Genomic DNA, 115,343 nt, shown 5'->3' with positions numbered 1-115,343 from the left:
AAACAGTTTGTTCGTCGGATAAAGGAGAGATTTTTGCCGGAAATGCGAAAGGATTGTTCTGTTTCAAAAATGGCCGCTGGGACAATTCCATGTTCCCGGAAATCCTTCGTGAAAACCGGGTTTCCCGCGTCCGTTATTCCAAAGAATTGGGCTTGATCGTCGGGACGAGAGGAAACGGGATTATTGTGTTTAAGAACAACCGCGTAACACACCACATCACGAACGAAAACGGACTGATCAGTGATCAGATCAATACCATTGTGGTGGAGCCTGGCGGAAGAGTTTGCTGGGTAACTTCCAACAATGGGGTGTCTAAACTTATTTTCCTCAATAAGGAATTTGTGAAGATTCACAATGTGCTTGGCGTAAACGGATTGATCTCCAACGAAGTAAATAACCTCTGTCTGAGCCGGAATATGGTATACCTGGCAACGAAGCGGGGACTGTCAAAATTCCCTACTGATTTGCGCTTCCTGCTGAACAAACACAAGAAGCAGGTTTCCGTGCGGGATGTGAATGTAGACGGGGGGCCAGTTAAAACAACCGGGCAGAATCTCCTGTTGAAGAGCAACTCGAAAATGATCCACATCGAACTGAAGAGTACGAACTACAAAAGTTTCGGAAACCAGAACTACAAATACCGCTTGTCTGACGCGGATAAATGGATCTACGGGAATTCGGGAAGCATTGATTTTTACGATTTGTCTTCGGGAGAATACCACCTCGAATTGTCATACATGAGCGACAACGGAATCTGGCAGCATCCTTATGGTATTTTGAATATTCAGAAACCGGAGCGTTTTATTGAAACCATTTGGTTCTACATCCTGCTGGTATTGATGAGTTTTTCCGGTGCGTTTTTGCTGATCCGCCGCAGAAGCATTCAGTTGAATAAACAGCGTGACTATAAGCGCCAGATTGAGAAACTGGAACAAAAGGCACTTTTGGCACAGATGAACCCACATTTTATATTCAACGCGCTGAACTCCATCCAGAGCTTTTTGATGTACCAGGAAAACGAACTGGCAGAAAGATACCTGCTGAAGTTATCGCAGCTGATTCGCATGACGCTGAATAATTCCCGTGAAAGCGAAATCAACATTGAACGGGAAATTGATGTCCTTCACAAGTACCTCGAATTGGAAAAGATGAGGTACAAAGACCGTTTCGACTTTGCATTTGATATTCATCTTTCCGGTGCAGAACTGCGTAAATGCATTCCACCGATGCTGATTCAGCCATTCGTGGAAAACTCCATCATTCACGGGTTCAAAAATCTCAAGGAAGGAGGACTCCTGACAATCCGGTTCCTGAAAATTTCCAACCAGGTTCTGTCAGTGGAAATCAGCGACAACGGCATGGGATATCAGAATACCATCGATCAAAAAACAACAGAACACCAATCACATGGCACGAAGATCACGTCCGAACGCCTGGATTTGTTCCGTCAAAAATACGGAGGAACATTTGAGTATCAGATCGAAACACTGACAGATAGCACCGGAAGGGCTACGGGGACAATCGTTCGGATGGTTATTCCGGTAATTTAAAACAGGGATATTGTGAACACTTCCAAAAAATGTACTTTTGAATAAATTTTTCCTAAAACCATAAATAAGACCTTGCTGCAGAAAATCGTCATAGTGTTTTGTGTGTTTCTTTTGGGGACGGGAGTAGCCTTTCCGCAGGAGAACGACTGGCATCCGGCCTACAGGCATATTTCTGTGGATGACGGCCTACCCAGCTCAGAAACATATTACACCTACCAGGACCGGAAAGGATATATGTGGTTCTGCACAGACAGAGGAGTGGTGAAGTATGACGGTTACCGGATGACCCTGTTCACCAAAAAGCAAGGGTTACTGGATAATGTGGTTTTTCGGGTCTTCGAAGATTACAAAGGAAGAATCTGGTTTCATACCATGAATAACCGGGTGTGCTATTACGAAAACGGAAAAATCTACCCCTACAAATACAATGCGATCATCCATCAATACATCCGAAGTAAATCAACCAATTTTACCTGGTTGTATGTGGACTCGAATGACTGTTTGTATTTTTCCATTAAGTCATGCCCGCTGCTGAAAATTGACAAAAACGGCAAAAAATCCGAAGATAGTCGAAAGAACCGTTTTGTCTTTACAAAAGTGGAAAACGATTGGGTCTTGTCTTTTGATTTCAGAAACAACCTCCGGAAAGAAAATCCAATTGACGGAGCTTATTTTCGATACGATGGAAAAAAGGCTTTTATTCCCCGGGAAAAAATGGACTCGCTCTTTTTTGCCGGCAGGAGCCTGGTTGTTCAGGTAGGAAAAAGTGTTTTCACATCATTAAATGAACACGTTTACTCCGTAGATAAGCAAACCAATCTGAATCATCTGAATCATGGCTATATGGTAGGACTGTTCGTCACCGGAAACGATCTGTGGGTGTGCAGTGCGAACGGTGTTTACTACTACAGGTCGGCAGATAAGCATGGATTTAATAGCAAGCCGCTTCATTATTTGAAAGGTTATACCGTGACATCGGTTTTCAGAGACAGGCAGGGCGGTTATTGGTTTTCTACTTTGGAGAATGGGATCTTATATACGCCAAGTTTGTATGTTTTGAACCAGGAACTATCCAAGAAACAGTTGGAAAATAACTTGTATTCGGTCATGGTCAACCGAAACTACTTCGTGGTTTCTACTTTGAACGGTGTGTTTGACTTCAAAACAAAGAAACAGCTTCTAAATATTGTCACCCACTCAAGAAGCTGCATTGCCAATATTGGAGAAAAAGTATTGATTCCGGCACCTGCAGAAGGTAAGCCCGCGGATTATAAGATTAACGGGATGAGATGCTTCCGGTCTTCTGCGATCAACTGGTCAGTTTATGATGATCAAAATGTTATTACCTGTGGCCCGGCTCTGGCGGTGTACAATGCACATGGAAAGGAAACATTCCTCTTTAGTAAGAGTGGTGAGCGCGACCTGAAATGCTTTCAACATGTGAAACATATCATCACGTCGGTGTGTGTGTCAGCAGATCGTAACCTGTATATCGGAGACCTGGAAGGGCTTTACCGCTTTGATGAAGGAAAAAAAATGTTCCTTCCGTATGGAAAGATCTTCACAGGAGTCCATGTTTCTGATTTGTGGTACGACAAGCAGTGGGGGATCATTGTAGGAACGCGCGGAAAAGGTGTTTATCTCATCCGGAATGACAAAGTCGTTCGCCTGTTCAATGAAAAGAACGGGTTGATTAATGATCAGGTAAATAGCATTTATGTCGACAAGAACAAGTATTTGTATGTCTGTACCAACGAAGGTGTTTCGCGGATCTTTTTCGAGGGCGGAAGCCTTTTTCGGATTGCCAACCTGACGAAATACCAGGGGATGAATTCTTCGGAGGTCAACAATGTTTGTGAATACGATGGAACGGTGTACCTGGCAACCAAAAAAGGCTTGTCGAAAGTGAATTCGGACTATACCTGGGGGAATGGCTATGCTCCGAGACAGATCCGGGTTTCTGAAGTGTACTCAAACGGCAGACACATAGATTCTGAAAACGAGGTGCTTCATTTTAAGGCTTCGGAAAAGGTAATCCGGATTCGTTTGATGAATTACAACTACAAGACCCAGGGAAAAATGCCCTACCAATACCGGTTGTCACACAACCAGGAATGGATCGGCGGGAACAACGGTGAAATTGTTCTGCTGAACCCGGCTTACGGGCTTTTTGACATTGAAATCCGCTATAAAAATGAATTTGGATCCTGGTCCGCGCCTTATCTGCTGAAATCGATCGAAGTACTGCCGCCATTCTACAATACCGGTTGGTTTTACTTCCTGTTGATCCTGCTTTTCCTGCTCACTGCCATCTGGATTTTTTCCTACCGCATCCGCGTAATCAAGCGCCGCGTCAAACTGCGCCGGAATATGGAATTGCTGGAACAGAAAGCGCTTTTGGCACAGATGAACCCACACTTCATTTTCAATGCCCTGAACTCGATCCAGAGTTTTCTTTTATACAACGAAAATGAACTGGCGGAACGCTACCTGCTGAAGCTGTCGAAACTGATCCGGATGACGCTGACCAATTCGCGGGAAACCGAAATTACGATCCGCAGAGAACTGGATTCCCTGCAGATGTACCTCGAACTGGAACAAATGCGCTTCAAAAACCGCTTCGATTTTGAGTTTCATATTGCCCTTTCTGTGGCCGATTTACAGCAATACATTCCGCCGATGCTGATTCAACCCTTTGTGGAAAATGCCATTATCCACGGATTTAAGGGCTTGAAGGAAGGTGGCGAAATCGAACTGAACATCGGTGGGATTTCCGATAATATCCTGTACGTGGAAATCAGCGACAACGGGCACGGGTATGAAGATGCAAAAGCAGGAGATTCGGAAGACGGACACAAATCGTACGGCACGCAAATTACCTCGGAACGCTTGAATTTGTTCAAAGAAAAATACCAGTCCGAATTTCAGTTTACCATTGAAAAGCGCACGGACGAAGAGGGAAATACCATTGGTACACGGGTCAAAATCACCATACCGGTATTCGGCAAAAATCAATAAGGGAATGAATGCACTTAAATCCGGCTTACTGATCCAAAGAACAATTGCAGGAAAGTGGTGTACCTGTTCGTTTTTGCTTGTATTGCTTTTCTCTTTTTCCGCTGCGCCTACTTCTTTTTCACAAACTCCCGAATGGAAACCTGTTTACACCCATATTACAGTCAAAGATGGACTTCCCAGTTTAGAAACCTATTTTGTGCATGAAGACAAAAAAGGATATATCTGGTTTTGTACGGATCGGGGAGTTGTGCGTTACGACGGATTCAGATTGCGGGTTTTCGATAAAAAAGACGGCCTTTCGGACAATGTGGTATTCACGATCCAGGAAGACCCTTCGGGCAAATTGTGGTTTTTCTGCTATAACGGTACCTTGTCTTATTACGATCCGCAGACAGAACGGATTTATCCCTACAAATACAACCACCTGCTGGCAAAAACGAACCATAAAGATTTCAATGTCAGTAAGAAGTTTACCGTTGATCAGGATGGAAATGTGGATTATACCGGCGGATATGAAACCGTCCACGTTACCGCGAAAGGGAAAGTAACAACCTATCCGGTAGGGCGTTATCGATCCTATCCGATTAAAAGACATACCCGGCTTGCGGATGGTACCTGGATTTTTTCGGCCAAACTATCGAGCGACAGGAATGCGATGAGAACCATCCAGATTTGTTATTCCAAAAGCAAAACCCGTTTCTTTTCGCTCCCGGAGCGGATCGTTAAAACAGACATTTTTGAAATCAATAAGCATTGTTTTTTACGGATGGACGGAACGGTTGTAGACTTGCAAAATCCGTCGAACCGGCATGATTTCGTTCAATATACCGGTATTTTTAATGTGGGTGGTGAGCTTTGGGTAACGACACTTTCCGGAGCATACCGGTTTAAAAACCCGGATAAAGCAGATTTAAACAAGCCGGATGGGGTGTACCTGACCGATCAGAAAGTAACAGCTGTAAACTGCGACCGGCAGGGAGGTTTCTGGTTCGCAACACTGGACGACGGGATTTATTATACACCAAGTTTGGAAGTGGTGCACTGCATTCCGCATGAACATAAAAATGAAAATACCATTTACGATATCAACGGAATCGGAGACAACGTCTACTATGCTTCCGCGTTTGGGTATTTTGAGCTGAAATCGGGGGTTAGTATCCTGAAACATCCCTGGTTTGATCATAACATCGGAATTTGGGGCAACAAGCTGGTACTTTCCTCCATGACACCTAATTGGGGCTTGAGTGTGCAGAAAATACCACAAGGATTTAAGCTGAATGATTTCAGAGGTTGGGCAGTAGACCGCAAAAATGATTTCTATACCGTTCATGCCGTGATTCAGTGCATCGACCACGAAACAGAAGCATTCAGCCTGCTGATCGAAAAATCCCGTTTATACCCGGGAGATAAAAATGTTCCACATCTCTTCAAAGCCATTGCATTTGATGAGTCCAACAGACTTTTTCTGGGTGCTATGACAGGGTTGTATGAAGTTAAAAACAGGCGGATTTTTTCGGTAGAGCTTCCAAAAGACCTGATGGATATCCGGGTGAACGGACTCTTTTACAACAAAAACTGGGGATTGCTGGTTGCCACGCAGGACAAGGGAATGTACATCATGCGAAAAGGGATTGTTGTGAAGCGGATCGGGCAGAAAGACGGCCTTTTATCCGACCAGCTGAATACCGTTTACGTAGATAAATCCGGGGTGCTGTATGCAGGCACTGCCAAAGGCGTTTCACGAATCCGGAAGAGAAAGGACGGCACATTGTCTGTGTCCAATTTAACCGATTTGAAAGGGTTGTCCTCTCCGGATGTTTACAGAATATACGTGAACAAGGAAGGAGTTTACATTGCAACGCGAAACGGAATCACCTTTGTGCCGAAAACCTACGAATGGGAAAAACACCGGGCGCATCATGGACAGATGGAACTGCAGGGTGTTTTTACCAATGGGAAGCCGGTAACCGGCTTGCTGAACGAAATGAAATTCGATGCTTCACAGAAAGTCATCCGTTTTCTGCTGCGGACAACCAATTACAGAACCCTGGGAGCAGGACAGTACAAATACCGTTTCCGGAATTCCGATCCCTGGTCGGTTGGTAGTACAGGAGAATTGATCCTGATCAACCCGCTTTATGAATCGTATCAGCTGGAAATCCGCTACCGGGATGAAAACGGTGATTGGACGGAACCTACTGTTTTGACGCGTTTTTCCATTGCGCCGCCGTTCTATCAAACGTTTTGGTTCTATATCCTGGTTTCGTTTTTGCTCCTGGCCGTGATTGTTTTCTTTCTGGTGCGGAGAGTGCGTGCGCTGAACCACAAAAACGAAGTCCGCCGGAATATGGAAATGCTGGAACAGAAAGCCTTACTGGCACAGATGAACCCGCATTTTATTTTCAACGCATTGAATTCGATTCAAAGTTTCCTGTTGTACAATGAAAACGAACAGGCCGAGCGGTATCTGCTGAAATTGTCGAAGCTGATCCGGATGACGCTGACCAATTCGCGGGAAACCGAAATTCCGATCCAGCGCGAACTCGACTCACTGATCATGTACCTCGAACTGGAACAAATGCGTTTCAAAAACCGCTTTGAATTTGAAATTCACATAAGTCTGTCACATGCCGATTTACACCGGCTTGTTCCCCCGATGCTGATTCAGCCTTTTGTGGAAAATGCCATTATCCACGGGTTCAAAGGACTGAAAGAAGGCGGGAAAATCACGCTGAATGTGAAGGGTATTTCAGATCAGGTGTTGTATGTGGATATCATCGATAACGGACATGGCTACGAAGCGGAAAAAGAATCCGGAGATAAAGATCATAAGTCGTATGGAACTCAGATCACTTCCGAACGATTGAGTTTGTTCCAGCAGAAATACCAGTCCAAATTTCAGTTCACAATTGAGAAATTAACGGATGTTGCAGGGAATTCACTCGGGACAGTTGTCAGAGTTTCTATCCCGGTGATCAATTAATTCACTGAATTACGTACCTTTGCGCTGAAGAACATTCAAATTATTGAACATGAAACCTTACTGCCTTATCCTCTTCCTTCTGGGAGGGAAAATCCTGCTTGGCCAGGAAAAAATCGAATTTCTGAAAACGCCTAAAGAAGCTCAGAAAGACGTAAAAACACTCAGTACTTTTCTCACGCAGGGCCTGTCGGACGACAGTACCAAAGCCGCTCACATTTACCAGTGGGTGACGCACAATATTGCGTACGATTACAAAGCCATTGAGAGTGGAAAACCGCTGGAATACAAATCTGCCGGAGCGGTGCTGAAAGCAAAGAAAACTGTGTGCCAGGGATACAGTGCACTGTTGGTACAGCTGCTGAAAAATGCCGGTATCGACGCCACAACCGTTGAAGGATATACACCGCAATTCCTGTCAGATTCCATTCCGCTGATTGCCGGTTCGGACCACGAATGGGTTGCGTTTAAAATCGGGAAAAAGTGGCATTTGTGTGATCCTACCTGGGATGCCGGTTATATCGGTCGGATTCCGAAATACAAAGAAGATTTGGTGAAAAAGGAAAAGCGCCTGCTTAAAAGAGAGCAGAAGCTGGCAAAAATGACCAAAGAAAAGCGCAAAAAGGCGAAACAGCGCAAGTGGGATAAACAAGATAAGAAGGAAGAAGAAAAAGCAGAAAAAATGCGCGGCGATTACAAGTCGAACATCGGTTTTGTGCGCTTCCCGTCATTGGAATATTTTATGGCCGATCCGGATGAATTTGTGCAGAACCACCTGCCTTCCCAGCCCGAATTCCAGTTGCGCGAGTACCCGGTTTCGATGGAAGATTTCACGCGGAAAACTAAGAACTGGGACACGATCCTGGAACAAAAAAACGGTCATCCGACAGATTTTGAAACGTACGTAGCTGAATACAGTGCTTTGAACCTGAACGATAAATGGATTCAGGTGGCGAAAGACGGTTTGAAGTTCAACCCGGCAAATTATAGCTCTATGGCAGTTCACCATTTCAACTACCTGGGACTGCACCTCAATGACAAGTTCCGGAAGACCTTTGAAATCATTGAAAAAGATGCGTTGCACGAACAGTTCCCGGATTTGAGAGAGATTAACGACAGTGTGGCATTCTACAGCAAGGAAGCGAAGAAAATCAATAAAACATCCTACGGAATCAGCAAGCGGATTGTGGCGGGTGAAACAAAGCTTTTTAAAGTGACGGACAAAGAAGCCAGTTCGATGATTAAGAAAGTATTGTCCGAACAGAAGAAGAACATTTCGCGTCTCGAAAAGGAAAAAGAGAAAATTGCGAAGAACCGCACATGGATAGAGGAGAAGAAGCAAAAAATCCTGATGGAGTCCAGCGCATATGCGACTCCGGTGAGCCTGGATTCTTCCCTGGTTCCACCATCCTATGCCCAATGGAAAGACAGTTTGTTCCAGTCGCTGCTGAAGATTGATTCGCTGAGACAGGGGTGGGATCGCCTCACACACGACGACAAAACATATGAAAAGCGTTTCAAATCACTGAAAACGGCTTATGAAACCAGTTACCGGAATTTGTACATCCTGAATTCCTCCCCGGTGTACTACAGTGATACAGTTATTGCGTACGATTATGAAATTGCAGGCAAGTTGAAAGAATTGTTCCGTTTTCACCAGGAAACATATGATTCGCTGTTCTATCCGGCTGAGATTTTGAAGGAATACAAAACCTTTGAAAAAGTGGTTAAAAGTGGTTTAACCCGATTGAAAGCATACACGAAAAAGAACCCGAATTACCGCTATACAGAAATGAACAAGTACCTAAATGCATTGAATTACCAGGTTCTTTTGTTGATTTCCAATGATCTTGGAAAATTCGTTACAGACCGTTTTGAATTGATGCGCCTGGAGAAATACTATCAGCAGCATTACGAGACCATCCAGGAAAATCTGGAAGATGAGAAAAAATTCAAGGCGGAGAATGCGGAACACAACCTGGAAATCCTCGAGAAGAACAAGAAAAGAACCGATGAGATGTTTGACCAGATGCTGAAGGCAACGGAAAAAACCGAAGAGTTCTTTCAAAAGACTTTGGGAAGTAAACCGAGATAAGAAAAAGTAACCCCAGTAATTCTTTACTATTTTATCGGCCGTATTCTTGTATAGGCCTAAGAAAAAAAGAGGCGCCACGGCGCCTCTAATTAGTTGTATTTTGTTCGATTGAGAATCTTACTCTACAATCACAATGTAATTGTTCTTTTTTCCCTTTCCGAGCAGGATGAATTTGTCGTTGATCAAATCACCCGGACCAACCAGCGTTCCTTCCGAAACCTTATCCTTGTTCAGGGAAATAGCATTTGCTTTCAATTCGCGTTTTGCTTCCCCGTTTGAAGATAAAAAGCCGGTTTTAGAGCCTAATAGGTCAACAATACTAATTCCTTCGGTCAATTCTGCACGCTTGATCGTTGCCATTGGAACACCGTCAAAAATGCTCAGGAAGGCATCATTCGATAATTTTTTCAAATCTTCCGAAGTGGATTTTCCGAACAAAATGTTGGAAGCCGCAATTGCCATGTCCAGCGCTTCTTGTCCGTGAACGCGGATAGTCACCTCCTCCGCAATGGCTTTTTGAAGCGTGCGCAGGTGAGGTGCTTCGTTGTGCTCTCTTTCGAGCGCTTCGATTTCCTCTTTGGACTTCATCGTATAGAAACGGATCAGTTTCACGGCATCTTCATCGGAAGCATTTAACCAAAACTGGTAAAACGCATACGGACTCGTTTTCTCCGGGTCCAGCCACACGGTTCCCGATTCCGTTTTTCCGAATTTTCCACCATCGGCTTTCGTCAGTAACGGACAGGTAAAAGCATATGCCTCACCGCTGTCAATTTTGCGGATCAACTCTGTTCCGGTGGTAATATTTCCCCATTGATCAGAACCGCCGAACTGTACTTTCACCCGGTTGTTACGGTACAGGTGCAGGAAGTCGTATCCCTGGATCAGCTGGTAGGAGAATTCAGTAAAAGAGATCCCGGTTTCCACGCGTTTTTTCACGGAATCCTTCGCACTCATATAATTCACGGTAATGTGCTTTCCGACGTCGCGGATAAAATCCAGGAATGAAAAATGACGCATCCAGTCAAAATTGTTGACCAGTTCCGCCTTGTTTTCACCTTCTTCAAAGTCCAAAAACTGACGCAACTGTTTTTCAACACATGCAATATTGTGGTTCAATGTCTTTTCATCCAATAAATTTCGCTCGGCAGATTTGCCGGTAGGATCCCCAACCATTCCGGTAGCTCCTCCAACCAAAGCAAAAGGCTTGTGACCTGCTAACTGGAAGTGCTTCAGCAACATGATCGGTAACAGGTTTCCCACGTGAAGTGAATCTGCCGTAGGGTCAAAACCCACATAACCAGAAGTCATTTCCTTAAGCAGTTGTTCTTCCAAACCGGGCATGATATCCTGAACCATCCCTCTCCATCTTAATTCTTCAATGACATTCTTTTTCATGTACTTATTTTATTGTTGGTGCAAAAATAGGGGTTTTGACAAGGAATCAAAGCACTTCAAAAAAGGAATCGCAAAATCTCTTCAAATAGGAGGGTTGCCTCTAAAATGATCATCAAAATTGAAAAGCCAGCGTTTTTAATGGGAATGCAATGGTGCCGGAATTTGTTTCCGGATGACGTGGCAACGGGAAGCGGAACCCGCAGTTTAGGAGGAAATTAAATATAACAGATGAAAAACTACATGTATCTCTCCGTGTTTGTGACAGGATTTGCACAGGCACAAACCACCAGTCCGTCTCCGTATTGTACATCGCAATACTCCGATGATTTTATGAATGTGCCCCATGCTGTTGAGCGTGTTCAGTTCGGAACATTGGATCATTCCTCCGGAGCTGCTCAGTATGCCGCACCTCATTACGTCTTTTACAACAACTTGTCCGTAACGGTGAATAAAGGTCAGACACTCAATCTCACCATTACACATGACGACGGTACGACGATTCACGGAATGGCTGCCTGGATTGATTTCAACGGAGATCACGATTTCGATGATGCCGGTGAAAAGGTTGGGGAAACACTTTGGCCGGGTGATGATGATCCGAACACGGGAAATTCCCAAACCTATTCCGTTACGGTTCCAGCCAATGCTGTAAGCGGAACAACCCGCATGCGAATTCGCGTCTATGAAGATGATGATTACACGTTTTCCGGAACAGATCTGCCTGTTTTACCCTGCCAGTTTAACGGACAAGATGCCGATTGGGGTGAAACGGAAGATTACCCGGTAACCATTGCCGGGGGAAGTACGGCTTCACTGACCGAAAACCCGTCTCCGGATGAATACACGTTTGACCAGCAGGTATTCACCTGGTTGTCCGAAGAACCGGTTGTATTGAGTTTGGTAAACAGTGCCGGACAACTTGTATCCACTTCTTCCGGGAACCGGATTGATTTGAGCGCCGTTCCGAATGGAGTTTACCTGATCCGTATCATGGAAACCGACGGAACGTTCAGGCAAGTAAGATTACTGAAGTAAAACCGGAATGGAACATGGGCGTTTTCAGGAAATTATTTTCGGCAAACGCCCGTGATTTCAATAACCGGATGATTCTCCGAAGAAAGTTTTGATTAATTTAGACCATGCTTCAGACTAGAAAAGAAATAGCCTTCATGGTCATGGCGGGAATCTTCATTTCCAGCGCAATTGTAGCGGAGTTGATTTCTGCCAAATTGGTTGATATGGGGCCATATCTGGCACCGATGATTGCAGGAATTGTACCCTGGCCGGTCGTGTTTTTACTGACAGATGTTATGAACGAGTATTTCGGAAAGCAAGCCGTTCGACGGTTGAGCTGGATCACTACCGGTCTGATTGCATTTTGTTTCCTGATCGTTTATGTGGCGGTGCAACTTCCTGCGGCGAAAGGTTCCTGGTTATCTGATGAAGAATTCGGGAAAGCCTTCGGTGGTTCGCTCTGGATCATGGTCGGCAGTATTTGTGCCTTCATTACTTCGCAGTTATTGGACGTTCAATTGTTTCACCTGTTTAATAAATGGACGGGAGGAAAAATGATCTGGCTGAGAAGTACCGGATCGACGGTTTTTTCCCAGTTGGCAGATTCATTCATTGTGGCACTGATCGGTTTGTGGTTTTCGGGAGCTTATCCTCTGAAACTGGTATTGGTTCTGGCGATTACCGGGTACCTGACCAAATTGTTTATTGCAGCCTGTCTCACGCCTTTGATTTACGTCATGCATTACCTGGCAAAGAAAATCCTCGGGGAGAAACCTGTGACGGAAACTAACTAGTTGGTTTTTAATGAGGAATGTTTATATTTAGTACACGGCTTCTGGTGAAGTGCGGTAAGAATTTAACTATAAACACACTGATTTATGAAAAAACTAGTTGCTGAATTTATCGGAACCTTTTGGCTGGTTTTGGGCGGTTGCGGAAGCGCAGTCCTTGCAGCAGGATTCCCGGAGTTGGGAATCGGATTCGTAGGTGTTTCCATTGCTTTTGGTTTAACTGTTCTCACAATGGCTTATGCTATCGGACACATTTCGGGTTGCCACCTGAATCCTGCTGTTACTATAGGTTTATGGGCAGGTGGAAGATTTGAAGCCAAAGATGTATTGCCCTATATCATCGCGCAGGTTTTAGGTGGAATTGCCGGTGCAGGAATCCTTTACCTGATTGCGAGTGGAAAACCGGGATTTGAACTCGGTGGATTTGCCGCCAACGGATTCGGAATGCATTCTCCCGGTGGTTATAGCATGGAATCGGCCTTGATCACAGAAGTTGTCATGACCTTTTTGTTCCTGATCATTATTCTTGGTGCAACTCATAAGAATGCTTCTTCTGGTTTTGCCGGAATTGCTATTGGTTTGGGGTTGACACTCATTCACCTGATCAGCATTCCGGTAACAAATACCTCTGTGAATCCGGCAAGAAGCACCAGTCAGGCTGTTTTTGTGCAGGGATGGGCCTTGGAACAATTGTGGTTATTCTGGCTTGCACCAATTGCAGGAGCAATTATTGCGGGATTCCTTTACCGGTATTTAGCGCCTGTTAAAGACTAATCGATTGATTTACAAGTGTAAATATATGCGTTTACTGCAAGGAAATAGTTCCTTGCAGTACTTTTTTTGCAGTGAGATTATTGCTTGACCAAAACCAGCGATTGATCATTTAGTTCCAGGATTCTGAATGTCATTTTGGAATCCCCGCTAAGCGTAAGCTCCCGGTTTTCAATAGAGATGTAGTAACGGAAAGGCCGCCAGTCGCTGCGCAGATAAACGCCGTCTATAATTCCATTTACGTGAGCAGTCGTATCGGGATCCGGAGCCGGTTCTTCCTTGATTTTGCAAGTTGAAACGGCCGCATTCATGTCAAATGTAAGCTTCGCTTCTGAAGTGATTCCTGTTCTGGAAAGGCGGCAGGTGTCGCCGGGTTTCAGGTCGAAGAATGATTTGGAGAAATGGTCATTCCAGGAACCCAACAGGTGTTTACTCCAGGATAAACTATCGTATGCCCGGGTTAAAATGGTCAGTTTATCATAAAGCGGGAGGCCATTTTCTGAAGCAATACCACTTGTCTCCGTTTCTGCCAGGATGAGCTTATCCGCTTCGGTCGTATACAATATGCGGACTGGGCTTATTCCTTTTTGCCGTGCTTTTTTGGTTTGATAAAGCAGCATCGTGCCTTGCTCGATTGTTGAATTCCCAATGAAAGAAAAGTAAAGTGGATCCGGCGTGTTGATGTAATACCGGAGGTGGAAGATCTGTTCCAGGTGGTCGCTGTTCAAAATGAGTTCAACTTTCCCTTCCGGAGCCTGGTATATCACGGTGTCTTTCAGGTTCACACCAACCATGGAAATATACCAGCGACCTTTCAGAGCGGGTTCCGGATTGTTTTGCGCATACATGAAACAACTGACAAACAACACAACGATGCAGCTCAATTGCTTCATCCTATTGTGATTTTATTTCGTCAATGATTTAAAGACTTCTTCCAGCGATTTTTCTTCCGTACGGAGGGTCAGCACCAATATATTGTGTTGTTGTGCAAACTGGGCCACTGTTTTGCGCAAATCTTCCGCAGACTGGCTTTCGATGAGGTATCTGGATTCGGAGATGCGTTCGATTTTCGAAACGCCCGGAATCTTTTGAAGTTGGTTTTTGGTCACTGTTCCGTCGAACTCCGCATACACAACTTGTGTACTGTCAGTTGCAACCTGTAGGTTCGAAGCCAGGTTATCAGCAACCAATTGTCCTTTGCGGATGATGATGACACGGTCGCAAATTGCTTCTACTTCCTGGAGAATGTGTGTCGAAAGCATTACCGTTTTTTCTTTCCCGATGCGTTTGATCAGCTCCCGGATTTCAACCAATTGGTTAGGATCCAGACCGGAAGTCGGTTCGTCAAGGATCAATACATCCGGGTTGTGAATGATGGCCTGAGCCAATCCTACACGCTGGCGGTAACCCTTGGAAAGCATCCCGATTTTTTTGTTTTGTTCCACTTCCAGACCCACCAGTTGAATCATTTCCTTCACGCGCTCTTTCAGGTTTTTTACCTTGTAGATTTTCCCCACAAACTCCAGGTATTCTTTCACATACATGTCGAGATACAAGGGATTGTTTTCCGGGAGATAACCGATGCGCTTGCGGGTTTCAATGGAATCAACAGAAACGGGAATGCCGCATACCTGGATGCTTCCTTCCGTTGCGGGAATAAACCCGGTGATCATTTTCATGGTAGTCGATTTACCGGCTCCGTTGGGTCCTAAGAAACCGATGATTTCACCTTTTCCGATGGAAAAAGTAATATCGTTCACGGCAGCTTGTTCACCATAATATTTGGAAAGGTTCTTTACTTCAATCGACATACTTAAAACTTTGGCTACGAAGATAACGAATGAGAACGGAATAACGTTGGTTTGAGCGAATCGGTTACCAAAAAGGCAGTAAAAAACACGATAATAGGTTCGTTTTAGGATCACTTTCGGTAATTTTGCTCCATGAGTGATCTTCGCGGAAGGGTTTTGAAATCAACAGGGAAATGGTACCAGGTATTGTTGCCCGACGGACAAGTGGTGGAATGCCGTATTCGCGGACGTTTGCGCCTGGAAGGATTAAAAACCACCAACCCGATCGCGGTCGGAGATACCGTGATCCTGGATCCGAAAGGCGATGAGGAAGGAAAACGGGTTATCGTAGATTATGAAATCCGGGAAAACTATATCGTGCGGAAAAGTACGAATTTGAGTAAGCAGATGCATATCCTGGCAGCGAATATTGACCGGGCTTATTTGATGGTGACACTGAAATTTCCCGAAACGCATTTTGTCTTTATTGACCGTTTCCTGGTTGCCGCCGAATCTTTCCGCATCCCGACCACACTGATCTTTAACAAGGTCGACCTGTTAGATGATGAAGGCCTGCTGGATTTGAAAGCGATCATGTTCATGTATGAATCGATTGGTTATCCCTGTCACGCCATTTCAGCAACGAACCTGGCAGATATACAGTTCCTGCGCGACGAAATCAACAGCAAACAAGTGATGATTGCGGGGCATTCCGGAACGGGAAAAAGCACGCTGGTCAATGCGCTGGATCCGAACCTGGACTTGCGTGTAGGAGAAATTTCCGCTGCGCACCACCAGGGACAGCACACTACGACCTTTGCCGAAATGCATCCGCTGCAGTCGGGAGGATTTATCATCGATACTCCGGGAATCCGTGCTTTCGGAATTGTAGACCTGGAAAAAGAAGTGATTTCACACTATTTCCCGGAAATGCGCGAACTGATCGGAGAATGCAGGTTCCACAACTGCCAGCACCTGAATGAACCGGCTTGTGCGGTGAAAGAAGCGGTGAAAAACGGTGAAATCTATGAAAGCCGCTACATGACCTACCTGCAGTTGATGAATGGTGACGGGGAGGATGTACACCGCCGGAATAAGCGGGGAATGGAGTAGTAAAACACCCCAAAAACCCGAAATCCCAAATTCCCAATGTCCCAAATTCCCAATATTGGGACAGCAAAATTTAAAACAGCCTGTGAGCTCTGTAAAACCTGGGTTTTGAGCTGTTTTTCTCTTGCCAATTTTCCAGTGTAAATCGTAATTCGATCTTCAAAAGCGGCGTTTTTTCTTACATTTGAGCATGCGACTAGTCATACAACGGGTTTCACAGGCAAGCGTCAGGGTGGAAGATCAAATCACAGGAGCAATTAACCAGGGACTGCTCGTCCTGCTGGGAATCGAACAGGCAGATTCGGAAGAAGATACCGATTGGCTGCTCCAGAAATTAATCCAGATGCGGATTTTCTCTGATGCAGAAGGGAAAATGAACTGCTCATTGCAGGATATTAATGGAGAATTGCTGGTGGTGAGCCAATTTACGTTACATGCATCGACCAAAAAGGGAAACAGGCCCAGTTTCATCGCAGCTGCCCGGCCCGAACAGGCCATTCCACTGTATGAATCATTCATCCGGAAAGCATCCCAGTTGCTGGGAAAGAAAGTGGAAACCGGGATTTTCGGTGCAGACATGAAAGTAGCCTTGATCAACGACGGTCCGGTTACGATTACAATAGATTCAAAGAACAGGGAATAATGGAAATTTCAGAAGCACAAAAGAAAGTCGATCAGTGGATCAAAGAAGTCGGAGTCCGCTATTTCAACGAGTTGACCAATATGGCTATGCTGACCGAGGAAGTGGGAGAAGTGGCGCGGATTATTGCCAGAAGATACGGTGAACAAAGCGAAAAAGAGAGTGACAAAAACAAAGATTTGGGAGACGAACTGGCAGATGTGCTTTTTGTGTTGATCTGTCTGGCAAATCAAACCGGGGTGGATTTGGAAAAAGCGCTGGAGAAAAACCTGGCGAAGAAAACAGGAAGGGATGCCACGCGACACAAAGAAAACAAAAAACTGTTCGATTAATCGTGTCCGTTCTTCATGTAACGAGGGAACGATTTTTGCCTTATGCAGATAGAATCTCCAATCAAAAGGTCATGAACCGACTGCTCTTATCCGCATTTCTGTTTCTTTCCCTGGCTGTATCTGCGCAGCACACGGCCGGTTTTGATGCACAGGAAGCCCGCAATCTCATTCAAATCTGTAATTCGTTCGGCTATCTGGAACTCTACGGTTCCGACGAAGCCATCATTCCGAACGATTACTCCAAAACATATACTTCTCCGGAATATGGAATGGACAACAAATTCCAGGTGTATGTGAACCGGTCGAAAACGAAAGCCGTGATTCATTTCAGGGGATCGACCGCTCAGAAATCCAGCTGGCTGGAAAACATCTATTCGTCGCTGATTCCGGCAAAAGACACCATTTTTAAAGGCGAGACAGCTTTTCCGTATACCTGTGCCGAAAGTGCAGATGCAGCGGTTCATGCAGGCTACATGCTGGGATTGACCTACTTCATCGACGATGTATTGAAACAAATCCAAAACCTCAATAAACAGGGAATTTACACGATCTACATCACCGGACATTCACAGGGCGGAGCTTTGGCACAGATTACGCGGGCTTACCTGCAGTTTCTGCCGAAAAGCAAACTGAATCCGAAAAACAGCTTCAAAGTATACGCCTTTGCCAATCCGATGGTCGGAAACAAAGCATTTGCGCAGGAATACCAACGAAGATTTGCCGATCCCGGATATAGTTTCCTGCTGCACAACCCGGAAGACATGGTGCCAAAAATGCCGGTTTCCTACAATGATTCCACATTCTGGACAAGCAACCTGAAAACGGCGTTGTTTGACCGCGAAAACTTCAGCCTGAAGGAAAGTATCAAGGAAGGAATTTTGGGGATGATGGGTGGAAAAGTGACCAGGTTCAACAACTCTTTTTCAGACAATGTGCAGGGGCAATTGATCAAATTACTGGGGGATTTCCGCATGCCGAAATACCGCGACGAATCGAATTACATGCATACTTCCGTACCGATGATGCTTCCGCCGACAGAATATCCGCTGGAACTGAAAGATTCAAGTATTTTGAAAAACGATTCCCTGATGCGGATTTACAAGCGGGATGCAAACGGAGTGTTTGAGAATAAAAGTCTGTACAAGAGATCCAAAAGTTTGCTCCAGCATAAAGCGTATAATTACTACACCGCTTTGCTCAAAGTCTATTTCGATGCAGATTACCGGAACTTGAAAGACAAATACTTTGTGATGCCGAAAGAGTAATGTTCAACGGAATAATGAGCAATTATCAGGTTTTTTCTGGCTTGATTTAGACCGTAGTTAATGGATCATTTTTTTCAGACGAATTAACCCGGGAAAGCCTTGTGGATCATTTCTGCCACGATTTTATCGATCGGGAAAGTAAGTGATTCCACGTCAAAATCACGCAGGTTTACCAGGTGGAGGGACTCCCGGTCATTCGATTTTCCCAATACTTCTTTCAGCTGATCCGAAGGAATGGTGATGTGGTAATAAACGGAAATAACCTGGTCGGAAGGAGAAAAAAACGACGGTTGAAAGAAATCCGTCAGGTAAAACAATTTGCCCACGGTAATTTCCAATCCGAACTCTTCCCGGAATTCCCGCTTCAGGCAGTCGATCGTTCCCTCACCGAATTCCAGGCCTCCGCCCGGAAACTTGGTGAAAGACAAATCCTGATACTGCTCATCCGAAAGCAGGATTTCCCGTTTTTCAGAGATGTAAATTCCGTAAACCCGGATGTTGAAATGCGTCATCTTATTGGTTTAAAATAGCTTGAATGTCCGGCTTGAAATACAATTCCGACTTCAACACCTTTCCGTCTTCGCGGTAGATCGGTAAACCGTTTGCATCCAGTTTACTCATGTTGGAACGCTGAATTTCAGCAAATACTTCCGCAATTTTATCCTGGAGTCCGTGTTTGAGAATCGTTCCGCACAAAATGTACAACTGGTCTCCCAATGCATCTGCAATCTCAACGATGTCGCCGTTTTTTGCCGCTTCCAGGTATTCCTCGTTTTCCTCTTTCATCAGGTTGTAGCGAAGTGTAATATCTGCTTCGGACAATTGAGCCGTTGGTTCGTAGTTATTCGGAATGTTGAAAGCATCGTGAAAAGTTTCAACTGCTGAAATGGTTTCTTTGAGCGTCATGTTTGTTGTGTTTGATACAAAGATAACTCAAATTGAAAAGGCGCAAGACTTATGGAGGCAAGATTGAGTGAGTCAGGATTAAGGGAGTAAGGAGTCAAGACATAAATGATCTCGTAGTTCCGATAGTCCGGTCTCTTGACTCTGACAGTCTTGCCTCTAATTAACGATTCCATTCAACAAAGGTCATCACCGCTCTGAATCCAACGGTTGGGATCGCTTCCGTGAAGTTTTTGACGCTTTCATTCCGGATATCGTATCCCGGCGAATTCCAGTCACCTCCGGCAGCCAGGTTTTGTTCTCCGAGCATTTCGGAAACATTGCCGTTCAGGTTGTAAATCCCGAATTCGTTTGGCCAGAATGAATACACCGGAGCCGTCAAATCCGCAAAATCCGCTCCTTGTGCCAGGTAGTCGATCGGGGTACTCATCACAACAAACTTCCCGCTTTCCGGATCCCGGGAAATGGATCCTCCGTCAATTGAGAGGAAGTTGCATTGAAATTTCCCGTCAGACCTTCTCAGGTAAGGAGAATTCCATGCATAAGGGCGAACCAAAGCGCTTCCGTTGGCTGCGCGGAGAAATTCCGTACGAGTTGGCAAGCGGAAAATAATCGTTTCGTTGCCGGTGTTTTTGCGCCATACGCCGGTGAGCCATTCGCAGTATTTTTCGGCTTGTTCGCGCGTCAGGTTCACTACAGGATATTGGTTATAGGCTGGATGGGTACTATAATAGCGTACATACTTGGCCAGTGAATAACCGTTGCTGTTCCACCTGGAAGAGTCGGGGAGAGCGGCCAGGTAAGCTTCCTGTTTTCCATTTTTCTTTAAATCGGATAAGTACTCTTTGTAATTCAGGTTGGAAACTTCGCCCTTCATCATGAAAAAGCCCTGGCACGAAACCGTGTCCTGCCCGATGCATGTTTTCCCGGAAGGAATATATGCATAACCTTCTTTCAGAGCTTTCTTCATTTCAGAAAGAGTGGTAATGCTTTTTGGGAGTTTGTTCAGTGAAATCAGGAATCCGCAAAGCGATACCCCAGCGATGAGTAAGGTTGTTTTCATAAAGTCAGATTTTGAAAACCTTGAACGCAGGCCGGTCGGATTGGTTACAAAAAAAAACTCTCAGCATCCCGGAGAATGTGAGAGTTTTACTTCGTAAATTAATTTTAATATCTAATGGAATAGCAGTGAAATGTAATAGATTCCTGCAGCGAGTAATCCGGAAACCGGAATCGTCAGGATCCATGCCCATAACAGGTTAATGGTTACTCCCCAGCGAACTGCACTGAGTCGTTTGGTAGCTCCAACACCAATGATGGAACCTGTAATGGTATGCGTCGTAGAAACCGGAATTCCCAGGTTGGAAACGGTAAACAAAGTCAATGCTCCGGCAGTTTCGGCACAAACACCTTCCAACGGAGTCACTTTCGTGATCTTGGTTCCCATGGTCTTCACAATTTTCCATCCTCCCATCATGGTTCCCAAACCAATCATCAGGTAGCAGGAAAATGCAATCCATCCCGGCATCGTTTCAGAGTTCACTTTCGATTTGATCTTGTGTCCCTGGCGGATTTCCCCGTTTGCTTTTACATACTCATCAAAAATGGATGCTTCGAAATAATTTTTGTTCAGCATTTTTCCTTTGAAGATGATGTCATGCGTCTTCGCATCGTAAATATCTTCTCCTTTCGTATAGATGAGGATATGGTCTTCTTTTTCGATTTTCAACGAATCGATATCGCGTGTGTACTCCGGTTTGAACTTTGCCAGTCTTCCATCCGCATCATGGTATTCGATTTGGAATACTTCCGAGATCTGGAACATTTTCGGGATTTTCCCTACGATTTGTCCCTGTTCGTTACGTTGTGAATTGGCAAAAACCATCAATGCCGCACAAATAATTCCCATTACTTTCTGAGAATCCGCACCACCGTGTCCGAGAGAGAAGGCTGCAGAAGAAAGCAATTGCAGTTTCTTGTACATGTTGGATTCCTTCATGGCAGTTTGACGCTTTCCGTGAACCAATTGATAATACGTATACGTCAGGATGAAGATCACAATCATTCCCATTACGATGTACATCATGACCGGTTTCACATCCAGGTATTCCACCATGTAATCCATAATGAAATAAGTGATTGTCGAAAGCACCAGGATGGAAATCATCTTTTTGGCAAAACTCCTGCTGACGGTAATCAGGGCGATCACAAAGGCGATAATACCTCCGATAAACGGTGCAAGAATAATGAAACAAGTTACTTTGATAATCTCGGCAGATGCAATCACGTCGAATCCTGCATGGGCTACCGCTGCTCCTGCAAATCCCCCGATCAGGGTATGTGAAGAAGAAGAAGGAATCCCCAGCCACCAGGTCATCAGGTTCCAGATCATGGCAGCAATCAATCCCGAAAGGATTACATAGAGGTTAATCGCACTGTTATCGACCGTTTTTGCTACGGTATTTCCGACGCTCATATCGAATACCCAGAAAGCAACGACGTTAAAGAGAGCGGCCCAGAGTACTGCCTGGAATGGAGTCAATACCTTTGTGGAAACCACTGTAGCAATTGAGTTTGCAGCATCGTGGAAACCATTCACCAAATCGAACAAAAGTGCAATAATGATGATGGCTATTAATAATGAAAACATACTAGTATCGGTTTTCCAATGAATATTAAGCGTATTTTACAACGATTGATTCGATCACATTTCCTGCGTCTTCACATTTGTCCGTTGCTACTTCCATGATTTGGTAAATCTCACGCTTCTTGATCAGATTTTTCGCGTCTACATCTGAGTCAAACAATTTTTCAATGCTCAAATCGAAGATGTCATCCGCCTGGTTCTCAACGCTGTTGATTTTGATTACACACTCAACAATTTTCTGTGTGTTTTTCAGGTTGCGCAATTCTTTTACAGCTGCGTTCACTGCCAAAACCGCATCGTGAATAGCATCTGCCATTTTCAGAATGCCCTGGTCGTCATTTGGGATTACTTTGTAAAAGTTGATTTTTTTTGCAGAAGCATAAATGTGGTCTGCAATATCGTCAAGAGACGTAGCCAATGAGTGGATATCTTCGCGATCAAAAGGAGTAATGAAATTTCTTCCTAACTCAACAAAGATTTTGTGTGTCAGATCATCATTTTGATGCTCCAGATCTTCCATCTCTTTAATAATAGTAGCTCTTTTGTTGTAGTCTGCTTCGTTTACGCAAAGAACCAATTTTCCTGCAATTGCTTCCAGGTTTTGAGATGCTTCTTCAAATAAAGAGTAGAACACTTTGTCTTTAGGTAAGAAAAATTTTAAAATTCCAGATGCCATTTTACTAAACTTAATATTTTGCTGTGGCAAATGTACTTCTAGTTTGCAGAGGATGTTTCGCCCGGAGTAAATGTTAACGAAAAGGTAAAGTAAGCTTGTTTACAGGTGAAAAGAGCTGTATTTTAACCGAAGATACAGTATTTGAAGGGGTTAGGATTTATCCTGTGTTAACTCAATGTTAAGTAATGGGTTTTTGAACCGGAATCACTCGTTGAATTCGGGGAGAAAGAAGCCCGGTAAATGGCAAAAACGACGAGTTATGTTAACTGAATATTAAAAATATTATCAAAAAATTAAACTATTATTTGTGGTGTGTTAATTCAATATGAAGCAATTAGTTTTGCCAAAAAAAGCACATGAAACAAGTTGTTTTTCTGGTATTTCTGACACTTCCACTCTTGCCTAAGGCTCAGGGATGGGCAAATGATACACGCTTCAGAACCGGTACATGGAATACGGTGAATATACGATACGAAGCTTTCCCGAAACTGCATTTTTTGGCTGAAGGACAGGTGCGGAGCCAGGAATTATACAACGACCTGAATTATTGGGAGCTGAAAACCTATTTTCATTACCTGTTTACAGAACAGCTTTCCGGTGGATTGGGAGTGGGAACTTACCACCAATATGTAGATTATGAAAATTTCCGCACCCCTCAAAAACAGGTTGAAAACCGCGTTTGGGCGGAATTCCTCCTGAAATCTAAAGGTGGACGCATCCAGTTTGACCACCGCTACCGGTTCGAATACCGTTTTATTCAAAAGTGGGACAATACGAAACATGATTTCTCGAACAATTATGACGGTACAACCGATGAAGACCGCTACCGTTTTCGCTACCGGTTGCAGGCTTTTGTGCCGCTGACACATAAAACCATGCAGGAAAATACCCTTTTTGCCAACGTTTCGGACGAAGTGATGTTTACGCACAAAGCACCTTATTTCAATCAAAACCGCTTTTTTGTCGGCCTGGGGTACAAGTTTAAAACAGCTACGATTCAGATGGGGTTGATGCACCAGTTTCTGCATATGAATACAATGGATCGCAGGAAAGACTATACGCAGATTACCTTCAGTAAAGTGATTAAAACCAAGCCGAGAAAGAAAACCGTTTAAATCGTCCGCATGAAACACATCCTACTTGTCAGTACGCTGATTTTTGCCACAGGAATCTATGCTCAGAAGAAAATCGACCTGTCTATTTTGACCAAGCCTCAGAGAGGAATTGAGTTCATTGCAAAAGATTCATTGTTTTCCATGCGTTTCCAGTTCCGGATGCAAAACCGGGCGGCCATGCTTACGAGAAGTGATCATGATTTGTCGGCAGAAAGTTATGAGTTCAGAGTACGCCGCGTGCGTTTAAAAATGGAGGGATTCGTATACAATCCGAAACTAACCTACAAATTGCAATTGGTTTTTTCACGGGGCGATATGGATTGGGATATGACTCATATGTCGCATGTGAATACGAGTGTGAATATTGTGCGTGATGCGGTAATTTACTACGAACCGTCAAAAGAACTTAAGTTTGGTTTCGGACAGACGAAACTTCCGGGAAACAGACAGCGCGTGATTTCTTCCGGAGACCAGCAGTTTGCGGATCGTTCGATTGTGAATGCGACTTTCAATATGGATCGTGATTTCGGATTCTTCGGATCATACAAGCGCAATTACTTTGCGGTTTTGGGAGCACTCACATCCGGAGAAGGGCGAAACAGTGTGAGTTCCAATAGCGGATTGAGTTACACCGGGAGGGTAGAAGTGCTGCCTTTTGGTGCTTTTACGAATAAGAACGATTACCAGGAGGGAGATTTGGAGCGCGAACCGAAACCAAAACTCTCATTCGGGGCATCCTATAATTTCAATGACGATGCGGTCCGCTCAGGCGGACAACTCGGAAGAGACCTGCACCGCAAAACCGATATGGCGGTTGTTTCCCTGGATTTATTGTTCAAATACAAAGGCTTTGCTGCCTACACGGAATTCATGCAGCGAAACTGCTCCAATCCAATCACCTTTACTGCAGACACGGCCGGAATTCAGGCGGTTTATGCCGGGAATGGATTTATGCACCAGTTGAGTTATTTGTTTAAATCCAATTGGGAACTGGCAGCCCGCTATGCGGAGATTACGCCTTTTTCTTCTGTTTATGATAACCCGGAGTTCGCAGACGTTAACCTTAAAAAACACCAGGAGTTTCAGCTGGGAGTTACGAAATACCTGTATGGTCACCGGGTAAAAGTGCAGGGCAACGTACTTTACCAGCTCACATCCGATTTACGGGAAGAGATTGAGACCGGAAGATTCGGTGCTATATTCCAGGTCGAATTGGGAATCTGATCCCAAACCGCATTGGTTTTAGCTTGTGATATGTAATGGTTCATACTTCGACAAGCTCAGTATATAATAGTTCAAAAGTTAAAAATGGACTTTTAACCTTCTCACTTTAACCTTTTCAATTAGTAGGATTGGATGTCCGTCTCGATACCAGTTTCGTTCCTCAAGTACCCGACATGACATCTCTGGAATTCAAAAGCCTTTTATCTTAATTAATGCTGAGCGAAGTCGAAGCATCAATTCTCAATTAAAAAAGTTATCCCTTAAACTTATAGCCGATTCCTTTCACGGTTTGGATGTAATCGTCACCGATTTTTTCGCGGAGTTTTCGGACGTGGACATCAATTGTGCGGTCGCCCACCACGATATCGGTTCCCCAAACACGCTCCAGGATCACATCGCGTTCAAACACTACTTCCGGTCTGGAAGCAAGTAATGCCAGCAATTCGAATTCTTTTTTAGGAAGATGCAGTGTTTCGCCGTTCTTCACCACGAGGTATTTTTCGCGGTTGATCACCAGATCGGAAGTGCCCGACGGTTTGGCTGGTGCTACTTCTTTTCTTCTCAGGAGTGCATGCACCCGGCTGATGAGCACGCGCGGTTTGATCGGTTTTGAAATGTAATCATCCGCACCGGCATCCAAACCTGCTATCTGGCTGTAATCTTCATTACGAGCCGTCAGGAAGCAGATCAGCACATTTTCCAGTCCGGCTGTATTCCGGATTTGTTCACATACTTCGATTCCATCCATTCCCGGCATCATCACATCGAGGATTACCAGATCGGGTTTTTCCTCCTTGCAAAGTGCGATCCCGGCTTGACCGTTATTTGCCAGCAGGATTTGAAATCCTTCTTTTTTCAGATTGTATTCGAGTATGTCGCGAATATCTTCTTCATCATCAACTATTAAAATTTTATCCATTCTTATTAGTTCTGAGATACTTCCAAAGTTAAGAAAGTATTTCGGAGTAGGCCTTAGAATAATGAAGATATTCCTGAAGCTAAAACGAGGTAGTTGAAAACGAGGCTTGTAAAGAATATGTTAAGGAATTTTAATTAAAAATCCGTTCATCTCGTATTTTGTCCATTCAACATCGAAAAAGGCTATTTTTTTCAAACAAAAAATCTTACTTTCTTGGAATCTTAATTTCAGATAATATTTACCCGGGGAATAATTCATCGGGTGGGTTTAGTGATTAATCTGTTCAATTTTAGATGTAATTGATTCATCAGTGAATTATTTAACGTTCGACCGGTGCATTCGTTTCAATCATTCTTTAAATCCTTTATTTGTCCGTTTTTGTCTCTTTGCCGGAAAAGTGCGCAAGCAACGGTATTATGCCTTATCTTTGCTGAAGTAGTAGTAGGTTAGGTTGATTAGTGTGATAAGAGCTTGGGACGCCCGTCTCAGGCTCTTATCTTTTTTAGCCCGTTTCAAATCTGTTGCCCGAACCACAGTCATCCAAGCCATTTCTTTATTATCTTCACGGAAACAATCATACGAATGAAACCAAAGGCTAAAATATTATTGGTTGAAGATGACGCTAACCTCGGATTTGTAATTTCGGACCAGTTGAAATCGGAAGGATACCAGGTCGTTTTGTGTACTAACGGAATGGACGGACATATGCGCTTTTCCGAAGACGAATTCCACCTGTGTATTTTTGATGTGATGATGCCCAAAAAAGATGGCTTCACGCTGGCACGCGAAATTCGCACCATGAACCAGGAGATTCCCATTTTATTCCTGACGGCAAAAGCCATGACGGAAGATAAAATAGCCGGATTCAATGCCGGAGGAGATGATTATCTGACCAAACCTTTTTCATTCGATGAACTTTCCGTACGTGTAAAAGCACTTTTAAAACGTGTCCACATCCAGGATGAACCGGAACAAAAAGTTGTGCAGATCGGAAGTTATACCTTTGATACGGAAAACTTCACGCTGAAGCACCCGGAATTTGAGAAAACGCTGACGAAAAAAGAAGCAATGGTATTGAAAATCCTGTGTAAATTCAAAAATGCCGTGGTTCCGAGAGAGAATATCCTGACAGCCGTTTGGGGCCAGGATGATTATTTTGCGGGAAGAAGTATGGATGTGTTCATCACGAAATTGCGGAAGTATTTCTCCATGGACGACCAGATTTCGATTTCAAACATCCACGGAATCGGGTTTAAATTGGAAGTTTTGCCCTAATTTTGCTTCCTCAGCCGGTTGAATTTCGGCGCATTTTCCGGGAAAACATGACAACAATCTTACATATTGAAACAGCAACCAAAGTGTGTTCGGTAGCACTTTCCGTTGACGGGGAGTTGAAACAGCTGCAGGAGTTGAAAGACGATGGCTATGCACATGGAGAAAAATTGACGATTCTCATCCAGCAGGTACTGGAACTGGAAAAAATCACTACGGAACAATTGTCTGCCGTTTCGGTTTCTGCCGGCCCGGGTTCCTATACCGGCTTGCGTATCGGTGTTTCAACCGCCAAAGGACTTTGCTATGCGTTGGGAATTCCACTTATTGCGGTCGGTACATTGGAATCAATGGCGGCTTTGGGGAAAATAAACTACCCGCATTTGAATCTCTGCCCGATGATCGATGCCAGAAGAATGGAAGTGTTTTCACTCCTGGTGGATGCTCAGGGAACCATCCTGAAGCCGGCAAGTGCAGATGTATTGGATGAAACAACATACCAGGCGTTTGAACCGTTTGTGTGCTTCGGTGATGGTGCTCCGAAAATGCAGGAATGGTGGACAAACCGCTCCATTACCTTTGACCTCGGACTGGAACCCTCTGCCCAGGGACAAGTGGCACTTGCCTTTCAGAAATACACCAAACAGGAATTTGCAGACGTTGCCTATTTTGAACCGGATTACCTGAAGGAATTCTACCAGGCGCCTGTTTCCAAAAAGAATTGATTTCGACTGAGCTCATGCCGATTGTTATCGGTGCTGCGGGACATAAACCCTACCCGTTTTTCTTCACACGGAACGAAGGCAGGAATACCGCAATAATCCCGATGAGCGGAAGATAGGAACAAATGTGGTACACTTCAATGATTCCACGTTTGTCGATCAAATCTCCGAGGAAAGCCGCACCGATTCCACCCATTCCGAAGGCAAAACCATAGAACATCCCCGAAATCATCCCGATTCTTCCCGGAAGCAATTCCTGTGCATACACGAGAATGGAAGGGAAAGCAGAAGCCAGAATGAAACCTGCAAAGGCCAAACAAACAACCGTTCCGGTAAGATTCATATAAGGCAACATCAACGTGAAAGGTGCGGCTCCGAGAATGGAGAACCAAATGATGTTTCTGCGTCCGTATTTGTCACCTGCAAGCCCGCCGATTACCGTACCAAGCGTGATCGCAAACAGATAAACAGCCAGTAATAATTGTCCCTGGCTTCCTTGTAGCTGGAAGCGTTCTTTCGCGTAGAAAATCAGGTAGCTTGAAATACTGGCAGTGTAGAAATACTTGGAGAAAAGCAACACCAGCAAGATCACAACCGAAATATAGATGCGTTGTTTGGAAAGTTGGTGCGTTACCACGCGCGCCTTGGTATTTTTCAGGTGTTCTTCGAGGTAGCCTTTGTACCAGCGGCTTACAAACAACAGGATTCCGAAACCGATCAACCCGGCAATGACAAATAGCAGCGTGTATTTTTGACCGAAAGGAATGACACAGAGCGCCACCAGAACCGGGCCGAGTGCCGTACCACCGTTTCCTCCCAATTGAAAAATCGCTTGGGCCAGACTGCGTTTTCCACCGGATGCAGAATAGGCTACACGGGAAGCTTCCGGGTGAAATACCGAAGAAGCCAAACCGATACAACAAGCTGCAGTAAGTGTTAGGGTGAAATTTTGTGCATAGGCCAGGATAATAACCCCGGTAATGGCAAACAGCATCCCGAAGCTGAACGAATATGGCTGCGGATACTTGTCGGTGATGGAACCAACTACCGGCTGGAAAAGCGACGATGTGATCTGGAAAGCAAACATAATGAACCCAACTTGTCCGTAATCCAGGTGCTGTGTTTCCTTAATTAAAGGGAACAAAGGTTGTAAAACACCCTGGATCAAATCATTCAGTAAATGACCAAAAGCGATGGCAAAAAGAATGGGATAAGTGGTCTTGGTCGGGTCGTACGTTTTTGTATCCGCTTTCATAGTTGCAAAATTAATGCATGATTCGTTAAGGAGTTGTTAAGACCGGAGTTTTTCGATGAATTTACGTTCTGTTCCCTGTGAAAGTGCGCGCAAATAGGCTGTTCCTACAATGATTCCGTCGACGTATTGAAATGCCTCTTTTTTTTGTTCGTCTGTGGAAATACCGAAACCTAAAAACAAAGGGACGTCATCGCACAGTTGTTTGAGTTCCGAATAACGCTTTGCATGATCGGATAAGGAATAGAAAGAGCCCGTGATTTTGTTCTGTCCGACCAAATAGATAAACGCATCTGAGCTGACTTGTGCAATTTGGGAAATTCGCGAATCCGGAGTGGTTGGAGTAATTAAATAGATCAGTGGAATTTTACCCGAACCGAAGGAAGACCGGTATTTGTTCTGAACCAATTCAAATGAAAGATCCGGTATGATCACTCCCGAAATTCCGGTGGCTTTGCATTGTTCGAGGAAAAGATCCTCTCCGAATTGAAGAATCGGATTCAGGTAGCTCATGAGAACCAACGGAATGTATATCTCTTTCCGGATCTCTGAAAGTTGTTCGAACAAGAGGTTCAGGTTCATACCGTTTTTCAATGCTGTGGTACTTGTTTCCTGGATAACGGGGCCGTCGGCCAGGGGGTCGGAAAAGGGAATACCGATTTCAATGAAATCGATTCCTTGCTTTTGCAAAGACAATAACTGAACGGCTAAACTCTCCTTTTCGGGGTAACCGGCTGTGATAAAAATGCTGACTGATTTTCCGTCTTTTTTGAATGGATTCATAAATTTTGAAATGCGTTTTGATAGGTATTCATGTCTTTATCGCCTCTTCCTGAAAGGTTCACGACGACAATTTCTTCCGGTTTCAGAGAAAGTTTTCCAAGGACTGCGAGGGCATGTGCACTTTCAAGTGCCGGAATAATTCCTTCCAGTCTGCTGCACTCCAAAGCAGCATGTAGTGCTTCCGCGTCCGTGATGGAAACCGCCCGGGTTCTTCCGCTTGAAATACTGTGTGCGTGCAGCGGGCCGATTCCGGGATAATCCAAACCAGCAGAAATGCTGTGTGGTTCGGTAACCTGGCCAAATGAATCCTGCATCAGTAAGGTTAAACTTCCATGCAGCACACCGGTTGAGCCAAGCACAGAAGTAGCAGCACTTTTGCCGGAGTGAATTCCTTCCCCGGCAGCTTCAGCAGCGATCAGTTCGACCCCCGGATTGCCATAGAAATGATAAAAAGCTCCGGCTGCATTACTTCCGCCTCCAACACATGCAATGACCTTTTGCGGAGATGCAGAACCTATTTCACGCAGTTGATACGTGATCTCTTCCGAAATGACGGATTGGAAATAAGTGACCATTTCCGGGTAGGGATGCGGTCCGACAACAGAGCCGATGAGGTAATAGGAATCCGGAAAATTAATCCAATGCCGGATGGCTTCATTGGTGGCATCTTTCAACGTTTTACTGCCAGATGTTGCAGACCGGACTTCTGCTCCCAGCATCTTCATTCGCTGTACGTTTGGAGATTGGCGTTCGATATCTTTTTCGCCCATGTAAACAATACAGCGCAATCCCATCAGTGCGCACACCGTTGCCGTTGCCACACCGTGCTGTCCGGCTCCTGTTTCCGCGATGATTTCTGTCTTTCCCATGTGTCTGGCCAGTAAAATCTGACCGATCGTATTGTTGATCTTATGGGCGCCTGTATGACACAAATCTTCCCGTTTGAAATAAATTTTCGCCCCGTATTTTTGAGAATAATTCCGTGCAAAATACAAAGGAGTGGGTCTTCCTGCGTACTGTTTCAGCAAACCGATGTATTCCTTTCTGAAAGTTTCCGAAAAGCAATAATCCCGGAAGAACGTGTTTAATTCTTCTACGGCAGGACGTAATAATTCCGGGATGTAAGCACCTCCGAATTCACCGTAGAATCCGAATTCATCCGGAAGCATTAATTCAGCAGTTTTCATGTTTTCAATTGTTTAATGAATGATTGAATAAGCGGCACATTTTTCTGTTTCGGTGCGATTTCGAAACGGCTGTTCAGGTCGATTCCGGAAAATCGGGGATGGTGTATGTTTTTGATGCGGTCTACTATCCCGATAGAAATGCCACCGCTCAGGAAGAAGGGAGTTTCTCCGGTGTATGCTTCCAGGATGTCCCAGTCAAAGGTCTTTCCTGTTCCGCCGTACTGTGGACTTTTGGTATCGAACAGGAATGCATCCACGATTCCTTCATACGCCTTACAAGCTTCCAGATCGCTTGCATGCTGAATTCCCAGTGCTTTCCATTTGGGGATAGCGGTCTTGATTTTCCGGATTTCTTTTGCCGGCTCATTTCCGTGAAACTGGACCACGCGTAGTGCCTCTTCGTCTATCTTTCGAAGAATGAATTCCGGGTCGGCATTGACAAAAACTCCCACTTTTTCTTTGGAAACAGCCGGAGTGTGTTCCACATATCTGGGAGAACCGGGGTAAAAAATGAATCCGAAATAATCCACTTCTTCCAGGTCGAACAGGCCGGGATAAAACTGCTCCGCGCTGCAACCGCAAATTTTCAGTTTCATAAGACGGATGTGTTAGAAGTTGATGCGAAATGGAAGGTTCCTTTCAGCAGACTCTCGCCGATCAGTGCTCCGTTGAATCCGTGATTTTGCAATTGAATCAACTGATCCGAACTGGAAATCCCGGAAGCTGAAATCTTCAGTACGTGTTCCGGTAAGTAAGAAGCCAGTTTGAAAGAGTGCTCCACGTTCGTTTGCTGAGTCTTCAGATTTCGGTTATTGACCAGTAACACGTCGATCTCCTCATTCAGCTTATTCAACTCTTCAAACGAATGAATTTCAAACAAGACTTCAAGCCCCAGGCTTTTGGCAACGATGGTTAATTGGTGTGCCTGTTCTTTCTCCAGAATCGATGCAATGAGTAAAACGGCATCTGCTCCGGCAGCTTTACTCTCGAAAAGCTGGTATTCATCAAGGATAAATTCTTTTCTCAGAATGGGTAAATCCGTCCTGTTTCGAACCTGTACAATGTCCTCAATCGAACCACCGAAATACCGGTAATCGCTTAATACCGAAATACCGCATGCTCCTTGTTTTTCATACTGTTCGACTTGTGAGAGAATATCCAGGTTCCGGTTGATTTCGCCGGCCCCCGGAGATTTTCGTTTGATTTCCGCAATAATCCCGAATTGATCCCGGATATTTTTTTTGAGGGAGATCACTTTTCGGTTAAAAAGCGGACTTTGAGCGTAATCCAACAGCGTTCCTGCCTGTTTTAATTGTTGGATTTCAACCTGTTTACTCGCAACAATCTGGTCTAAAATAGTGTTCATAAACAAACGTTTTTAAAAGTGTAGAATGATTTTCCGCTTCTAATGTGCTCATAAGCCTTGCTGAAAGCGTGTTCAAAATTTAATCCGGAATTCAGCGTTTGCAGGGCCAGGGCTACATTTCCGGCGAGTACGGTGTGCTGCGTTTCGGTTCCTTCTCCCCGCAGAATGGAAGTGAAAATCCGGGCGGCTTCTGCAACGGAATTTCCTCCGGATATTTCTTCCGGTCTGATCCGGAGCTGATTCGGTGAATGTTGAATGAACTGCTCACTGTGGGCATGGAAAACACGTGTTCCTCCGATAAACGTAAGCTCATCGTATCCTGAAAGCCCGTGAAGGACGGTAAAATTTACCCGTTTTGATTTCAGAATATGCTGGTATTGCTTTGCCAGCTCCAGCGAATATGTTCCGGTCAGCTGATGCGTGGACGGATGCGGATTCACCAGCGGACCGAGTCCGTTGAATAAGGTCGTTATCCCGATGGATTTCCGCAAAGGAGCAACCCGGAGCAGGGCGGGATGAAACAACGGAGCATGCAGAAAACAAATATTGTGTTGATCTAACTGACGCTGTAATTCCACCGGATTTGCAGAAAATTCGTAGCCCAAATACTCCAGTACGGTGGATGATCCGCACAGGGAACTAACTCCGTAATTTCCGTGTTTGACAACTTGGTAGCCCATGGATGCCAGGACAAAAGAAGTCAATGTGGAAATGTTGAAGGTGTTTTTTCCGTCGCCGCCTGTTCCGCAGCAATCAATGCTTTGCTCTGCATGAAGTTCCGGAGATTTAGCCAGTTCGATCAGAGCATCCTGAAATCCTTCCAGTTCCGAAATCTGCAGGCCGCGCATCCGGATGGTGGTGATAATGGCAACAATCTGTGCGTCGGAAATTTCATCCCGGCCGATTTGAATCATGCACAAACGTGCTTCTTCGCGGCTTAATGTGCCGTTATCGATTAATTTTTTGAGGTAATTCATGAGTATGTATTTAACCAGTTTTGAATCATTTTTCGTCCCGTTGGAGTGAGGATCGATTCCGGGTGGAATTGCACTCCGACGGTTGGGAAAGTTTTATGCTGCAGTGCCATCACAACGGCATCTTTTGTAGCCGCCGTTACTTCCAGTTCGCTCTCAGGTGAAATCTGTGTTTGCCAGCTGTGATACCTTCCTGCTTCGATTTCTGCAGGAAGCCCCTGAAAAATCCCGGATGCTTTCGTGATGTTTATCCGGGAAGCTTTACCATGAACGGGTTCCGGACAAGGAATCAGCGAATCTCCGAAATGCACGGCAATTGCCTGGTGTCCGAGGCAAACTCCCAAAATGGGTTTCCTGCCATGAAACCGGTCGATGACTTCTAACAAACCGCCTGCTTCTGAGGGAATTCCCGGCCCCGGAGAAAGTACAATCCCATCGGCAGATTCCAGGGCTTCAAAATCGAGCCGGTTGTTTCGTTGAACAAAAACATCGTGTTGTTCTTCCCTGATATAGCGAATCAGGTTGAAAACAAAGGAGTCGAAATTGTCAATGACTGCAATTTTCATAATGAATGAGGTTTTGTGGCGCATTGAATAGCCTTCCTGATTGCGCCGAGTTTGTTGTTTACTTCTTCCAGTTCGTGTTCAGGAACGGAATCCACGACAATTCCTGCCCCGGCCTGGTATCGGAGCGTGTTGTTGGTACTGAAGGCGCTGCGGATAATGATTGCCAGGTTCATGTTTCCGTTACTGTGAATGAATCCGAGTGCACCGCCATAAAATCCGCGTCCGGTTTTTTCATACTGGTTCAGCAATTCCAGGGCCTTTGGTTTCGGGGTTCCGGAAAGTGTTCCGGCAGGAAACGTTCCGCTAAATAAGGAAAGTGCATGTGCTTTCGTCTGGGCAGTGACTTTTGAAACCAAATGAATGACGTGGGAAAAATGCTGTACTTCCTTGTAAGAAGCGATTTTGACGGAACTGCCGAATTTACTCAGGTCGTTTCTGGCGAGATCAACGAGCATGGTGTGCTCTGCGTTTTCCTTCTCGTCCCGGATCAATTGTTGAATCAATTGTTTGTCCAGCTGGTGATCTCCCGTTTTTCGGACTGTTCCTGCAATGGGATGTATTTCTGCTGTTCCGTTTTTTAATTGGATTTGTGTTTCCGGCGAGGAGCCGAACAAACGGTATGATTCCATGTCCAGGTAGAATAAATAGGGGGAAGGATTGAGTTGTCTCAATTGCCTGTAAACCTGGAAATCATCTCCGAAAAAAGCCTGTTCAAACGGTCTTGAAACAACCAGTTGGAATACGTCGCCGCGGTAAATATGCATTTTTGCCTGTTGAACCAGGTGCAGAAAATCGCTATCGGAAACAGCCGTTTTTTCTTGCTCCACAAGTTCGAAAGGCAGTTCGGAAGCCCTGTTAAACCGAAGTAATTCCTGTAATTCCGCTTCGCTTTTCCGAACGGGTTCGAGTGCATTGACCAAAATTGTTCCCCGGTCGTGAAAATGATCTAAAATCACCAGGTATTGAAAAAGTGTAAACCGGGCTAAGGGAAGTGGTGACGAGGTGTCGGAAGAGGAAATGTTTTCTTCGAAATGGGCAAACTCAAAACTGAAGTAACTCAGGAACCCATTGCTGTCAAGCTCCTTTTCGAACGCGTATTTACCGAGCAGGTTTTGAATCTGTTGGGTGATTTTTTGCGGATCTTCCACAGGAATTGTCAGCGCAAGATCTGGTTCCTGGATGTGGATTTCCGTTTGAAAAATCTGGATGTCAATCAACGGATTCAGGCCAATGAAAGACTTGGAGGAAGTTCGGTCATTGTAATCGTTGCTTTCCAGTAAACAGGGACAACGGAAGCGGTTTCTAAACGACAAATAAAGCCCGACAGAGGTATAATTGTCGGCATTGAAGGAATATTCTTGTGTGTAAATTTGCATGAAATGAGATTTTTGAGAATAAAAAAACGGCTTGCCAAAAGTGACAAGCCGTTCAAAAAAAATAGATATAATGAATTATGCGTCCGCCACTTTTTTAGTTTGCAGACACCACCAAAATTTCATTGTTTGTTGAAAAATCATGTGACAAAGATAGAGATACCAATGACACTTCCAAGAAAAATTGTGAAAAAAATATTTTTAATTTTTATTTTGGTTAAATAAATAACATTACTTTTGACTTGAAATCATGAAAAAAACAGCACATACAGAAAACGTTATTTGGCGCATCGGAATACACTAATTTCGAAGCTCAACTGTTAATAGTTGTCAATCCCGCTTCGTTTTGGAGCGGGATTTTTTGTTTAGTCTGGATTAAAAAAAGTAATTTGGTTCTATCATGAACAGCATCATCCAAAAAGGAGGAAAAAGACCGATTATCATTGCAGGACCCTGCAGTGCAGAAACGGAAGAGCAGCTGATTGAAACTGCACTGCAAATCAAAGAGTCATGCCATATCGATATGCTGCGTGCCGGGATTTGGAAACCGCGCACACGCCCGGATTCATTTGAAGGTGTGGGAGAAATCGGTTTGAGCTGGCTGGTGAATGCCGGAAAAGAATTGGGAGTTCCCACAACAACAGAAGTAGCGAATACCAAACACGTAGAACAAGCGTTGAAAGCCGGTGTTGACGTATTGTGGATTGGTGCGCGAACGACGGTGAACCCGTTTGCGGTACAGGAAATTGCAGATGCACTGAAAGGAGTGAAGATTCCCGTTTTAGTGAAAAACCCGGTAAACCCGGATCTGGAATTGTGGATCGGGGCTTTCGAACGGCTTGAAAAATCCGGAATTACCGAACTCGGAGCCATTCACCGCGGATTTTCCGTTTACAAACACGCGAAATACCGCAACGTGCCTAATTGGGAAATACCGATTGCTTTGCACGAACGGTTACCGAATTTGCCGATTATCAATGATCCGAGCCATATTACAGGAAACCGTAATTTGCTGCTGGAAGTTTCACAGAAAGCAATGGATTTGAATTTTGATGGATTGATCATCGAAACACACCGGGATCCGGATAAAGCCTGGTCGGATGCAGCGCAGCAATTGACGCCGAAAAACCTGGGAATCCTGCTGGACAGCCTGGTGCTTCGTTCACAGGATTCGGAGAAGCTCGATACCGAACACATCTCCATTCTGCGGGAAAAGATCGGTGATTTGGACGACCGTTTGTTTGATATCCTGATGGTGCGTATGCAGCTAAGTGAAGATATTGGGCGGTTTAAGAAAGAACACAATATCACCATTCTCCAGCCGGAGCATTGGAAGAAATTGATTTCAGCCCGTTTGGGAAGAGCTTCGGAATACCAGTTGAGTGATCGTTTTGTGCGCCAGATTATGGATGCGATCCACCAGGAGTCGATCCGCCACCAGGTGCGGGTAATGAATAACGCTTCAGATACCAACGCATAATGGAACAATTGATCCGGAATGGAAGACTCTCGGGAACAATACACATTCCTGCGTCCAAAAGTGATTCGCAGCGTGCCATTCTTTGCGCGGCATTGTCGGAAGGAACTTCGCGCTTGCGTGGAATAGGCTGGAGCGATGATGAAAAAGCCATGTTGAACGCTGTGAAAGCCTTGGGAGCTGCTGTGCGCTTTCTTTCGGAAACAGAAGCTGAAATTACCGGCGTGCAGGCACTTTCCGGCCCGGTTGAACTTTCTGCCGGAGAATCCGGTTTGGGATTGCGTTTGCTGACTTGTGTCAGTGCGGCTTTCGATCAGCCGGTTACGTTAAATGGTACGGGAAGTTTACTGAATCGCCCGATGCATTTTTTTGATGAGGTATTGCCTCAGTTCGGGTGTAAAGCGGCTACAACAGACGGTTTTCTGCCTGTTCGTGTCAAAGGCCCGATGGCAGGAGCGCAGGTGGAAGTAGACGGATCGATGAGCTCTCAATTCATTTCAGGTTTACTGATGGCACTTCCGAAAAGCGGAAAGGCCGGTTCGCTCACGGTTCGCGACATGAAATCCGGGCCCTACATTCAAATGACGCTCAAAACACTCCGAAAATTCGGAATAGAGGTTGAACATCAGGAGAACGTGTTTTCCATTCCCGGGAATCAGTCTTATCAAGCGACAGATTACGCGATCGAAGGGGATTGGAGTTCTGCAAGCTACTGGCTGGTTGCATCTGCGGTTGGTCATACCGTTTCAGTTTCCGGTTTGGCAATGGGAAGTTTGCAGGCCGATAAAGCCATGTTGCATGCCCTGATGAGCGCCGGATGTAAAGTTCAGATCGAAGAGCAGGAAATCCGGGTTGATGGAAGTAATTTGTCTCCTTTTGAATTTGATGCAACGGATTGTCCGGACTTGTTTCCGGCTTTGGTTGTTCTGGGGGCAAAATGCACCGGAATTTCGACCATCAAAGGGGCGGAAAGACTTACACATAAAGAAAGTGATCGCGGCGTGGTTCTTCAGTCTGAATTTGGAAAAATGGGTGTGAACATTGTACTGGATGGCGATGTGATGCGGATTCACGGCACGGGAAATCTGCACGGAGCGTTGGTTTCGTCTCATCACGACCACCGGATTGCCATGTCGCTGGCTATTGCCGCAACGGTTGCTGGTGGGGAAACACGGGTACAGGATGCAGAAGCTGTGGCCAAAAGTTACCCCGACTTCTGGGAACATTTCGCAAGTTTGAGCGAGTAAATTACCGTTTGGACTGAATATTAACCACTTATCACATAATCCAGTTATTTAGTAGACCAAACTTGAATTTATGCAATTCGTTTTCTATATTCGTAAAGCTGAAACTAAGAGCACACTTATACTTACTACTAATAAGTTCCAAGAGTTCAATTTTACGTTACAGCGATATTTTTATTGCCACTTTTCTGTATTTGACAACAGCTCAGATTACCGGAAGGTTTTTTGGTGTTTATCAAGCTGGCGTCCGATAGAGTCGGTGAAGCAATAGTAATTTTTCTTCATAATCAGGTAAAGGCATCCGTCAGTGGCGGATGCCTTTGAAGTTTTAGTAAATCACCGATAGTCCAGTGGCGCTATAAAAAGTGGGAGGGCTTCCTGGAATCTGTTTGGGGAGTAAGAGCGTAAGAATCTTTTTTTGTATTACCGGTTGCATGTTCGCGATATTGCGTACAGCCCTACTCGTTACTGGCTTTCAGGACAAAAAAACTCCCGGCAGTTTGAAGGCTATCGGGAGTTTCGGATCAATTATGCAATGAATTACTCGAGGTAAACCGGTTGTGTTTTACCGTAGTCTACCTGGTAATCAAACTTGAATTGTTTGCTTTCCCCTTTATTGGTCACGAATTTCCAGGTCAGGATGCCGGTTTTCGGATCCAGAGATGCTCCGGTGTACGTTCCTTGTTTCACTTTGATGTCGTCGTTTACAGAGATCGGGAAGTGATCTTTCACGATGATCGGAATGGCTGCTCCGCCGTTGTTACGGATAGTGAAATCCCAGGTTACTTCATATTTGTAGCGGTTTCCAAGCAGGCGCGTTTTGCTCATTTCTTCGCTGCGCTTGCGTTCTACCACTATTTTCTTGTCTTTCCCCAAAGAGAAGCTCAGAGTGTCTTTCGCAGAGTTTACATCGATAAAGCTTTTCCCGATATAGGTTCCGTCGAAATACAGGTTGGATTCTCCGTTGAGCAGATTCAGTTTTTCCCATCCAGAAATTTGTGCCACGAGGTAAACGGATTCGTCCAGTTTCGGTACGGAATGGTATTCGTAATCCGCTTTCATCTGGTAAGTGGCAATTGCAACACGGTGCTCCGCGTCATCAGACGGCACTGTAAATGGTGCTTCGATCCGGAATTCCATGCGCAGGTCTTTCTCCACCTGGTTGGCGATCGAAACATTGTATGCGCCTGTACTGATTTCTGCTTCCGAGAGTTTACCATAATCCGCGGCTTTTTTGTTTTTCATACGGCTTGCTTTGCTTTCGACAACAACGCTTTCCAGTTGAGCCGAGTTGCTGGAGTAATAACCGTCGCTCAGAGTAACATCGCCTCTGTCATACGCCAAACCGTTCCCCGCAAATGGATTGGCTTCCAGTTTTTCCATTGCGACTACTTCCGGGTAAAGTTGCGTTTTGATATAAGGCCCGTTGATTGAAACATATTGCGAACGATATCCGAGATAGGAAACGGTGTATCCGCGTTCTCCACGTGGAACAGAGAATGAAAAATGCCCTGTAGCGTCGGTTGTGAAGATATTCAGGGGGTTGTTGACCATCGTGATCTTTGCAAAGGCCAACGGTTCACCGGATGAAGCATCCGTGATTTCTCCGTGAATGGTTTCACCGTCAAAGTTGTATTCCGGTACATAGCGCTCCACGACCTGCTTACGCGGTGCAGGAGAGTAGTAGTTGAGTTCCCAGGGGTAAAGGACCGGTTCCTGTGTATTGTCATACGGATCATTGGTCGATAAGATCAGTTGTACATTTTTCCATTCGATTCCGGTGCTTTGAGAAACCAGTCCTTTGGCCTCCAGCAGTACCGGAGCGCCTACTCCGTTGCTTCGCATGTCGTAATACGGTTTCCAGGAAGCTTTGTGGGTAATATAGGTAAATGTAAAATCCACATTTCCGGCTTTTTCAACGCTTAGTTCCACTTCAATTTCGGTATAGTTCACTACCGGAAGCCCTTTTCGCGTATTGATTTCCTGCTCTATGGTGTTGATTTTACGTACCACACCCTCGATTTCCGAATCCAGTTGGGATTTGCGGGTATTGATCTCCGAGAGTTTGTTGTGGAAAAAGGTCGAAGCTTCTTTCAGTTCGGAAATCTTCACGGCTTGCTGCTGGCTGCTCAAGCTGTTGTTTTTCAGCAAGAGTTGTTCGTCCTGGAGCAATACTTTGTATTCGTCACGGAGTACACGTTCCTGTTTTTCCAGTGCTTTTTTCCGGTCGTTCTTTTCTGCGAGTTCGGTTTCCGCAATGGACTTATCGTCGAAATTCTTGCGTGTGCGGACACTCAGGATGGTTGCTTCGTCCGAACATTTCAGCTGGATGGAGCTGGGATCGAGGAAATCCGTCAGTTTCTGGAAAACGACCACTTGTTTTCCGCCGGTCAGATTCAGTGCTTTGGAGTGCTCAATCTGCGCGCCCTGTTTGAAAACGGTCACTTTCTTAATGGAAGCTTCCGCTTTGGTTTCCTTTTGTCCCCAGATCAGTACCGGGAGCAGGAATAAAATGAAGGTTAATTTTTTCATGTTTGATTTAAATAAAAAAACGTACCCGTTCAGGTACGTTTATCTGTTGAATTCGTTCAATGTGATTACAATTTTACCGGAAGAATCAGCTTGCTCAGATCGAGTTCGAAAATATCAATACTACTTTTCTTTTCGCTGATGGTCAATCCGCTCACATAAGCTTTTCCTAATTCTTTATAAACGACGAAGTGAGAATCATCGTTTACGGTGTTGACGGCAGGCCCAAGATTTTTTGCTTTCGTCCACCCGGAACCGGTGTTTTCGGAAACATATACATCCAAACCTCCCATTCCCAGGTGTCCTTCAGAACTGAAGAACAGGAATCTTCCGTCCGGAGTAATGTATGGAGTCGTTTCGCGCATATCGGTGTTGACGCTGTCGCTCAAAATTTTTGCTTCGCCCCAGGTTTTTCCGTTGCGTTGTACCACGTAGATATCCGTGGATCGTTTGTCTCCTTTTCGGTCAGATACGAAGTACATCGTGTTTCCGTCAGCTGTAAGCGTTGCGTAACCTTCCATGAAGCTGGTGTTGATGGATTTGTTGTCAATCACTTTCGGTACGTTCCACTTTCCTTTTTTGGTGAATTCCACTTCGCAGATGTCCGAACTTCCGGTAACCTTTTTCGCATTGGTTGCGGTGTTGTTCAGGATCACGATTGCTTTCAGTCCGTCTTTAGATAACCAGCTCATGGATTCAAATCCGGGTCCGTTGATTCGTTCTACATTGTTGGAAATACTGTCGAAACGCCGCATGTTATCGTTCCACACTCCGGTGTATACATCTTCAAAGTATTCCTGGTCGTCCGGGTTCATCATCCCGCCCGTCGTATTGGCTCTTCGGGAAGTAAAGTAGATGCGTTTTCCGTCGGCACTCAAAACCGGTCCGTAATCGTTGTACCCGGAGTTGATATCACCCAAAAGGGAAAGGCGTTGATTCGGAGTTTTGGCTCCTTGTTTTGCATATTGTACAGAAGCAATTTTCCCGACAATGTTCAGTTCTTTTGCGCGTGATTTGGACAAATGTTTTTGCGCCAGCTGGAAATACTGCTCGGAGCTGTCCAGTTCGTTTAAGTTGTGGCATGCTACTCCCAGGATGTCGTATACTTCAGCGTCTACATCATCCGGCCCTTTATTGATTGCCTCCAGGGCGTATTGTTTGGCATAACCGAAGTTTTTCAGGCGGTAGTGGCAGAAGGAAATCCAAAAAGGAGCTTTCCAGGTATTGGGATCTTTGATTGCCGCTTCACGAAATACGAGCAGGGCTTCACGGATTTTGTTTTCTCCCACGAGCTGCTTTCCCTGGTCGATTTTGATCAGTGCGGCAGATTTGTCAATGATTCCTGTGACACTATCCTTCGATGCAGATTGAAAGGCAAATGAATAAGTAGTGCAAAGTAGTAATAACAGGGTTCCGAATAGGATTTTCATAATGAAGTCATCTAATAATTCGGAGACAAAGTAATATAAAAAAATCAATAAACGGCCAGTGAATGATAACTGATTATACTGTTTGGAAAGTTAAAATTGAAAATGGAGAAGGTAAAATGTAAACGAATTCAAAATGCAAAATTCAAAAACACCAAAATCTCTCCGGTAACCCCTTTTGACTTTTCAATTTTAAATTATCCATTCAATCCATGGTGTTCTCTGCGAATTCATTCTTCTGTGTTGTGGTCAGATCGAGCAGGTCGTGCATGGCGATAGTTGCAGCTACGATAGACCAGATCGGGGCGAAAGAAGCGCAGAACCAAAGACCCAGATTGGTAAGGAATGTGAAGATGAATTGCCAGGGATCCGCTCCGAAAGAAGACCAGTCGAACAAGGTACTCAGGTCAATGAAATTCCAGATCATGACGGAATACACCGACCCGATGGAAAGAGCAATCCCCCGGTTTTCCCTCGCAAGCCGGATACTTTCATGGAGATTCATTTTCAGGCGCTCGTGGATGTAATCCATGAATGAAAAACCGTAGTAGTAAAAACTGATAAAGAACAAAATGTGACGTACAGGACTGAGTGCAAAATCTCCCCATCCGACCGTTCCGACGAGGAAGACAACCGTGAAGAAGAACACTTCCCACATCATGTTCCGGATTCCTATGCGGAAACCGCGTTTGACATCGTTGACCAGTTGATTGAAGTTGAAACGATACCTGTTTCCCGTGAGAATGAATTCGACCTTTTCCGAGATTTTGGAAAAAAGAGGCGAGAGCAGGATCACGACGAGGTACTTGGCGAAACGCATCAGGGTGGTTGCGATCAGGATTTCTGCCATCAATTTGATGAGGTACCAGATAATTCCGTTCATGCTGGTTGCCGTAGCTTTCGGCTCGTGCAGGTGAATCATAAATCCGACCTGGTAAATCCCCAGCATCAGGATCGCCGGAAAGATAATGTAGAAATACAGTTTGTAATCTATAATCAGCCGGAATGCCTTGATGTATGCTCTGTAACCAATAAAAAGGTTCTTGATGAATCGCATAGTTCAAATTTAATATAATTACAAATGCCGAATTGAAAATGTCAAATTGAAAAGGGTGAAGTAAAAAAAATCAGACATGCTAAATCGTTAAATATCGATTCATGACCGGTAAGTGTTTATCACTTTTACCTTTTCACTTTTCAATTATAAAAGAGTATCTTTGCACCTTTCAAAAATGAACTATGAGTAATTCAATGTCGCTTACGTCGCTTACAGCAATCAGTCCGGTTGACGGACGTTACCGTTCTAAAGTCAGTGAACTGGCGCCTTATTTTTCGGAATACGGATTGATCAAGTACCGCGTTCACGTAGAGATTGAATATTTCATCGCATTGGTGGAGGCAGGAATCGGGCCCTTGAAGGCTGTTCCGGCTTCTATTTTTCCGGCATTGAGACAAATCACGACTTCTTTTTCGGAAGAAGATGCGCTTGCCATCAAGAACATTGAGAAAACAACGAACCACGACGTAAAAGCGGTAGAGTATTTCCTGAAGGAAAAAATGCAGCCGCTCGGACTGGAAAATTACCTGGAGTTTATTCACTTCGGACTGACTTCCCAGGATATTAACAATACAGCTATTCCGCTGAGTCTGAAAGAAGCGGTGAATGAAGTATACATTCCGGCTTTGGAAGGGTTAATCGGCGTATTGAAAGGATATACGAATGATTGGTCGAAAGTGGCTTTGCTGGCGAGAACGCACGGTCAGCCGGCTTCTCCGACCGTTTTGGGGAAAGAAGTAGGCGTATTCGTATACCGTTTGGAGAAACAATTGGAAATTCTGAAACAAATTCCATATGCAGCGAAATTCGGTGGTGCAACCGGGAATTTCAACGCGCACCAGATTGCGTTCCCGGAAACGGATTGGGTTGCTTTTTCAAATCGCTTTGTGAATGAGCAATTGGGACTAGACAGAAGCCAGTTGACGACTCAGATCGAAAATTATGACCAGCTTGCAAACTTGTTTGACTGTCTGAAGCGCATCAACACCATCATCCTGGATTTGGATCGTGATATGTGGACGTATATTTCCATGGATTATTTCAAGCAAAAACTGAAAGAAGGAGAAGTAGGTTCTTCGGCGATGCCGCATAAGGTGAACCCGATTGATTTCGAAAACTCCGAAGGAAATATCGGGATTGCAAATGCATTGTACGAACACCTGGCAGCAAAACTGCCTGTTTCGAGATTGCAGCGCGATTTAACGGATTCTACCGTTTTGAGAGCTGTGGGAATGCCGCTGGCTCATTCCCTGATCGCGTTTAAGGCGACTATCGTGGGATTGAATAAATTATTGCTGAACGAACAGGCAATCCAGGAAGATCTGGAAGCAAACTGGGCAGTTGTGGCAGAAGCTATTCAAACGATCCTGCGAAGCATCGGTTTCCCGAAACCATACGAAGCATTGAAAGGATTAACGCGTAAGAATGAGAAGGTGACACAACAAACGGTTCACGATTTCATCGATACATTGGATGTAGATGCGGCTATGAAAGACCGCCTGAAAAAAATTACTCCTGCAAATTATACAGGGGTGAAGCTGGTGTAAGAAATGGATATTGTTCAAAGGCCTGAAGTATTCAAAAGTTCAGAATAGATTGGCCCTTTTCACTTTTGAATCCCTTGAATGATCCGAAAACATAAAAAAATCAAATAGCCTGAATTCTTGTTTGAAATAAAACAGGGATTCAGGTTTTTTAGTATATTACAGAAAAAAAGCTTTGCGGTTTCTTGTCGTCACTATTTTTCTAGTACTAAGTAATTTCCTTTTCGGACAGTTGCCGCCACAGATTGACTGGGGGCCCGACAACCTTTCGAGACCCAATACGCTTGCTGTCCTTCCGAAAGACAATGGAGTCTTCTTTACATTCCATTACACCAACTCATCGTTGATGCCGTCGGCAAAGATTTCCCGTTTTGAAAACGGGAAAGAAGTGATTTCGAAACGGATCGAACCACGCATTGACCAAAAGATGGTGACACTGGAAGATATGTTCCTGTTTTCCGACCGGCTCTTCGGGCTTTTTTCTGATAAAATCGGGGCGGGGGTAACGCTTTATCTCCAGGAATACGATGACGATGTGGATCCGCTCGGCTCGGCTCTGGTGGTTGCTTCGTATGTGGTTCCGAAAGGCTGGAGCAGAAATGTCGTGGTTACAACCAAGGTTTCGCCAAAAAGCAATTTCCTCGTGGTGGATTACCTGATTCCGGCAAAAAAAGAAACGTATGACCGCTTCGGCTACAATATTCTGAATGATCAACTCGTTTCGGTTCGCGAAGGAGAATACGAAATTCCGTATGATTCACGCCTTTCCGCTGTGGAAGCACGTCATCTGACTGACCGTGGAGATTATTTCCTGGGAGTGTCTATTTTTTCGAAAGCCTATTACAGCATCTGGAAAGACTTCGGGTTGGTAGATAAGTCGGTGTTGTTTCATATGAGTCCGGGAGATTCACTTAGAATATACGAACTGGATCTCGACCAGCGGAAAGTGTACAATTTCGCGATTTACTCCAATGATTCAACAGCAATTATTACTGGGACCTGGGGCGATGAGGATTCGAAAGGTGCAAAAGGCGTTTTCCGGGCTTCGTTTACCTTTGCTTCGGCCTACCTGGAATTGCCGAAATTTCTCGAATTCCCGCAAGAACTGCTGGCACAGGAAAATGCCAATTCAGACGATATTTACAATTATCAGAACGTCAACGGTGAATTGCTCAATTATGCATTCCGGAATATTTTGCTGCTCCCGGATGGTTCGTTCACGGTTTTGGCGGAGCAATACTACATTTATGAAGTCAGTTCGACAGATTCCAGGGGAATGAGTCAGGTGACGAATTACTACAATTACAACGATTGTATTGTGTATTCGATCAGTGCCGCCGGGGAATTTAACTGGTTCAAAAAAATCAACAAAAAACAGGAGTCGGTGAATGATTTCGGACAGTATTCCTCGCTGGTGAGTTATTCCAGTAAAGGAAACCTGATTATTTTTTTCAACGACAATGCACAGAATTACGACCTGCTTGGAGCGTATAAGGGAAGCCGGATTGCGTTTTCCAATTCACTCAGATACAAGGATTATTGCCTGGCACGTGTGCAGATTGATTTGGACAACGGAGACACGCAGCGCAACCTGTTTTCTGCGTATGACGGAGTTGGTGCATTTGTCTGTCTGAAACTGTCAAGCGTGAATTATAAATCGCACCAGGTTGTTTTCGCCGCTTCAAACAAGCGGGATAAATACGGCGTACTTCGTTTTGAGTAACTCAGGCCGTTTTTCTGCGGTTGAAAATCTTCAGGACGCGTAATACCAGGAACATTCCAAACCCGGCAACGGCAAAATACCCGATGTAATCTCCCAGGATTTGATAAAGTGTTTGTTTGGAATTGAGCTGAATGGTATAGTTGAACTGTGTTTTCACCCACCAGCCCGTTTCTTTCAATACATCCCCGCGGTTGGAAATCACTCCTGATTTTCCCGTATTTGCCGAACGCACCACGTATTTATTGTTTTCAATCGCTCTGAGTCGTGCAAACTGGAAGTGTTGTTTGTAGCCCGGTGTATCTTTCCACCAGCCGTCATTGGTAATGATTGCGATGAACTGAGACCCTTGTTTGGCTTGTTTTGCCAGGAAAGCGCCATAAACGGATTCGTAGCACACCACTGGGGAAAACTTTACACGGTTTTTCTCAAAAATCCTGGGTTCGTTTTCAATCCCGAGACTTCCGGAACCTCCTTCCATGTCAATTGCCAATTCTTCCAGGAACGGGAACGTGGCAACAAACGGAATTTTTTCCACTCCCAGCACAAGCTTCGATTTGTGAATGATTTTCGGTTCGGGAGTATTGTCGAACAGGATGGAAGAGTTGTAATCTTCCACAAAAGCATTGATCGGCTGATAGAATCTGCTCGCCGGAGAATTTTTGTACTCGAAAATCTGGTAGGTCGATGCACCGATCAGCAATCCCGCGTTGGCCCATCTGGCACGGTGTTCGTTGATGATATGGAAAAATGTTTCCTTGCGGAGCCCGCGCTCATAGATGTTGGTAGTCGGGTAGAGCGAAGTTTCCGGAGCAATCACCAGCTGCGTTTCTTTTGAAACGGCCTGATCTGCTTGCTCCAGCAAGGTCTGCAATTGTTCTTCGTTGCTCAGGACAAATTTTTCTCCGTACGGATCTGTATTAGGCTGGATAACAGCTACATTGTACGGCGTTCCTTTCGTGTCTTTCGAAAAATAGAGAATGTAGGATAAACTCAGGGGAAGTACAAACAAGATCAGGGTCATGACGGAGTACGTGTTCTTCACCAGGTGTTTCGGTTGAGTGAGGATTTTATAGAGCAGCAGGTTCATGATCAGAATCCAGAGTGATCCTCCTAAAACACCGGTCATGGAATACCACTGAACCCAGGAAACCCGTGCTGCGAATACGTTTCCTAAAGTGAGCCAGGGCCACGACAATTCCCAATGGAAATGCAGGAATTCGAAACTCAGCCAAACGCAGATGAGAATCGGGCCGTTCCATTTGACACCCAGTTTGCGTTTCAGCAGATGGTAAGTCAAAAAAGCAAGTGCCATCAGGAGGCTGTTTGCCAGGAAAGCCATGTAAGCTCCACCTTCGCTGGCGTAGTAAACCCACCAGGTCGTCCCGACATTGTAGATGAAAAAGGCCAGGTATGCATGCAGGAACATGCTGAAACCTTTCTTGTAATTGTGAAAATAGGATTCAACCAGTAACAGGGGAATCCATGCAATGAAGACCAATGGAGTTAAACTTCCGGTTTCAGGAAATGAAACGACCAGGAGGATTCCGGAAAGGATGCTGAGTAACCAGCGGTAAAGTCTTTTTTGAATGATTTTTTCCATCGTAATACGAAATTACGATTTGTTTTTTCAATAGGGGTCGATTTCGACGAATCCCTTTAAAACAAAGACGAATAGCGTGATTTGAGCGTGAATTATCACACAAAATATTGAGAATAAAGTGTTAAAAAACAGTATTTGTCTGAAATAAAGACAACTAGCACCATTTTTTTTCGTCTCTTTGCATAGAACTAAAATACACTTTAATGAAGAAGGTTTTCATTAATAGTTGCTGCTACATTACTACTATCCTCTCTTTATTCTCCGGATCTATTAGTTATGGACAACAACTTGAAAAACACGATGATCACGTTTTTGTAAATCAGCACGTGACAGGAGTTGGCACGCCAACCATCGTTTATCGTTTGACCGATCCGGTTGAACCTAAAATATTAGATGAACTAACTGTTTATCTTAAAAACATGAACGCCATCAGGGATGTCCGGATCGATGGATCCGATATCGCAATCCAGTTTAAAGAAAATACAACAAATGAGATGATATACCTTTTCATTCAGCGAATGGAAATGCTGTATATCTATCGAAACCCTAAATCACGATAAACCTACTTTCTCCAGGTTATGAAAAAACACATTTTGTGGAGCTGCTTACTGCTCACGCTATTCTCCTTTTCGGGCTTCCGGACTTTCTCCCAGGGAGCCAACACACAGACGGGCGCCATGCTGGTGCCGATTTCCCTGCCGTTTACGGCTTCCGGATCAACGACTTCTGCTACAAATGAATACGATAATCTGGGATACACTTATGACGACGGCCCGGACTGGTACTATTATTACTGCCCGACTTCCAGCGCTACGATCTGGGTCAATATTGCATTTACTCCCGGCGGGCTTTCAAACCCGGTGATGCCGTCGATCAGTATCATAACCAGTGGCGGAACGCTTGTTGGCCAGACCCAGGTTTTCGGAGACGTTTCCGGATCATACGGAATCCCGTTTACTCCTACGGTCGGTCAGTGTTATTATTTTATCATTGACAATGACGGAATTGCCGGGCCGAGCGGCTTTAATTATGTGATTAACATTTCGAATACGGTTCCGACCCATCCGGTAACTCCGCTTCAGCCTGCCTGTTCAAACATCGGGTTTGATGCCGGAACAACTTCCGGGTGGCTTGGTTCCTGGGGACATTCGATGCAGACAGGAGTTGCGCCACAACCGACTCCGACCTATACACCGTTGTTTTTCAATACAACCGGAGGACATCACGTGATCACAACTCCGGGAGTGGATCTCCAGGCACCGATTCAGACTGTTTGTCCGCTGATTGCCGGGAATACGAATTCCCTGATGCTGGGCGACGGGCCGAATGCGGCTTATGGAGGAGCCAGTATCGAACAACGTTTCCAGGTCACCGCTTCGAATGCACTCTTTACCTATTATTATGCTTTGGTTATCCAGGATGGAGGAGCTTCCGGTGCGACTGCCCATACGGATCAGGAACAGCCTTATTTCCGGATTGAAGCGCTTGATTGTTCGGGAGTGCCTTTTGCCTGTGGTAACCTGCTGGTAACGGGAGGCCCCGGGATTCCCGGGTTTACCCAGATAGGAACAAGCGGAACTTACTACAAGGACTGGACGCCGGTGATGCTGGATTTGACTCCGTATATCGGGACGTGTGTGACCATGCGCTTTACTGCCGGAGACTGTTCGATCGGTGCGCATTATGCCTATGCATACCTGGATGCGAGTTGTGCTCCGATGGCGATTACAACTCCACCGACAATTTGCCAGTACCAGACTTCCACGTTGACCGCTCCGCTGGGAGCTGCCAGTTATTCCTGGGTGAATACGGCAAGTCCGGGAACTGTTCTGGGAACTTCCAATACGCTTGCAATTACGCCGACTACGACCGGAACATTTACTTATCAGTGTACGATGACGTCGGTGACGGGATGTAACTCTACGTTGACAACGACGATTACCGTTTTACCAAGTCCGCAGATTACAGTCACCAATCCGCCTACTATTTGTACCCCGGCAACGGTTGATTTGACGAGTCCGTCTGTGGTGACGGTTACTTCCGGTTCTGGTACGCTTGGTTATTTTTCCGATGCGGCCTGTACCGTTCCGATCGCGGCTCCGAATGCCGTTGCAACGAGTGGAACATATTACATCCGGATTTTGAATTCGAATGGTTGTGCAGATATTGAGCCGGTGACGGTTGTGATCAATCAATCTCCTTCGATCAACGTCACAACACCGAATCAGTCGATTTGCCCGGGAGGAAGCGTGAACCTCAACGCAACGCTTTCCCCTCCGGGAGTGAACAACCCGGTGACCTTCACCAATCTGACTGATTATGCCATTCCGGACGGAAGTGTTACCCCGGCAGCGTCTCCGATTGCTGTTTCGGGAATTACACCTCAAACGGCAGGAGTACTTCCGATTGTTTCCGTCAACGTGAATATTGTACATACTTACGACGAGGATATCACGATCTGGCTTCAGTGTCCGAATGGAAGTACCATTGAGCTTTCTTCCGATAACGGCGGAACCGGAGATAATTATACGAATACGACCTTTGTTCCTACCGGTTCTCCTTCCATTACAACGGGAACGGCTCCGTTTACAGGGACTTATACCCCGGAAGATCCGTTTTCGCTGTTGAATTCCTGTTCTGTAAACGGAACCTGGGTGTTGCAGGTGTATGATTTGGCAACCGGTGATGTGGGAACCCTGCAGGATTGGTCGATTACATTTAACAACTACGTTCCGGTTACCTATGCCTGGTCTCCGACAACGAATATGACGAATTCCACAACATTGACACCAACTGTGAGCCCTACTGTAACAACAACTTATACCGTTACGGCGACTAACCCGGTGGGTGGGTGTACGGCAAGTGACCCGGTGACGATCACGATCAATCCTCCTCCGACAATCGGTGGCGTATTTACGGTGTGTGCAGGAGCGATTACACAGCTCACAGGAAGCGGAACACCAGCTACAACGAATCCGTGGGTATCTTCCAATACGGCTGTTGCAACGATTTCAAATACCGGGTTGGTAACAGGGCTTACTCCCGGAAACAGCACGATTACATACACCACTTCAGATGGTTGTTTCACCACTCAGGTTGTAACGATCACTTCAGGTGCTACCATTTCCGGAAACCTCACCATATGTGTAGGCGGAACCACGCAATTGAGCGGAACAGGAACACCTGCGTCCATAAACCCGTGGACTTCTTCCAATACGGCTGTTGCAACTGTCTCCAATACCGGTCTGGTGACCAGCATTGCTGCCGGAACGACAGATATTACCTATACGAATAGCAGCGGTTGTTTCGGAACCGTAACAGTGACCGTCAATCCGCTGCCAACGGCGACTATTTCCGGATCTTCAACTATTTGTGAAGGAAGCGCTACGTCATTTACCATTTCGGGTACACCGAATTCCACAGTAACCTATTCGGATGGAACTTCTAATCTGAATGTGACCTTGAATGCTGCGGGAACGGCTTCCGTGAATACCGGAGTTTTGAATACCGCAACAACGTATACGCTGGTTTCGATTCAGTCTGCCTCGTCGACTTCCTGTAACAATACCCTTTCGGGATCGATTACGATTAACCTGAATCCGATTCCGGTGATGGATCCGCTTGCAAACACACAGGCTTGTCCTGGTGATAACGTGGCAATTTCATCATTTACCGCAACTCCTTCCGGGGCAACTTTTGCCTGGAGTAATAGCAATACGTCAATCGGGTTGGGAGCAAACGGAACAGGTGATCTTCCTGCTTTTACGGCAACAAACCCGGGAATGACGCCAATCAGTGGAACGGTTACGGTTGTTCCGACTTTGAACGGTTGCCCGGGATCAAGCGTATCGTTTACCATCACTGTGAGCAATAACCCGACGGCAAATGCGGGGTCAGATTTGAATTTATGCCTGAATGCCACGACAGGAAACCAGATCGGTTCTGTACCGGTTACCGGAAATTCCTATTCCTGGAGTCCGGCAACGGGATTAAGCAACCCGGCAATTTCCAATCCGACGGTGGATGCCTCGGTAGCTGCCGGAACGTTATATACTGTTACGGTGACTAATGCGGCAGGATGTACCGCAACGGATGTTGTTTCGGTGACGATCAATCCATTGCCTCAGGTTTCGTTCAGCAGCAATGCTGTAGATGGCTGTGCTCCGGTTTCCGTTACGTTTACGAATACCAGCCCGACTCCGTCTGTGAACTGCGTTTGGTCGTTTGAAGGTGGAGGAATCCAAACGGGGTGCGGGCCGATTACCCAACAGTACAACAGCGGAGGTGTTTTTGATGTGACACTGACGATTACAGATGCGAACGGTTGTGTGAATTCCATTACGAATCCGGATATGCTGACTGTTTACCCGACGGTACACGCTTCTTTCGGTGTGGATGTGATCGAGCAGTCGATTTTGAACCCGGTTTTCCACTTCACAAACAATTCTACGAATGCGACGAATTATGTCTGGAGTTTCGGAGATGGAACGGTTTCCAGTGCGGTGAACCCGACGCATCATTACGAAGAAACCCCGGGAGTTTATCACGTGATTCTCTACGCTTCGAACCCGAATGGTTGTAACGATAGTGCGGTAGTGGTGGTATCGGTGATTGATGAATTGATTTTCTATGTTCCGAATACGTTTACACCGGATGGCGATGAGCACAACAATGTGTTTTTCCCGGTATTCAGTTCCGGATTTGACGGACAAAACTACACCCTGTTGATTTTTGACCGTTGGGGTGAAGTTTTATTCGAATCGCATGATGTGAATTATGGATGGGATGGAACTTACATCGGGCAATTGTGCAAGGAAGGTGTTTATACCTGGAAAATTGTCGTGAAAGAACGAAACAAAGACAAACATCACGAATATGTGGGACATGTGAATTTGTTGAAATAAACAAAAACCACAACTGAAACCTCAAAGGCCGGCCGATTGATTCGAACCGGCCTTTTTTATTCGGATTAGCTTTTGGGGGCTGCAGTTGTTTTGAATCTTCCCCAGGCAATAAACCCGGCGATGAGTGCAAATACGATGTTTACCCCGATTTGTGATCCTTCTCCTCTCGAAATGTGGAAGGCACTCGCTGCAATCATGAGCAGAATAACCCCGATTGCTGCTACGGGAACAAGGATGACTTTCCAGCGCAAAAGAGATGGAAGCAGTAAGCCGAGCGCTCCAAGCAGATCGACCGCTCCGGTGAGTTTGATGAATGATGCGGATACTTCTCCGGTCCAGGGCCATAGGAGTTGGAGTTCTTCGACCGGTTGAAACAATTTCAATAATCCCGCCCAAATTAAGCTCAGGGAAAGAAGAATTTGCGCTGTCCATAGAAGAGCGTTCAGCGTTTTTGAAGGTGTTGTTTGCTTTTTCATATGTGTAATGTTGAATACCGGACCAAAAGTAGGTACATTCGCTATCCGGATGAAAGCGCTTTACCTTTGGATAGCGCATCCAAACGGAAAGTAACGTTAAAATTGCAGATATGCTGACAGAAGGAGGTTGCCCCAAGAATATTCTATCGATCAAAGATGCGCTCGAAGCAGTGGAGGGCAGATGGAAACTACTGATTCTTTTTGCGTTGTCGGGCGGTCCGAGGAGATTCAAACAGCTTGCAAAGGAAGTGAACGGAATTACGGATAAAACCTTGTCGAAGGAATTGAAACTGCTGGAATCGAATAAACTGATCACCCGCCAGGTTTTTGACACCTTTCCGCCGACGGTAGAATACACGATTACGGAACACGGGAAGTCACTGGAAAAGGTGATTGAAGAGTTGCATTATTGGGGGCTTGCGCATCGGAAAGAGGTGCTGGGAAAGTGACTTCCAAATACGGATAGACATGTGTCTATTAGCCCGGTAGTAGCAAGCCTTTCCGGAACTTCCCAAAATAAAAACGGCTTCCCCTGAGAGAAGCCGTTTCCGGTTTATCATTGATGCTTCTTATTCGAAGATCACATTCATTTCAACACGTCTGTTTTTCTGACGTCCTTCAGCTGTTTCGTTGGTTGCAATCGGCTGAGTTTCTCCGAAGAACAAGGTGCTCAATCGTTTGCCTTCAACTCCTTTGCTTTCCAGGTATTGTTTCACAGCTTCTGCACGTTTCTTAGACAATACTAAGTTTTTCTGTGCGTCACCTACGTTATCCGTGTGACCTGAAATCTGCAGTTTCCAGTCTTTCTTCTTGATCAGCAATTCTGCCAATTCATTCAGAGACGGATAAGAAGATTCTTTGATAATGGCATTTCCGGTGTTGAACTCTAAGTTCTCGAATGCTGTTTTCAGAATTTCTTTTTCTGCCTCTTCAATTTTCGGACAACCGTGATTTTCAATCACACCTTTCACAGTAGGACATTCATCATCTTTATCCAGGATTCCGTCGCCGTCTGTATCCTGGTAAGGACATCCCTTGTTTTTCAAAGGACCAGCCAGGTATGGACATTCGTCGTCTTTGTCGATCAAACCGTCGCCATCTGTATCCGGCCAAGGACAACCGTTGTTTTCTTTTGGTCCGTAAACATCCGGACAGTTATCCAGGAAGTCGAAGATTCCGTCGTTATCCGTATCCGGACATCCTTGATTTGCAATTGGTCCTGCAACATCCGGACAAGCATCTTCCGAATCTTGTAATCCGTCGCCATCCGTATCCGGGCAACCATTGAATGCCGGTAATCCTTTCACGGTAGGACAGCTGTCCTGAGGATCGATAATTCCGTCTTCATCCGTATCCGGACATCCTCTGTATGCTGCAATACCAGGAAGATCCGGACAAGCATCATCTTTATCAGGGATTTTATCACCGTCACGGTCAGGACAACCCTGGAATTCCGCCAATCCCGGAACATCCGGACACAAATCTTCCGTATCCTTGATTCCGTCGCCGTCTGTATCCGGACATCCTTTAAACGACCAGATCCCAGGAATGTCGATACACTCGTCTTTCTTATCTGAAACCTTGTCACCATCACGGTCATCCGGCTTCGAGTACAAAATCGGAAGGCGTAATCCCATGTAGAATTCCGTACCGCGTACTTTTCCTGATGCAAAAAGCGAACGGAAGTCAACAACCCCGATTGTAATTGGCCCTAAACGGGAAGCAATACCCGCTTTCCAGCCGGAGTAATTGTTCACGGAAACCGGAACGTACAATCCGAACCACGCGTAGTCGAAGCTTGGAGTGATTGCAAATTGGTTTGGCGTTTTCACACGGGATGGATTTTTCTTCCCGATCATATTGAGGTTTCCTGTAGCGTTGATGTAGAACCATTTCCAGATGTGGTAATCTAACTGGATGTTCAAAGCCGTCGGCGTATTCATGTAGTAAGACTGCCCGATTCCCTGGTTGGAATTCCATCCTGCATCGTTGGTAATCAAACTATCTACAATCGAGTCAAAAGATGCAAATGAATTCACTTTGTCGAAAATACGCAAGTCCAGAGTGGATGTATTTACCGAGAAATCGCGGCTGTGTCCTCCTTTGGTGAATTTCATTCCACCGATATCGATTACGGAAACACCTGCACGCAATTCGTATTTGTTTTCATTGCGCATCCACAGATCGGTTTCGCCATCCATGTCGTATTTGTATTGTTTGTATTTCGGACGCCATTCGTACACCACTCCCAAATCCAATCCGAAACCAAGCTTGGACGCCGATTTGAAGAAGGACTTCGAGTTCACGTTTTTCAGGTCGTCCAGGTTATTGGAATACCCGTATTTGAAGTTTCCGACCAGCGTAGTTGCCGTATCTTTATTCAATAACTCGTAATCCAGCTGATCGGTATAAGCATAAGCCGATGCGATTCCCTGAAGGAGTTTCACACGTCCGCCGACTTTCAGGAAATGCTGCCCTTTATCCATCACCACTTGTCCGTAATTGACACCGTATTCGTTCCAGGCCATCATGTTGGCGGTAACGAGTTTGTCATTCAGTTTCAGATTCCACAGTGCGGCAAAATCCAAGCCTTCTTCCGCCAATTTGGAAAGTTTCGGATCAATGTCATCGATGTTGGTGATCATCCGGCTTTTTGCGGAGAAACCGACGGCAATTTTCGGATTGATGTGAAAGGCAAAATTGAGGATGTCAATCTGGTAGTTGAGGTAAACCCCGCGCGGCTTAACACCTGCTTTGCTGTAATCATACAGGTCGAAAATCGAACGATTGTACAGCGTACTGTCCGGTTTCATCCACATGGTGTCCTTTTTGAAGGATTTCACCCACCATTTCGGCATTACGTCCGTATTGAAATACTTGGCGTTTTGCCAGGCCCCTACATTGGCACTTCCGAGGTTGATGTCGACAATAAATCGCCCGTCGACAAAACTTGCGGGCTGTGCATCCAATCCCATTACTCCGACATAGTTACTGCTGTGCACTCCCAGGTAGTTTTGGGAAAATGCAGTGATAGCAGAAAAGCATGAAAGAGTTAAGAAAGTTAATTTGCGTAACTGTTTCTTCATAAGCATAAGTAGTTGTTTAATAGTTCAATGGATAGCGAATTAAGTAACCATTTGCCTGCGAAACTAATAAAACTGTCCCGTCTGATTGTTTCTGGAACGTTATTTTATTTGAGCCTTCGTAGCTTTCTTTATTCAATTCATTACCACGGATGGTATAAATATAACAGTTATTAGCAATACCGTCTATAATTCCAACAACAGTTTTTCCGTTTGGCAATTTTATCAGTGCAGCGTCATCAATATTGCTGATTGTGGAAGTGAATTGGCCCAGGATTGTGCCCGTTCCGGAGATCACGTAAATGGTGTTTTGCTGTGTCAGGAAGAACAACTGCTCGTCTCCGAATGTCTGGGAGTTCAAAATCGAAGACACGTTTCCGACCAGCATGGCTTTCGCTCCATTTTCATTGAATCGAACAAACTGTTTCTTGCTCAGGCCGACCAAACTGATGGTTCCGTTGACTTTCACCAGGTGCCAGTCTCCTTCGGTTACGTTGAGGGATTTAATCACGCGGCGGCTTTTCAGTGAAATGCTCGACCAATTGTTGTTGGTACACACATGCGCGATCAGTTGTCCTTTTTTCCCCTGGATGGCCAGTTGGGATTCTCTTTGCAAAGCGCCCGAAACTCCTGCTTTCAGACTTAGTTTTCCATTGGTTCCGTACGTTTGAATTTGTCCGTCGGCGATAAATGCGATGAAATCTTTCCCGTTCCAGAAGTAAGAAAACAGGTTGCTCGTCACCTCATTGGCTGCAATTGGGAAGCCCGAAAGACTATTTCCAGCCCTGTCCAGCCCGATAATCCCGGTTTTGGTCGCCAGGAAAATGCCGTTTCCGATCAAAACCGGTTTTCCGATTACTTCAGCGCCCAGGTTTTTGTTCCACAAAATCTGTTTGCTTCCCACGAGGTACAAGGTATTGGATCGGGTGAGTGCAAGCAGGTTGTTGGATCCCGGAATCGGAGTGAGGGAGAGCAGGTTGTCATCCAAACGCAACGGATTCAGTTTCGGAATTTCTGTTGTGTTTGTTTGATGGTCTTTTTTTCCTTCCTCGTTTAAAATCTGAAGTGTGCTGTGTTTCGCATGCGTCAGGCAACTCATGGTCAACTGCTGATTCCGGTCAAAATTCCGGTACGAAACCCGTTGCGGCGTATTACTGAATAATTTATACTTCAGGGTGGTTGATTGCTCCAGAGTGCTTCCTGTTTCATACGCCCCGATCATGCGGTTGATGCTTTGCTGGGAATTGGAAATCAATACCGTATTGTTGAACAATTCCAGGTACACTTTTTTGTTGGAATGCAGGAACGGGAAGTGCTGTCCCTGTAGTGTTGCCTGTTTTTGCTTATCGGAAATCGTTACCCGGGGCAATTCACTCACGATTGCCAGCGGATCTTGTCCGGGTTTGTAATCAGAAATCAGGCAGGTATCTTTTTGGTCTACCACAAGCGCAAGCCCGTAATCCATCCAGTCGAACAAAACGGATTTTTGTGGAAACTGCGATTGCAGGTACCGTTTTTCGAAGAAGGTATAGGAATCAAAATCTGCCGGAATCAGTCCCTGGAATAATTCCTGGTCGTTGATCAATGGCAATGCTTCGTCGCCGGTATGCGTGATGTATTTAACCTTATTGCTGGAAATGAAATACGAATCTTCTATTTCATAGGTATTGTCGGTTGTTTTGTACACGAGCGACAAACTGCTTTTGCGGTCGAGGTATTTCCAGTCCGCGATGCTTTTGGTGCCGGGAGTCCAGTTGCCTTGATAAAGTACGAGGAACCTTCCGTGGAATTCTCCTTTCCAGTTGTTGGAAAGAGAGAGGTGTTTTTGAGTAGAAACCGTAGATGAAAGTGCCAGTTTTTCGGCGTATTGCTTCACAATGTCACTAGTCCACGGTTTGCTTCGTTCCAGGAGAACCAAATCACGACTGGTCGAAAAATAGAAATGCTGGATGCGTTCCGGTTCATTGAGCAGCAAGGTGAAAAAGCTGTTTTTCTGAAGGGAAGCCACGATCGGGTTGTTGTAGTCTACCTCCACAGATTTATGCACCACGATAATGGTGTCGTCTTTTGGTGAGAATACATTTTCCGGAGTTGGGGGAGTGCTGGAACCTTCCACGATGGTGAAACCCACATAACCGATCCAGACTAAAGAACAGCAAACAAGAAAGACAATGATCGAACGACTAAGCATAACTTTTACTATGCTTCAAAAGTAAGCTTTCAGTAGAAGCGGTTTTCATTTTCCCGATGAAGTAGTTAACAGCAGAGTGTTTACTCCCCGAAAAGTGATAACTGGCCTTTTCCAAGCAGGTTGAATCCCATCCGGTGATGGATGCACGGACCGTGTTGGTGGATTGCCAGCCGGTGGGCCTTGGTCGGATAACCTTTGTTCACCTTCCAGTCGTACTGCGGAAATTCGTGATGCAGGTTTTCCATGTACTCGTCGCGGTAGGTTTTTGCCAGAACAGAAGCCGCAGCAATGGATTTGTACTTTCCGTCGCCTTTGATAATCGGAACGGAAGGAATGTCTTTGGATAACAGCGCTTTATTTCCATCGATCAAAAGTAGTTCCGGTCTCACTTTCAGGTCGATCGCCGCGCGGTACATTCCCGTGAGGGAAGCCTTCAGGATATTGAGTTCGGCAATTTCATCCGGGTGGAGAAACTGCACGGAAAATGCAATTGCTTCTTTTTCAATGATTGGCCGTAATAAATTCCTGCTTTTTTCGGAAAGTTGTTTAGAATCATTCAATAACTCATGTGAAAAACCTTTCGGAAGAATCACAGAAGCACATACGACAGGCCCAGCCAGACAGCCTCTTCCGGCTTCGTCACACCCGGCCTCGAGCTTTGTTTCATCAAAATGGTCTAATAATTGCATAGTACAAATGTTATTAAAAATGTTGTATATTTAGCTCATACAACCTTTAGGTATTAAAAAACGTCTACTTATAAACTGTTATGGAATTATGAAAAAGTTAGTAATGATATTTGTTTTGTCTCTGGCAAGCTCACTTGCTTTTAGTCAAAATTCGGCATCAATCAGTTCGGGTGAATTGAAATCTGGAAAATCAACCGGGGTGTATGAATTCTCCGTTCCGGAATCGATTACCGCTGAGAAAGTAGATGCGGTTAAAAGTTATTATAAAGATTACTTTTCTGTAGCATTCAATGAGTCAACCGACAAATTAAAAGTTACATTGACCAGAAATGAAGACATGAACATCAATGTGATCAACCGTTTGCTGGTTGCATTGGATATGCGCATGATCTCTGTGGATGGTCAGGAAATGACTTTCCAGGATATGAAAGAAAAATATTTGAGATAAGAGAAAGCGTTAGCTTTCGATGTACTTAAAAGTTACTGCTTTCGATAGCATCAAAAGCATCCTAAAAAAGAAAGGCTCGTCAATTGACGAGCCTTTCTTTTACCTATTAATCTCACTCATATTAGAGTGTGTATGCATTTTTGTCGATCAGGTATTGTGCAATGACCTGACGCTCGTTTTTCGGGTTGATCGGATCCAGTTTCGTGAAACGTTTCACTCCCGTTAACATCATACGTGCCTCGTCGCCTTCTGCAAAGCTGAAGATGGCATCTTTCGCTGCTTTTGCGATCCATTCTGCTACATCGTAGAAATATGTTTTCACGATGGAAATCGGAACTGCTACTGCAGCTTCTCCCTGTGTTTCAATTAATTTCTCCACGCGGAGCAAAACAGATTCTGCCTGGTATGTCCAGATCGAAATATCAGCGATATTCATCAAGATTTCCTCTTCTTTTGATAACGTTTGCATCAGTTTCTGAACAGCAGACCCGGCAACCATCAAAATGGTTTTCTTGAATCCTGCCAATACCTGTCGCTGTGCAGCCAGTGGATGTGAACCCAATTCCGTCATTTCCGGGATACTCATCAATTCGGAAGCAACTTTCATTGCAGGCCCCATCAAATCCAGTTCGCCCTTCATGGCTCTGCGCAGAACCATATCTACGATCAGCAAGCGGTTGATTTCGTTTGTTCCTTCAAAAATACGGTTGATGCGGGAATCGCGGTATGCGCGTTCAACAGAAGATTCTGCTGAGTACCCCATTCCACCGAAAATCTGAACACCTTCGTCGCTTACGTAATCCAAACATTCGGATCCGGCAACTTTCAAAATAGCACACTCCGGAGCAAATTGCTCGATTCCTTTCAGTGTAGCCTGGCTCTTGTCCATTCCTCCGGCAACGTATGCCTGGATAGCGTCATCAATGTTTTGTCCCGCACGGTAAATTGCCGATTCAGCCACGTATGCACGAATTGCCTGCTCCGCAATTTTGAAGCGGATAGCTCCGTATTTGGAAATCAGTCTTCCGAATTGTTCGCGCTCGTTTGCGTAGCGGATCGAATCGGTAATGGTTTGTTTTGCACCTCCCAATACTCCGGCACCCAACTTGATACGACCGATATTCAGAATGTTCAATGCGATCTTGAATCCGTTTTCCCGCTCTGAAAGCATGTTTTCCACAGGAACTTTCACGTTATTAAAGAATACCTGGCGGGTAGAAGAACCCTTGATCCCCATTTTTTTCTCTTCCGGGTTCAGACTGATTCCTTCTGAATCTGCTTCAACCAGGAATGCCGATAAGTTTTTGTCATCGTCGATTTTCGCAAATACCGTAAACAGGTTTGCAAATCCTCCGTTGGTAATCCACATTTTCTGACCGTTCAGAACGTAATGTGTTTTGTCGTCCGATAAAACCGCTTTTGTTTTCCCGGAGTTTGCATCCGATCCTGCACTTGGTTCCGTCAAACAGTAAGCCGCTTTCCATTCACCACTTGCCAGTTTCGGAATGTATTTCGCTTTCTGCTCTGCATTTCCATAATACAATAACGGCAGTGTACCGATTCCTGTGTGTGCCCCGTACGCTACAGAGAAGGAATGTCCTTTTCCTAAACGCTCCGTCGCAAGCAAGGACGTTTTGAAGTCAACACCCATACCGCCCAGGTCTTCCGGAACGGATAAACCAAGCATTCCGAGTTCTCCCGCTTTTTGAAGCAGTGAAGGCATCAAACCTTCTTCCATTTTATCAATACGATCTAAAAGGGGAGTAATTTCCTGCTCGATGAAATCATCACAGGTCTGTGCAATCATGCGTTGCTCTTCCGACCATTCTTCCGGAGTAAAAATTTCTTGATGGGTAACATCGCGGATAATAAACTCTCCGCCTTTGATAGCTTGTGACATAATTTTATATTGTTTTAAGTTCGTTTCTTGGCCCTAAGGTAAATAACTATTTAATATTATGCAAGCATAATAAAAAGTTTTATCCTTGAATATTGGCGATTTGACTTTTTTTAATTACAAACCCTTTTAAAAGTTCTTAAATTCAAAATTCAAAAGTTCAAAAGTTGAATTTAAGAACATCCGGTTTTCTGAACTGTTTACACTTTTTCAGTCCTTTCAACTAGTTGCAAGATTTAAAAATCAGCACCCACCTGTTCAGGATATCGCCTAAATAATACCTCATTTCTTTTTACCGGAGAACTTTTCCCAAAGCTTCCCGGTCATTTCCAAGATACTCAATTGACGAATCAAAAACAACATCCTTGTATTGAATGTAGGCTTCAAATACCTCGTTTACAGTAATCAACTGCATGCATTGGTTGTTTCCTTTGCATGGCGGAACAACGAATTCGTGTACACAAGGACTGCAATACACGTTTTTATAGATGGTCTTTACATTTTTTCCGAAACCATACTGAGCGGGAGAGCAGGGGCCGAATAAAGCCAGTACCTGTGTGTCGAGCGACGAGGCCAGGTGCATCGGGCCGGTATCGTTGGTGATCAGCAATTTTGCTCCTCTCAATACTTCGATCAGTTCCCCGAGATTGGTTTTTCCACTTAAATCGCGTACCAGTTCGTCCGAAGTGAAATGTTTGGTCACTTCATGCACATAGGATTGCTCATTTTTAGAACCGATCACGAAAACAGGCAATTCGGGCTGAGCTTGCCGGATGCGTTGAATGAGTTCGGTGAACGATTCTGCTGACCAGCGCCGTTCGTATCTCAAATCAGAGGCGTTCGGGTTAATGACCAGGTATTCTGCCGGAAGGTCGGACAATTGAAATACCGTGTTTTCCGGAATGCTGTGCAAACCTGTTTTCATCTCCGAAATTCCGAGTAAGCGCGCAAATTGCAGGTAGGCGTGGGAGATCGGTGCTTTCGTATTGAAGTACATCATGTGGGTGTACATTCCCATGCGGTAGCGGTTGGAACGCAGGTAATATCCGAAACGGTTCCGTGCAAGGCTCACAGTCGTTACAATAGAGCTGTAATTGGAGTAAATCTCCAGGTCGATGTATACGTCGGCTCGGAAACGCATCAGCTTGACAACCAGTTTGGTGGTGCTCGAAATCAGTGTCAGAAATCCTTTGTCTTTGACGCAGTACAGGTCATCGATCAAATCGATCTTTTCCAGGATGCTCCGGTTTTCTTCCGAACTCACAAAAATAATCTGCGCCTGCGGATAGCGGTTTCGCAAGGTTTTGAGTAGCGGAGTGGCCTGGATAATACTTCCCATTCCTTTGAACTTGCACACCACAATTTTCTGCATTTCCTTGTCCAGCGAATGGTCGAAACGCGTGATTTTTCCTACCAGCTGCACCAGTAAGTTGAGCGGGTAAGCCACAAAGATACCGATCAGGCGGTCCAAAGCTATGACGGTCCGGGTTTTCATTTTTGATTCAATCTGACAAAATGAACGTTACTTAGGCGAATTTGTTTTTCCCTGCCGTGGACATTCAGTGAATCTGCACCATACCAATTGAGTTGTTCGCTGCAACCCAACGGCAGCCGGTAGCGATGTTTTCCTTCAGTAGCAGTGATTTCGAGATTGAAATTTTTGCCTGAAAAATAAACAGGTTGTTCCAGTGGCGAAGTGATTGTCAACTCCAGGAAAGTGTTTCCGGTAAGCGGTGCTTTCCATTGAATGAAATCGGGCTGATAGTGAAGATCGTATTGATCCGCAGCATGATCGAAACGCGTGTTTTTCGATGCTTTCCAAAAATAGGGTATCAGACCTAAACTCCAGTTTTCAGGGTGATTCGGATAAGGCAGAAAGGCCGATGAATCGCAAACGTGGTCTTTGTGTTTCCAAATCCGGTAGCTGCCTGCCTGGATGAACGGACGGTAATTGGCGTAAATGAAATGCGTCAGTTCGTGGTGGCGCACTTTGTTTGGAATGTTGTCGATATTGTCGAAAAAGACTTCCGGAATTTGGGAAAAGACCACAAAGGGGAGTTTTAGCTCTTTGAGTTCCCGGATGTTGATTTCCAGTAGTTCGTCCGTCACCGTGTTTTGCAGGTATTGATTGAAATACGACGGAACATTTTTTTCACTGTAGAAATAAAGCATCGGAGTGTTGGAAAGGTCGATAAACGTTTCGTCCTTTTTCAACTGTGTTTTCAGGAAATGGATTACCGGATCGTTCGGGTTGGAAAATTCCGGGTTTGGAATCACGCGGTTAATGACCATTTTTCCCGGTTTGGGAAGATCTTTCAGGCTCAAACGAACAGGATGTTGTAAAATGTTCAATGTTCCGTTTTTGTTGTTGATGCTCAGGAAAAGCGGGAATAAACTCAGAACAGCCGCTCCGGTAGCGAGTGAAAACGGATATTCCGGTTTTGTTCGAACCACAGACCAGGCTTTCAGCAGGAAAATCAACCAGGCGAAAGACGAAATGAAGGTGTCAGTGCCTTCTGCAAAACTGTGCCGCACCAGCCCGCGCTGCAGGTTGAAGAAGTAGAAAAGACTAAACAGCACGATCAGAAAATCGAGTGCCTGGTTCGTGGTGTTTTTAAAACGAAAGACGGTGTGAACCAGGATCGTTGCCACGAGAATCGGAATCACCGCATAGTGCAGGAAAAAAAGGTTGTTCTCGTCGAATGCGATATAATACAGCCCGTGTGCCTGATTCGCTCCGAAATATCCTTTCATTTGTACGAACTGGTCGTGACAACAGGTAATGAACGCAAACGCGAGTATTCCGACGGCCAAAGCCGTTACTGCCAAAGAGCGGATCAGCAGTCTGCGGTCTGTTTTGCGGTAATAAAACCAAAACGGAAGAAACAAAACGAGAGCTGAAACGAGGCTGATGCCCAAATCCAGTCGCCAGACAACGATTAAAACAACGCTCATCAGAAACGTGTAAAAGTGTTTCGGTTTGTCGGATTGAATATAGCGATACAGCAAAGCTGCCGGGAGCAGAGCAAATGCAAAATACAGCGTGATGACAAAATAGGTTGCGGGCAGCATCAGTAACCCGATTAAAACCGCCGGTTTATTTCCGAATACGGTGCGGAGGAAATAATACATGCACAACAGGCTGAGGATGTAATTGAATTCCCAATACACCATCATGCTCACGTCTGGCTGGAAGCCATTCAGAAAGTAATAACAGAATTCCCAGAAGAAGTCGCTGACCAGGTGGCTCGACAAGTTGTGAATCACCGGAATTTCCCCGAACAGGTGATACTGCATCACCGGGTTCAGCATGTTGGCGTTCTCAAACGTTTCGGTCATTTGAACCAAAAGCGGGGAATAGGCTTGTACCAACCCGATACCGATCAGGGCAATGAATGCCAGGCGTCCAAAAACAAATTTTTCCGGGTTAAATTTTGCAGAACGCACCCTGCGGTAAAATCCGAAGCCGAAAACCAGCGCCCAGAAAATGAGCAGGTAGCCGTAAGACCCGATAAAAACTTCCCGTTGATTGAAGATCAGTGTGCTTTCAATTCCAAGGAAAACAATCAGCGGAACGGAAGTGAACATGCCGGAAACCCAGAGTACCCATTTGTTTTCAAACGATAAAAACTGTGTCAAAATGAGGGCTGTAAGAGCAGGAAGTGCTCCAATCACTGCTGAATGAAACAAGAGGTAGTTGACCGCAAACATCAAAGCGCTCACAAGCCACACTTTCGGATCCGCCAATGAAGGATGAAGGCGTTTCAGGAACCCGAAAAGGAACAGGAGCAGTGTGAAAAAAAGCGCACATTGAGCACTTTCGATCAAGGTAATCCGGAAACAACTGATGAGCAGCAGTAAGGCCGAAAAGGCCAGCATCGGGTCGAATAAATGGAGCAGCCTGTTTCCTTCGATCTGTTTTTTGAAGCGTGACAAACTCCAGTACAACACCAGGAAAGAAGCAATTCCGATCCCGATCAGTGCGTAGTACTGTGAAATCCGCTTCCCGATGGAAATTCCCTTTGCCGTGGCCTCACCGATGATGAAATTTTCCGAAGAACTGAGCTCAACTGTTTTCAGCTTGCTGAGATACAGCACGATCAGAATGCTTAGTGTGAGCGATATTGTAAAGAGTCTTTTTACCATTGGCCGATCAAATGTAACATTTCCTCATGGGATCGCCAATTTATCCGTCAAAAGAGTACTTTGCTCGTTGCAAACCGCCGTACGATAAAATTACTAAAAACTTAGTGCAATTTATTGCCCGGACAATAAAAAATCCGCTACATTTGCTCACTGTAAACTACTATGGCACAGCAGGATATTCTCTCCACATTGCGTAAGCTCATCTCAGGAATGGATGAGAGCCTGGTCATCTTTGATCAAAACGGTACGGTATTACATGCTTCATTTGACCTGGAAAAACTGCTGGGAAGGAGCAACCTTGTAGGGACCACCATTTTTGACCATCTGACCTATGAACACGAACGCATCGCACAATTTTTGGGTGATCTGAACACCTCCAAATACATCGACGTACAAGTTGTCCTGAAAAATGGAAACGGCTCGTTCACCGGAAGGATGCGCTTAGCTTCCTGGCGGGTAGACGAAGGCGAATTCCTGGTTTTGGGAAGTCTGGTGGATGCAACGCATATTGAACGTAAAAGGCGCGATTTGTTGCGAAAAACACTCACCATTGAACTCTTGTCGAAATCGAAAAAAATCCGGAGCGGAAAACTCCACGACGCGATTTATGAAATCCTCGAAATGTCTTCCAAGGCGGCAGGAGTGACGCGTGTAAACGCCTGGTTGTTTGACGAATCTCACGACCGGATCGAATGCATCGGAAATTACGATACGCGTTCGGGGAAAATGGTGCCGCAGGAATCGCTGCCTGTGATTGAAATGCCGACCTATTTCATGTTATTTGAAACAGAGAAAATCATCATTGCCGCCAATGCGCAGGCTTCTCCCTATACTTCGGAATTGAATGAAGCCTACCTGATTCCGAACGGGATCGTTTCGCTGATGGATATTCCGCTGCGTTCGGAGGGAGAAATTATCGGGGTGATTTGTTTTGAACAGGTGAAGCAAACACGCAATTGGTCGCTGAACGATCAGAAATTCGGGCTGATTGCCGCACAAATGGTTTCGCTTGCCGTGGAAACGCACAAACGTAAGCTGGCACAGCAAGAACTGGAAGCGGCGTTGCGCCAGCAGAAAAGATTGCTGACAGAGACGAATCACCGCATCGTCAATAACCTGAAAATTACGGAAAGCCTGTTGAATATCCAGGTAAACAAAGCCAAGGATTCCTATCACCGGAACCTGATGCTGGATTCCGTCAACCGTGTGCAAAGTATTTTGAACCTGCATGAAATGCTAACGGAGAACTCCAAAAACCTGCGGATTTCACTGAATCAATATGTGAACAGACTGGTACAGAGCTTGCGTGAAAGTTTGTCTTTTCCACAGAAACAATTGCAGTTATTGACCAGTATTGACAGTTGCGAGATCAAAAGTTCATTGGCGATGTGCATCGGGATTATCATCAACGAAGCTGTTTTGAATTCCTACAAACATGCTTTTGCGGAAAACGAACTGGGGGTGATCCGGATTGACTTTCAGATGTTGGGGCCGAAAGGTGTCCTGGAAATCAGCGACAATGGGAAAGGAATCAAGGGAAACCGCGAGTTCACCGGAAGCGGCGTGGAAATCATCAAAGGAATGGTGGAACACCTGAACGGGAACCTCGATGTGGACGGAACAAACGGAATGAAAATCTGTGTTTCGTTCTCAATGCGTTAAAACCTTGAACATTTCGAAGTGCTGAAGCACGTCAAACAGCTTGTAGGAAGGTCCGACGAGGGTGTAGCCAAGTTTTTCATAGAACGGCAACGCATAATCCCGGGCGTGGAGAATGAGTTTTCCGTAACCCAGTTGAACCGCTTCGTTTTCCAGGGCTGTCATGATTTGTTTCCCATATCCCTTGCCCTGCGTAGTTGATTCTACCGCAACAAATCGTGCCTGGCAAACAGTGTCATCCACGCGGTCTAAACGCGCCACAGCAAGGAGTTTTCCGTTTTCCGACAGGGCAAAATGAACGGCTGTTTCATCTCCTTCGTTTCGTTCTGTGCCTCTTTCTTTTCCCAGCGGTTCTCTCAGAATGCGGTAGCGGAGATCGTAATAAGCATCCCATTCTGCCTGGGTTTGCGGATGTGTGATTGTTATCATGGCTTCAATTGAAAGGCGATTTGTGTCACGCGTTTGGTTTCTTTATCTTCGATCTGTTCCGTGCGGATAAGTTGTTGACTTTCTGCATCGTGAAACACTTCTTCGAGGTCTTTGATCCGTCCTGCCGGAACAAAATGTGCATGCATGTATTCCATCACATCATCGGCGTTGTGCCGTGCGATGACTTCCTGGATGCGTTCACCGAGAATAGTTCTGTTAGCTACACGGTTTACATTGTTTGCAAAACGTTCATCGGAAATCAGCTCTGGCAAACTGAGATAGGAACAGAGCAGTTCGAAATGTTTGTTACTTCCGATGGCAAACGTGATGGATTTCCCATCTTTCGTGGTGAAAATTTCCCCGTAAGGAGCAATGTTCGGATGCAGACTGCCGATGCGTTCCGGAATGTGTTTTTCCATCAGATAATTGGAGGCCTGGTTTGCCAGGGAACAAATCGCTGCATCGTAAAGCGAAACAGACACTGTTTTTCCTTCATTTGTTTTCGTACGCTGGAACAAAGCAGTCAGAATTCCTTCTTTCAACTGGTGAGCAGCCAATACATCGATCAGTGCTACAGGCATTTTTACCGGGCCGGATTCCGGCGTTCCGTTCATAGACATAAAACCGGTTTCAGCCTGCAGGATCAGGTCGTAAGCCACGCGGTCGCTTTCGGTTCCGAACCCCGAAATTTTCCCGATAATCAATTGTGGATTGATGGAGTGCAGAAACGTGTCGGTAAGCCCGAATTTTTCGGCATCGCCTTTTTTGAAATTGGATAAAAAGATGTCTGCTCCCTGGATCAGTTCCAGCAATTCATCCAGGTCGGCAGAGCTTTTAAAATCCAGTTTCCGGTACTCTTTCCGGTAATTTACCGACGAAAAGTACGCTGACACGGCGGTGTTTTTGTCTTCGCTTGCCAGTTTCCAACTCCTGGTAACGTCCGGGATAGCCGGATTTTCGACCTTGATGACGGAAGCGCCCAATTCTGCAAAAAAAGTTCCCACGGAGGGCCCTGCCAAAACGGTAGAGCAATCCACAACGATCAAATCTTCAAACATGCAATAAAAGTAGGATGTTTTACCTTGGGATGGAGCTGAGGGGACATTTTTGTTGTTTACAGACCGAATTTGTCCGGTAGATTGAAAGGGTTTAAAAGGTTCAAAGAGTTTTAATTCGTTTTGAACCTTTTAAACGGTACAAAAATGCTCAGCTTGTTCTAATCTGCTTTCGCGATTGGAGTCGGAATGTATTCTTCGACCTGTACTTTCGCGATTCCGTTCCGGACAAAATTCAGTTTTTGAGCTCCGGCCATACTCAGGTCAATAATATGCGGCGAACGGCTTCCCATGCGGTCTACGACCTTCACAATAATGGTCGAATCGTTTTTGAGATTCGTCACTTTCAGAAGCGTTCCGTACTTCAGGGATTTGTGTGCACAATACATGCTGTCCTTGTGGTACGCTGCTCCGGAAGCAGTTCTTCTACCTTGAAACTTGTTGGAGTAATAACTCGCATTTCCGGTCTGTTTAAAGGTGTTCTGATAAGTAAAACTCAGCAGAAGACCTGTGGTAATTATTCCAAAAATCCAGTATTTCAAACCATTCAATTTTAAAAGTTGGGGAGCTAAGATAGGGAAACCTGAAAGTTATAACACCATATTTTACATATCATTAACACAAAAAAAATCCGGTTTCGATGAAGAAACCGGACTTGAGGAGGAGGTTTTAAACCTATTTTTGAATCACTAATTTTTGCGTTGAACTACCGGTTTCTGTTTTCAAAACCACCTGGTAAATACCCGTTTGAACGGTGCTCAGCGAAATCTCATTGGAGTCCAGATCACATGCTGTCAAAACCACTTTTCCAGTCAGGTCATACACGGTAATTTCTTTCACGGAAGCTCCGCTGAACTGCAGTTTGTCTTTTGCCGGATTCGGGTACATACCGATCTGTTCGATGCTGTTACCGGACAAACCAAGTGTTGTTTGATTGATGTTATACGTTGTATTGGTCACAATCGCTGGGTTGAAATCAAAATAGATATAGGCCGTGTTTTCGATTTCCGTTCCTACAGGCAGGTTCGGAAGCTCGGAAATGCTGTAAACGACATATCCTTGTGAAGCATCCAGGTCAACGGCACTTTGTCCGAGATTGATATTGTCGAATGTAAATGTGACTATGCGCGTGCTGGTATTAACCGATGCTGAAACACCATGTTTTGAACTGATCAGGCGGAATGTGGAAAGATCCAGGTTCGGGGAAATGGAATCCGTGATCACCACCTTCGCTGCATCGTAGTTTCCGTCATTCTGGAAATGTACAAAGTACTGAAAATGATCGACAGCATCCGGATTGATCAGTGTTGGCAGGTTTACCTGTTTTTCGTTCGGGTCATAAGAGTTCCGAACCACGTCACAAACGCTGTAGGTGTTATTGCTTAAATCGGTGTCGTTTGGATTACTCAGTGCAATATCGAAGCAGAAAGGAGTTCCTGCCTGCGTATTTCCGGGGAATGTGAATGGAATATGGAAGTGATAGCAGCCACCGAGAGAAAGGATGTCAAACGTGAGTGTATTTCCTGAAACCACCGCATTGGTCAGGTTGCTGGTATTCGGAACAAAGTTTGCCGGTAGTGTGATTGAAACGGAAACATCAGACGAATCCATACAAGCGTAATTGCAGATGTCTAAGATCAGTTGTCCGGATTGCGTTGGAGCCACAAAATTGGGAGCCCAGGCGTAGTTCACTCCGAAATCCGGTTGTGCAACCTGGGAATTACAGCTAACCAGAACTACTTCCGACCAGTTAGCTGCAGTTCCACTGGCACCGAATGAGGAGATCGTGAAATTCGGACTTGTTTGAGCGAGTCCGTTTGCGGCAAGCCATGTAGGATCAATTTGACCGGTGTAGGGAGCATTTGCAGGGTTTAGCCCGGGGTAAACGTTGGGATTCAGCCCTGAAGGAGGTGTCAGTACAGTGATGTTTCCATTGACATCTGTGAATTGGTACGGAACATTGGAATAACTGGTATAAGCGGTTCCCGGAGTATACTGACTGATCGTAGCGATCCAGATGTAGCCGCAGTTTGTAGAACCGAAGGAATAGAAACTGATGCTTTGTCCTGCGTCTACGTTAGCTCCGGCAGTGGTGCTGTAGATATTGAAGGAAGCGGTGTAGTTTCCACTTGTAGCATAACTGTGAGAGAAATGCTCATAATCCGTTGTGTTTGTGGATGCAGATGAATAGGTGTTTGTAGAACTTGTTCCGTCTCCCCAGTCAACAGAAATAATTCCGCCGCTTTCAGCATTCGGACCAATTGCCATGCTTACAGTCAGAAGTGTTTGACATCCGTAAGTGGAATCGGTGTAGATCGCGTAGTCGGTTATTTGAGAAAAGCTGATGAAACTCATCATACAGCCTAACATGAATATAAAATAGCCTTTTTTCATGGTGTAAGTTTTTGTGTTGTTAAGAGAAACGGAAGCTGCAAAAGTATCGGGGGGGAGAAAGGGATTATTTTTTTAAAATTTCCATGTCAATCAGGGATGTCAGTGTGAAAAAAATGCCTTACCGGTAATTCCGGAAAGCTCATTTAGGTGGTATTTAAAACTTCTTTTCAAACTCATGGCGACAGAATTTTCCGAACTTTTATATTTGCGTATGCAAAAAAATGAATTCATTATCGGCGCTTCCGGTTTAAAGGAAAAGGCCATTCAAAATACGATTGACTTGTTGAACGGAGGAGCTACAGTTCCTTTCATTTCGAGATACCGGAAGGAACTGACCGGCGGACTGGATGAGGTGCAGATTGCACAAATCCGTGATCTGGCAAAGAAGTACGATGAACTCATTGCCCGCCAGCAGGCCATGATCGCTTCGATTGAAGAACAGGGCAAACTGACGGATGAATTAAAAAGTAAATTGCTGAACTGTTTTGATTCGGTAGTCCTGGAAGATATTTACCTGCCGTATAAACAGAAGCGTCAAACCAAAGGAGACAAAGCCAAAAAACTGGGATTGGAACCGCTGGCAAAAATGATCATGTCGCAACGCGGCGGTGATCCGGAACAGCTGGCAGAACGTTTTGTGAAAGGCGAGGTAATCGATGAAGACATGGCCCTGCAGGGTGCAATCGATATTATGGCTGAATGGGTCAATGAAAATGCGATTGCCCGTGGAAGAGTGCGCACATTATTTCAGCGGAAAGCTGTTTTTACCTCCAAATTGGTGAAGGGAAAAGAAGAGGAGGGAGCCAAATACCGTGACTATTTTGAATTTTCGGAACCGCTTTACAAAACGGCATCACATCGTTTCCTGGCAATTATCCGTGCAGAACGGGAAGGAATCTTGTCTATCAAAGCACAGCCGGATAAGGAAGATGCACTCGAATCGTTGGAGCGTTTCTTTGTTAAAACGGATGATGCGTGCGGTGATTTGGTCGCGAAAGCGTGTAAGGAATCGTATGCACGTTTGATGTGTTCTTCCCTTGAAAACGAATTGCTGGCGCAAACGAAGGAAAAAGCAGATAAAGAAGCGATTTCCGTTTTCTCGACCAACCTGAAACAATTATTGCTGGCTCCGCCGGTAGGAAATAAACGTACGCTGGCAATCGATCCGGGATTCCGTACAGGATGTAAAGTGGTGTGTCTGGATGAGCACGGAAGTCTGCTGACCAATGTGACGATTTACCCGCACCCGCCTCAAAATGAAAAAGACAAGGCTTCCGCGAAGATTTCACAATTGGTTCAGGCATACAAAATAGAAGCAATCGCTATCGGAGACGGAACCGCAGGGCGTGAAACCGAAACATTTATCAAGCACACGCGTTTCGACCGCGACCTGGAAGTGTATGTGGTGCGCGAAGACGGGGCTTCGATCTACTCTGCAAGCCCGATTGCGCGCAAGGAATTCCCGGATTATGATGTTACGGTTCGCGGAGCTGTTTCAATCGGCCGCCGTTTGATGGATCCGCTGGCAGAATTGGTCAAAATCGACCCGAAATCGGTTGGTGTGGGGCAATACCAGCATGAAGTAAACCAAACCTTATTGAAAGATGCGTTGGATGATGTAGTTGTTTCTGCGGTAAACGCGGTAGGAGTTGATCTGAATACGGCATCGCCATATTTGTTGAGCTATGTTTCCGGACTTGGTATGGGCCTGGCAGAAAATATTGTTGCTTACCGTTCTGAAAACGGTGGTATCAAATCGCGGGAAGAACTCAAGAAAGTGAAACGACTAGGCGATAAAGCCTACGAGCAGGCAGCAGGATTTTTGCGTGTCCGTGACGGGGAGAATCCGCTGGATAATTCATCCGTTCACCCGGAAAGTTACCGTTTCGTGAACCAAATGGCGAAAAAACTGGGGATCGGTCTGAAGGAATTAATCGGTAACGAAGCGAAATTGAAAGAAGTGAAACAAGCAGACTTCCCTGAAATCGATTCGTTTACTTTTACAGATATCATCAAAGAATTGCAGAAGCCGGGAAGAGATCCGCGCAAGAAGGCGAAAGTATTGGAGTTTGATAGTCGCATTAAAACCATTTCAGATTTGAAAGAGGGGATGATTCTCAATGGAATTGTGACCAATGTGACGAATTTCGGTGCTTTTGTCAATATCGGAATCAAAGAAAACGGCTTGATTCACAAGTCTAACCTGGCAGATCATTATGTGGAAGACCCGACGCAGGTTATTTCGTTGCATGAGCATGTAGAAGTGCGCGTGGTGGAAATTGACGAAGCGAGAAAACGGGTTGGTCTGCAGCGGATCACGAACTAGGAACCCCTTACTGGTACTGGGCAAATAGATGCATGTCTATTCGTCTTTTTTCTTGAAATTACAATGGAATCAGTATGAACGAAGAATTACTTGCCTATTTGGAGAAAGCGAATTCGATGACCAGCTTTAAAGCTGCGATTGTCGGTCAAGATCCATACCCGAGTAATCCTTCCGGGATTCCTTTTTGTAAGCGTACGTTTAATGAACTTTTTGAACGAACAGAGAATTCCAGGTGTTGCGGTCAGGATGTGTTGTTTTCGCTGGGGTTTCGGGAAGAAGTTGTAAGGAGGCGATTCGAGAAACCAACAGACGTTTTTTATGATTTACTGGAAAAGGGAATGGTCGTATTGAATATCAGCTATGAACTTTTGGATGCTCCTTATGTCAAAGACCAAACAACTGAGGATTTCCGAAAGAAAATGTTTGAAAAGAATGAGCGGAAAATAGATGAGGCTCACACATATAACCGACCGATTCTTAAAAAAGCTGAAAAAATATTCTTGCTGGGAGATTTCAGAACGGCTCCGATTTTTCAAAAGTACTATACAGGATTAAGTGCTACAGAGGTTTTAATTCATCCATCCGGGAATAATCTGAAGGGGAATACAAAAGAAAAGTGGAAGGCTACTTGGGAAACAACTTATTTATTGAATAAGATTAAATCGCATTGATTTTCCCATTTTTTACGTGAAATTTTGTTTTCGGTGGATAAGTGTGCACTTATCCACCACCTACCAGGGTAAGTAAAAAAATACGTACCTTTCCGAACAGCATATAACGCAATAAAAATCACTTATTTTCGTTTCCGAACCATGAAAAAAACCATACTGACCTTCCTTTTTCTTGTAACCTTCTATGGCCTTTTTTTCGGCCAGAAACCCGATTCCGTCTTCATTCACAACGAGTGGCGTTACATTTATCCGATCCGGGAACCCATTGATTTCTCTGCAAGCTATTACAATTCCCTGGGAATTCACGAGGATGAATTTTCGGTTTGGATGGATTGGCAGATTACCCACGATCCGCGCCTGGCATTGAAAGGAAAAAAACTCCGGCGTGCAATTCATGCCGAGCGATTCAAAAGACAGGAAGTCCGGGATTCTGTTCCCTCCGAATGGGAATTGAGAAGTGCTGCGTATAAACCATCCCGTTTTGAACGGAAACTGGCGAGCAAGTATGAGATTAAATATACCATGCCTCATAAGGGATCGGATAATATTCCTCCGTATTCCCAGGATCTTCCTTCCGGGAAATACGTGCAGTTTTATAAACCCTACGTTAAACCCGGAAAAAAAGGAACAAGTAAGGTCATTGATAATGGTGTGGCAACGGAGTTTGAATTGAAAAATAATGAATTGCAGCATCGCTTTATGCGTTTCGGTCTGGAGGGAGATACGATTGTGAGTGGTTTTTATGACGACGGATTGAAAACCGGAACCTGGCTGGAATTCAAAGAAAAGTACAGCAATGATTACGTGAAAAACCCCTATACTTCAATTAGTGAGTATAAACATGGGGTGAAAGACGGACAAGCTACTGAGTATTTTTTCGGACAGTTATGTTCACTGATGCATTACCGGGAAGGGCAATTGAGCGGTCAGGTAATCGAATTGAATCCCTTGGACAGTGTTGTTTACGATGTGTTTTATGCACTTGATCCGGAGATAAATTACAAAGGCCTGGCAGAGGCCCGACATGAGTATCCGTACAATTATATCCGATGGTATGGGAAGAAATTGTTGCCGGATTATCGTCATTTTGACCGTCTTTCACCGCAATTGGTGGAGAAGAGTTATTACAAATTGAAATTGAAAACCAAAATGCCCTTTTCAAACGATTCTATCGGGTCATCTCCGGTGGAACAGGGAACTCTGATTGGTATGGCGTATGCGAATACGCATTATCCTCGTTTTGATAGTTATTACAAAAAATTTGACCGGAAAACCGGAAAATTGATTTACACCTGTTTTGCAGACTCCATTACCAAACGGATTTCCGGTGCGAGTTGGTTCGATAACGGTCAGTTGTTTGATACCATCTGGAGCAGTGAAGATCGTTCGATAGTTTATCGGATTGCTTATGACCTGAAGGGAAACAAGATGGAAAGTAACCTGATTCCGGAGGAAAAAAAGCAAAAGGTCATCAATGGATTTGAGGTATCTCCACATACGGGCAGAAAAGGGGAAAATAGTTATTACCTGCAGAAGCATACGCAGCGTGGTGATACCGTTTTTACATCGATGCACTGGAGTAAAGAGGAAAAATTAAAGACTGTGGAATTTTACCTGGTCGGTGATTCGCTTGGTCGCCGGATCGATTACCAGCAGAGCAGTCAGGTGTACAGCCAATTGTTGAAAACAGGAGGATTAACGGTATATACCCAAAAGGAATTGAAACTGAAAATGCTGGAAGAGAATGGGCAGCGCTCGCTGAGTATCTTGTTGAACGGTAAAGAATACGAAGGCCCGGTTGCCCTGCGGCTGAAAAGAACTGGGCGCACTATCCGATGGGAAATTCGTTTGTCGGATCAGGGAAAAAAGTATACGTTTCAAACGGATAAAATTGCTGGTTTCACTGAAAAACCTCCATTTCTAAATGGATTTTACTTCAGAACCCCATTAGGTTTTTTCCTGGATACCCGCTTTGAACTGTTAGGATTTACAGAACGGGATCTGGATTTTCATTCACTTCAGGGGACATTCAAAAATCAGCAACTGGAAGGAAAAGTCATTCTGAAAGATATTCGAAATAAAAGTTCGGAGTTGAATTATGTAAATGGGGCTGCAAACGGACGATTGGAAGTCTGGAATAGAGAATGGAAACAGAAACGACTGCAGAGAAACCAGGTGGAGGAATTGAAGTTGGATCCAATGTTTCATGTTTCGGCTAAAAGATTGCGCTCAAAAGCGTACTTGTTTAAAACGCTTACACTGGCAAATGGTGAATTGAACGGTCCGGCAGTTTATTACTTGTCTAACGGAGATACCATCGGCGTCATTCCATGGAACAACGGCATGAAAGAAGGTTCGGGATTCCTGTATGCGGATAATAAGATTTATACCGGGTCATTTCATGAAAATAAGATGGTCGGGAACCTGTTGATCCGTGAAATGACAGTTTTCACGTTTGATTTCGATACCACAATCTTTGCTCAATTTGATCCGAATGGAAACTTTGTCGGCGGGCTTGAAAAGGAATATGCGCGCATGATCGGGCATACGCATAAACGCATGCATTATTACAAACTGCCCGATGGCTATCTGGAATACCAGATTTTCCTGGATCAGGAACCGATTGAAAAAGGAAAAATCAGTGAGCAGTACCTTTTGCTGGAAGAAGAATATAAAAATGGAGGTCTGAACAATTCGAAAACCTATGTGGATTCAATGAAAACACATTTTAGCTCCGAATTGCTCTCGATGATTTCGGTAAAAAGGAGTCGTTTGGAAACCTTTGAAACCGTTGATTGTTTCACAAAAGAAGTCCCGGTTAAGCCACGCTGGACGATTCTCCCGTATGCCTCATTGGACAGTTATTACTTCCGGAAATATTTTCCGAATGGTGTGGTGTCACGGGAAGGAGAGATGATTTCCAGAAAGGCTTCTTACGAGGAAAGAGGGGAGAATTACCACAAAACCGGTTTATGGAAAGTCAGCAACTATGACGGTAAAAAGCTGTATGAGCTGTCCTATTTTGATTCGGTAGTAAAAATCGGCGGACAAGACTGGACGATTGTCGGTGAGCAGGTTGATTTCGATACACTTGGAAACGAGGTTTCTCGCCGCTATGTGTTGTTTGAGGATGAAACCTACCGCTGCTCCAGCGACGATTATTATACGGAACGGCAATTCATTACGATTAGTAGTAAAGATCCGCAGAAAATGAACGGTTGGATCCGGAATTACTACGATAATGGATCGGTTATGAATGAAGGGCAGATGCAAAACGGTCTCCCGGAAGGTCTTTGGAAATTCTATGCTCCGGATGGAAAACTGAAACGTTTGGGCCGCTACCTGAATGGTCGTGAAAACGGACGCTGGCTCATCGGTGATTTGTCGGAAAAAGCATACATCGGGGCGGTTTGTATCGATCCGGATGATCCGCATTATGCGTTTAATGTGCATACGCTGGAAAACGACAAAGAGGTGAAAGTGATTATTTATAAGAACGGAACGATTCTTAAGGAGATGAATTACGGGAAAAGCCATGTTTCAGATGATAGTGATATCATCTTTCGCTAAGAAATACCCGGAAATAAAAAGGATATTTAAAAGTTGGGGATAAGTGCAAGCTTATCCACCACTTACCAGGGTAAGTTTTTTACTTCAAAGGATCTTTTACAAAAAGGAACAGTTGTTGCTTTGATAGCTTATTTTTGAACAAAATGAATGCTATGAAGAAAACTATTTTTTGGGTATTGATGCTGATTTCAGGCATCAGTTTTGGTCAGGATTACAACTCCGGAGACACCGAGTTGGATGCAAATCTAAGATTGGTAAACACCGAAGGTAAAAAAGACCTGGCAGCGTTTAAATTGGATCTGACAAAGAGATTCAACGTTACGATGCCGAATGTGGAAGCGTGTTTTAGTGTGGGGATGACTCCGGGAGATGTGTTTATTGCATTACAGGTGTCGAACATTGTCCGAAAACCAATCGAGGACGTCATTACGGTGTATAAAAAGAGTAAAGACAAAGGTTGGGGAGTAATGGCGAAAGAGTTGGGGATCAAGCCCGGTTCTGCAGAATTTCATGCGTTGAAAGGAAAGACGAAGGATAAAGCAAACGGAAAGTCCAACGGAGCAAAAGGAAATGGAAACGGAAAATCCGGATCTGCCGGAAAGAAAGGGAATTCCGGGAAATCCAACGGTAAAGGAAACAGCAAAAAATAAGACAGACCCTGGCGAAAATGCCGGGGTTTTTTATTCCGGGGATAAGTGTATGCTTATCCACCATCTACCCGGGTAGTTTTTAAAACTTCGAGAAAATAGCTCCTTTGAAAGGTGTCCAAACCCCTACATGTTGCCCTGCACGCTTCAATGCATTATTCGTCCAGGTATTACACGTATACGTCATATTGTACTCAATACTCGAATCGAAGAAAAAATCATACGTTCCATACGGATGATTCGCTATCACTTTGGCTTTGCCATTTTCAAACAAAAAGCTGTGTTTCACAAAAGCGCAGAGCTGTTGGTACTGTTTTTTAGTCAGCCGGATTTCGACCATACTCGCTTTATCCAAATCCTTTGGTGTGCACAAAATCAGGTGCATTGCTCCGGGGCCTCTTCCAAACACTGTTCCCACAACCGTTCCCACTTCCATATCACTCCATTCCTTCGTGCGGAGAAAGAAATTCTTATCGCCCCATCCGAATTTAAGGTGTGTTTGAAACGTATCAACAGCCAGCATGTGGTGTAGGTTTAACGTCGTTTCCCAATTCATCAAAGGATGACGGATGGGAAGAATGACATCCGAATGAATGCCGTTCGAGCTGATGTAGATCAATTCCGTTTTAGGGTCGTTTGTCTGCTCTTCGGAAACCGTAAACGGAGAGATTGAAAGGAAAACGAGGATGTAGCCGCAGACGAAAACCAGGAGTAGTTCGAAGAAAATCCGAATGCTTGTATAGAGTATTTTCCAGGCTTTTTTCATGGGGCTGTTTTCCCAAAAGTAGAAAAAAAGCCATTCAATGTTTGGGATATTGTTGTGTGGCGGGTGAATTGCTCCTTGCGAAATAGGCCCGTTTTAGTATTTTTGTACTTTATTCAATAAAATAATTTTACAACATGGAAATTCCAAAGACGTACGAACCCCGTTCAGCAGAAGAACGATGGTACAGCCATTGGATGGCTAAGGGTTACTTTCATTCAGAACCAGATGATCGTGAGCCTTTTACTGTCGTCATTCCTCCGCCAAACGTAACGGGCGTCTTGCACATGGGACACATGTTGAACAATACCATTCAGGATGTGTTGATCCGCAAGGCCCGAATGGAAGGTAAAAATGCGTGTTGGGTTCCGGGAACGGATCATGCATCCATTGCAACGGAAGCAAAAGTCGTTCAGAAACTGCGTCAGGAAGGGATCAAAAAATCAGATCTTTCCCGCGACGAATTTTTGAAGCACGCGTTCGACTGGAAAGAAAAGTACGGAGGTGTAATCCTGCAGCAGTTGAAAAAACTCGGTGCATCCTGTGATTGGGAACGAACTGCGTTTACGATGGATCCGGAATATTCCGATTCGGTAATCAACGTATTCATCGACCTGTATAAAAAAGGGAAAATCTACCGCGGAGTTCGGATGATCAACTGGGATCCGGAAGCGAGAACAGCCCTTTCCGATGAAGAGGTAATCCACAAAGAAGTGAACTCGAAATTATTTCACGTTCGCTATAAAATTGCAGGAACCGATGACGAATGGCTGACGATTGCAACAACCCGCCCGGAGACGATTTTGGGTGACTCCGCAATTTGTATTCATCCGGATGATCCGCGTTACAAGCATTTGCATGGAAAACATGCGATTGTTCCGATTGCAAACCGCACCGTTCCGATTATCTGCGACGAGTACGTAGAAATGGAATTCGGTACAGGATGCTTGAAGGTAACGCCGGCGCATGATGTAAATGACTACGAATTAGGAAAGAAATATGATCTGGAAACGATTGATATTTTCTACGATAACGGAATTGTAAACGAACATGGACTGCACTATGCGGGAATGGATCGTTTTGAGGTACGAAAAGAAATCGCCAAAGAACTGGACGATAAAGGTTACCTGGTAAAGGTAGAAGACCATATCAATAAGATCGGTTATTCCGAAAGAACGAACTGCGTGATTGAGCCGCGTTTGTCTCTTCAGTGGTTCGTATCGATGAAGGAACTGGCACAGCCGGCACTGGAAAACGTCATGAACGGAAATATTGCGTTCCACCCGGATAAGTTCAAGAATACGTACCGTCACTGGATGGAAAACGTAAAAGACTGGTGTATTTCACGTCAGTTGTGGTGGGGGCACCGTATTCCGGCGTGGTATTTCGGAGAAGGATCTGAAGATTACGTGATTGCACGAACAGCAGACGAAGCGGCAACGTTGGCTTCTGAAAAAGCTGGGAAAGCAATTACCGCTGCAGATTTGAAGCAGGACGAAGACGTATTGGATACCTGGTTCTCTTCCTGGTTGTGGCCGATTTCCGTATTCAAAGGATTGACTGATCCGGGAAATAAGGAGATTAAGTATTACTATCCGACCAATGATTTGGTAACGGCTCCGGAGATCATGTTCTTCTGGGTAGCACGTATGATCATTGCCGGATATGAGTACATGGGAGAATTGCCATTTAGAAATGTATACTATACCGGAATCGTTCGCGATAAATTGGGGCGTAAAATGTCCAAATCACTGGGAAATTCACCGGACCCGATTGAATTGATCGAGAAATACGGAGCAGACGGAGTGCGTTTGGGAATCCTGATTTCTTCTCCGGCAGGAAACGATTTGCCGTTCGATTCAAGTCAGTGCGAGCAGGGAAGAAACTTCACCAACAAAATCTGGAATGCAGCGCGTTTGGTAAAAGGTTGGGAAGTGAAGCCGATCGAACAGCCGAAGGCATCTCAGAAAGCAATAGAATGGTTCCATGCCCGCTTCAACCAGGAATTGGAAAACATCAATGACCTGATGGCGAAATTCAAAATTTCAGAAGCATTGATGGCCATCTACAAATTGGTTTGGGATGATTTCTGTGCGTGGTACCTGGAAATGATTAAACCGGGCTACGAGCAGCCGATCGACCAGGCAACCATGGATCAAACGATTGTATTCTTTGAAAAATTGTTGTGCTTGTTGCAGCCGTTCACACCATTCGTTGCAGAAGAATTGTGGCATTTGCTGCGTGAGCGTCAGGAAGGTGAAGACATCATTATTGCGAAATGGCCGGTAGTTGAAGCGTTTGACGCAGCTGTACTGAAGCAGTTTGTAATTGCAGAAGAAGTGGTGACAAACATCCGGAATATCCGCAAGAAGAATAACATCGCCAATAAGGTTCGCATTGAGTTGTTCGTGAAAAAGAACAGCGAAATTGATCCTGCTTTTGATCCGGTCATTCTGAAAATGGGGAACCTTTCGTTGATGGAATACACTACGGAGAAAGTAAATAATGCAAACTCGTTCCTGGTTCAGTCCAACGAATACTTCATTCCTTTCGGTGATGCGGTTGACGTAACGGCTGAAAAGGAGAAAATGGAAGAAGAATTGAGTTATACCAAAGGATTCCTGAAAAGTGTCCAGGGAAAACTGAGCAATGAAAAATTTGTAAATGGTGCACCTGAACAAGTTTTGGCCAATGAGCGCAAAAAAGAAGCAGATGCTTTGCAAAAAATTGCGGTTTTGGAGGAAAAACTGGCCAATTTGAATTAATTCGATTAAAATCTGAATAGATGGAAAGACGCTCTTTGGGGCGTCTTTTTTTGTGAATCAAGGTATTGTTTCAAACGAACTTTTTTCTTAGCTTAAATAAGAAATGACTGAAAATGAGTTTAAAACAGTACTTTCATCTGACCACCAATATCCACGATAGCCGCACCTCCAACAGGATGATTCGCTATCGGGCAAGACAACGCCGTTTTAATGGAACGCTTCCTTATCCGGAAGTATATTGCATGAATATGGAGGAAGAATACCTTGTTGCGCGGGAAATTTTTGTATTGGTCAAAGAAATGGGATTCGGGTTAGCGGCACTGAATGTTTGCCGGGATCATATGCACCTGTTGGTGTATTGTGAAGAAGCGGAAGTTCCGAAGATTATGAGTCGGGTAAAGGGTCGAACGGCTCGTGTGTGCAACGCGCATCGCGCTGCCAAGGGGATTCATCCCCTTGACGCCACACGCGGCGTATACGAGCCCCGAACGTTGAAGGACAAATCCATTCCCTTCTGGACCCAAAAATACCACTGCCGAAGAATTCGAAGTACGGATCAATTATCGAACACCCTGGCATATGTTATAAACAATCGGAAGAAGCATGGTCTGTCATTCAACAGTGCGCTACAAGAATTGATCGATCAAAACCATCAATTGCTCTTCCGAATGCGTTTGTAATTAGCTGTTAATGTGGAGTCTTTGGTCTCCATATAGTCGAAGTAACGGTCAAAATGCTGCTTTAGGATCTGTTCGATTTCCTGGACTAAATGTTCCATGTTTTGAACGGAAGAAACGGCCAGGTTTTCGAGAATCAGATCCAGCTGAGCCACCTTGAGGGCAAAGCGTGAAAAAGCACCGCGAAACTCCTTGATATTTGTCCACGAATTGTAGTTTTTTACACAGACAGCTTCTATTGCTTTGTAATTTTCCAGTTGGTTTAATGTGCTGTTCATGAGTGACAAATTTTTGGTTCCGTTTTCTATATGAAGGAACGCAATAAAAGAACGAAAGTTGTAATTCAAAATCTTAAAAAACCTGAAATGTAGCTTCCAATGATTGAACGGTGCTTTTTGATCGTATTCCTATAGAACTTCAAACGTTTCGCGAAGTAAAACGCCCGTTTCATCAACCACCGTTACGGTATGTTTGCCTTTTTCGGGTTGCACGGAAATTTGGTGGATTTCAGAAGTGCTTCCCACAAACTCTTCGTCAATGTGCCAGTACAAAATACTGTTTCTCCGGGTGTGTGCAATCTCAAAAATGGCCTTTCCACGCGTTCCGTTCAATTCCCGGGGAATGTAAATCTTGGTATGACGTTTCGGGTAGATGAAACTCATGACGCTTTCCGGTTTGTTTGAAGTACATTTCGGATCGAAAGGTGGAACGGAATGGTAGTTCGGATTCTGCTGCATGTAATACTTCTCCATACTTGGCGGAAGGATGAACCAAGATTGATGCTTCATTGTACTGCTGTTTGCACAATCTGCATTGACACGGAATGTTTCGTTCTCATTCAAATGAACCAGCTGATGATACGAACAGTTTTTACTGATCAGGCAGCTGGTTGGAATGTATTCAAAATGCGTGTGCTCACAATAGCGATTGGAAATCTGACCGCTTTCATTGCAAATCTCAGCTCGGGTCATTTCATTCAGGGGTTTGGAAAACCACTTCTGCGGAGCTTCGAGGTTGCGGAAAATGGAGAATAACAATGGAGCGGCTGCCTTTACTCCGGTTAAACCGGGACGACCTTCCCCGTCGGCATTCCCGACCCAAACCGAAACAACATACTTGGGAGTTACACCAACCGCCCACGCATCCCTGAAACCAAAACTGGTACCGGTTTTCCAGGCAATTTTTTGTGAAGATTCAAATGCGCGCCAATTGTTCTCTTCATCCGGGCGGTTCACTTCGATCAACGCTTCGAATGTAGCGTAAATGCTCGCTTTGTCTGGAAGTTGTTTGGGAGCCTGTTCGCCATTCTGAGCCAAATAGTGAATCCTGGTATTTCCGGAATGGATGAGGTGTTGAGCAAGCGAATTGTAACATCCGTTCACTTCCCACATGCTGGCTTCGGCTCCACCGAGAATCAGCGACAAACCGTAGTGGCTCGACTGCTTGTTCATATGCCGGAAACCGAATAATTTCAGGTCATTGTGGAATTTCGCCTGGCCGTACTCACGGAGAAGAAAAACCATCGGGATGTTCAAACTCTTTGATAAGGCTTTGTTGGCAGGCAGGGCCCCGGAGAATTGACGGTTGAAATTGTTCGGAGAAAAAGTCCCGAAGCGGGAAGGGAAGTCACAAAGAAGTTGTTTCGGAGTTATTAACCCGGAATGCAGTGATTGGGCATACAACAAAGGTTTCAGAATACTTCCGGTGCTTCGTGAAGCCTGTATGCAATCCACATCAAAAGCGTGCCGTTCGTCCGTGTGGTTCAGGTTTCCTTTGTAGGCGAGTACTTCTCCGGTTTCCACGGAAGTAATTAAAACTGACGCATTGTAAATATCGAGTTCGTTCATGCGCAGCGCATATTGTTCGGTTTCATTATTGACCATTGCCTGGATTGCTTCGTCCAATGTAGAACGAATTAGTTGTCCCTTTTGACCGTGAAGCATGCAACGCTGAAGTAAATGCGGAGCTTCTTGTGGAAGTGGAAGCGGTTTGTCGGGAAGTGGTTCTTCCAAAGCGAGGAAGTAATCCAGTTTGTCGAGATCGCCATTTTTGTAAAGCATGTTCAACAGCCGGTTACGTTTTTTGAGCAAACTTTGGTGGTTTTTTCCCGGATAGATTAACCCGGGAGCATTCGGAAGAACGGCCAGCGTAGCGCTTTCGGCCCAACTGAGTTTTTCAGGAGAACGACCGAAATAACGCCAGGACGCCGCGTCGATTCCCACAACATTGTTCCCGAATGGCGCGTTAGCGGTATACAGGTTCAGGATTTCTTCTTTTGAATAACTCCACTCCAGCCGTGTAGCAAGAATGATTTCCAATCCTTTTTCGGAGTATGTTCTGGGTGGGTTTTTTCGCATCAGACGAATGACCTGTTGTGTGATGGTACTACCACCGCTCACAATTTTTCCCTGGGAAACATTCTGATAGAAGGCCCGGCAGATTCCCTTGAAACTCACGCCCGGGTGATAATAGAAGTTTTTGTCTTCAAAGGTTGTAAGACAAATAGCAATTTTATGCGGTGTTTTTCCGCTTGGAGGAAAGCGCCATTGTCCGTCCTTCGCAATGTGAGCTCCAAGCAGTTTTCCGTCTCTGCCCACCAGTACGGTCGAGTACGAATCATTGAAAAGTTTGTTCGGAAGTGCCTGGATGTACCAGATCAGGAAGGAATAGAAACAAACGCGTTTGATCAAACGTTTCTTCCATCTGTATTGCTCCCGCCACCAAAAAAGCTTCTCTTTCATCGTTTTTTTACTGAAAGTAACCGGTTGAAATGAAACCCGGAGAATCATTTTATTATTCGTAGAAGTTGGTCTGAAAAGTGCGTTTGATGATTGATTTAATGTTTTTGGCAGGCTGCGATTTTAACGGAATTGGAGGAAGGTTAAATCGGGGTGAGGTACTCCTGAATCACCAGTAAAAACAGACTTTCTACATAATTTTATAAATTTGTAAAATGGTGTAGAATCCCTTCCCGCTTTTTAGTAATTTCATCCGGGAAAGATGCTCCGCGAAACTTATGAGAAAAACCAAAGCCTTATACTTCATCCTCTTATGCTTCTGTACGATTCCGGCTTTCGGACAATTGGCAAGTTTCCGCAATTTTTCGGTGGAGAACGGTTTGGGACAATCGCAGGTGTATAGCGTGATCCAGGATCACAAAGGGTATTTGTGGTTCGGAACGCGGGGCGGGGGATTATCACGTTTCGACGGACAGAATTTCGAATCGTTTACAGACCGGAAAGGTTTGGTGAACAATTACATTTACTCCCTGATCGAAGACCAAAAACACCGGATCTGGATTGGGACCAATGACGGACTTTCTTCCTACAACGGCCGAAAAATTCTGACCTATAAGCATCCGCGCTATTCCAATCATTTTGCAGTTTTTAGTTTAACGCTTGACCAGCAACAAGAACTTTGGCTGGCAACGAACCACGGAGTTTTCAAGGTCAAAGGAGATTCATTGATATGTATGAACCGGACTCTGGGAATGAATGATGGAACAGTCAACGCGATTTTTTCCGATTCGAAAGGCATGCTGTGGATGGGAACCGGAACCGGTTTGTATTCTTCGGAACAAAAAAACGGGAAGTGGCAATTGACCAGTCACGGAGCAAAGGCACGCGTGATGCGTAATGCAATTACCTGCATCAGGGAAGACAAAAACGGGTGTATCTGGCTGGGGACATATGGTGACGGAGCTTACGTTTACAACCGGAAAACATATTACCGGATCGATTTGAAGCGGGAATTGTACAAACAAACCGTTTTCGACCTGTTTTTTGACGAAGCCAATGTATGCTGGATCGGAACCCTGAACTCCGGGCTTTTTCAGTACGATCAAAAGACCAAAGAATTTACCAATTACACCGAGAAAAATGGCTTGGGAAATAACCATGTACGTGCCATTATCAAAGACAATTGGGGCGATTTATGGATCGGGACTTCCGGTGGTGGAGTGTCACAGTTTGCCGGGAAATTATTCTCACATTATTCCGCATCATCCGGTTTGGGTGGAAATTTTATCTACTCCATTTTCCGAGATTCTGGCGGAAGATTGTGGTTCGGTACTTCCCAGAACGGTGTGAGTGTATACGAGAACGGCAATTTTCGCCAGCTCAATGTCCAGAACGGATTTGAAGCCATTAAAGTCAAGGCAATCATTGAAGACAACGACAGCCTGATGTACTTCGGAACGGAAGGACAGGGAATCGGGATGCTTTCTGCTGGTGGATTTTCCTGGCTCGACAAAACACGGAAATACTACGTGCGGCAAATGGCCAAAGACAAACAAGGCGTTATTTGGGTGGCAACCTCCGGCTCCGGGCTGTTGCGCGTTTCGGATCAGGGAAAACAAGTCGAAACCATTTCGTTTGATGAAGGCTTGCTGCACATGCGTCTCACCTGTGTGTTTGTCGATTCGCGCGGGTTGGTTTGGTACGGTGCAGAATCTGCTGGTTTGGCTTGCTATGATCCGAAAACACACCGGACGAAAGTCCTGACCAGGGAATCCGGTTTGAGTGCAGACGCTGTGCGGAGCATTGTAGAAGATTCAAAAGGACAGATTTGGGTCGGAACAGCAGGAGCCGGGATCAATTGTGTTAAGTACGGACCGAAACTGAAAGTGATCAAGAAAATCAGTATCGAATCAGGAATGCATTCATCCAATGTTTACCTGATGGTTTTCGACGCGAATAAGCACCTGATCGTAGGCTCTGAGTCTGGATTGGACTTGTTGGATCTCAACGAAACCAACCAGATCAAAAGCATCAAACATTACGGTAAAAGCGACGGGTTTTTAGGAGTGGAAACTTGCCAGAACAGCGTGTGGAAAGATCCCGACGGAAAGATTTGGTTCGGGACAATCAACGGGGCAAGCTGTTACAACTTATCCAACCTCCAGGTCAATAAAACTGCGCCGATTCTCAGTATTCTGGATGTACAGCTATTCTACGAATCACTTTCCGAAACACCCTATAAAGATGTGGTTTTACCCTGGAATGCCTATAAAACGCTGCATCTGTCGCATGATCAGAATCACCTGAGTTTTTTATTTAAAGGAATCAACCTGAAGAATCCGGATGGAGTAGAATATTCCTGGAAAATGAGCGGTTTTGAAGATAAGTGGTCGCCGTGGACGCGGGAACAGCGGATTGTCTATTCGAACATGTCGCCGGGAAAATATACTTTCCTGCTGCGTTCAAAGAACGAAGATGGGTTCTTTAACGAAGACCCGGAATGTTTTTCCTTTACAATTGCACGACCTTTTTGGCTGACGGCCTGGTTCATTCTGCTCGAATGTTTAGTGGCGGGATTGCTGATCTGGTGGATTATCCGGATTCAAACGGCTCGCATCCGCAAGCGGGCGAAGCAGGCGCAGAAAGATGCAGAGTTTGCTCGAAACCTGCTCGAACTGGAACAAAAAGCCCTGCGTCTGCAGATGAATCCGCATTTTATTTTCAATGCGCTCAACTCGATTCAGGGGTTGATCGGAACGGAAAATGAAACGAAAGCACGTTATTATCTTGCCAAGTTTTCGCGGCTCATGCGGCAGATTCTCGACAATTCGCGCAATACGGTTATTTCACTGGAAGAAGAAATTTCAACGCTGGAAAATTACCTGCTCATTGAACAGTTCTGTAGCGGGAACAGCTTCGAATACGAAATCAAAGTGGATTTGGAAACAGAACTCAACTTCATCCAGATTCCTCCGATGCTGATTCAGCCTTTCGTAGAGAATGCCATCAAACACGGATTTAAATTCGATGCGGAATCCAAAAGAGTGGGGAAGATTACGTGCTGGTTCAAGGAAGAAAACGATGGAATTACCTGCGTAATTCGTGACAACGGAATTGGGCGGGAAGCTGCCCGGAAGAACCAGCAGACCAGTAATGAACCACAACATGCTTCGCGTGGTTTCAGCGTAACGAAAGAAAGATTGGATTTATTGAGCACACAGCCGAACAGTCATAACGTTAGAATCGTAGATTTGTATGATGATGACGGAAACGTGGTCGGGACGGAAGTACAACTTTTTATACCCTTGTAAATGATCAGAGCAGTAATTATTGATGATATTGAACAGGCACGGATTACCTTCAAAAAAGACCTGGAGGTGTATGCTCCCGACATCGAAGTGGTGGGGGAAGCTTCCGGTGTGGTGGAAGGAGCCAAACTGCTGAAAAAAACTCCGATCGACATCCTGTTTCTCGACATCCAGATGCAGGACGGTTCCGGATTTGACCTGCTGGATATCCTGCCTGAAATCCCGTTCAAGATTATTTTCATCACTGCCAGCGATGCACATGCAATCAAGGCATTCCGCTATGCAGCGATCGATTATTTATTGAAACCCGTTGATCCGGATGAGTTGATTGAGGCCTTGAAGAAATTCCGGAGTCACAACCACAACGAGCAGGACAATTACCGCCTGCTGAACGAATCGCTCAAACAGAGTAATAAAGTACAGGAAAGACTGGCGCTGCATGCACAGGATAAAATCCATATCGTACAGATAGCCGACATTATCCGTTGCGAAAGCAATGTGAATTATACGGAATTCTTTTTCACGAATGCCAAACGGATTGTGGTTTCCCGAACCTTAAAGGATTTTGAAGATATTTTGGGAGAACTGGGCTTTTTCCGGGTACATCAGTCACATTTGGTCAACACGAAGATGATCCAGGAATTTGTGAAAGTAGAAGGCGGACATTTGATGATGTCTGACGGAAAAATGATTCCTGTGTCGACCCGCAAAAGGGCAGAAGTCGTGCGAATGCTCGAACAACTTTGATGGAAACAAACAAGCAGGCTGAGCAGAGTCGAAGCCTGCTTTTTAGCTTATAATTCGTAATATTCTCTTAGAACTCAAACGAGATCACACCCGTGATCGAATGGAATTCCAAACCGTCCGAACGCTTGTAATATCCGTAGCGCAGCGCAAAGGTCGGGAGTCTCACAACAGCTTTGTCTTTTGTTTCATTCTGAATCTTCAGGAAATCATCCAGGTTGGTGAAACGCAGACTTGCCCCGATCCGGTGCGCATTCAAGCCCGATAAATCGTAATCACTGGTGTAATAACGATCTGTCAATTCGTGCTCGCCATATCCTTTGAAATAAACGCTTTTCGACTGGATGTGGAAACGGTAATCCGGTGAAAACACGACGTGTCTTCCCAGCGTGAATGCCGGTTCTACCTGTACGGTCAGTGCGTTGATTCCCCAGGTGTCGAAATAAGTCCGTACATACCCGCGCAGAACGATATTCTTGTTCACATAATGATTCATCCGGAAATATGGAATGAGCTTAAAACGCTGACGTGGCAGGTTTTCGATCCGCACTTCCTTGTAAAATTCATCCGATACACCGTCGTTGAAATAAACCCGGTGAAATGAAGTCGAAAGTAATCCTAGTTGTAGTACCGCATCCACTCCGGTTGCGATAATCGTTTTCCGGTTGATGATCAAATCTACTCCATTGTTCAGGTTGATGGAATAACGCCAGTCCTGCGGGTATTGTTTCCCGTCTTTCGTGATCATTTTTCCGCTGTAGCCGTCATTGATCACGCGGTCAACGCTGTCCGGAACGTAATACGTGTAGGTGTATTCACCTCCGCTGCCACTTCCGGTCTCACTGCCTCCGCTTCCTGTGCTGCTGCTTCCGCCGCTACCATTTCCGCTTCCGCTGCCACTGCCACTTCCGGATGCACTTGCACCGCTTTCGTACACACCGCCGTTTCCGTTACCGGTAGTTCCGGAAGCTCCTGAATTGTATGTTCCGGTTACAGGAATCAGGTTTTTCCCGTAAACCACATTGCGGAATTCTCCCGGACGAACCACCATCCAGCGGTCTCGGGTGAAGCCCAGGGATAATTTGTAATTCCCAACTTTGTTTACTTGTTTGGTGTCCGGATTAACCTTGAACAATTCTTTCGACCAGCTCAAACCGGAGTTGAAGGAGTTCACATCGTATTCCGTAGAAAACCCGATGTAAGGAGAAATCAGCCATTTGTGTTTCAGGTTGGCAAAATCGATTGCAATGGTTGCATAGGAACGGGTTTCGTCTCCGCTCACGCCACTCACACCTGAGCTGGCAGCCGTCGGGTATTTATCGATGCGCAGTAATGACGCCGATGTGTAATGATCCACTCCACCGGAAAGTGTGAATCCGGATTTGGATTTCACGGGAACGTAAACGCTCAATTCCTGCGTAAAGCTGTTCAATTTCTGGCTTCCGATTCCTCCGTCGATGGCACTGTGTTCACCGGTTTGACCGTAATAGCTGGAAGTCAGGTCCAGTTTGGTTGGACGGTGCACCTTGGTGGTCGGTTTGTCTTGTGCAAACAAACGAAAAGCGGACGCAATCAGGAAAATCCCTGAGAGCAAGAACCCATAAACGAGGTTTGCCGGGATAAAAAGGTTATTTATAAAAAGTATCAGTTCCATTTTGATATGTTTAAGTCTGTACTAAAATCGGGTGACGTTGCTTTTTCGGATCGAATGAAATTTCCAGGGATGTTCAAAAGTTCAACATATTGAAAGAGTTCAATCTTGAACCTTTTTTACTTTTTGAACCCTTTGAACGAATGTGCCATTCAGAAAAATTTCAAATCATCCGTTGCGATAACAATCATTTAATTGCAACCACAGCCACCACCGGTTTTACCTCCACCGCCTCCGGCAGCGCCTTCGCGATAGGTTTCCGCTTCGTTTTCCAGTTTCATGACCTGAGAATCGTTGGTTTCCATGTCTTTCTGGTTCAAATATTCCATTTGATATGGCTTGACAATCGTACACGACGTAGTAGTCAAAATGAGGGCGGCAAAAACCACCGTTTTCTTATTTCGTTTCAACATTTTTAATAGCAAGGTTTTCGGAAAAGAACAGCTTTTCGTTTTCATCCATGATGATGTAAGAGATATCTGCGAATGATTCCGCAAATTCAATGGCTTTTTCTTTCCCCATTAAAAATAAGGTTGTTGCAATGGCATCGCTCAGTTCACAGTCGTTGCTGATCACCGTCACACTCAGTAATCCTTCTACGGGGTAGCCCGTTTTGGGGTGGATGATGTGCGAATACCGTTTGTTGTTATGCATGATAAAACGCTCGTAGCATCCGGAGGTAGCGACTGCTTTGTCTACCACCGGGATAAAAGCGATGTAATCTTTTTTCGTGTTCGGATCCACAATTCCGATGTTCCAGGGTTGATCTTTTTCATTCAAACCCCAGCAAACCAAATCACCGCCGGCATTGATCAGACCAGAAGCTGTACCGAGCGCTTTCAGTTTGTTCATCATCGCTTTGGCAATGAATCCTTTCCCGGTGGCTCCCAGTTCGATTTTGGTTCCTTTGTTCCGGATGAAAACGGTTTGAGCTTCATCATCCAGCTCGATGAACCGGTAATTGATATGCTTCACCGAATTTTTGATCTGCTGATCGGTCGGAAAAGTTTCCATTGGGCGGTCGAAATACCAGATTTTGTCTAAAGACGCAAATGTGACATCGAACAAGCCTCCGGTGACATCCGAAAGCCAGAACGAGCGCTTGATCAGGTTGAACAGATCCAAATCTACTTTCACCGGACCAATTCCCGCCTGCTGGTTGACGCGATACAAATCCGTTCCTTCCTGCCACGCCGAAATAATCGCAATCAGGCGATCTGCTTCTGCATAACCGGCTTCAAACAGGCTTTCTGCCCGGTGAGCGTCCTGCTCATCCAATATCACGTTGATATCGAGATGAGAAGTCATGGAAGGAATGGACTTCGAATAAACGCGTTTCATTTTGCAGGATAATAAGGTTTCACGAATTCCAGGAATTCCTGCGGAAGTTTTGTCCGCTGGATGCTTTTCAAAGGATTGAAATCCTTATCACAGATCACGATCAAGGGGTAAGTTCCCTCGTAATTGAGTTTTTCCATCAAAAAGTCGTGGCGTTTCTGCTCCTCAGCGGTCATCTTTTTCCGCAGCGTATAATCCGATTTGTAGTAAATGAAATTCGATTGAACTTCTGCTTTTACCTGTTCGGTACTCATGACTTCCTGCTGGAAAACTTTACAGCTGGCACACCAGTCGGAACCGGTGAAATGAACCATGATCAGTTTGTTTTCTTTCGTAGACTGTTTCTGCAGTTGTGCCAAAATTTCATCCGAATGCGTTGTTGCGGAAAGAATCATTCCCGAAAACAACAGGGCTATCCATTTGATCATTGTTTCACGATGTTTTGAATGCTCGTACCAGATGCTGTTTTCAGGTGAATCAGGTAGGTTCCGCTTTTCAGTTCCGAAAGATCTGCTTCAATGAGGTTGTTCCCGGAAACGGAAATCGTTTGAATCAGTTGTCCTGTAGTGCTGTAAATGGTAATCGATTCCAGGTTGCTGCTGTTTTGGATAAACAGGCGGTCAGTTACCGGATTCGGGTAAAGAACCACGTTTTCAGCTGTTGCTTCGTCAACGGAAACAGTTCCTCCTGAGAAGCGGTACACACGTCCGTCTTCATCTGCAGCGTACCCGCAAGTAGTCGTTAAAAACTGCACAGCGATCAATTCACTGCTGGTAGAAATATTTTTGACAGTCCAGCTGGTTCCGCCGTTTACGCTGTAGTATGCGCGACCTTCTTCGCCCACTACCCAGCCAACCTGTGTCCCGTGAATAAAGTGAATCGCATTCAAATCTTTGGACGTTCCGGATTGAATGTGTGTCACCACGTCGGAAGAAGAAACTCTGGTTACTTGTCCTTCTTTGGAGCAGGCAAGGATGAATCCGTTGGAGTAAGCCAGGCTTTCCAGTGTTTCCTCGGAATTGGTATTGATCAGCGTCCAGTTTGCTCCGCCATCCGTTGTTTTCAGCAGGATGCCTTCTTTTCCCGAAATGTATGCCGTTGTAGCCGAAAGCAAAATCACCGCGCTCAATTCTTCGCCGTAGGTATAGGAAGAAACAGCCCAGGTAGACCCTCCGTCTGTTGTTTTCAATACAATTCCATCGTCTCCGACAACGAAACCGGTGTTGGAATCAACGAAATAAACCGCATTCAGTTCGTGGCTTGTACCGGAAGTTTGAGTTGTCCAGTTGGTACCGCCGTCGGTTGTTTTTTTGATGATTCCGTCTTTTCCGACAAACCAGCCGGTAGCAGCATCAATGAAGAATACTTTGTTGATCGTTTTGGTCGTTCCGGTATTCAGAGTCGTCCAGTTTACGCCGGAGTCTGTTGTTTTGCGCATGTAACCTCTTTTCCCTGCAACCCATCCGGTAGAACAATCGGTGAAGTGCATGGTTTTCAGATCGTCCGGAATGCCGGATTGGTAAGTCTGCCACTGAGAAAATCCATTCGAATGAAAAAACAGTAGCAGGATCGTCAGTAGTAGTGATGTTGTAGCTTTATGTGTCATTTTTGTTAGTGTTTAATGATAGAAATTGTTTTTGTCCGGACTCCCTGGGTAATCCGCACCCAGTAATTTCCGGCTTCGAGTTCGCCCATTTCCAGCTCTGAGAGATCGGAAACGGAATCAAACCCGGTATGTTGAACCAATGTTCCCTGGATCGAGTAAACAGCAACGGTCACTTGTTCCGATTCGTCTGCCAATCCGGGGAAGGTAATCTTCAGCAGGTTATCCACCGGGTTGGGGTAGGCTTCAACGGCCAGTTCGTCTGTATTGATCTGTTCACAGTTTACGCCTTCCTGGTTGATCAGGTATTTCATCTGGTTCATGCGCAGATTGAAATGTTTGACAACGGCCGGCAGATTGACCAGCACATTGCTCCCGTCCAGTTTGAACGTCACATTCACGTTTTTCGACTGGTTCTGGATGAAATCTTCACTGGAATAAAACTTCAGCGTGTCTTCCAAAACAGCCTGTTGAATGAGGTTAAATGTGTTTTTGCACGTGGTTTCAAGCGGAAACGACTTGAATTCATTGGAGATCAAACCGCAAAATGTTTGCAGGTAATCTTTTTTCAGGTATTCGTTTTCGTGCAGGTTCCAGACAAGCGGAGCCATGTAGGTTGTTCCTCTTAAGCTTGGAAACGGCGGAAAATGCACGTTCCAGAATGTCATGTTGTAGTCGTAGGGAATCCAGTTGACTTTGCCTGTTTGTTCGTCGTTGAGCAGAAAGAAATTCCTTCTGTTCGTTGCATAAGAATCGTAATTCGAAATAAAGGCATCGGTTGCCAGGATTTTGAAATACGTGTCCAACTGAAAATGTTCCTGCATTCCGGAAGCATATTCGATGGTATGCGGTACGTGAATGGATCGGATGAACTCATCATAATGCTGCCATTCATCGCTCATATCCGAATACTGCACCCCGAATTCCGGGTAATCAGTGGGTAAACTTCCCTTGTAATTCAACAGGGTATTTCCTTTGTTTTCAATCAAGGTGAAGCGCTCCACGTTAAAATTCCGGCGTACAAAATGCTCATCCGGTTCTTCCAAAATCAGGTAACAACCCCAGTAAACGTCGTTGATATACAAACGGCAGAACGAACAGCGGGAAGCTTTTACCCCGATGTATCTCATCAGGTTGTATGAAACGATTTCCCGCAAAAAAGAAGGATCGCCCGCCAGGTTGTTCAGATTGAGTTTTTCCAGTCCCTGGAACAAACGGTTATCGATGTATTTGTCAAAATCGAGTCGGAAGGGCTTTTTTTTACCCGGAAATCCCGTGTTGGAATAGTTTCCCCGCATTCTGAAACCGACTTTCTCCAGGAGTTCGCCGTCGATTTTTGTGTCTGCCTTGATGAATTTATTGCTTCCTCCGTTTTGTGCATCCTGGTAGTTTTGCAGCATCACCTCGTACCAATCCGTTACCGTAGTAGTAATCCGGATTTCATGCAAGACACTCTGATCGAAAATATCGACCGGTGCGGCCTGCAGGTTTAGATGAAAGAAGCAGCAGGTCAGTAAGCAAAATCCGATATGGAAAGGAAGACGCTTCATGAGGTTGGTCTACAAGGATTTTAAGAATTTGATCAGGGCATCCCGATCTGTTTTCGGTAGATTCTTAACATATTGCTTGGAAGCGGCTCCTTCACCTCCGTGCCACATAATGGCTTCCATGAGGCTGCGTGCTCTTCCGTCGTGCAGGAAATTACTGTGTCCGTTCACTACTTCCGTTAACCCGATTCCCCAAAGTGGCGGAGTACGCCATTCCACACCGCTGGCAAGCCAATCCGGGCGATTATCCGCCAAACCTGTGCCCATATCGTGAAGTAACAAATCGGTATACGGGAAAATTAACTGGTTGGAAAGCGGAGCGAAGGAAACGTTGACACCTGTGCGGTGCTTCGGTACGTGGCAGGACGTACACTTTGCATCAAAAAAGATTTGTTTTCCGCGCACCACCTCCGGATCCTTGATATTTCTTCGTGCAGGAACCGCCAGTGTTTTCGTATAGAACGTCGCCGCATATACCAAACTGTCCGATAAATCGTGCTGATCGTAATAATACGTGTATTGCGTTTGTCCGTAAGAAGATTCTTGCGGAAACAGGAAATTGGTGATCCCGATATCTTCGTTGTACGCGGCAGCCACCTGTTGTAAAACCGAAGGATTGTTTGCTTTCCATCCGAAACGGCCGAGGGTTTTCCGGTTTTCCTTAATGTTCCACACATAGTTTGCACGTCCGGAGATTCCATCTCCGTTGGCATCAAACGGGTCTTCAAAGGAAAGGATGGTTGCATCCGGAATGGCTTCCAGGAGTCCCATTCCGAAAACCGGCGGAGCCATACGCGGAGAGGTCATCATTCCTGCAACCGGCCCGGCATACATGTTTTGGATCACAAAGGAAGGAATCCGCAGTTCGTAAGTTTCTCCGTCTGCAAATGTTTCCGTAATGTAAGTATAGCTCACATCAATGGTTGCTTCCGGTACTTTCCCGAAAATAGCGCGGGTTTGCAGCTGTCCACCGTATAGCGGAGCAGGAACCGGTCCGCCGTGCTCATTTTCTCCCGCAATACTCAAGCGGAGCAAGAGCGGCATTAAATTCTGGTTTGCTCCTTCGTTCGGTGCTTTTCCTCTTCCGTCATTGATGTGACAGGAAACACAGGAAACGTGATTGAAAACAGGACCCAGCCCCTGGTTTTTAGGGGCTGGGGCGCTGACAAATGTTGCTCCGAAAGCCAGATCACCCACGTCGTGAATCTTGGAGTACCAGTCGGTAAGTCCCGGAAGCGGCTGACTATATGCCCCGACTCCGGAAATAAAAACTGTCTGAGTACCACCCGCATACCAATCCTGGTCTTCAACTGCAGAAATTTCTGCTTTTCGACAGGATGATAGCGTTAAAACGACAATCAGTGTGGAGATAACTGACTTTTTATGCATGATTTCGATTAATTTGTAACGTATTGTTGAACATAAGAAAGCAGGTCGCCTTCCAGGGTGCTTTTCAGGTCATTGATCGCGTCGATTGCGTTCTGAACCAGGGTAGCCTGGGAAGTGATCGCTGTTCCGAATGGATCTGTAATTGCTTCCAGTTTGGTAATGGCGTTGCTGATTTTTGTCTTGATGGTGTTATCCAGTGACAAGTTGTTTTTTCTTACCAAATCTTCCAAACCTTGTCCGTCAGAAGCGTATTTACCCAAATAGATATTCTCGATACTGCGGATGTTGTTGGTGAAGTCTTTGATAGAGTTTTGAGAGAACGGAGACTCTTCCAGGCTTGGATCGTGCTGCACGAAAGGCTCGCTGATTTTCCCGTTTGCAACCTCGTCACAAATTCCGGCAATACTGTTTACCAATTCTTCAAATGCAGATTTTACAGTAGGGTAGAATGTGTTTCCTGAACCCGGAGCTGTGAAAGAAGCGTAGAAAGAACCGGAAACGTTTGCGTCCCATCCCTGAACCAAATCAGCAGTCAGCTTTTTCACGTTTTTAGCCAATGCTTTCAGGTATTCTTTTTCACGTGCAGTGAAGTCAGAGTATGTTTTTGTTCCGTTAGTTCCCCACAGCATGTATTCAATCGGGTGGAATCCTTTCAATGCGTCATCCAGTGCGTCGATGTTTGCATCAACTGTAAAGTCCGTAGAACCGGAAAGCAATGTTTCCATGGCATTGTAATCTACCGGCCAGGTATCAATACGCGGGTCGATTTCATCTGTAGCAACCGGTCCGAACAGGAATCCTTCTGAGCGTTCCCATGCAGAACGGGAAGATTTCCACAGGTTACGGCAGTTATCCAAACCTGCAGCAGATGGAGTCGTGATAAAATCGTTGATTGCATCGTACAAGCTGCTGGTATTAAGTGCCAAATCACCGTATGTTGCGATGATTACATTTGTTCCGACAGCTTTCAGGATTTCTTTATTATCAGCAACGTATTCACAGGAACCGTTATCTTTCTTTGCTTTTTTGTTGTAGTTGGTTGCTGAAGGATCTGTACATCCTTCCTTCTTGCAGCTAGTAGTTATTGAAGTCAGCATCAACGCTGAAACAATGATTGACGAATATTTCATAGTTTGACTTTTATTATTTCCGAGGTAATTTCCAGCTGATATTCTTTCAGCGGTCTTTTTGCAGGCGAATTCGTCACCTGTCCGTCGAACCCGAACGCGCTTCCGTGTGTGTTGCAGAAAAATCCGTTCTTGGTTGCGACCAATGGGTTATTGGCTACATGAGTACACTGCATCTGGAAAGCCTTGTATTGGTTTCCTGCAAGTTGTACTACTGCGATGTCAAAATCGAGTGCTTCGTAGTTTTTCAACAGAACCAGTTTGTTCGTTTCTGTGAAATGACTGAGCGGTACGTTCAGGAATCCCTGTTCTGGTGTCACTTTGAGTGATACCAATGGCGAACAGGACTGCACCAATGTCGAAAGAACCCCGATTCCTGCAATGGAGGCACAGGCCAGGCATGATTTCCGAATAAACGCTCTGCGATCTAAATCCATGATACTTGATGTTAGAAACTGTAACCGATTCCCAAATTGATAAAGTGCTGTGTAGTAAAGTAAGGCTGCCCGATCGGGTATGGTGTAACGATCAGTGCCGGGTTAATCTCACCGGTTAAGCGGTAAGTGTATTCGACTTTGATCATCACCCCGTGAATCGGGTTGTAGCTCAGACCCGCAATCAAATACTGTTGATCCAATGTTTTGTTTACAATCCCGTTTTGGGGCAGTTTTGCATTCATGTTCAGGTATTCATATCGGGCAAATCCGCGGAATGTTTTTTCTCCTTTTTTGATGAAAGCGTAGGAAACATCGAGATATGCACCGAACATCTGCTCAGGCGTGTTGTTCGCATAAGCGCGGTTGATGTCGTTTGCGCGCGGGATATCTACCCATGCGGCCAATGCTTTCACTCCCAGGCGTTTTCCGTGATATTGCGTGTTGGCTTCCACCAAACCTACCGGCGTTCCGAATGCTCCGGACTGCAGGCGTAAACTGTCTGCTTCGTATGGTTTCAAACCTGCAGAACCTCCGAAATAACCGGAAACCTGTGTACGGAAATTTCCGTGATAATACAGCAATGCTCCGGTTACGGCCAGTGAATTTGTTGTTGCCAAACTTCCTCCAAGTTGTCCGCCTTCAATTCCTGTTCCGTTTCTGAATCCGGCACTGCTCAAACCGGTAATCAGTGCGGCAGAGTAGTTTAATCCCGGGATGCGGTCTGTAGAACCATAGTAACCTACCCCGATTTCTCTCCAGGTAGAAGGAATAATGAAGGTTTCTACATACGGACGGTAGTTTCCGTTGAACGTCGTGGGAAGGTGGTTTTCGTTGATAATCCCGATTCGTGGAATGAACAATCCCGAAATAATATAATTGTTCCGGTCTATATTGAACTTGATGAATGCCTGCTCCAGGGAGAAACTTCCGTTTAATTTTCCGGCTTCAACCCGTGCGTCTTCTAATTCCATCTCGGTAAACAACGCAATGCGTTTGTTGAATTTGTGTCCGATAAACAAGACGATCCGGTCGATGTTGGCAATAGATTGCTTGAGGGTCAGGTTTTTGGAGTAATTAAAACTTCCATAACCTGATAGTACCGTTGAATTGTTTGAAGCAATCAGGCCGGCTGACAAGGAATCTTCTTTGGTTAAGACCTGAGCATAAGAACTTACGCATAGCAGCGAAAAAGTTGCAATTAATAGTTGACGCATTCTTTTTTGGATCTGTGAAAATAAAGTACGCAAAGAGATCGTTTTTCTAATGGATCAACAATACCTATTTCGCAGTATTCGAGGGGTGTTATCATTTTGTCAGGGTATAATCTAATCCCATTTTAATGTGATTCTAATGTTTTCAGGGTAGTTCTTTTCTACCTCTAATACCATTTTAATGGTATTTTAATGTCCGTGTGTTTTTGGAAGCAAAATTTTTTGCATGAGAAATCAGGCGGCTTTTGGCTGCAAAGAAGTCGGGGAAATCAACCGGAATGATTAGTTTTTCGCTTTCAGAAGGTGGTTTAAAATCCATGCCGGACCGATCAGCAGGAACTGGAGATCTTTGAAGAAAGAAGGTTTTTTTCCTTCTACCTGGTGCCCGTAAAACTGTCCGATCCAGGCTGCTGCGAAAATAATTAATGAGCTGATCCAAAGCGGCGCGAATTTGGCCAGATAGAAATTCCCAATCAGGCAGAGAATGGAAAAAATCAGGATGAAAAATGCCATTCTGAGCGACAGGCGGATGTAAAAAAACAGCACCGGAATTAAAGCAACAACTGCCCAATTGACAAACAAAAACTGTTCTGTCCCGACAAGGTCTTCAAGCCAGGTCGTGGGAATACTCATTAGAAGTCCGACCACCGAGAAAAAAATAGCAGGAACACAGATAAAGTGAATCTTTTTATTGGTCGGATTTTGATGACTGACCGAATATTCTGCAAACCAATCGTTTAAACTTTTCACGGCGCTTTATTTGAGCATAAGTTACGAAATTAAGCGTACATAAGATAATGATTCACATTTTTTAGTTTGGGACGCGATGGATCGCGAATGAATCACAATTGGCACCTATTTTTGTTTTTCCCGCAGACTTCGGCGTGAGCTCAGTCGAACGATGCACAGATTAAGAGCTCGCCTACTCCGGAAAAGTCGGGACAGACTGGTCTCGCTTCTAAACCGTATAAAGAGGCGACAGGTAAGCGCCTCAGGCATTTGCGCATTTGCGGTAAAATAAACAGGATTGTATTTTGAAAAGGTGAGTAATGCTTATGCCCCAAACTAATTCCAATTAAAAGAAAAAGCCTGCGGATTTTGATCCGCAGGCCCTGATTGTGTTTAGGATGATTTGGGTTGTTTTATGATTTTAGTGACTTCCACCCAGCGCCCTTTTTCCTGGGCATTGACCGAATGATCGTACATGGCTTCGGCAAACACTGCCGGCAGGTAGAAACGACCCAGGTATGACGCGTTGAGCTGAATCTGAAAGACTTTCGTTTCGTTCGGGGCCAGTTTGAAATAACTGTATACCCGGTCGTCGCGGTAATCCTGGTAATCGACATTCGGCGTATTGTCTTCGTCGTAAAGCCGTGTATTGTGGATTTCCCAACCGCTCGGCATAAGCTGGTTTAGAGCCATTTCACGGTAGAACTGGTCTTTCGTCGGGTTTTTGATCGTAACTTTCATCACGAAATCGGTTCCCTGCATGATTTTCGACGGGTCGATCGTTACACCATTGAGATTCGTGTAAGCGATGTCCATCACCAGGTTGCTGCGAACACGTTTTTCTTTGCCGATCTGCGGTACTTTCCGTGTACAGAAAGTCACAAAGATTTTCTTCGGAGAAGTGTTCTTCACAGTCAGCTTTTTGAGTGTACTTCCGTCGGCATCGGAATAGTTTTTGGTGACCATGCGTTTACTTGAAGTCATCTTTTCCGAGTTGACTTCAAATTGCAGCGCGCCGCCATTTTTCACATTGCCGCTGGTGAGCGCCAGGATACAGTACCCGGCTTCCTGTGTGCTCAGCCACTGATCGGATTTCAATACTCCGGCAATTTCCTTTTCCAGCTGTTCCGTCGATTTGGACGCGATCAGCAAACCTGCTTCGAGGTTCATCGCCTTATCACGCAGTGTGGAACCGTAGGAATACGCATACTCACGGTAGTCTGCCGGAACGAAACTCAGGTTTCGTGTTAGTTGTTTTGCGAGGTCTTTCTGGCCTGCAAGGTAATAAGCTGCTGCAAGTCTCCACTTGGAAGTTACGCCCAGATTGGAACGTTCCTTCAGGCGGTTCATGGCTCCGAGTTCCGGTTTTCCGGCCAGCGCAAGCGTGTACAAGCGATAAGCCTGAATCAGCTGATTGGATTCTTCCCCGTGGCTGTAATAGCCCGAGTAGGAATCTGCCGACCAGTTGTTTGCCTGGTTTTTCTGGTATTCGAGCCAACGGGCTTTCAAATTACTCGGAAGTGTGAATCCGTGTTGTTCCGCTTCGATCATGAAATGGCCTGCGTAGTTCGATCCCCAGTCGCTGGCTTCCCGGTTTCCGGGCCAGTAAGCAAAACCGCCTTCATATTGCTGGAAGCTCTGGTAGCGCAATAAGGCCGCTTTGATATTGGCAGTCATCACCGCTTTTTCCTTTTCGCTGAACTGCATGATGTCCATGGCGAAGAGTTGCGGGAAGACCGCCGAAGTGGTTTGCTCGATGCATCCGTGCGGATAGTTGATGAGCTGTGACATGCGTCCGCTCAGGTTCATGGAACTGAATTGGCTTGTTTCCAGTGAATAGGAGTGAGAGCCGGAGATTCCGTCCTGGTCCATCGTAAAACTGATGGAACCGCCCGGTTCGATTTCTTTGGTTTCACTTTCCATTACTTCCGGGTTCGGGCTGCGCACATCGACCTCAAATTCCTGCACGGCGGTTTCATTTCCGGATTTTGCGAGGATCTTGACCTTCGCAATCCCGATTCGATTCGCTACTTTCAGTTCGAAAGCTGCAAGCTGTTCGCCTTCTCCGGTGAATTTCAAGCCCTGGCTTCGCGCTCCGCTGACAGTTAATAAGTCATTGCTGCTCACCTGTACATCGACGTTGCGGATGTTGTCTTTCATCGCGAAGACGTTTACCGGAAGGTGGATTGTTTCGGTTGGCCCGATGACGCGGGGAAGTGTTCCGAGTACCATCAGCGGTTTTTTGATCGTCACGGTTTCTTCCGCATTTCCGAACGCGGTAGCAGCGTGTGCAACCACCATAACCCGTACGGAACCAATGTAGGTCGGAAGTTCGATCTGGTGTGTTTTGGAAGAGCCCGCAGGGAGTACAAACGGCCCCAGGAAGTGTACCATTGGCTTGAAGCGGTTGGCTTTCGGCCCGGCTCCATCATCAGCAGAGCCGTCACCACCAATACTGAGCAAGCGATTCAGTTTCCCGGAATAAGCACCGATCACGGCATTGTACATGTCCCAGGTTTTGATTCCGAGCGCTTCTTTGGCATAGAATGTATTCCAGGGATTTGGTGTGGTGAAGCGTGTCAGATCCAATAACCCTTCATCGACCACTGCCACGGTGTATGTCATTCCTTTACCGGATTGTTCGCTCACCGTGATTTTTGCCGTGGATTCCGGACGCCATTCTTTCGCTACATGAATTTCCGGGTGCAAATGCGTTGCAGGATCGTCGACCAGGATCGGAACGATTCCGTACATGCGGATCGGTAAATCGTTGGTAGTGGCGCTGTGCGGCTGAATGAGGCTGACATGTACATACGCATTCGGAGCCATGTCTTCCGTGGTTTGGAACGAACAGGTTGTTTCGCCTTTCACGGTATTCACCCAGAATTTCTTCACGATTCTCGTACGTGTTTCCACCGAAATCAATGCTTTGCCTGATGCCGGGGAAGGAATGCTTAATTTGACCGTTTCGCCTTTTACATAGGACTTTTTATCGGTCGAAAAGTTCAGCATGGAAGCATATTCGTTGTTTTGCTGGTTTCCGCGACTCCAGTACGGCACATCGATTGAAACGATTTTTCCTGCCTGGTGGAATCCTTCTTCGTCCGTTACAGTAATCAGGAAACGACCGTAATCATTTTCTTTCAATCCGAATGTAAAGGCAGTTTTTCCTGAAGAACCATTCAGCAAGGAATCGTATACGATCATATTCCCGTTTCGTGCCATGAAATTCCCTAGGTCGTCATCTCCGCTTTCGTACCACCAACGCCATTCCATGCGGTAGATTTTCACCCGGATTTTGGATGGCTTTTTCAATAGTTCTCCCGCCGGATTGACCAGGACTACGTCGAACGTATGTTTTTTACCTGAAATCAGGGAGTTGTCAGCTTCCAAATCCGGAATCCGCAACCCGACATATTGTTTGTAGGGTGAATAAAGCTGTGAAAACCGGTCGATGGAGAAGTTTCCGCTTTGTTCGAAAACACGCATGGTGTAAATCGCATTCAGCATTCCGGAAGCATGTGATAGATTCGATGTTTCCTGCTTGAACTGTGCTTTTCCGTTTGCATCCAGGTCGTCGTCAAACAAGGTATTCTTGTCGGAGTTCATTTTCCGGATCGGGGAGTCGAATTCGAAACGCGGATAGCCCGGAATGACTGTTTTGGTAGATTGGTATTCGACATCGACCGTGGCACGCAGGTTTTTGGCAGGTGCTCCGTGCAGCCAATACGATTCGAGGGACAACAAACTGTCCGGATTCGCTCCTTTCGGAACGTTGAGCTTGATTTTTAAACGGTTTGGCTTCACGGTTTCCACTTTCAGGTACTTGGTGAATTCCCGCGAACCGACCACGATTCGTGCGGTGTAAATTCCCGTTTTGGCATCGGAACGCGTTGCTGTGCGGAAATCGTAATGTCCGTTGATACCTGTCGAACGCGTGATTTTGGCTGTTTCATACCCGGACGGATCCGTCAATGTGAAAGTTACCGGGTGGTTGGCAGGAAGTTTTTGCTCATAATCACGTAACACGAAGTTGACGTAGATCGAATCTCCCGGTCTCCACACGCCGCGCTCGGCATAGATATAGCCTTTCAGTCCGTTTTGTACTTCTTCGCCTTCCACATCGAATTCGGAAAGCATGTTGGCATGTCCGTCACTGACTTTCAGATAACCACGTTGTTTGCCGGATTTCGCGATGAGTAAAAAGGGTTTTTCAGACAATGTTTTGGTATACATTCCTTCTGCGTTTGTTGTTCCGGAAGCAATGACCTGTTTAGTGAAGTCATAGAACGTCACGGAAGCATTCGGAATGGGCTGCGTGGTGATCATGTCGGTAAGGAAAACGTGTGCTTCTTTTTTCGCATCCAGTTTGTAAATCACCCCGATGTTGGAAGCAAGAATATTGCGCGAAACGGCTTTCCCGTAGTAATAATCTGAGCTGCACGGTGATTCGGAGTTGTAACCGCCCCAATCTTCGTATCCGTCGTCCCAGTCGTCCAAATGCCACGGACGTTCAGACCAGTCGTCGTTCTGTGTGCTTGCGGTTTCTGTGCTTTCCTCTCCGTCTTCATCCGGAGCAGGGCAGTCGCAATACGTGTCTTTCTGTTCGAATTTGATCGAAATCCGGTAAATCGCTCCCGGTTCCGGGCGGATCCACTTTTCGAGGTCGAGTACGTGGGAAACCCATTCGCTTTTGTCTTCTTTTTTCACGCCGAGGGAAATGTTCTTTTCTGCAATTTTCTTCCCGAAACGGAAAATGGCTTCGGACTCGTTCAAATCGTTGACCTGTAGGAAATGATGTACGTTTTCTTCATAGATTTTAATGATGCGGATGGTGGCAGATTTCAGCCCGATGGTTTCAAACGGGAAAATCAATCCTTTGGAATCCGGCAGGATGGAACCGCTTCCGGTAATGCGTACTTTGGGTTTGGAAGGTGAAAAGACCAGCGAACGCTCGCATCCCTGCAGCATCGGGTAGTCTTTGATGTTTTTAATTCCCGGGTTCACTTTGATTGTATAGGTTCCTTCGACGCGGTTCGGAATGAAAACCGTGACTTCGTTGTAGTAAATGGAAAAAGTTTCTCCGCTCACTCCTTGCAGATCGATCAATCCGTTCAGATCCTGGTTGCCGGAGAGCGGTTCTGAGAAGGTGAGACGCACGCTTTGATCATCGTCGTCATTCACATTGAAGGAGCTGAGTCCGAAATCTCCGAGTGCAGGAACTCTGACGCTGGTCGAACCATTTGAGAAAGACGCGATAGGGTCTCCGTTCCATTCGATTGCAACGGTTGATTCTTTGACTGAACGTTTGATGCTGTCTACGATAAAAACGTATTCATTGGAGCCGTAGCTTTCTTCAAAGCGCACTTTGCGCGAAACACCTTCGTATTTCACCGAGATCACTTCTTTCAGTTTGGTGGTGTCGAAATAGTCCGTCATGGACACTTCGCCGCGCAGGGAATACCACTCGAGGTTGTAGGAATCGTATTCGATCAACGAGGGTTCGGAAACGGTGATTTTTTGTGGTTTGGTGGCAAACTGGAAGTTGAATTCTTCGTAGCCGCGTTCCACTTCCATGATTTCATCCAGTTCCAGGCTCACGGTGTAGATTTGGTTGGAGCTGAGCGGTTTTTTGGGAATAATGGCAATGGTGCGGAAATTCGTCCATTCAAAGTCGGCTTCAATTGCCGGACTGATCTCGATGATCTCTTTGAGGATCTTTTCGTCCATTCGGGACTTCATTCCCAATGCCGCAATTTTGGTTGAGTCGAGCTGGTCTTTCAACTCGATTTCAATGTGATCGGAATTGGAAATGATACCGGAAGTGTAACCGGAAACCCATTTGCGGAATTTAGGGTCGACAGAAATGATTTTATTGCCTGAGCACGCGAAGATGGTCGCGAGGATGCTGGAAGCAATGGTAAGGAAAACGATGAAGCGTGACATAATTGTTGTTGTTTGTTCTGCCAAAGATGAACGCTTGTGAGAGAAGATGAAGAGTCGTTTTAGAAGGTGACAGGAGCTTTTGATTATTCGTTGTGAAAATGGAATTATTTGAAAACGGGGGAGAGGAGAGTTGCGAAAAATCAGTGCTGAATAGCAGATAAACAAAGGGGTGTACGTAATATCGCGAATAGGCAACGGAAACCGGAATTTTCATCCTTTTCCCGGAAAAAGACGCACAAAAAAATCCCTCAAGCAACGCTCAAGGGATTTCGATATGATGGTTTTGTAATGTTTGTTCAGGAAGTGTAATCCAGCAGGTCGTCCAAGGTCATGATTGAAACGGGGTGATAGTTGTTTCTCACTTTTTTGTATACTTCCATACCCCATGAACGGCTGGAAGGATTATCGTGCAATGCCGTATAGATCGGCAACAGGAACTTTCTGCGACCAACGCGGGAAATAAAGGCTTCGATCTGAGGACGGATTTCTGTATAGTTCGAATTGATTGCCAAAACGTACCATTCCGTTGCTACTTCGGCATTTCCCCATTTGCTGAATCCTAGTTTCTCGTCGATCAGTGCCAAACGTTTCGGATCCATTTTCTTAGGCAAAGCACGGATAAACGCTTGCCATTCTTGCGGAACATACTGATCGCGCTTCAAAGCAGGAAGTTGTTTCTTTCCTTTTTTCTTTGCCGGTTTCTTGAAAATGTCTTTCCCGTTGGCAAAATCGCGTGCCAGTTTCTGGATCTTTTCAAAGCGTGGAGACGAGATCGCGAAGCAATTTTTCGGTAATCCCGGCTTGTAGAGCCATTCGTCAACGTTGAATTTGATGTTGGTCTGACTGATCAGGTTGTCGTTCAGGTATTTTTTGAATTGTTCCGTAGTCAATGTTTGGAATGCATGGTCTTTGAAGTACTTTTTCAGGAAGGTATCAAAACGTTGTCTTCCGAAATCGCGCTCCAGGGTTTTCAGGAAAAAGGCCCCTTTTACATAAGCAACAGAAGTCATTCCGTCGTCCGGGTTGCGTTTTTTCAGTTCCAGTTTTAAATGCGTGTCTTCTTCGCTCAGGCTTTCCAGCTCTGATTGCAACTCCTGGAATTCAATCAATGCAAGCATGTCGGCCACCTCTTTTCCGTACAATTCCTCCATGATACGGTTCTCGAAATAAACCGTAAATCCTTCGTTCAGCCAGAAATCATTCCAGCTTGCGTTGGTTACGAGGTTTCCGGACCAGGAGTGTGCCAGCTCATGTGCCAGTACCGAAACAGCGCTTCTGTCTCCGGCAATCAGTGTTGGATTGGCAAAGGTCAGGCGCGGATTTTCCATTCCGCCAAACGGGAAAGAGTAAGGAAGTACAATCACATCGTATTGTTCCCACTGGTATGGACCATAAAGGTTTTCAGCAGCGTGAATCATTTTCGGAAGATCTACAAATTCCCAAACGGCATCGTCGATCATTTCCGGTTCGGTGTAAATACCACAGTTTTCACCCAAAGATTTGTATTCCAGGTTTCCTACCGCCAAAGCGATCAGGTAAACCGGGATGGGTTGTTTCATCTCGAAATGGTACTTTCCTTCCGGGTTTCTCTCTTTCGGATTGGAAGCACTCATTACAGCCATCAATTCTGCAGGAACAGTTACATCAGCTGTGTAGGTAATGCGGTTTGCAGGAGTTCCCTGTACCGGAATCCAGGTGCGTGTGAGGATGGCCTGTCCTTGAGTGTACAGGTACGGATGTTTCTTCCCTTCAGTCAGTTCCGGATCCATCCAGTCCAACGCACCGGCATTTTCCGTTGTTTTGTAATAGATATTGATGTATTCGGTGTTTTTATCGATCTTGATGCTGAGCGGCTGTCCCAAATATTTCTCAGGTGCACCGATGATGAAATCCGTTTCTTTCTCGTTTCCTTTCTTACCCAAAGTCACTTTCTGGATTTCCGGACCGTTGATGTCGAAAATAGCTGTATCGGTATCTTTCAAACGCTCCATGCGGTGGCGTGCCACACCATAAATCGTTTTTTTCTCGAAATCCACGTCGATTTCCAGGTCCAGGTGTTTGGTGCGGATTTCGTCCGTATTGGAAAAGGAATGGGAGTCGTGTCCGGAAACAGCGCCGTTAATAGATTGATCTTTATTCAATGGTTCCGCATCGATGTCGCAACTAGCAATAGCAAGACTAAGTGCGGCAATGCCGAACAGGAAATTTAGTTTCATTTTTTGTATTTGAGGTACGCGAATATACTTTTTTCTTTGAATTACCGCTTGTGGGATGGTTCTTTTTGAGTCAGATAGCGGATCACTTCCGAAGCTCCCATCAGTCCGAACAAAGCCGGCATGTAGCTCACCGTTCCGTAAAATGAACGTTTGAAATTGGAGCCATCGGTCATCTTCAGCGACTCCTTTTGTTGTAATTCAGAGGAGTAAACGCATTTGATCTTTTCAAAGCGGACGCCTTTTTTCTTGAGTCGTTTTTTGACGTGTGCTCCCAGTTTACAGTTGTGGCTGTCGGGCAGTTTTGCAACATGCACGCGGGTCGGATCTGTTTTTCCTCCGGCTCCCAAATGGGTAATGACTTTGATCTTCTTGCTTTTGCAGGCAACGATCCACTCCAGTTTCGGAGTCACACTGTCAATACAGTCCATCACGTAATCGGGGCGGTATTCATCCAGGATTTCCCAAACGCGTGCCGGCAGGACGAATTCTTCGATTACATTCAGTTGAATCTCGGGGTTGATATCCCGGATGCGTTCAGCCAGAACCAGCGCTTTGTTTTTCCCGATGGTGGAATCCAAAGCCGTCAGCTGCCTGTTTTTATTGGTAATATCGAAGGCATCACCGTCGATAATGGTCATTGTTCCAACTCCTGCGCGGGCAATAAATTCCCCGGCAAAAGATCCGATTCCTCCAAGCCCTACAATGAGTACATGAGCAGATTTCAACCGATTCATTTCATCGGGTCCGAGGATCAGCTCTGTACGCTCCAGCCACTTACTCATACTTTAAAAATTCTTTTTGCGTTTTGGTTCAGTAGTTCGGTCAAGGCGCGCAAAGATACGCTTTTTATCTCAGCTACTGCACGATATGTGTCGATCAATGCTCCGGAACCCATATCGGTTTCCAGTAAAAGCCGGTCGGAAGGGATTGCTTCAACACTCTTTTGGAGTTTTGGGTTGTTCTTGACGGATTCGCCGATACTGATAAACACATTCGGGTAGTTCAAAACCGATTCCAGGATCGAAGCTTTGTTGAATCCGTGGTAAATAAGTGTCGTTTCCGGAGCGTGCTTTTCGTGCAGGAAACGGCAGCGGTCCCAGGAATTAACACAGTGTAAAATCACCGGTTTCTGCAATCCGGCAGCGAGTTCCAGCTGGAAGATATATAGTTCTTCCTGTTCTTTGGTTGTGGCGTAGCGGTTATCCAGCCCGATTTCTCCCACAGCCCGAAATCCCGGGTTTGGGGCCAGTTCGCTGCAGCGTTGTTTGATCGCTTCGCGGTCGAATGAACGGGCATTTTCCGGGTGGATTCCAAACGAAAAAAGGGGCGGAAAATCGCGCCCGGAGCCTTCCGTCCATTGAACAATTGCCCGCATTCCGGAATCAAAATGATGCGTGTGTGCATCGAAAAGCATCTCTAAATCAGTCATTAAGCAATCTTCGAAGCGTTAAAATTAAGACAATCTGAATCATTCAACCATTTTTTACCTATTTTCACCGACGCTAAAAATTAAATCGAAATATGGAAAATTCGACTCCGAAAGGACATCCAAAAGGATTATATTTATTATTCACGACAGAAATGTGGGAACGTTTCTCGTACTACGGGATGCGTGCCTTGTTTACGTTGTTCCTGATCAACGCGTTGATGTTCAACAAAGAAACCGCTTCCGGAATCTATGGTTCTTACACGAGTTTGGTTTATTTGACTCCGATCATCGGTGGGTATTTCGCAGATAATATCTGGGGAAACAGAAAATCCATCTTTGTGGGGGGGATCATGATGGCGATCGGTCAGTTATTCATGTTCTTATCGGCATCGTTCTACGCCAACCATTCACTGGCACTGATCCTGATGATTGTCGGGTTGACATTCCTGATCTTCGGTAACGGGTTCTTCAAACCGAATATCTCTACATTGGTAGGGCAGTTGTATTCTGAAACAGACAAACGTAAAGATGCGGCGTATACGATTTTCTATATGGGAATTAACCTGGGAGCGTTTATTGCACCGTTGATTTGTGGTTACCTTGGTGAGCGCTACAACGAAGCAAATGAGATTATCCCGGGAGCATTTAAATGGGGATTCCTGTGTGCTTGTATCGGTATGATTATCTCTGTGATTTCCTTCGAATTGAGAAAAGACAAGGTATTGGTTACGCCGGAAGGTGAGCCGATCGGGAAAATTCCGAACAAACAGCGTTTGGCATTACAGGGAGGAGCAGACGATGCAGCTCCGGTTTCCAAGTCCAAAAACAACGTATATGTTGGTGTTTTGATCGGAATGCTGGTACTGGTGGTGTTGCGTCTCTTTGTCTTTGCAGCCGAAGATGAAACGACTATTGACACGGTAAACAACTACATTTCGGCAGCCATTTTTGCCATTTCCATCGCGATTCCGTTTATCATTATTACGGATAAATCATTGAATAAAGTAGAGAAGCAACGCATCTGGGTAATCTACATTGTTGCGTTCTTCGTGATCTTCTTCTGGGCGGCATTCGAGCAGGCGGGAGCTTCATTGACATTCTTCGCTGCTGAGCAGACAAACCGCGATATTCTTGGATTCTCCATGCCGGCGAGCTGGTTTAACAGCTTCAACGCGGTATTCATCGTTATTCTTGCTCCGCTGATTTCCATTATGTGGACGAAACTGGCAAAAAGAGGTTTGGAACCGGCATCACCATACAAACAAGCTTACGGTTTATTCTTCCTGGCTTTGGGATACGTATTCATCGCAATCGGTGTTGACGGAGTGGAGCCGGGAGTGAAAGTGAGCATTATCTGGTTGACAGGTTTGTACTTCATCCACACGATCGGGGAATTGTTCTTGTCGCCAATCGGACTTTCGATGGTAAACAAACTGGCTCCGGTGCGTTTTGCATCCTTGTTGATGGGGGTATGGTTCCTGAGTACTGCAGCGGCAAACAACTTTGCAGGATTCCTGAGCTCATTCTACCCGGATCCGGTATTGAAAGGTGCAGAAGTACGTGCATTGGAAAAAGAGTTTACAACCGATACGTACAAATGTTACCTGCTTGCTGACGAAGTGAAGACAGCTACTTTGGCAGATACGGTAAAAGTGACAGACGACAAAGGAAAAGAAGTAGAGGTGAAATACTCAGATATCAAATTTGACCGCCTGCTTCCTGAAGTAAAAGATAAAAAAGACAAAGCGGCAATTGAAGCAAACGGAAAGATTATCCAGGAAAAGAAAATCGAGTTTGCAAAAAGAGCTGTGAATAAAGAGAAATCATTTATCGGAATTAAAATTACAGACTTGAAGTCATTCTTCTGGCTGTTTGTTTACCTGGCAGGAGGATCAGCGATCGTCTTGTTCCTGTTGAGCAAATTGCTGGTGAAAATGATGAATGGTGTAAAATAATTCAACCGAAAATCTAATTTTCAAGTCCCGTTCTTCGGGACTTTTTCATTTAAATACTATGACAAAACAGCGCAAACATCCGAAAGCACTTCCGTATTTGTTCCTTTCCGAAATGTGGGAACGGTTCGGGTACTACCTGATGATCGGGATTTTTACCCTGTATCTGAAAGATGCGAAGCAGGGATTTGAAATGACCGAAGCAGAATCCGCCAGTTTATACGGAACCTTTATCGCTTTGGTATTCTTTACTCCGTTCATCGGTGGTTTGCTGGCCGATCGTTTGCTGGGGTACCGCCTTCCGATTGTGATCGGTGGTTTGCTCATGGGAACCGGTTATTGCATGATGGGAGTGCATTCGTTTGAAATGCTCTATTCCGGAATGATCCTGGTGATTGCCGGAAACGGGTTGTTTAAGCCGAATATTTCGACCCTCCTGGGAAATCTCTATAATAATGATGCGTACCGTGATCAGAAAGACGACGGGTACAATATCTTTTACATGGGAATCAACGTGGGGGCTTTTGTGTGTAACATCGTTTCGGCATTTCTGATTAACAAATATGGGTATTCGGTTGCGTTCGTCGGAGCCGGAATCGGGATGTTTGTCGGAGTACTGGTTTTTCTTTCCGGGAACAAGCATTATGTTTCCGGCGATGTAAAGAAGGAAGCCATTCCGGGAGAAAAAGCGTGGTGGGTCGACTTGTTGATTGTAATTGTTCCTTCCGTTATTTTCGCGGCGATCGGTTATTTCATCAATGGCGTTCCTTCCGAAACCAACGAACATTCGTTCCTGGTGAAAGACGATGTCACGGATGCGTTCCTGTTTGCCTGCATTCCGGTAATCTTCTTTTTCGGATACGTCTTGTTTTCTTCTCCGAAAAGTGAAAGAAGGGTTGTCAGTGCAATCCTGGTAGTGTGTATCGCGGTGATTCCTTTTTGGGCCATCTTCAAACAAAACGGAACCGTGTTGAATACCTGGGCGGATAATTACACCAACCGGGATGTGCCCGAAGCAATTCGTGGAGGATTGAAAAGCATGTACCTGGCCGATGTGATTACGTACGAGAAGTCAAAAAAGCCGGAGCAGGTGGTGGATGAGCATTTCCGCAAGGTCAAGGTGAAAGTCAATGGAAAGGAAGAAGGCAAAAAAGCCATTCAATACCCGAATTACTTCAAAAACTACGAAGGCGTCTCTAAATTGAAAGACGGAGATCAGGTCGTTGTCTTTAATACGAACATTTTTCAATCCGTGAATCCGTTTTGGGTGATTACCTTGACACCTTTGGTTGTGGCGATATTCCGGTTTTTACGCCGGAAGAAAAGAGAGCCTGCTATTCCGGTTAAGTTTGTGTTGGGTTTGCTGATTACAGGTCTGTCCTGTCTGGTGATGGTTGCCGCAGCAAATGCTTCTCAAAACGGGGAGATCAAATCGAGTTACTGGTGGTTCTTTGCAGCTTACGGAGTAATTACCGTCGGGGAATTGTGTTTATCACCGATCGGTTTGTCGATGGTTTCGAAATTGTCGCCCGCCCGATTAACTGCCTTGTTGATGGGGGCATGGTTCATTTCAACTTCAATCGGGAACAAACTAAGCGGGGTGATTGCTTCGCTTTGGGATCATTACGATGACAAATCTTCGTTCTTCATGCTGAACTTCTACTTAATGATGGGAGCAACATTGATTTTGATCGTACTCCTACCATGGTTATTGAAAGTTTTCAGAGAACAGAGTAATAAATAACGTGTATATCCCCGGATCATGAAACGATTTCTTCCATTATTAGTACCGATCATTCTTTTATTAATAGCAATTCCTGTCCTATTAATAGGAGGGATGGTTTTTCCAGCAAAAGTGTTGGGAGTAATCCTGGTTGCTTTGACCTGGTTTGCACTCCGGTTTTGGTTGCGCAGAGCACTCCGAAAAAAACTGGCACAAGATGCGGTTCGCTTCAATGTCAATCACCGGTATTTTTTGAATGAGCTTAGCCCGATATATAAGAGTATGCCGAAAGGGGAGCGCCGCGTTCTGGAAAAACGAATGGGAAAACTGATTTCTGAGCTGCAGTTCGACGATACGACCAAGCCGGAATTGGATGCTGAAGACATCCTGGCCTATGCTTTATTACAGATGTACAGCGTATATCATGAAGGATTCAGATCCTTAAAGGGAAAGATGATCGTCTTTGATCAGGGAAATAATTCGGGAAATTTGGTTCTTTCCGAAGGAAAATACGTGTTATTGAACCCGGAATACGTTCAAAACATCCTGAAGGAAGCCCGTTCTCTGGACTTCTTCGCATCTGAAAACCTCCCGATTGTGGCAGAATTGCGAAAGCTTTACCTGGAAGGAGAAAAATAAACACGTTTTTTTGAGCCGGTAAAAGGTAGTTTATCAAGGTGTTAAGAATGCGTTATCAAAAAAGACAAGAAATAATCTTCAAAAAGGTTTGGAAAAGTAAAAAGACTGCATACCTTTGCACCCGCTTTGAACGATAAGCACTTCTGAAAAGAAAGATTGAAATCAAGAAAAGTTATCAAAAAAAAGTTTTTGAAAAGCTTTGAGAAATAAAAAAGATCTTTATCTTTGCACCCCGCAAACGAGTGGCTGACGAGTTGAGAGTTTTAGAAAAAGATTAAATTATTTTTCACAAAGGCTTGTTAGAAAAGAAAAGTTGATTACCTTTGCACCCCGCAAACGAGCGGTGATTGAGTTGAGAGGTTGAAAAAAAAGTTTAAAATTTTCTTCACAAACACTTGTTAGAAACAAAAACTTGATTACCTTTGCAACCCCGAAAACAACGGGAAACATTACAAAGAAAGACTTGAACAGCGGTTCGGTTTTAAAATGAAA

General features: G+C 45.2%; 86 protein-coding genes (1 of these 86 running past the window's edge). 35 read left to right on the top strand and 51 right to left on the bottom strand.

Features of this window, described 5'->3' with window-relative positions:
* The 4 genes from ABDV94_RS14665 to ABDV94_RS14650 all read left to right on the top strand — a co-directional run.
* On the top strand, positions 1-1,550 hold the 3' portion of the coding sequence (locus ABDV94_RS14665; protein WP_343747955.1) for a histidine kinase. It extends 1,360 nt beyond the left edge of the window; 1,550 of the gene's 2,910 nt are visible here — the last part of the coding sequence; its start codon lies off the left edge, out of view; its stop codon occupies positions 1,548-1,550.
* Positions 1,551-1,622: 72 nt separating this feature from the next.
* Positions 1,623-4,568, top strand: coding sequence for a histidine kinase (locus ABDV94_RS14660; protein WP_343747954.1), 2,946 nt, complete (start codon positions 1,623-1,625; stop codon positions 4,566-4,568).
* 4 nt (positions 4,569-4,572) lie between these two features.
* Complete coding sequence (locus ABDV94_RS14655) at positions 4,573-7,551, top strand: histidine kinase (protein ID WP_343747953.1); 2,979 nt, start codon at positions 4,573-4,575, stop codon at positions 7,549-7,551.
* Between the two features lie 49 nt (positions 7,552-7,600).
* Entirely contained in the window at positions 7,601-9,643 is a 2,043-nt protein-coding gene (locus ABDV94_RS14650; protein WP_343747952.1) for a transglutaminase-like domain-containing protein, read from the top strand.
* A gap of 117 nt (positions 9,644-9,760) precedes the next feature.
* Here ABDV94_RS14650 and tyrS read toward each other — a convergent pair whose 3' ends face one another.
* The gene (gene tyrS, locus ABDV94_RS14645; RefSeq protein WP_343747951.1) at positions 9,761-11,041 is read right to left on the bottom strand and encodes a tyrosine--tRNA ligase; all 1,281 of its coding nucleotides are present in this window, start codon (positions 11,039-11,041) and stop codon (positions 9,761-9,763) included.
* 228 nt (positions 11,042-11,269) lie between these two features.
* Here tyrS and ABDV94_RS14640 point away from each other — a divergent pair, with 228 nt between their 5' ends.
* The 3 genes from ABDV94_RS14640 to aqpZ all read left to right on the top strand — a co-directional run bounded on the left by ABDV94_RS14640 (position 11,270) and on the right by aqpZ (position 13,620).
* A complete protein-coding gene (locus ABDV94_RS14640) occupies positions 11,270-12,076 on the top strand; it encodes a T9SS type A sorting domain-containing protein (RefSeq protein WP_343747950.1) in 807 nt (268 codons plus the stop codon).
* A 104-nt stretch (positions 12,077-12,180) separates the two neighbouring features.
* Positions 12,181-12,849: a queuosine precursor transporter gene (locus ABDV94_RS14635; RefSeq protein ID WP_343747949.1), complete on the top strand. Its 669-nt coding sequence runs from the start codon at positions 12,181-12,183 to the stop codon at positions 12,847-12,849.
* 84 nt (positions 12,850-12,933) lie between these two features.
* Entirely contained in the window at positions 12,934-13,620 is a 687-nt protein-coding gene (gene aqpZ / locus ABDV94_RS14630) for an aquaporin Z (RefSeq protein WP_343747948.1), read from the top strand.
* Between the two features lie 77 nt (positions 13,621-13,697).
* Here aqpZ and ABDV94_RS14625 read toward each other — a convergent pair whose 3' ends face one another.
* Together ABDV94_RS14625 and gldA are read right to left on the bottom strand one after the other, a co-directional pair.
* Entirely contained in the window at positions 13,698-14,510 is an 813-nt protein-coding gene (locus ABDV94_RS14625; RefSeq protein ID WP_343747947.1) for a hypothetical protein, read from the bottom strand.
* Between the two features lie 12 nt (positions 14,511-14,522).
* Positions 14,523-15,428, bottom strand: coding sequence for a gliding motility-associated ABC transporter ATP-binding subunit GldA (gldA, locus tag ABDV94_RS14620; RefSeq protein ID WP_343747946.1), 906 nt, complete (start codon positions 15,426-15,428; stop codon positions 14,523-14,525).
* A gap of 132 nt (positions 15,429-15,560) precedes the next feature.
* Between gldA and rsgA the strand changes: the two genes are divergently transcribed.
* The 4 genes from rsgA (at position 15,561) to ABDV94_RS14600 (ending at position 18,754) form a co-directional block, all read left to right on the top strand.
* Entirely contained in the window at positions 15,561-16,520 is a 960-nt protein-coding gene (rsgA, locus tag ABDV94_RS14615) for a ribosome small subunit-dependent GTPase A (RefSeq protein ID WP_343747945.1), read from the top strand.
* Between the two features lie 187 nt (positions 16,521-16,707).
* On the top strand, positions 16,708-17,160 hold the full coding sequence (dtd, locus tag ABDV94_RS14610) for a D-aminoacyl-tRNA deacylase (protein ID WP_343747944.1): 453 nt from the start codon (positions 16,708-16,710) through the stop codon (positions 17,158-17,160).
* The gene (locus ABDV94_RS14605; RefSeq protein WP_343747943.1) at positions 17,160-17,489 is read left to right on the top strand and encodes a nucleotide pyrophosphohydrolase; all 330 of its coding nucleotides are present in this window, start codon (positions 17,160-17,162) and stop codon (positions 17,487-17,489) included. Before dtd ends, ABDV94_RS14605 begins: the two co-directional genes overlap by 1 nt.
* 71 nt (positions 17,490-17,560) lie before the next feature.
* Entirely contained in the window at positions 17,561-18,754 is a 1,194-nt protein-coding gene (locus ABDV94_RS14600) for a hypothetical protein (RefSeq protein ID WP_343747942.1), read from the top strand.
* 83 nt (positions 18,755-18,837) lie between these two features.
* On the opposite strand, the gene ABDV94_RS14595 is transcribed toward ABDV94_RS14600, so the two are convergent.
* From ABDV94_RS14595 to ABDV94_RS14575, 5 genes are all read right to left on the bottom strand, one after another.
* Positions 18,838-19,266, bottom strand: coding sequence for an NUDIX domain-containing protein (locus tag ABDV94_RS14595; protein ID WP_343747941.1), 429 nt, complete (start codon positions 19,264-19,266; stop codon positions 18,838-18,840).
* Position 19,267: 1 nt separating this feature from the next.
* Positions 19,268-19,660, bottom strand: a complete 393-nt coding sequence (locus ABDV94_RS14590) for a nucleoside triphosphate pyrophosphohydrolase family protein (protein WP_343747940.1) — start codon at positions 19,658-19,660, stop codon at positions 19,268-19,270.
* Between the two features lie 160 nt (positions 19,661-19,820).
* The gene (locus ABDV94_RS14585) at positions 19,821-20,720 is read right to left on the bottom strand and encodes an SUMF1/EgtB/PvdO family nonheme iron enzyme (RefSeq protein WP_343747939.1); all 900 of its coding nucleotides are present in this window, start codon (positions 20,718-20,720) and stop codon (positions 19,821-19,823) included.
* 111 nt (positions 20,721-20,831) lie between these two features.
* Positions 20,832-22,307, bottom strand: coding sequence for an inorganic phosphate transporter (locus tag ABDV94_RS14580; RefSeq protein WP_343747938.1), 1,476 nt, complete (start codon positions 22,305-22,307; stop codon positions 20,832-20,834).
* A gap of 25 nt (positions 22,308-22,332) precedes the next feature.
* A complete protein-coding gene (locus ABDV94_RS14575) occupies positions 22,333-22,980 on the bottom strand; it encodes a DUF47 family protein (protein ID WP_343747937.1) in 648 nt (215 codons plus the stop codon).
* 356 nt (positions 22,981-23,336) lie between these two features.
* On the opposite strand from ABDV94_RS14575, the gene ABDV94_RS14570 reads away from it, so the two are divergent.
* Together ABDV94_RS14570 and ABDV94_RS14565 are read left to right on the top strand one after the other, a co-directional pair.
* Positions 23,337-24,095, top strand: a complete 759-nt coding sequence (locus ABDV94_RS14570; protein WP_343747936.1) for a DUF2490 domain-containing protein — start codon at positions 23,337-23,339, stop codon at positions 24,093-24,095.
* Between the two features lie 9 nt (positions 24,096-24,104).
* On the top strand, positions 24,105-25,319 hold the full coding sequence (locus tag ABDV94_RS14565) for a porin (RefSeq protein ID WP_343747935.1): 1,215 nt from the start codon (positions 24,105-24,107) through the stop codon (positions 25,317-25,319).
* 253 nt (positions 25,320-25,572) lie between these two features.
* Here the strand turns inward: ABDV94_RS14565 and ABDV94_RS14560 are convergent, their stop codons facing one another.
* Complete coding sequence (locus tag ABDV94_RS14560; protein ID WP_343747934.1) at positions 25,573-26,238, bottom strand: response regulator transcription factor; 666 nt, start codon at positions 26,236-26,238, stop codon at positions 25,573-25,575.
* A 582-nt stretch (positions 26,239-26,820) separates the two neighbouring features.
* On the opposite strand from ABDV94_RS14560, the gene ABDV94_RS14555 reads away from it, so the two are divergent.
* Together ABDV94_RS14555 and tsaB are read left to right on the top strand one after the other, a co-directional pair.
* On the top strand, positions 26,821-27,513 hold the full coding sequence (locus tag ABDV94_RS14555) for a response regulator transcription factor (protein WP_343747933.1): 693 nt from the start codon (positions 26,821-26,823) through the stop codon (positions 27,511-27,513).
* Positions 27,514-27,560: 47 nt separating this feature from the next.
* Complete coding sequence (gene tsaB, locus ABDV94_RS14550) at positions 27,561-28,235, top strand: tRNA (adenosine(37)-N6)-threonylcarbamoyltransferase complex dimerization subunit type 1 TsaB (RefSeq protein ID WP_343747932.1); 675 nt, start codon at positions 27,561-27,563, stop codon at positions 28,233-28,235.
* Positions 28,236-28,284: 49 nt separating this feature from the next.
* Here tsaB and ABDV94_RS14545 read toward each other — a convergent pair whose 3' ends face one another.
* From ABDV94_RS14545 to ABDV94_RS14510, 8 genes are read right to left on the bottom strand one after another with little or no spacing between them, the layout of a single operon-like run.
* A complete protein-coding gene (locus ABDV94_RS14545; protein WP_343747931.1) occupies positions 28,285-29,487 on the bottom strand; it encodes an MFS transporter in 1,203 nt (400 codons plus the stop codon).
* A 36-nt stretch (positions 29,488-29,523) separates the two neighbouring features.
* Positions 29,524-30,267 (bottom strand): tryptophan synthase subunit alpha, encoded by a 744-nt coding sequence (gene trpA, locus ABDV94_RS14540; RefSeq protein WP_343747930.1) that lies wholly within the window; start codon positions 30,265-30,267, stop codon positions 29,524-29,526.
* Positions 30,264-31,454 carry a tryptophan synthase subunit beta gene (trpB, locus tag ABDV94_RS14535; protein WP_343747929.1) on the bottom strand — a complete coding sequence of 397 codons (1,191 nt, stop codon included), beginning with the start codon at positions 31,452-31,454 and terminating at the stop codon, positions 30,264-30,266. Before trpB ends, trpA begins: the two co-directional genes overlap by 4 nt.
* Positions 31,451-32,050: a phosphoribosylanthranilate isomerase gene (locus ABDV94_RS14530; protein WP_343747928.1), complete on the bottom strand. Its 600-nt coding sequence runs from the start codon at positions 32,048-32,050 to the stop codon at positions 31,451-31,453. The genes trpB and ABDV94_RS14530 overlap by 4 nt, the downstream gene beginning before the upstream one ends.
* A complete protein-coding gene (locus tag ABDV94_RS14525; RefSeq protein WP_343747927.1) occupies positions 32,047-32,820 on the bottom strand; it encodes an indole-3-glycerol phosphate synthase TrpC in 774 nt (257 codons plus the stop codon). The genes ABDV94_RS14530 and ABDV94_RS14525 overlap by 4 nt, the downstream gene beginning before the upstream one ends.
* Positions 32,817-33,797: an anthranilate phosphoribosyltransferase gene (gene trpD, locus ABDV94_RS14520; RefSeq protein WP_343747926.1), complete on the bottom strand. Its 981-nt coding sequence runs from the start codon at positions 33,795-33,797 to the stop codon at positions 32,817-32,819. The genes ABDV94_RS14525 and trpD overlap by 4 nt, the downstream gene beginning before the upstream one ends.
* On the bottom strand, positions 33,794-34,360 hold the full coding sequence (locus tag ABDV94_RS14515) for an aminodeoxychorismate/anthranilate synthase component II (protein WP_343747925.1): 567 nt from the start codon (positions 34,358-34,360) through the stop codon (positions 33,794-33,796). The genes trpD and ABDV94_RS14515 overlap by 4 nt, the downstream gene beginning before the upstream one ends.
* Complete coding sequence (locus tag ABDV94_RS14510) at positions 34,357-35,736, bottom strand: anthranilate synthase component I family protein (protein ID WP_343747924.1); 1,380 nt, start codon at positions 35,734-35,736, stop codon at positions 34,357-34,359. The genes ABDV94_RS14515 and ABDV94_RS14510 overlap by 4 nt, the downstream gene beginning before the upstream one ends.
* Before the next feature lie 397 nt (positions 35,737-36,133).
* On the opposite strand from ABDV94_RS14510, the gene ABDV94_RS14505 reads away from it, so the two are divergent.
* Both ABDV94_RS14505 and aroA read left to right on the top strand, forming a co-directional pair.
* Entirely contained in the window at positions 36,134-37,213 is a 1,080-nt protein-coding gene (locus ABDV94_RS14505) for a chorismate mutase (RefSeq protein WP_343747923.1), read from the top strand.
* Entirely contained in the window at positions 37,213-38,457 is a 1,245-nt protein-coding gene (gene aroA, locus ABDV94_RS14500; RefSeq protein WP_343747922.1) for a 3-phosphoshikimate 1-carboxyvinyltransferase, read from the top strand. Before ABDV94_RS14505 ends, aroA begins: the two co-directional genes overlap by 1 nt.
* A 537-nt stretch (positions 38,458-38,994) precedes the next feature.
* Here the strand turns inward: aroA and ABDV94_RS14495 are convergent.
* From ABDV94_RS14495 to ABDV94_RS14485, 3 genes are all read right to left on the bottom strand, one after another.
* Positions 38,995-40,986 carry a mucoidy inhibitor MuiA family protein gene (locus ABDV94_RS14495; protein WP_343747921.1) on the bottom strand — a complete coding sequence of 664 codons (1,992 nt, stop codon included), beginning with the start codon at positions 40,984-40,986 and terminating at the stop codon, positions 38,995-38,997.
* Positions 40,987-41,051: 65 nt separating this feature from the next.
* Positions 41,052-42,413, bottom strand: coding sequence for a hypothetical protein (locus ABDV94_RS14490; protein ID WP_343747920.1), 1,362 nt, complete (start codon positions 42,411-42,413; stop codon positions 41,052-41,054).
* A gap of 202 nt (positions 42,414-42,615) precedes the next feature.
* A complete protein-coding gene (locus tag ABDV94_RS14485) occupies positions 42,616-43,467 on the bottom strand; it encodes an EI24 domain-containing protein (RefSeq protein ID WP_343747919.1) in 852 nt (283 codons plus the stop codon).
* Positions 43,468-43,661: 194 nt separating this feature from the next.
* Between ABDV94_RS14485 and purB the strand changes: the two genes are divergently transcribed.
* Positions 43,662-45,014, top strand: a complete 1,353-nt coding sequence (gene purB / locus ABDV94_RS14480) for an adenylosuccinate lyase (RefSeq protein ID WP_343748040.1) — start codon at positions 43,662-43,664, stop codon at positions 45,012-45,014.
* Positions 45,015-45,243: 229 nt separating this feature from the next.
* Positions 45,244-46,734, top strand: a complete 1,491-nt coding sequence (locus tag ABDV94_RS14475; RefSeq protein ID WP_343747918.1) for a hypothetical protein — start codon at positions 45,244-45,246, stop codon at positions 46,732-46,734.
* A 1-nt stretch (position 46,735) separates the two neighbouring features.
* Here ABDV94_RS14475 and lnt read toward each other — a convergent pair whose 3' ends face one another.
* Positions 46,736-48,334: an apolipoprotein N-acyltransferase gene (lnt, locus tag ABDV94_RS14470; protein ID WP_343747917.1), complete on the bottom strand. Its 1,599-nt coding sequence runs from the start codon at positions 48,332-48,334 to the stop codon at positions 46,736-46,738.
* Between the two features lie 203 nt (positions 48,335-48,537).
* Between lnt and ABDV94_RS14465 the strand changes: the two genes are divergently transcribed.
* Together ABDV94_RS14465 and ABDV94_RS14460 are read left to right on the top strand one after the other, a co-directional pair.
* A complete protein-coding gene (locus tag ABDV94_RS14465; protein WP_343747916.1) occupies positions 48,538-48,894 on the top strand; it encodes a hypothetical protein in 357 nt (118 codons plus the stop codon).
* Positions 48,895-48,912: 18 nt separating this feature from the next.
* Positions 48,913-53,238, top strand: a complete 4,326-nt coding sequence (locus ABDV94_RS14460; protein ID WP_343747915.1) for a PKD domain-containing protein — start codon at positions 48,913-48,915, stop codon at positions 53,236-53,238.
* Between the two features lie 65 nt (positions 53,239-53,303).
* Here ABDV94_RS14460 and ABDV94_RS14455 read toward each other — a convergent pair whose 3' ends face one another.
* Positions 53,304-53,714, bottom strand: coding sequence for a DoxX family protein (locus tag ABDV94_RS14455; protein ID WP_343747914.1), 411 nt, complete (start codon positions 53,712-53,714; stop codon positions 53,304-53,306).
* Between the two features lie 110 nt (positions 53,715-53,824).
* Here ABDV94_RS14455 and ABDV94_RS14450 point away from each other — a divergent pair, with 110 nt between their 5' ends.
* Positions 53,825-54,163, top strand: coding sequence for a helix-turn-helix domain-containing protein (locus tag ABDV94_RS14450; protein WP_343747913.1), 339 nt, complete (start codon positions 53,825-53,827; stop codon positions 54,161-54,163).
* 120 nt (positions 54,164-54,283) lie between these two features.
* On the opposite strand, the gene ABDV94_RS14445 is transcribed toward ABDV94_RS14450, so the two are convergent.
* From ABDV94_RS14445 to ABDV94_RS14435, 3 genes are all read right to left on the bottom strand, one after another.
* Entirely contained in the window at positions 54,284-56,800 is a 2,517-nt protein-coding gene (locus tag ABDV94_RS14445) for a DUF5723 family protein (protein ID WP_343747912.1), read from the bottom strand.
* Positions 56,801-56,816: 16 nt separating this feature from the next.
* Entirely contained in the window at positions 56,817-58,988 is a 2,172-nt protein-coding gene (locus ABDV94_RS14440; protein ID WP_343747911.1) for a hypothetical protein, read from the bottom strand.
* 80 nt (positions 58,989-59,068) lie between these two features.
* Entirely contained in the window at positions 59,069-59,677 is a 609-nt protein-coding gene (locus ABDV94_RS14435; RefSeq protein ID WP_343747910.1) for a ribonuclease HII, read from the bottom strand.
* A gap of 88 nt (positions 59,678-59,765) precedes the next feature.
* Between ABDV94_RS14435 and ABDV94_RS14430 the strand changes: the two genes are divergently transcribed.
* A complete protein-coding gene (locus tag ABDV94_RS14430) occupies positions 59,766-60,125 on the top strand; it encodes a hypothetical protein (protein ID WP_343747909.1) in 360 nt (119 codons plus the stop codon).
* A gap of 121 nt (positions 60,126-60,246) precedes the next feature.
* On the opposite strand, the gene ABDV94_RS14425 is transcribed toward ABDV94_RS14430, so the two are convergent.
* The 3 genes from ABDV94_RS14425 to ABDV94_RS14415 form a co-directional block, all read right to left on the bottom strand.
* Positions 60,247-62,025 carry an acyl-CoA dehydrogenase family protein gene (locus ABDV94_RS14425; RefSeq protein ID WP_343747908.1) on the bottom strand — a complete coding sequence of 593 codons (1,779 nt, stop codon included), beginning with the start codon at positions 62,023-62,025 and terminating at the stop codon, positions 60,247-60,249.
* A gap of 289 nt (positions 62,026-62,314) precedes the next feature.
* Complete coding sequence (locus ABDV94_RS14420; RefSeq protein WP_343747907.1) at positions 62,315-63,517, bottom strand: glycosyltransferase family 9 protein; 1,203 nt, start codon at positions 63,515-63,517, stop codon at positions 62,315-62,317.
* Positions 63,514-66,168 (bottom strand): hypothetical protein, encoded by a 2,655-nt coding sequence (locus tag ABDV94_RS14415; RefSeq protein ID WP_343747906.1) that lies wholly within the window; start codon positions 66,166-66,168, stop codon positions 63,514-63,516. Before ABDV94_RS14415 ends, ABDV94_RS14420 begins: the two co-directional genes overlap by 4 nt.
* Positions 66,169-66,330: 162 nt before the next feature.
* Between ABDV94_RS14415 and ABDV94_RS14410 the strand changes: the two genes are divergently transcribed.
* Positions 66,331-67,830 (top strand): histidine kinase dimerization/phosphoacceptor domain -containing protein, encoded by a 1,500-nt coding sequence (locus ABDV94_RS14410; RefSeq protein WP_343747905.1) that lies wholly within the window; start codon positions 66,331-66,333, stop codon positions 67,828-67,830.
* Here the strand turns inward: ABDV94_RS14410 and ABDV94_RS14405 are convergent.
* The 4 genes from ABDV94_RS14405 to ABDV94_RS14390 all read right to left on the bottom strand — a co-directional run bounded on the left by ABDV94_RS14405 (position 67,819) and on the right by ABDV94_RS14390 (position 71,705).
* Positions 67,819-68,256 carry a GNAT family N-acetyltransferase gene (locus ABDV94_RS14405; protein ID WP_343747904.1) on the bottom strand — a complete coding sequence of 146 codons (438 nt, stop codon included), beginning with the start codon at positions 68,254-68,256 and terminating at the stop codon, positions 67,819-67,821. The genes ABDV94_RS14410 and ABDV94_RS14405 overlap by 12 nt on opposite strands.
* Entirely contained in the window at positions 68,253-69,314 is a 1,062-nt protein-coding gene (locus ABDV94_RS14400; protein WP_343747903.1) for a CaiB/BaiF CoA-transferase family protein, read from the bottom strand. Before ABDV94_RS14400 ends, ABDV94_RS14405 begins: the two co-directional genes overlap by 4 nt.
* A 158-nt stretch (positions 69,315-69,472) precedes the next feature.
* The gene (locus ABDV94_RS14395) at positions 69,473-69,853 is read right to left on the bottom strand and encodes a septal ring lytic transglycosylase RlpA family protein (protein ID WP_343747902.1); all 381 of its coding nucleotides are present in this window, start codon (positions 69,851-69,853) and stop codon (positions 69,473-69,475) included.
* Between the two features lie 133 nt (positions 69,854-69,986).
* Entirely contained in the window at positions 69,987-71,705 is a 1,719-nt protein-coding gene (locus tag ABDV94_RS14390) for a T9SS type A sorting domain-containing protein (RefSeq protein WP_343747901.1), read from the bottom strand.
* 211 nt (positions 71,706-71,916) lie between these two features.
* Here ABDV94_RS14390 and ABDV94_RS14385 point away from each other — a divergent pair, with 211 nt between their 5' ends.
* From ABDV94_RS14385 to ABDV94_RS14370, 4 genes are all read left to right on the top strand, one after another.
* Entirely contained in the window at positions 71,917-74,031 is a 2,115-nt protein-coding gene (locus ABDV94_RS14385; protein ID WP_343747900.1) for a Tex family protein, read from the top strand.
* Positions 74,032-74,105: 74 nt separating this feature from the next.
* Positions 74,106-74,702, top strand: coding sequence for a hypothetical protein (locus ABDV94_RS14380; RefSeq protein WP_343747899.1), 597 nt, complete (start codon positions 74,106-74,108; stop codon positions 74,700-74,702).
* A gap of 141 nt (positions 74,703-74,843) precedes the next feature.
* The gene (locus ABDV94_RS14375) at positions 74,844-78,272 is read left to right on the top strand and encodes a hypothetical protein (RefSeq protein WP_343747898.1); all 3,429 of its coding nucleotides are present in this window, start codon (positions 74,844-74,846) and stop codon (positions 78,270-78,272) included.
* A 152-nt stretch (positions 78,273-78,424) separates the two neighbouring features.
* Entirely contained in the window at positions 78,425-78,922 is a 498-nt protein-coding gene (locus tag ABDV94_RS14370; RefSeq protein ID WP_343747897.1) for a hypothetical protein, read from the top strand.
* Positions 78,923-79,001: 79 nt separating this feature from the next.
* On the opposite strand, the gene ABDV94_RS14365 is transcribed toward ABDV94_RS14370, so the two are convergent.
* Positions 79,002-79,685, bottom strand: coding sequence for a TIGR02117 family protein (locus tag ABDV94_RS14365; protein ID WP_343747896.1), 684 nt, complete (start codon positions 79,683-79,685; stop codon positions 79,002-79,004).
* A 134-nt stretch (positions 79,686-79,819) separates the two neighbouring features.
* Here ABDV94_RS14365 and ABDV94_RS14360 point away from each other — a divergent pair, with 134 nt between their 5' ends.
* Both ABDV94_RS14360 and ABDV94_RS14355 read left to right on the top strand, forming a co-directional pair.
* Positions 79,820-82,447, top strand: a complete 2,628-nt coding sequence (locus tag ABDV94_RS14360; RefSeq protein WP_343747895.1) for a valine--tRNA ligase — start codon at positions 79,820-79,822, stop codon at positions 82,445-82,447.
* Positions 82,448-82,560: 113 nt separating this feature from the next.
* Positions 82,561-83,127: a transposase gene (locus ABDV94_RS14355; RefSeq protein ID WP_343747894.1), complete on the top strand. Its 567-nt coding sequence runs from the start codon at positions 82,561-82,563 to the stop codon at positions 83,125-83,127.
* Here ABDV94_RS14355 and ABDV94_RS14350 read toward each other — a convergent pair.
* Entirely contained in the window at positions 83,100-83,402 is a 303-nt protein-coding gene (locus ABDV94_RS14350; protein WP_343747893.1) for a hypothetical protein, read from the bottom strand. The genes ABDV94_RS14355 and ABDV94_RS14350 overlap by 28 nt on opposite strands.
* A 129-nt stretch (positions 83,403-83,531) precedes the next feature.
* Positions 83,532-85,865, bottom strand: coding sequence for a penicillin-binding protein 1C (pbpC, locus tag ABDV94_RS14345; protein WP_343747892.1), 2,334 nt, complete (start codon positions 85,863-85,865; stop codon positions 83,532-83,534).
* Between the two features lie 275 nt (positions 85,866-86,140).
* On the opposite strand from pbpC, the gene ABDV94_RS14340 reads away from it, so the two are divergent.
* Both ABDV94_RS14340 and ABDV94_RS14335 read left to right on the top strand, forming a co-directional pair.
* The gene (locus ABDV94_RS14340) at positions 86,141-89,173 is read left to right on the top strand and encodes a two-component regulator propeller domain-containing protein (RefSeq protein ID WP_343747891.1); all 3,033 of its coding nucleotides are present in this window, start codon (positions 86,141-86,143) and stop codon (positions 89,171-89,173) included.
* Complete coding sequence (locus ABDV94_RS14335; RefSeq protein ID WP_343747890.1) at positions 89,174-89,917, top strand: LytTR family DNA-binding domain-containing protein; 744 nt, start codon at positions 89,174-89,176, stop codon at positions 89,915-89,917.
* 67 nt (positions 89,918-89,984) lie between these two features.
* On the opposite strand, the gene ABDV94_RS14330 is transcribed toward ABDV94_RS14335, so the two are convergent.
* From ABDV94_RS14330 to ABDV94_RS14260, 15 genes are all read right to left on the bottom strand, one after another.
* Positions 89,985-91,568, bottom strand: coding sequence for a DUF3570 domain-containing protein (locus ABDV94_RS14330; protein WP_343747889.1), 1,584 nt, complete (start codon positions 91,566-91,568; stop codon positions 89,985-89,987).
* Between the two features lie 188 nt (positions 91,569-91,756).
* Entirely contained in the window at positions 91,757-91,978 is a 222-nt protein-coding gene (locus ABDV94_RS14325) for a DUF4266 domain-containing protein (protein ID WP_343747888.1), read from the bottom strand.
* A complete protein-coding gene (locus ABDV94_RS14320; protein WP_343747887.1) occupies positions 91,962-92,906 on the bottom strand; it encodes an FAD:protein FMN transferase in 945 nt (314 codons plus the stop codon). Before ABDV94_RS14320 ends, ABDV94_RS14325 begins: the two co-directional genes overlap by 17 nt.
* Complete coding sequence (locus ABDV94_RS14315) at positions 92,903-93,331, bottom strand: thioredoxin family protein (RefSeq protein WP_343747886.1); 429 nt, start codon at positions 93,329-93,331, stop codon at positions 92,903-92,905. The genes ABDV94_RS14320 and ABDV94_RS14315 overlap by 4 nt, the downstream gene beginning before the upstream one ends.
* Positions 93,328-94,509 (bottom strand): YCF48-related protein, encoded by a 1,182-nt coding sequence (locus ABDV94_RS14310; protein WP_343747885.1) that lies wholly within the window; start codon positions 94,507-94,509, stop codon positions 93,328-93,330. The genes ABDV94_RS14315 and ABDV94_RS14310 overlap by 4 nt, the downstream gene beginning before the upstream one ends.
* Positions 94,510-94,514: 5 nt before the next feature.
* Positions 94,515-96,056, bottom strand: coding sequence for a CotH kinase family protein (locus ABDV94_RS14305; RefSeq protein WP_343747884.1), 1,542 nt, complete (start codon positions 96,054-96,056; stop codon positions 94,515-94,517).
* A 9-nt stretch (positions 96,057-96,065) separates the two neighbouring features.
* Positions 96,066-97,442, bottom strand: coding sequence for a di-heme oxidoredictase family protein (locus ABDV94_RS14300; RefSeq protein WP_343747883.1), 1,377 nt, complete (start codon positions 97,440-97,442; stop codon positions 96,066-96,068).
* 8 nt (positions 97,443-97,450) lie between these two features.
* A complete protein-coding gene (locus tag ABDV94_RS14295; protein WP_343747882.1) occupies positions 97,451-98,572 on the bottom strand; it encodes an imelysin family protein in 1,122 nt (373 codons plus the stop codon).
* Entirely contained in the window at positions 98,569-99,006 is a 438-nt protein-coding gene (locus ABDV94_RS14290; protein WP_343747881.1) for a Rieske (2Fe-2S) protein, read from the bottom strand. Before ABDV94_RS14290 ends, ABDV94_RS14295 begins: the two co-directional genes overlap by 4 nt.
* 11 nt (positions 99,007-99,017) lie before the next feature.
* On the bottom strand, positions 99,018-100,220 hold the full coding sequence (locus ABDV94_RS14285) for a hypothetical protein (RefSeq protein WP_343747880.1): 1,203 nt from the start codon (positions 100,218-100,220) through the stop codon (positions 99,018-99,020).
* A 279-nt stretch (positions 100,221-100,499) separates the two neighbouring features.
* Entirely contained in the window at positions 100,500-100,967 is a 468-nt protein-coding gene (locus ABDV94_RS14280; RefSeq protein ID WP_343747879.1) for an Mpo1-like protein, read from the bottom strand.
* A gap of 372 nt (positions 100,968-101,339) precedes the next feature.
* Positions 101,340-106,892: an MG2 domain-containing protein gene (locus tag ABDV94_RS14275; protein ID WP_343747878.1), complete on the bottom strand. Its 5,553-nt coding sequence runs from the start codon at positions 106,890-106,892 to the stop codon at positions 101,340-101,342.
* Between the two features lie 296 nt (positions 106,893-107,188).
* A complete protein-coding gene (locus tag ABDV94_RS14270) occupies positions 107,189-109,108 on the bottom strand; it encodes a M1 family metallopeptidase (RefSeq protein ID WP_343747877.1) in 1,920 nt (639 codons plus the stop codon).
* Between the two features lie 41 nt (positions 109,109-109,149).
* Positions 109,150-109,890, bottom strand: coding sequence for a tRNA threonylcarbamoyladenosine dehydratase (locus ABDV94_RS14265; protein WP_343747876.1), 741 nt, complete (start codon positions 109,888-109,890; stop codon positions 109,150-109,152).
* On the bottom strand, positions 109,887-110,537 hold the full coding sequence (locus ABDV94_RS14260; protein WP_343747875.1) for a TatD family hydrolase: 651 nt from the start codon (positions 110,535-110,537) through the stop codon (positions 109,887-109,889). The genes ABDV94_RS14265 and ABDV94_RS14260 overlap by 4 nt, the downstream gene beginning before the upstream one ends.
* Before the next feature lie 92 nt (positions 110,538-110,629).
* Between ABDV94_RS14260 and ABDV94_RS14255 the strand changes: the two genes are divergently transcribed.
* From ABDV94_RS14255 to ABDV94_RS14245, 3 genes are all read left to right on the top strand, one after another.
* Complete coding sequence (locus tag ABDV94_RS14255; protein ID WP_343747874.1) at positions 110,630-112,492, top strand: peptide MFS transporter; 1,863 nt, start codon at positions 110,630-110,632, stop codon at positions 112,490-112,492.
* Between the two features lie 58 nt (positions 112,493-112,550).
* Entirely contained in the window at positions 112,551-114,233 is a 1,683-nt protein-coding gene (locus tag ABDV94_RS14250; RefSeq protein ID WP_343747873.1) for a peptide MFS transporter, read from the top strand.
* Between the two features lie 93 nt (positions 114,234-114,326).
* Positions 114,327-114,851: a hypothetical protein gene (locus ABDV94_RS14245; protein WP_343747872.1), complete on the top strand. Its 525-nt coding sequence runs from the start codon at positions 114,327-114,329 to the stop codon at positions 114,849-114,851.
* Positions 114,852-115,130: 279 nt separating this feature from the next.
* Here the strand turns inward: ABDV94_RS14245 and ABDV94_RS14240 are convergent.
* A partial coding sequence (locus ABDV94_RS14240) for a hypothetical protein (RefSeq protein ID WP_343747871.1) occupies positions 115,131-115,343 on the bottom strand: 213 nt, incomplete at its 5' end.

This window comes from Fluviicola sp., from assembly GCF_039596355.1.
Taxonomy (GTDB): domain Bacteria; phylum Bacteroidota; class Bacteroidia; order Flavobacteriales_D; family Crocinitomicaceae; genus Fluviicola.
The sequence above is the reverse complement of the archived record's forward strand: the minus strand, read 5'-3'. Positions and strand labels throughout refer to the sequence as shown.

What these genes read in the sequence shown, in the direction of transcription:
- ABDV94_RS14655 (WP_343747953.1), top strand. Translation starts at nt 4,573, where the DNA reads ATGAATGCACTTAAATCCGGCTTACTGATCCAAAGAACAATTGCAGGA.
- ABDV94_RS14650 (WP_343747952.1), top strand. Translation starts at nt 7,601, where the DNA reads ATGAAACCTTACTGCCTTATCCTCTTCCTTCTGGGAGGGAAAATCCTG.
- tyrS (WP_343747951.1), bottom strand. Translation starts at nt 11,041, where the DNA reads ATGAAAAAGAATGTCATTGAAGAATTAAGATGGAGAGGGATGGTTCAG.
- ABDV94_RS14640 (WP_343747950.1), top strand. Translation starts at nt 11,270, where the DNA reads ATGAAAAACTACATGTATCTCTCCGTGTTTGTGACAGGATTTGCACAG.
- ABDV94_RS14635 (WP_343747949.1), top strand. Translation starts at nt 12,181, where the DNA reads ATGCTTCAGACTAGAAAAGAAATAGCCTTCATGGTCATGGCGGGAATC.
- aqpZ (WP_343747948.1), top strand. Translation starts at nt 12,934, where the DNA reads ATGAAAAAACTAGTTGCTGAATTTATCGGAACCTTTTGGCTGGTTTTG.
- ABDV94_RS14625 (WP_343747947.1), bottom strand. Translation starts at nt 14,510, where the DNA reads ATGAAGCAATTGAGCTGCATCGTTGTGTTGTTTGTCAGTTGTTTCATG.
- gldA (WP_343747946.1), bottom strand. Translation starts at nt 15,428, where the DNA reads ATGTCGATTGAAGTAAAGAACCTTTCCAAATATTATGGTGAACAAGCT.
- rsgA (WP_343747945.1), top strand. Translation starts at nt 15,561, where the DNA reads ATGAGTGATCTTCGCGGAAGGGTTTTGAAATCAACAGGGAAATGGTAC.
- dtd (WP_343747944.1), top strand. Translation starts at nt 16,708, where the DNA reads ATGCGACTAGTCATACAACGGGTTTCACAGGCAAGCGTCAGGGTGGAA.
- ABDV94_RS14605 (WP_343747943.1), top strand. Translation starts at nt 17,160, where the DNA reads ATGGAAATTTCAGAAGCACAAAAGAAAGTCGATCAGTGGATCAAAGAA.
- ABDV94_RS14600 (WP_343747942.1), top strand. Translation starts at nt 17,561, where the DNA reads ATGAACCGACTGCTCTTATCCGCATTTCTGTTTCTTTCCCTGGCTGTA.
- ABDV94_RS14595 (WP_343747941.1), bottom strand. Translation starts at nt 19,266, where the DNA reads ATGACGCATTTCAACATCCGGGTTTACGGAATTTACATCTCTGAAAAA.
- ABDV94_RS14590 (WP_343747940.1), bottom strand. Translation starts at nt 19,660, where the DNA reads ATGACGCTCAAAGAAACCATTTCAGCAGTTGAAACTTTTCACGATGCT.
- ABDV94_RS14585 (WP_343747939.1), bottom strand. Translation starts at nt 20,720, where the DNA reads ATGAAAACAACCTTACTCATCGCTGGGGTATCGCTTTGCGGATTCCTG.
- ABDV94_RS14580 (WP_343747938.1), bottom strand. Translation starts at nt 22,307, where the DNA reads ATGTTTTCATTATTAATAGCCATCATCATTATTGCACTTTTGTTCGAT.
- ABDV94_RS14575 (WP_343747937.1), bottom strand. Translation starts at nt 22,980, where the DNA reads ATGGCATCTGGAATTTTAAAATTTTTCTTACCTAAAGACAAAGTGTTC.
- ABDV94_RS14570 (WP_343747936.1), top strand. Translation starts at nt 23,337, where the DNA reads ATGAAACAAGTTGTTTTTCTGGTATTTCTGACACTTCCACTCTTGCCT.
- ABDV94_RS14565 (WP_343747935.1), top strand. Translation starts at nt 24,105, where the DNA reads ATGAAACACATCCTACTTGTCAGTACGCTGATTTTTGCCACAGGAATC.
- ABDV94_RS14560 (WP_343747934.1), bottom strand. Translation starts at nt 26,238, where the DNA reads ATGGATAAAATTTTAATAGTTGATGATGAAGAAGATATTCGCGACATA.
- ABDV94_RS14555 (WP_343747933.1), top strand. Translation starts at nt 26,821, where the DNA reads ATGAAACCAAAGGCTAAAATATTATTGGTTGAAGATGACGCTAACCTC.
- tsaB (WP_343747932.1), top strand. Translation starts at nt 27,561, where the DNA reads ATGACAACAATCTTACATATTGAAACAGCAACCAAAGTGTGTTCGGTA.
- ABDV94_RS14545 (WP_343747931.1), bottom strand. Translation starts at nt 29,487, where the DNA reads ATGAAAGCGGATACAAAAACGTACGACCCGACCAAGACCACTTATCCC.
- trpA (WP_343747930.1), bottom strand. Translation starts at nt 30,267, where the DNA reads ATGAATCCATTCAAAAAAGACGGAAAATCAGTCAGCATTTTTATCACA.
- trpB (WP_343747929.1), bottom strand. Translation starts at nt 31,454, where the DNA reads ATGAAAACTGCTGAATTAATGCTTCCGGATGAATTCGGATTCTACGGT.
- ABDV94_RS14530 (WP_343747928.1), bottom strand. Translation starts at nt 32,050, where the DNA reads ATGAAACTGAAAATTTGCGGTTGCAGCGCGGAGCAGTTTTATCCCGGC.
- ABDV94_RS14525 (WP_343747927.1), bottom strand. Translation starts at nt 32,820, where the DNA reads ATGAACACTATTTTAGACCAGATTGTTGCGAGTAAACAGGTTGAAATC.
- trpD (WP_343747926.1), bottom strand. Translation starts at nt 33,797, where the DNA reads ATGAATTACCTCAAAAAATTAATCGATAACGGCACATTAAGCCGCGAA.
- ABDV94_RS14515 (WP_343747925.1), bottom strand. Translation starts at nt 34,360, where the DNA reads ATGAAAATTGCAGTCATTGACAATTTCGACTCCTTTGTTTTCAACCTG.
- ABDV94_RS14510 (WP_343747924.1), bottom strand. Translation starts at nt 35,736, where the DNA reads ATGCAAATTTACACACAAGAATATTCCTTCAATGCCGACAATTATACC.
- ABDV94_RS14505 (WP_343747923.1), top strand. Translation starts at nt 36,134, where the DNA reads ATGAACAGCATCATCCAAAAAGGAGGAAAAAGACCGATTATCATTGCA.
- aroA (WP_343747922.1), top strand. Translation starts at nt 37,213, where the DNA reads ATGGAACAATTGATCCGGAATGGAAGACTCTCGGGAACAATACACATT.
- ABDV94_RS14495 (WP_343747921.1), bottom strand. Translation starts at nt 40,986, where the DNA reads ATGAAAAAATTAACCTTCATTTTATTCCTGCTCCCGGTACTGATCTGG.
- ABDV94_RS14490 (WP_343747920.1), bottom strand. Translation starts at nt 42,413, where the DNA reads ATGAAAATCCTATTCGGAACCCTGTTATTACTACTTTGCACTACTTAT.
- ABDV94_RS14485 (WP_343747919.1), bottom strand. Translation starts at nt 43,467, where the DNA reads ATGCGATTCATCAAGAACCTTTTTATTGGTTACAGAGCATACATCAAG.
- purB (WP_343748040.1), top strand. Translation starts at nt 43,662, where the DNA reads ATGTCGCTTACGTCGCTTACAGCAATCAGTCCGGTTGACGGACGTTAC.
- lnt (WP_343747917.1), bottom strand. Translation starts at nt 48,334, where the DNA reads ATGGAAAAAATCATTCAAAAAAGACTTTACCGCTGGTTACTCAGCATC.
- ABDV94_RS14465 (WP_343747916.1), top strand. Translation starts at nt 48,538, where the DNA reads ATGAAGAAGGTTTTCATTAATAGTTGCTGCTACATTACTACTATCCTC.
- ABDV94_RS14460 (WP_343747915.1), top strand. Translation starts at nt 48,913, where the DNA reads ATGAAAAAACACATTTTGTGGAGCTGCTTACTGCTCACGCTATTCTCC.
- ABDV94_RS14455 (WP_343747914.1), bottom strand. Translation starts at nt 53,714, where the DNA reads ATGAAAAAGCAAACAACACCTTCAAAAACGCTGAACGCTCTTCTATGG.
- ABDV94_RS14450 (WP_343747913.1), top strand. Translation starts at nt 53,825, where the DNA reads ATGCTGACAGAAGGAGGTTGCCCCAAGAATATTCTATCGATCAAAGAT.
- ABDV94_RS14445 (WP_343747912.1), bottom strand. Translation starts at nt 56,800, where the DNA reads ATGAAGAAACAGTTACGCAAATTAACTTTCTTAACTCTTTCATGCTTT.
- ABDV94_RS14440 (WP_343747911.1), bottom strand. Translation starts at nt 58,988, where the DNA reads ATGCTTAGTCGTTCGATCATTGTCTTTCTTGTTTGCTGTTCTTTAGTC.
- ABDV94_RS14435 (WP_343747910.1), bottom strand. Translation starts at nt 59,677, where the DNA reads ATGCAATTATTAGACCATTTTGATGAAACAAAGCTCGAGGCCGGGTGT.
- ABDV94_RS14430 (WP_343747909.1), top strand. Translation starts at nt 59,766, where the DNA reads ATGAAAAAGTTAGTAATGATATTTGTTTTGTCTCTGGCAAGCTCACTT.
- ABDV94_RS14425 (WP_343747908.1), bottom strand. Translation starts at nt 62,025, where the DNA reads ATGTCACAAGCTATCAAAGGCGGAGAGTTTATTATCCGCGATGTTACC.
- ABDV94_RS14420 (WP_343747907.1), bottom strand. Translation starts at nt 63,517, where the DNA reads ATGAAAACCCGGACCGTCATAGCTTTGGACCGCCTGATCGGTATCTTT.
- ABDV94_RS14415 (WP_343747906.1), bottom strand. Translation starts at nt 66,168, where the DNA reads ATGGTAAAAAGACTCTTTACAATATCGCTCACACTAAGCATTCTGATC.
- ABDV94_RS14410 (WP_343747905.1), top strand. Translation starts at nt 66,331, where the DNA reads ATGGCACAGCAGGATATTCTCTCCACATTGCGTAAGCTCATCTCAGGA.
- ABDV94_RS14405 (WP_343747904.1), bottom strand. Translation starts at nt 68,256, where the DNA reads ATGATAACAATCACACATCCGCAAACCCAGGCAGAATGGGATGCTTAT.
- ABDV94_RS14400 (WP_343747903.1), bottom strand. Translation starts at nt 69,314, where the DNA reads ATGTTTGAAGATTTGATCGTTGTGGATTGCTCTACCGTTTTGGCAGGG.
- ABDV94_RS14390 (WP_343747901.1), bottom strand. Translation starts at nt 71,705, where the DNA reads ATGAAAAAAGGCTATTTTATATTCATGTTAGGCTGTATGATGAGTTTC.
- ABDV94_RS14385 (WP_343747900.1), top strand. Translation starts at nt 71,917, where the DNA reads ATGCAAAAAAATGAATTCATTATCGGCGCTTCCGGTTTAAAGGAAAAG.
- ABDV94_RS14380 (WP_343747899.1), top strand. Translation starts at nt 74,106, where the DNA reads ATGAACGAAGAATTACTTGCCTATTTGGAGAAAGCGAATTCGATGACC.
- ABDV94_RS14375 (WP_343747898.1), top strand. Translation starts at nt 74,844, where the DNA reads ATGAAAAAAACCATACTGACCTTCCTTTTTCTTGTAACCTTCTATGGC.
- ABDV94_RS14370 (WP_343747897.1), top strand. Translation starts at nt 78,425, where the DNA reads ATGAAGAAAACTATTTTTTGGGTATTGATGCTGATTTCAGGCATCAGT.
- ABDV94_RS14365 (WP_343747896.1), bottom strand. Translation starts at nt 79,685, where the DNA reads ATGAAAAAAGCCTGGAAAATACTCTATACAAGCATTCGGATTTTCTTC.
- ABDV94_RS14360 (WP_343747895.1), top strand. Translation starts at nt 79,820, where the DNA reads ATGGAAATTCCAAAGACGTACGAACCCCGTTCAGCAGAAGAACGATGG.
- ABDV94_RS14355 (WP_343747894.1), top strand. Translation starts at nt 82,561, where the DNA reads ATGAGTTTAAAACAGTACTTTCATCTGACCACCAATATCCACGATAGC.
- ABDV94_RS14350 (WP_343747893.1), bottom strand. Translation starts at nt 83,402, where the DNA reads ATGAACAGCACATTAAACCAACTGGAAAATTACAAAGCAATAGAAGCT.
- pbpC (WP_343747892.1), bottom strand. Translation starts at nt 85,865, where the DNA reads ATGAAAGAGAAGCTTTTTTGGTGGCGGGAGCAATACAGATGGAAGAAA.
- ABDV94_RS14340 (WP_343747891.1), top strand. Translation starts at nt 86,141, where the DNA reads ATGAGAAAAACCAAAGCCTTATACTTCATCCTCTTATGCTTCTGTACG.
- ABDV94_RS14335 (WP_343747890.1), top strand. Translation starts at nt 89,174, where the DNA reads ATGATCAGAGCAGTAATTATTGATGATATTGAACAGGCACGGATTACC.
- ABDV94_RS14330 (WP_343747889.1), bottom strand. Translation starts at nt 91,568, where the DNA reads ATGGAACTGATACTTTTTATAAATAACCTTTTTATCCCGGCAAACCTC.
- ABDV94_RS14325 (WP_343747888.1), bottom strand. Translation starts at nt 91,978, where the DNA reads ATGTTGAAACGAAATAAGAAAACGGTGGTTTTTGCCGCCCTCATTTTG.
- ABDV94_RS14320 (WP_343747887.1), bottom strand. Translation starts at nt 92,906, where the DNA reads ATGAAACGCGTTTATTCGAAGTCCATTCCTTCCATGACTTCTCATCTC.
- ABDV94_RS14315 (WP_343747886.1), bottom strand. Translation starts at nt 93,331, where the DNA reads ATGATCAAATGGATAGCCCTGTTGTTTTCGGGAATGATTCTTTCCGCA.
- ABDV94_RS14310 (WP_343747885.1), bottom strand. Translation starts at nt 94,509, where the DNA reads ATGACACATAAAGCTACAACATCACTACTACTGACGATCCTGCTACTG.
- ABDV94_RS14305 (WP_343747884.1), bottom strand. Translation starts at nt 96,056, where the DNA reads ATGAAGCGTCTTCCTTTCCATATCGGATTTTGCTTACTGACCTGCTGC.
- ABDV94_RS14300 (WP_343747883.1), bottom strand. Translation starts at nt 97,442, where the DNA reads ATGCATAAAAAGTCAGTTATCTCCACACTGATTGTCGTTTTAACGCTA.
- ABDV94_RS14295 (WP_343747882.1), bottom strand. Translation starts at nt 98,572, where the DNA reads ATGAAATATTCGTCAATCATTGTTTCAGCGTTGATGCTGACTTCAATA.
- ABDV94_RS14290 (WP_343747881.1), bottom strand. Translation starts at nt 99,006, where the DNA reads ATGGATTTAGATCGCAGAGCGTTTATTCGGAAATCATGCCTGGCCTGT.
- ABDV94_RS14285 (WP_343747880.1), bottom strand. Translation starts at nt 100,220, where the DNA reads ATGCGTCAACTATTAATTGCAACTTTTTCGCTGCTATGCGTAAGTTCT.
- ABDV94_RS14275 (WP_343747878.1), bottom strand. Translation starts at nt 106,892, where the DNA reads ATGTCACGCTTCATCGTTTTCCTTACCATTGCTTCCAGCATCCTCGCG.
- ABDV94_RS14270 (WP_343747877.1), bottom strand. Translation starts at nt 109,108, where the DNA reads ATGAAACTAAATTTCCTGTTCGGCATTGCCGCACTTAGTCTTGCTATT.
- ABDV94_RS14265 (WP_343747876.1), bottom strand. Translation starts at nt 109,890, where the DNA reads ATGAGTAAGTGGCTGGAGCGTACAGAGCTGATCCTCGGACCCGATGAA.
- ABDV94_RS14260 (WP_343747875.1), bottom strand. Translation starts at nt 110,537, where the DNA reads ATGACTGATTTAGAGATGCTTTTCGATGCACACACGCATCATTTTGAT.
- ABDV94_RS14255 (WP_343747874.1), top strand. Translation starts at nt 110,630, where the DNA reads ATGGAAAATTCGACTCCGAAAGGACATCCAAAAGGATTATATTTATTA.
- ABDV94_RS14250 (WP_343747873.1), top strand. Translation starts at nt 112,551, where the DNA reads ATGACAAAACAGCGCAAACATCCGAAAGCACTTCCGTATTTGTTCCTT.
- ABDV94_RS14245 (WP_343747872.1), top strand. Translation starts at nt 114,327, where the DNA reads ATGGTTTTTCCAGCAAAAGTGTTGGGAGTAATCCTGGTTGCTTTGACC.